Source organism: Aureimonas populi (assembly GCF_017815515.1).
GTDB classification, from domain to species: Bacteria; Pseudomonadota; Alphaproteobacteria; order Rhizobiales; family Rhizobiaceae; genus Aureimonas; species Aureimonas populi.
The window spans coordinates 674,573-787,707 of sequence record NZ_CP072611.1 but is presented as its reverse complement, the minus strand read 5'-3'; the positions used below and the strand labels follow the sequence as shown (position 1 = coordinate 787,707).

The 113,135-nt window shown below is 68.8% G+C and carries 100 protein-coding genes and 3 pseudogenes (2 of these 103 running past the window's edge); 47 read left to right on the top strand and 56 right to left on the bottom strand.

The features are described 5' to 3' along the window. The 11 genes from J7654_RS03670 to J7654_RS03620 all read right to left on the bottom strand — a co-directional run. On the bottom strand, positions 1–587 hold the 5' portion of the coding sequence (locus J7654_RS03670) for a sugar transferase (protein WP_209738311.1). Its footprint begins 58 nt before the window's first position; 587 of the gene's 645 nt are visible here — the first part of the coding sequence; its start codon is at positions 585–587; its stop codon lies beyond the left edge, outside the window. A gap of 492 nt (positions 588–1,079) precedes the next feature. Continuing rightward, entirely contained in the window at positions 1,080–1,835 is a 756-nt protein-coding gene (locus J7654_RS03665; protein ID WP_209738310.1) for a metallophosphoesterase family protein, read from the bottom strand. 264 nt (positions 1,836–2,099) lie between these two features. Beyond that, complete coding sequence (locus tag J7654_RS03660; protein WP_209738309.1) at positions 2,100–4,454, bottom strand: Wzz/FepE/Etk N-terminal domain-containing protein; 2,355 nt, start codon at positions 4,452–4,454, stop codon at positions 2,100–2,102. 44 nt (positions 4,455–4,498) lie between these two features. After that, positions 4,499–5,446, bottom strand: coding sequence for a glycosyltransferase family 2 protein (locus J7654_RS03655; protein WP_209738308.1), 948 nt, complete (start codon positions 5,444–5,446; stop codon positions 4,499–4,501). Continuing rightward, positions 5,436–6,395: a glycosyltransferase family 2 protein gene (locus J7654_RS03650; RefSeq protein ID WP_280842355.1), complete on the bottom strand. Its 960-nt coding sequence runs from the start codon at positions 6,393–6,395 to the stop codon at positions 5,436–5,438. Before J7654_RS03650 ends, J7654_RS03655 begins: the two co-directional genes overlap by 11 nt. Continuing rightward, on the bottom strand, positions 6,392–7,396 hold the full coding sequence (locus J7654_RS03645) for a glycosyltransferase family 2 protein (RefSeq protein WP_209738307.1): 1,005 nt from the start codon (positions 7,394–7,396) through the stop codon (positions 6,392–6,394). Before J7654_RS03645 ends, J7654_RS03650 begins: the two co-directional genes overlap by 4 nt. After that, positions 7,396–8,547 carry a glycosyltransferase family protein gene (locus tag J7654_RS03640; protein ID WP_209738305.1) on the bottom strand — a complete coding sequence of 384 codons (1,152 nt, stop codon included), beginning with the start codon at positions 8,545–8,547 and terminating at the stop codon, positions 7,396–7,398. Before J7654_RS03640 ends, J7654_RS03645 begins: the two co-directional genes overlap by 1 nt. A gap of 196 nt (positions 8,548–8,743) precedes the next feature. Then, positions 8,744–9,550 carry an endo-1,3-1,4-beta-glycanase ExoK gene (exoK, locus tag J7654_RS03635; RefSeq protein WP_209738303.1) on the bottom strand — a complete coding sequence of 269 codons (807 nt, stop codon included), beginning with the start codon at positions 9,548–9,550 and terminating at the stop codon, positions 8,744–8,746. Beyond that, the gene (gene galE, locus J7654_RS03630) at positions 9,547–10,554 is read right to left on the bottom strand and encodes a UDP-glucose 4-epimerase GalE (protein ID WP_209738301.1); all 1,008 of its coding nucleotides are present in this window, start codon (positions 10,552–10,554) and stop codon (positions 9,547–9,549) included. The genes exoK and galE overlap by 4 nt, the downstream gene beginning before the upstream one ends. Then, positions 10,551–11,621, bottom strand: coding sequence for a glycosyltransferase family 2 protein (locus tag J7654_RS03625; protein ID WP_209738298.1), 1,071 nt, complete (start codon positions 11,619–11,621; stop codon positions 10,551–10,553). Before J7654_RS03625 ends, galE begins: the two co-directional genes overlap by 4 nt. Then, complete coding sequence (locus J7654_RS03620) at positions 11,618–12,763, bottom strand: nucleotidyltransferase family protein (protein WP_209738296.1); 1,146 nt, start codon at positions 12,761–12,763, stop codon at positions 11,618–11,620. The genes J7654_RS03625 and J7654_RS03620 overlap by 4 nt, the downstream gene beginning before the upstream one ends. A 395-nt stretch (positions 12,764–13,158) precedes the next feature. Here J7654_RS03620 and J7654_RS03615 point away from each other — a divergent pair, with 395 nt between their 5' ends. The 6 genes from J7654_RS03615 to J7654_RS03590 all read left to right on the top strand — a co-directional run bounded on the left by J7654_RS03615 (position 13,159) and on the right by J7654_RS03590 (position 18,873). After that, a complete protein-coding gene (locus J7654_RS03615; RefSeq protein ID WP_209738295.1) occupies positions 13,159–13,299 on the top strand; it encodes a hypothetical protein in 141 nt (46 codons plus the stop codon). 73 nt (positions 13,300–13,372) lie between these two features. Continuing rightward, positions 13,373–13,681: a PqqD family protein gene (locus tag J7654_RS03610; protein ID WP_209738292.1), complete on the top strand. Its 309-nt coding sequence runs from the start codon at positions 13,373–13,375 to the stop codon at positions 13,679–13,681. Positions 13,682–13,783: 102 nt separating this feature from the next. Next, the gene (locus J7654_RS03605; RefSeq protein ID WP_209738290.1) at positions 13,784–14,215 is read left to right on the top strand and encodes a lasso peptide biosynthesis B2 protein; all 432 of its coding nucleotides are present in this window, start codon (positions 13,784–13,786) and stop codon (positions 14,213–14,215) included. Continuing rightward, entirely contained in the window at positions 14,215–16,098 is a 1,884-nt protein-coding gene (locus J7654_RS03600) for an asparagine synthase-related protein (RefSeq protein WP_209738288.1), read from the top strand. Before J7654_RS03605 ends, J7654_RS03600 begins: the two co-directional genes overlap by 1 nt. Continuing rightward, positions 16,076–17,053: a serine kinase gene (locus J7654_RS03595; RefSeq protein WP_209738286.1), complete on the top strand. Its 978-nt coding sequence runs from the start codon at positions 16,076–16,078 to the stop codon at positions 17,051–17,053. The genes J7654_RS03600 and J7654_RS03595 overlap by 23 nt, the downstream gene beginning before the upstream one ends. Then, positions 17,050–18,873 (top strand): ABC transporter ATP-binding protein, encoded by a 1,824-nt coding sequence (locus J7654_RS03590; protein ID WP_209738284.1) that lies wholly within the window; start codon positions 17,050–17,052, stop codon positions 18,871–18,873. Before J7654_RS03595 ends, J7654_RS03590 begins: the two co-directional genes overlap by 4 nt. Before the next feature lie 216 nt (positions 18,874–19,089). Here J7654_RS03590 and J7654_RS03585 read toward each other — a convergent pair whose 3' ends face one another. Then, positions 19,090–19,290: a hypothetical protein gene (locus tag J7654_RS03585; RefSeq protein WP_209738282.1), complete on the bottom strand. Its 201-nt coding sequence runs from the start codon at positions 19,288–19,290 to the stop codon at positions 19,090–19,092. A 652-nt stretch (positions 19,291–19,942) separates the two neighbouring features. On the opposite strand from J7654_RS03585, the gene J7654_RS03580 reads away from it, so the two are divergent. Genes J7654_RS03580 through J7654_RS03570 form a run of 3 tightly spaced genes read left to right on the top strand, consistent with a single transcriptional unit; the run spans position 19,943 to position 22,816 of the window. Continuing rightward, positions 19,943–20,926 carry a TRAP transporter substrate-binding protein gene (locus tag J7654_RS03580; RefSeq protein ID WP_209738280.1) on the top strand — a complete coding sequence of 328 codons (984 nt, stop codon included), beginning with the start codon at positions 19,943–19,945 and terminating at the stop codon, positions 20,924–20,926. Further along, positions 20,923–21,501 (top strand): TRAP transporter small permease, encoded by a 579-nt coding sequence (locus tag J7654_RS03575; protein ID WP_209738278.1) that lies wholly within the window; start codon positions 20,923–20,925, stop codon positions 21,499–21,501. The genes J7654_RS03580 and J7654_RS03575 overlap by 4 nt, the downstream gene beginning before the upstream one ends. Positions 21,502–21,514: 13 nt before the next feature. Then, the gene (locus J7654_RS03570) at positions 21,515–22,816 is read left to right on the top strand and encodes a TRAP transporter large permease (RefSeq protein WP_209738276.1); all 1,302 of its coding nucleotides are present in this window, start codon (positions 21,515–21,517) and stop codon (positions 22,814–22,816) included. 329 nt (positions 22,817–23,145) lie between these two features. Here the strand turns inward: J7654_RS03570 and J7654_RS03565 are convergent, their stop codons facing one another. The 4 genes and pseudogenes from J7654_RS03565 to J7654_RS03550 all read right to left on the bottom strand — a co-directional run. After that, positions 23,146–23,931 (bottom strand): SDR family oxidoreductase, encoded by a 786-nt coding sequence (locus J7654_RS03565; RefSeq protein ID WP_209738274.1) that lies wholly within the window; start codon positions 23,929–23,931, stop codon positions 23,146–23,148. Positions 23,932–23,935: 4 nt separating this feature from the next. Further along, the gene (locus J7654_RS03560; protein ID WP_209738272.1) at positions 23,936–24,865 is read right to left on the bottom strand and encodes a dihydrodipicolinate synthase family protein; all 930 of its coding nucleotides are present in this window, start codon (positions 24,863–24,865) and stop codon (positions 23,936–23,938) included. A 20-nt stretch (positions 24,866–24,885) separates the two neighbouring features. Next, positions 24,886–25,569 carry a GntR family transcriptional regulator gene (locus J7654_RS03555; RefSeq protein WP_209738270.1) on the bottom strand — a complete coding sequence of 228 codons (684 nt, stop codon included), beginning with the start codon at positions 25,567–25,569 and terminating at the stop codon, positions 24,886–24,888. Positions 25,570–25,785: 216 nt separating this feature from the next. Next, positions 25,786–25,914, bottom strand: a pseudogene (locus tag J7654_RS03550) (RidA family protein); the annotation flags it as partial. On the opposite strand from J7654_RS03550, the pseudogene J7654_RS03545 reads away from it, so the two are divergent. Continuing rightward, a pseudogene (locus J7654_RS03545) lies at positions 25,912–26,199 on the top strand (TetR/AcrR family transcriptional regulator); the annotation flags it as partial. The pseudogenes J7654_RS03550 and J7654_RS03545 overlap by 3 nt on opposite strands. A 203-nt stretch (positions 26,200–26,402) precedes the next feature. Further along, entirely contained in the window at positions 26,403–27,890 is a 1,488-nt protein-coding gene (locus J7654_RS03540) for an argininosuccinate lyase (protein ID WP_245195620.1), read from the top strand. A 48-nt stretch (positions 27,891–27,938) separates the two neighbouring features. Here J7654_RS03540 and J7654_RS03535 read toward each other — a convergent pair whose 3' ends face one another. The 5 genes from J7654_RS03535 to J7654_RS03515 form a co-directional block, all read right to left on the bottom strand. Then, positions 27,939–28,913 (bottom strand): Csu type fimbrial protein, encoded by a 975-nt coding sequence (locus J7654_RS03535; protein WP_209738267.1) that lies wholly within the window; start codon positions 28,911–28,913, stop codon positions 27,939–27,941. Continuing rightward, on the bottom strand, positions 28,910–31,438 hold the full coding sequence (locus tag J7654_RS03530; RefSeq protein ID WP_209738265.1) for a fimbria/pilus outer membrane usher protein: 2,529 nt from the start codon (positions 31,436–31,438) through the stop codon (positions 28,910–28,912). The genes J7654_RS03535 and J7654_RS03530 overlap by 4 nt, the downstream gene beginning before the upstream one ends. Then, a complete protein-coding gene (locus J7654_RS03525) occupies positions 31,392–31,823 on the bottom strand; it encodes a fimbrial biogenesis chaperone (RefSeq protein WP_209738263.1) in 432 nt (143 codons plus the stop codon). The genes J7654_RS03530 and J7654_RS03525 overlap by 47 nt, the downstream gene beginning before the upstream one ends. A 33-nt stretch (positions 31,824–31,856) precedes the next feature. Continuing rightward, complete coding sequence (locus J7654_RS03520) at positions 31,857–32,246, bottom strand: Csu type fimbrial protein (RefSeq protein WP_209738261.1); 390 nt, start codon at positions 32,244–32,246, stop codon at positions 31,857–31,859. A gap of 339 nt (positions 32,247–32,585) precedes the next feature. Continuing rightward, complete coding sequence (locus J7654_RS03515) at positions 32,586–33,074, bottom strand: GNAT family N-acetyltransferase (RefSeq protein ID WP_209738259.1); 489 nt, start codon at positions 33,072–33,074, stop codon at positions 32,586–32,588. 417 nt (positions 33,075–33,491) lie between these two features. On the opposite strand from J7654_RS03515, the gene J7654_RS03510 reads away from it, so the two are divergent. The 13 genes from J7654_RS03510 to J7654_RS03450 all read left to right on the top strand — a co-directional run bounded on the left by J7654_RS03510 (position 33,492) and on the right by J7654_RS03450 (position 52,370). After that, positions 33,492–35,267 (top strand): IucA/IucC family protein, encoded by a 1,776-nt coding sequence (locus J7654_RS03510; protein WP_209740166.1) that lies wholly within the window; start codon positions 33,492–33,494, stop codon positions 35,265–35,267. Further along, a complete protein-coding gene (locus J7654_RS03505) occupies positions 35,251–38,238 on the top strand; it encodes an IucA/IucC family protein (RefSeq protein ID WP_209738257.1) in 2,988 nt (995 codons plus the stop codon). The genes J7654_RS03510 and J7654_RS03505 overlap by 17 nt, the downstream gene beginning before the upstream one ends. Next, positions 38,235–39,545 carry a DUF6005 family protein gene (locus tag J7654_RS03500; RefSeq protein WP_209738255.1) on the top strand — a complete coding sequence of 437 codons (1,311 nt, stop codon included), beginning with the start codon at positions 38,235–38,237 and terminating at the stop codon, positions 39,543–39,545. The genes J7654_RS03505 and J7654_RS03500 overlap by 4 nt, the downstream gene beginning before the upstream one ends. Beyond that, positions 39,542–40,375: a sugar phosphate isomerase/epimerase family protein gene (locus J7654_RS03495; protein WP_209738253.1), complete on the top strand. Its 834-nt coding sequence runs from the start codon at positions 39,542–39,544 to the stop codon at positions 40,373–40,375. Before J7654_RS03500 ends, J7654_RS03495 begins: the two co-directional genes overlap by 4 nt. A gap of 281 nt (positions 40,376–40,656) precedes the next feature. After that, positions 40,657–42,249, top strand: a complete 1,593-nt coding sequence (locus J7654_RS03490) for an ABC transporter substrate-binding protein (protein WP_209738252.1) — start codon at positions 40,657–40,659, stop codon at positions 42,247–42,249. Between the two features lie 166 nt (positions 42,250–42,415). After that, the gene (locus J7654_RS03485; protein ID WP_209738250.1) at positions 42,416–43,816 is read left to right on the top strand and encodes an amidase family protein; all 1,401 of its coding nucleotides are present in this window, start codon (positions 42,416–42,418) and stop codon (positions 43,814–43,816) included. A gap of 50 nt (positions 43,817–43,866) precedes the next feature. Then, positions 43,867–45,003, top strand: coding sequence for a M20/M25/M40 family metallo-hydrolase (locus tag J7654_RS03480; protein ID WP_209740164.1), 1,137 nt, complete (start codon positions 43,867–43,869; stop codon positions 45,001–45,003). Between the two features lie 10 nt (positions 45,004–45,013). Then, positions 45,014–46,621, top strand: a complete 1,608-nt coding sequence (locus J7654_RS03475; RefSeq protein WP_209738247.1) for a gamma-glutamyltransferase — start codon at positions 45,014–45,016, stop codon at positions 46,619–46,621. A gap of 147 nt (positions 46,622–46,768) precedes the next feature. Further along, positions 46,769–47,791, top strand: a complete 1,023-nt coding sequence (locus tag J7654_RS03470) for an ABC transporter substrate-binding protein (RefSeq protein ID WP_209738245.1) — start codon at positions 46,769–46,771, stop codon at positions 47,789–47,791. Positions 47,792–47,862: 71 nt separating this feature from the next. Then, entirely contained in the window at positions 47,863–49,536 is a 1,674-nt protein-coding gene (locus tag J7654_RS03465) for an ABC transporter permease (protein ID WP_209738243.1), read from the top strand. Positions 49,537–49,539: 3 nt separating this feature from the next. Then, a complete protein-coding gene (locus J7654_RS03460) occupies positions 49,540–50,613 on the top strand; it encodes an ABC transporter ATP-binding protein (RefSeq protein ID WP_209738241.1) in 1,074 nt (357 codons plus the stop codon). A 4-nt stretch (positions 50,614–50,617) separates the two neighbouring features. After that, complete coding sequence (locus J7654_RS03455) at positions 50,618–51,490, top strand: inositol monophosphatase family protein (RefSeq protein ID WP_209738239.1); 873 nt, start codon at positions 50,618–50,620, stop codon at positions 51,488–51,490. Positions 51,491–51,545: 55 nt separating this feature from the next. Beyond that, positions 51,546–52,370, top strand: a complete 825-nt coding sequence (locus J7654_RS03450) for a MurR/RpiR family transcriptional regulator (protein WP_209738236.1) — start codon at positions 51,546–51,548, stop codon at positions 52,368–52,370. A 239-nt stretch (positions 52,371–52,609) separates the two neighbouring features. Here the strand turns inward: J7654_RS03450 and J7654_RS18285 are convergent. The 7 genes and pseudogenes from J7654_RS18285 to J7654_RS03420 all read right to left on the bottom strand — a co-directional run. Next, positions 52,610–53,116 (bottom strand): annotated as a pseudogene (locus J7654_RS18285) (alpha/beta fold hydrolase); the annotation flags it as partial. Further along, positions 53,116–54,399, bottom strand: coding sequence for an LLM class flavin-dependent oxidoreductase (locus tag J7654_RS03445; protein WP_209738234.1), 1,284 nt, complete (start codon positions 54,397–54,399; stop codon positions 53,116–53,118). The pseudogene J7654_RS18285 and the gene J7654_RS03445, both read right to left, overlap by 1 nt. 1 nt (position 54,400) lies before the next feature. Continuing rightward, entirely contained in the window at positions 54,401–55,192 is a 792-nt protein-coding gene (locus J7654_RS03440) for a class II aldolase/adducin family protein (protein WP_209738232.1), read from the bottom strand. 4 nt (positions 55,193–55,196) lie between these two features. Next, entirely contained in the window at positions 55,197–56,042 is an 846-nt protein-coding gene (locus J7654_RS03435) for a carbohydrate ABC transporter permease (protein ID WP_209738230.1), read from the bottom strand. A gap of 2 nt (positions 56,043–56,044) precedes the next feature. After that, positions 56,045–56,995: a carbohydrate ABC transporter permease gene (locus J7654_RS03430; RefSeq protein WP_209738227.1), complete on the bottom strand. Its 951-nt coding sequence runs from the start codon at positions 56,993–56,995 to the stop codon at positions 56,045–56,047. A gap of 3 nt (positions 56,996–56,998) precedes the next feature. Then, entirely contained in the window at positions 56,999–58,300 is a 1,302-nt protein-coding gene (locus tag J7654_RS03425; RefSeq protein ID WP_209738225.1) for an ABC transporter substrate-binding protein, read from the bottom strand. A 35-nt stretch (positions 58,301–58,335) separates the two neighbouring features. Beyond that, positions 58,336–59,421, bottom strand: a complete 1,086-nt coding sequence (locus J7654_RS03420) for an ABC transporter ATP-binding protein (protein ID WP_209738224.1) — start codon at positions 59,419–59,421, stop codon at positions 58,336–58,338. Positions 59,422–59,695: 274 nt separating this feature from the next. Here J7654_RS03420 and J7654_RS03415 point away from each other — a divergent pair, with 274 nt between their 5' ends. Genes J7654_RS03415 through J7654_RS03390 form a run of 6 tightly spaced genes read left to right on the top strand, consistent with a single transcriptional unit; the run spans position 59,696 to position 65,640 of the window. Further along, on the top strand, positions 59,696–60,487 hold the full coding sequence (locus J7654_RS03415; protein ID WP_209738222.1) for an SDR family oxidoreductase: 792 nt from the start codon (positions 59,696–59,698) through the stop codon (positions 60,485–60,487). 8 nt (positions 60,488–60,495) lie between these two features. Further along, complete coding sequence (locus tag J7654_RS03410) at positions 60,496–61,626, top strand: pyridoxal phosphate-dependent aminotransferase (RefSeq protein ID WP_209738219.1); 1,131 nt, start codon at positions 60,496–60,498, stop codon at positions 61,624–61,626. Between the two features lie 11 nt (positions 61,627–61,637). Then, entirely contained in the window at positions 61,638–62,516 is an 879-nt protein-coding gene (locus J7654_RS03405; RefSeq protein WP_209738217.1) for an alpha/beta fold hydrolase, read from the top strand. Further along, positions 62,517–63,776, top strand: a complete 1,260-nt coding sequence (locus J7654_RS03400; RefSeq protein WP_209738215.1) for a M20 family metallo-hydrolase — start codon at positions 62,517–62,519, stop codon at positions 63,774–63,776. It abuts the gene before it with no gap. Next, positions 63,773–64,702 carry a cupin domain-containing protein gene (locus J7654_RS03395; protein WP_209738212.1) on the top strand — a complete coding sequence of 310 codons (930 nt, stop codon included), beginning with the start codon at positions 63,773–63,775 and terminating at the stop codon, positions 64,700–64,702. Before J7654_RS03400 ends, J7654_RS03395 begins: the two co-directional genes overlap by 4 nt. Further along, positions 64,702–65,640 (top strand): nucleoside hydrolase, encoded by a 939-nt coding sequence (locus J7654_RS03390; protein WP_209738210.1) that lies wholly within the window; start codon positions 64,702–64,704, stop codon positions 65,638–65,640. The genes J7654_RS03395 and J7654_RS03390 overlap by 1 nt, the downstream gene beginning before the upstream one ends. A gap of 83 nt (positions 65,641–65,723) precedes the next feature. Here the strand turns inward: J7654_RS03390 and J7654_RS03385 are convergent, their stop codons facing one another. From J7654_RS03385 to J7654_RS03370, 4 genes are all read right to left on the bottom strand, one after another. Further along, complete coding sequence (locus J7654_RS03385; protein ID WP_209738208.1) at positions 65,724–66,482, bottom strand: ABC transporter permease; 759 nt, start codon at positions 66,480–66,482, stop codon at positions 65,724–65,726. Then, positions 66,479–67,273 carry an ABC transporter permease gene (locus tag J7654_RS03380; RefSeq protein WP_209738206.1) on the bottom strand — a complete coding sequence of 265 codons (795 nt, stop codon included), beginning with the start codon at positions 67,271–67,273 and terminating at the stop codon, positions 66,479–66,481. The genes J7654_RS03385 and J7654_RS03380 overlap by 4 nt, the downstream gene beginning before the upstream one ends. Before the next feature lie 4 nt (positions 67,274–67,277). After that, on the bottom strand, positions 67,278–68,291 hold the full coding sequence (locus J7654_RS03375; RefSeq protein WP_209738204.1) for an ABC transporter substrate-binding protein: 1,014 nt from the start codon (positions 68,289–68,291) through the stop codon (positions 67,278–67,280). Between the two features lie 78 nt (positions 68,292–68,369). After that, entirely contained in the window at positions 68,370–69,254 is an 885-nt protein-coding gene (locus J7654_RS03370) for an ABC transporter ATP-binding protein (protein WP_209738202.1), read from the bottom strand. A gap of 365 nt (positions 69,255–69,619) precedes the next feature. Between J7654_RS03370 and J7654_RS03365 the strand changes: the two genes are divergently transcribed. Further along, complete coding sequence (locus J7654_RS03365) at positions 69,620–70,411, top strand: GntR family transcriptional regulator (protein ID WP_245195619.1); 792 nt, start codon at positions 69,620–69,622, stop codon at positions 70,409–70,411. A 253-nt stretch (positions 70,412–70,664) separates the two neighbouring features. Here J7654_RS03365 and J7654_RS03360 read toward each other — a convergent pair whose 3' ends face one another. Genes J7654_RS03360 through J7654_RS03350 form a run of 3 tightly spaced genes read right to left on the bottom strand, consistent with a single transcriptional unit; the run spans position 70,665 to position 73,046 of the window. Continuing rightward, entirely contained in the window at positions 70,665–71,633 is a 969-nt protein-coding gene (locus J7654_RS03360) for a Bug family tripartite tricarboxylate transporter substrate binding protein (RefSeq protein WP_209738198.1), read from the bottom strand. A gap of 37 nt (positions 71,634–71,670) precedes the next feature. Beyond that, entirely contained in the window at positions 71,671–72,720 is a 1,050-nt protein-coding gene (gene yihU, locus J7654_RS03355) for a sulfolactaldehyde 3-reductase (RefSeq protein WP_245195618.1), read from the bottom strand. Next, complete coding sequence (locus tag J7654_RS03350; protein WP_209738193.1) at positions 72,636–73,046, bottom strand: carboxymuconolactone decarboxylase family protein; 411 nt, start codon at positions 73,044–73,046, stop codon at positions 72,636–72,638. The genes yihU and J7654_RS03350 overlap by 85 nt, the downstream gene beginning before the upstream one ends. 173 nt (positions 73,047–73,219) lie before the next feature. Here J7654_RS03350 and J7654_RS03345 point away from each other — a divergent pair, with 173 nt between their 5' ends. The 3 genes from J7654_RS03345 to J7654_RS03335 are packed head-to-tail and all read left to right on the top strand — an operon-like array spanning position 73,220 to position 75,627. Beyond that, positions 73,220–74,026 carry an N-acyl homoserine lactonase family protein gene (locus J7654_RS03345; RefSeq protein ID WP_209738191.1) on the top strand — a complete coding sequence of 269 codons (807 nt, stop codon included), beginning with the start codon at positions 73,220–73,222 and terminating at the stop codon, positions 74,024–74,026. Positions 74,027–74,037: 11 nt separating this feature from the next. Then, entirely contained in the window at positions 74,038–74,820 is a 783-nt protein-coding gene (locus tag J7654_RS03340; RefSeq protein WP_245195617.1) for an SDR family oxidoreductase, read from the top strand. A 21-nt stretch (positions 74,821–74,841) separates the two neighbouring features. Next, positions 74,842–75,627, top strand: coding sequence for an SDR family NAD(P)-dependent oxidoreductase (locus tag J7654_RS03335; protein ID WP_209738189.1), 786 nt, complete (start codon positions 74,842–74,844; stop codon positions 75,625–75,627). Between the two features lie 64 nt (positions 75,628–75,691). On the opposite strand, the gene J7654_RS03330 is transcribed toward J7654_RS03335, so the two are convergent. From J7654_RS03330 to J7654_RS03320, 3 genes are read right to left on the bottom strand one after another with little or no spacing between them, the layout of a single operon-like run. Beyond that, positions 75,692–77,017 (bottom strand): MmgE/PrpD family protein, encoded by a 1,326-nt coding sequence (locus J7654_RS03330; protein ID WP_209738187.1) that lies wholly within the window; start codon positions 77,015–77,017, stop codon positions 75,692–75,694. Continuing rightward, complete coding sequence (locus J7654_RS03325; RefSeq protein ID WP_209738185.1) at positions 77,014–77,919, bottom strand: NAD(P)-dependent oxidoreductase; 906 nt, start codon at positions 77,917–77,919, stop codon at positions 77,014–77,016. Before J7654_RS03325 ends, J7654_RS03330 begins: the two co-directional genes overlap by 4 nt. A 22-nt stretch (positions 77,920–77,941) precedes the next feature. Next, positions 77,942–80,029: a TRAP transporter large permease subunit gene (locus tag J7654_RS03320; RefSeq protein WP_209738183.1), complete on the bottom strand. Its 2,088-nt coding sequence runs from the start codon at positions 80,027–80,029 to the stop codon at positions 77,942–77,944. Positions 80,030–80,217: 188 nt separating this feature from the next. Between J7654_RS03320 and J7654_RS03315 the strand changes: the two genes are divergently transcribed. Together J7654_RS03315 and J7654_RS03310 are read left to right on the top strand one after the other, a co-directional pair. Beyond that, positions 80,218–81,246, top strand: coding sequence for a TRAP transporter substrate-binding protein (locus J7654_RS03315; RefSeq protein WP_209738181.1), 1,029 nt, complete (start codon positions 80,218–80,220; stop codon positions 81,244–81,246). A gap of 132 nt (positions 81,247–81,378) precedes the next feature. Continuing rightward, positions 81,379–82,044, top strand: a complete 666-nt coding sequence (locus J7654_RS03310; RefSeq protein WP_209738179.1) for a GntR family transcriptional regulator — start codon at positions 81,379–81,381, stop codon at positions 82,042–82,044. Between the two features lie 173 nt (positions 82,045–82,217). Here J7654_RS03310 and J7654_RS03305 read toward each other — a convergent pair whose 3' ends face one another. From J7654_RS03305 to J7654_RS03260, 10 genes are read right to left on the bottom strand one after another with little or no spacing between them, the layout of a single operon-like run. Further along, positions 82,218–83,621 carry a M20/M25/M40 family metallo-hydrolase gene (locus J7654_RS03305; RefSeq protein ID WP_209738177.1) on the bottom strand — a complete coding sequence of 468 codons (1,404 nt, stop codon included), beginning with the start codon at positions 83,619–83,621 and terminating at the stop codon, positions 82,218–82,220. Further along, positions 83,618–85,657, bottom strand: a complete 2,040-nt coding sequence (locus J7654_RS03300) for a hydantoinase/oxoprolinase family protein (RefSeq protein ID WP_209738175.1) — start codon at positions 85,655–85,657, stop codon at positions 83,618–83,620. The genes J7654_RS03305 and J7654_RS03300 overlap by 4 nt, the downstream gene beginning before the upstream one ends. After that, positions 85,644–87,470 (bottom strand): hydantoinase B/oxoprolinase family protein, encoded by a 1,827-nt coding sequence (locus tag J7654_RS03295; RefSeq protein WP_209738173.1) that lies wholly within the window; start codon positions 87,468–87,470, stop codon positions 85,644–85,646. The genes J7654_RS03300 and J7654_RS03295 overlap by 14 nt, the downstream gene beginning before the upstream one ends. Next, on the bottom strand, positions 87,467–88,306 hold the full coding sequence (locus J7654_RS03290) for an ABC transporter ATP-binding protein (protein ID WP_209738171.1): 840 nt from the start codon (positions 88,304–88,306) through the stop codon (positions 87,467–87,469). Before J7654_RS03290 ends, J7654_RS03295 begins: the two co-directional genes overlap by 4 nt. Continuing rightward, entirely contained in the window at positions 88,303–89,172 is an 870-nt protein-coding gene (locus tag J7654_RS03285; RefSeq protein WP_209738169.1) for an ABC transporter ATP-binding protein, read from the bottom strand. Before J7654_RS03285 ends, J7654_RS03290 begins: the two co-directional genes overlap by 4 nt. After that, complete coding sequence (locus J7654_RS03280; protein WP_209738167.1) at positions 89,169–90,008, bottom strand: ABC transporter permease; 840 nt, start codon at positions 90,006–90,008, stop codon at positions 89,169–89,171. The genes J7654_RS03285 and J7654_RS03280 overlap by 4 nt, the downstream gene beginning before the upstream one ends. Further along, on the bottom strand, positions 90,009–91,019 hold the full coding sequence (locus J7654_RS03275; RefSeq protein WP_209738164.1) for an ABC transporter permease: 1,011 nt from the start codon (positions 91,017–91,019) through the stop codon (positions 90,009–90,011). It abuts the gene before it with no gap. 12 nt (positions 91,020–91,031) lie between these two features. After that, positions 91,032–92,648: an ABC transporter substrate-binding protein gene (locus J7654_RS03270; protein ID WP_209738162.1), complete on the bottom strand. Its 1,617-nt coding sequence runs from the start codon at positions 92,646–92,648 to the stop codon at positions 91,032–91,034. Positions 92,649–92,652: 4 nt separating this feature from the next. After that, a complete protein-coding gene (locus J7654_RS03265) occupies positions 92,653–93,399 on the bottom strand; it encodes an aspartate/glutamate racemase family protein (RefSeq protein WP_209738160.1) in 747 nt (248 codons plus the stop codon). Next, entirely contained in the window at positions 93,396–95,204 is a 1,809-nt protein-coding gene (locus J7654_RS03260; RefSeq protein WP_209738158.1) for a M28 family peptidase, read from the bottom strand. Before J7654_RS03260 ends, J7654_RS03265 begins: the two co-directional genes overlap by 4 nt. A gap of 259 nt (positions 95,205–95,463) precedes the next feature. On the opposite strand from J7654_RS03260, the gene J7654_RS03255 reads away from it, so the two are divergent. Together J7654_RS03255 and J7654_RS03250 are read left to right on the top strand one after the other, a co-directional pair. Next, positions 95,464–96,459 carry an NADPH:quinone reductase gene (locus J7654_RS03255; RefSeq protein WP_209738156.1) on the top strand — a complete coding sequence of 332 codons (996 nt, stop codon included), beginning with the start codon at positions 95,464–95,466 and terminating at the stop codon, positions 96,457–96,459. 83 nt (positions 96,460–96,542) lie between these two features. Further along, positions 96,543–97,208 carry a GntR family transcriptional regulator gene (locus J7654_RS03250; protein ID WP_209738153.1) on the top strand — a complete coding sequence of 222 codons (666 nt, stop codon included), beginning with the start codon at positions 96,543–96,545 and terminating at the stop codon, positions 97,206–97,208. Positions 97,209–97,303: 95 nt separating this feature from the next. Here J7654_RS03250 and J7654_RS03245 read toward each other — a convergent pair whose 3' ends face one another. Then, entirely contained in the window at positions 97,304–97,891 is a 588-nt protein-coding gene (locus J7654_RS03245) for a BLUF domain-containing protein (protein WP_209738151.1), read from the bottom strand. Positions 97,892–98,140: 249 nt separating this feature from the next. Between J7654_RS03245 and J7654_RS03240 the strand changes: the two genes are divergently transcribed. From J7654_RS03240 to J7654_RS03210, 7 genes are all read left to right on the top strand, one after another. Continuing rightward, complete coding sequence (locus J7654_RS03240) at positions 98,141–99,325, top strand: M24 family metallopeptidase (protein WP_245195616.1); 1,185 nt, start codon at positions 98,141–98,143, stop codon at positions 99,323–99,325. Then, positions 99,322–100,596 carry a metal-dependent hydrolase family protein gene (locus tag J7654_RS03235; protein WP_245195615.1) on the top strand — a complete coding sequence of 425 codons (1,275 nt, stop codon included), beginning with the start codon at positions 99,322–99,324 and terminating at the stop codon, positions 100,594–100,596. The genes J7654_RS03240 and J7654_RS03235 overlap by 4 nt, the downstream gene beginning before the upstream one ends. Positions 100,597–100,645: 49 nt before the next feature. Next, complete coding sequence (locus J7654_RS03230; protein WP_209738147.1) at positions 100,646–101,899, top strand: metal-dependent hydrolase family protein; 1,254 nt, start codon at positions 100,646–100,648, stop codon at positions 101,897–101,899. Continuing rightward, positions 101,896–102,756, top strand: a complete 861-nt coding sequence (locus J7654_RS03225; protein WP_245195614.1) for an ABC transporter permease — start codon at positions 101,896–101,898, stop codon at positions 102,754–102,756. Before J7654_RS03230 ends, J7654_RS03225 begins: the two co-directional genes overlap by 4 nt. A gap of 3 nt (positions 102,757–102,759) precedes the next feature. Continuing rightward, positions 102,760–103,869, top strand: a complete 1,110-nt coding sequence (locus J7654_RS03220; protein WP_209738145.1) for an ABC transporter ATP-binding protein — start codon at positions 102,760–102,762, stop codon at positions 103,867–103,869. Between the two features lie 33 nt (positions 103,870–103,902). Further along, positions 103,903–104,958: an ABC transporter substrate-binding protein gene (locus tag J7654_RS03215; RefSeq protein WP_209738143.1), complete on the top strand. Its 1,056-nt coding sequence runs from the start codon at positions 103,903–103,905 to the stop codon at positions 104,956–104,958. 114 nt (positions 104,959–105,072) lie between these two features. Beyond that, positions 105,073–105,951: an ABC transporter permease gene (locus J7654_RS03210; RefSeq protein ID WP_209738141.1), complete on the top strand. Its 879-nt coding sequence runs from the start codon at positions 105,073–105,075 to the stop codon at positions 105,949–105,951. 6 nt (positions 105,952–105,957) lie between these two features. Here J7654_RS03210 and J7654_RS03205 read toward each other — a convergent pair whose 3' ends face one another. Genes J7654_RS03205 through J7654_RS03190 form a run of 4 tightly spaced genes read right to left on the bottom strand, consistent with a single transcriptional unit; the run spans position 105,958 to position 110,116 of the window. Continuing rightward, the gene (locus tag J7654_RS03205; protein WP_209738139.1) at positions 105,958–106,908 is read right to left on the bottom strand and encodes a CobW family GTP-binding protein; all 951 of its coding nucleotides are present in this window, start codon (positions 106,906–106,908) and stop codon (positions 105,958–105,960) included. Positions 106,909–106,935: 27 nt separating this feature from the next. Further along, positions 106,936–107,937, bottom strand: coding sequence for a 4-hydroxyproline epimerase (locus tag J7654_RS03200; protein ID WP_209738137.1), 1,002 nt, complete (start codon positions 107,935–107,937; stop codon positions 106,936–106,938). 9 nt (positions 107,938–107,946) lie between these two features. Further along, a complete protein-coding gene (locus tag J7654_RS03195; protein WP_209738135.1) occupies positions 107,947–109,209 on the bottom strand; it encodes an NAD(P)/FAD-dependent oxidoreductase in 1,263 nt (420 codons plus the stop codon). Between the two features lie 10 nt (positions 109,210–109,219). Next, positions 109,220–110,116 (bottom strand): dihydrodipicolinate synthase family protein, encoded by an 897-nt coding sequence (locus J7654_RS03190; protein ID WP_209738134.1) that lies wholly within the window; start codon positions 110,114–110,116, stop codon positions 109,220–109,222. 152 nt (positions 110,117–110,268) lie between these two features. Here J7654_RS03190 and J7654_RS03185 point away from each other — a divergent pair, with 152 nt between their 5' ends. Continuing rightward, positions 110,269–110,934, top strand: a complete 666-nt coding sequence (locus J7654_RS03185; protein ID WP_245195613.1) for a GntR family transcriptional regulator — start codon at positions 110,269–110,271, stop codon at positions 110,932–110,934. Positions 110,935–110,944: 10 nt separating this feature from the next. On the opposite strand, the gene J7654_RS03180 is transcribed toward J7654_RS03185, so the two are convergent. Continuing rightward, complete coding sequence (locus tag J7654_RS03180; protein ID WP_209738132.1) at positions 110,945–111,529, bottom strand: nucleoside 2-deoxyribosyltransferase; 585 nt, start codon at positions 111,527–111,529, stop codon at positions 110,945–110,947. A 10-nt stretch (positions 111,530–111,539) separates the two neighbouring features. Next, a complete protein-coding gene (locus J7654_RS03175; RefSeq protein WP_209738131.1) occupies positions 111,540–111,698 on the bottom strand; it encodes a hypothetical protein in 159 nt (52 codons plus the stop codon). A 29-nt stretch (positions 111,699–111,727) separates the two neighbouring features. On the opposite strand from J7654_RS03175, the gene J7654_RS03170 reads away from it, so the two are divergent. Beyond that, positions 111,728–112,138, top strand: a complete 411-nt coding sequence (locus tag J7654_RS03170) for a MurR/RpiR family transcriptional regulator (protein ID WP_209738130.1) — start codon at positions 111,728–111,730, stop codon at positions 112,136–112,138. 93 nt (positions 112,139–112,231) lie between these two features. Here the strand turns inward: J7654_RS03170 and J7654_RS03165 are convergent, their stop codons facing one another. Next, on the bottom strand, positions 112,232–113,135 hold the 3' portion of the coding sequence (locus tag J7654_RS03165; RefSeq protein WP_209738129.1) for a DMT family transporter. It continues 2 nt past the right edge of the window; 904 of the gene's 906 nt are visible here — the last part of the coding sequence; only part of the start codon is in view: it crosses the right edge, with 1 base visible at position 113,135; its stop codon occupies positions 112,232–112,234.

Genomic DNA, 113,135 nt, shown 5'->3' with positions numbered 1-113,135 from the left:
TCGCCGACGAAGGTCCAGTTTTCGACATAGCGCCGGTCGAACGAGACACGCTCGTCATAGGAGACGTCGTTGCGGCCGCTGATCTGCCACAGTCCGGTCAGGCCCGGCCGCGCACGCAGGTAGCAGCCGAGGTGGACACCGTAATAGCGCAGCTCGTCCGTCGTCACCGGGCGGGGGCCCACGACGCTCATGTCGCCGACGAGAATGTTGAAGAGCTGGGGAAGCTCATCGAGGCTGAGCTTGCGGAGCACGGCGCCGATGCGCGTCACGCGCGGGTCGGACTGGAGCTTGCGCGTCGCCTCCCATTCCAACGCGGCGGCGGGGTCGGACTGCAAGTGAGCCTGCAGCACCTCGTCGCCATTCTCCACCATCGTGCGGAATTTCCAGCAGCGGAACATCCCGCCCCGGCGCCCCACTCGGGAATGGCCGTAGAACACGCTGCCGCCATCGGTCAGCTTGACGATCGCCGCGATCAGAAGCAGCAGCGGCGAGAGAATGACGAGCGCGCTGAGCGCCGCGACGATATCGAAACCGCGTTTCCAGCCATTGTCCGTCCGGCACCGCACTTCCGGATGTCCGGCCGTCATGGCCTGCGCGACCTTTGGATCGATTGAATTCGACAAGCTGCTTGCCCGGTCCATGTTTTTACCCCGGTCCTTGCTCATCAGGAGCCAGCCTTAATGCTGGGTAAACTAGACACGGTCCGTGGCTCGTAGCAATTCGGATAATGCATGGCTGCAATGCGCCAGCGGAAGTGCTCGTATTATCCCTTTCATTTCCGAAGCTAAGCGGCGGGGGCGCGCTGAAACGGACCTGCCGGCCCCGGCCTGATGCCCTCCTTCCTTCAAATAGACGCATTCCTCCTTCACGCGGGGACTGCGTATCTGTGTGAAATGCTGTCGTGCATCGGCATGACGCTAGGTCATGTCCGCCTGCCCGGGCGCCGGATTTGCCGTGGTCTTCGGTGGGGTGGGCCGTCGGCGCGGCCGCAATGCTCGTGATGGCCGGGCGCCGTCGCTCCAGCGAATCGTCTCTCGGCCTCTGGACGCCGGCCTTGTGCCGTGGTGATGTCCTCGGTCTCACTCTCCCACCTGCAGAAAGGCCTCTCCCGCGCGCGTGATGCGGACGGCCGCCAGGGGGCCCTCGAAGCCGGCTCCCGTATCGACGCCGATACGCGTGGCGGTGCGCGTCGGCGCGTCGGCGGGCGTATGGCCATGCACGACGATCTTCGGCGCCGGCGCCGAATGGGAGAGGAAGGGTTCTCGGATCCAGAGAAGATCGCGATCCTCCTGCTCCTCTATCGGAACGCCCGGGCGCAGCCCCGCGTGCACGAAGACGTGGCGGGGTGTCTCGACGAGCACCGGCAGGCCGCGAATGAAGCCCTCATGGCTGCCCGGCACGGTGCGGGCCAGTTCCTCGGCCAGGCGCCTTCCGTTCAGCCGCAGGCCGCTCTCGTACTCCTCGAGATCGCAGCCGTAGGAGGCGAAGGTCGCCAGCCCTCCATAGGGAAGAAGGGCCTCGGGAGCGACGCGGCCCTCAAGCACCTCCAGGAACATGTCGTCATGGTTGCCGAGCAGGCAGAGGCGGTGGAAGCCCTCGGGCGGCCGCCCCATGAGATGGGTGATCGTTCCGGCCGAATCGGGGCCCCGGTCGATATAGTCGCCGAGCATGAGGATGAGCTTCACCCTGCCCAGGTCGCGGCCGTCCTCGACGATGAGCTGCTCCAGCGCGATCAGCTTGTCGAGATGGCCGTGCACGTCGCCGATGGCGTAGATCACGTCCGGCTCGGCGGAAAGCTTGTAGCGGCGGCGGTGGCGTCCTGGGCGTTTGCTCATCGCGTGGGTGGTGCTCGTGTCGGCCGCAAGATGGCGGAAATCGGTCGACGGCGATCCTAGAGCATTGCGGGACAAATAGGACACAGTTCTGCCCGCGCCCCGCCGGCCGGCATTCCAGGCCACGCGCCGGCTCTGGGGAGGCCGGCATCATGGGGGCGCTCGGCGCGATGACCAGGAGGCGGAAGGACGTGTCGAGGCGTGCGAAAGCCGCCGGCCGGCCCGAACCGGCGGGCCGCGGGCTACCTCGACCGGGAGCGGCCGGCCTCAGGCGCCGCGATAATAGCTGGCATAGTCCTTGTAGACGCGCTCGCGGCTGCCGCGCTCCCCATAGCGGCGCAGGCGCGAGAGATCGGTCGCGTTCAGGACCGCCCCCGTCACCCGCAAGCCCACCTCCGGCTCGTCCGCCAGAAGGCCGCGAAGGACGGTCCGCGCCGTCTTGCCCCAGCGGATGACGAGCAGGAGTCCGTCGACGAGCGGCGCTGCGACCTTGGCATCGACGACGAGGCCGGCGGGCGGAAGGTCCAGAATCACGTAGTCGAAGCTCTCGGCCAGCTCGGCCAGAAGGGCCGACATGGCCGAGGAGGACAAAAGCGTGCTGCCGAGCGCCGCGTGGCGGTCGTCCGGGATCGGCAGCAGGCAGACGCCGTCTTCGTCATTCTTCACCTGCGAGCGCCAGTCGCCCGTGCGGATCGCCTCGGCAAGGCCGCCTTCGCTGATCGGCTGCGGCAGGAAGCCGTTCAGGGCGGGCCGGCGGAAGTCGGCGTCGAGGACGATCACGCGTGAGCCGATCCGCGAGAGAAGACGCGCAAGCCCCATGGCGACCGTCGTCTTGCCCTCGCCGGGCAGGGCGGAAACAACGCCGATGATGCGGCTGGCACGCCCCGGCACGGTGAGGCCCGCGAAGCCGTGCGCCACGTTCCTCAGGGTCTCGGCGGAAATGGCCTGAGTCTCGTCATAGCCGAATGTCGGCTTGGGGCCGGACCCTTGCGCTTCGGGGCGCGGTGCCCAGCGGTTCAGGAAAGCGGGCCACCACCGCTTCTGGCCGGGGAGCGTGGCGAGATAGCCGAAGAAGCGCACGCCGAGATCCTCCGTGACCTCGGCGCCGATGCGGTAGGACCGCTCGTTGAATTCGCGCAAGGTGCCGGCGGCCCCGCCCATCACCACGCCGAGGAAGGCGAAGATCGCCACCGTGCGCAGGAAGCGCGGCCCCGTGGGGCGCTCGGGCTCGGTGGGCGAGGAGATGATGCGGAAATTGGAGAGCGGGAAGCTCTCGCGCTGCATCGCCTCCTCGTAGCGGGCCAGGAAGTTGCCGTAGATCGTGTTGAGCGTGGCGGCCTGCTGTTCGAGCTCGCGCAGTTCCACCAGCGCGCCGCCGGCTTCGGCGTTCAGCCCCGTCTGCTGCGAAACCGCGTTCTCGAGCGCGGCCTGCCGGTTGCGCACGACCTCGTATTCGTTGGTGTAGCGCGAGGACAGGCGCTGCAACTCGCCGACGAGCTGGGCCGAGACCGTTTCGCGCTCGCGCGTCAGCCGCACGACCTGGGGATGGGACGCCCCGAAATCGGCCGTGATCTGCGCGATGCGGCCCGACATCTCGGCGTAACGGGCCTGGAGCTGCTGTACCACCGGGTCCTGGATATCGGCGGAGGCCAAGGCGGCGGATGCTATGGCGGTCGCGTCTCCGGCGGAAAGCACCGCCTGGAGCTGTTCGGCACGCGCCTGAGCCTGCGCCACCTCGGCCTGCCCGGACGCGAGCTGGCCGGTGAGGTTCGCAAGGCGCTGCTCCGAGGTGAACTCGCCCTGCGCCATCGACAGGTTGTTGCGCGCGCGGAACTCCTCGACCGCCAGAGAGGCGGCGCGTTGCTGCTCGCCCAGTTCCGCCAGGCGCGTCTGCATCCAGCCCGTGGCCTGCACGCTCGCCTCCGCCACCGCAAGGCGCTGTTCCTGCAGGAAGGCCGCCGCATAGGCGTTCGCCACGCGGTAGGCCAGCGCCGGGTCGTGCGACTGATAGGTGAGGGAGATGACCGAGCTGCGTTCGACCCTCTGCACCGAGAGATTCTGCTGGACGGACCGGGCGGCCGCCTCGCGGATCTGCTGCCGGCGCGCCTCCTCGGGATCGACCGGGACGGCGGACGGCGCTGCGCCCGCATCGCCGGACACGCCGGTGGGCGCCTCCTGCGGCCCGCGAACCATGGCCGCCACGGCGCGCAGCGGGCGCGTGAGAGAGGCGAGGGGGGAGGGCGGCGGCGAGAGGAAGACCTCGTCCTCGCCGAGATTCAGCTCGTCCACCACCTCCAGCGCGAGACGCGACGAACGCAGGACCTCGATCTGGCTGGCGATGCGGTTGTCGAGCTGGATGTTCGATCCCACGGAGGCGAAATCGCGGGCGACCGTGCCGATGCTCTCGTCGAGCAGGATCCGCGCCTGCGAGGCGTAGACGGCGGGGGATGCACGAACATAAAGGACGCCGACCACCACGGCGGCCAGTACGCACAGGCCGACCAGACGAAGGTTGCGGCGCACGATCGTCCACAGCCGTTCGAGGTCGAAGGTCTCGCCCGAACCGGTCTTGCTGCCGTCGAGCGCGTAGAACCTCCTCTGAGAGAACCTGGCCGTGTTCATCGATGCGTCCTTGGATTCCAGCATATCATGCAAGCCCTTCGCCCTCAGGGCGATAGGCCACGGACAGCGGACGGAAAAATGGCGGAGAGCCGTTTGGCGACGGGCATTCGAAACAGCCGCATGGCGGCGGGGCGGCGGGCGGCCGATCTCGCGAAGGCGCCAAGGTCGCGCCCCTTCAGCGCCTCGACCATGGTCAGGAAGGATTCCGCGTCCTTGAAGGCGCTTTCCCGCTCGTCCATCGCAAGGGTTGCGGCGGGGTCGAGATCGTGCGCGGCCCGGAAGCGCACGTCCGCCGCACGCATGGCATGCAGGTGATCGAGCCGCAGGACGCGCGACACCGATCCCTCGGTGATGCCGTAGGCATAGCCGATTTTCGGCTCGGCGATGCACGTGCCGCCCCTGGCCAGGATCTCGGCCATGAAGATGTAGTCCTCGCCGATGCGCAGGTCCTCCGGGTAGGAGATGGCCTTCTCGGCCAGGAACGAGCGCCGGATCGTCGGCTTCAGATAGCCGAGGTTGAAGGAGGAGCGGAACACCGCGTTGCTGGTCATGTACCGGGGAAGGTCGATGGTCCCCGTCGCCGGTAGGGTGCCCTCGGGAAGCATCGGGCGAGTGCGGCCGTCCGCCTCCACCACCTCGATCCCGTCCAGGATGGCGGTCGCGCCGGTCGCATCCAGGCGTTCCACGAGACGGGCCATCCTGTCGGGCCGGATCGTATCGTCGGCGTCGAGGACCGCGACGTAGCGGCCCGACGCGTGCTCCAGCGAAAGATTGCGCGCCGCTCCCGGCCCACCGTTCGCGGCCGCGCGCACGAGGCGGACGCGCGGGTCCGCGATGGCCTCGACGAGCGCCGCCGTGCCGTCCCTGGACGCATCGTCCGCGACAACCACCTCCACCGAAACGCCGACGGTCGCCAGCGCGCTTTCGATCGCCGCGCCGATGGTGCGGGACGCGTTGAAGGCGGCGACGATGAAGGAGACGTCAGGCTGCATGCGCGCCTCCCGGGCGGGCGTCGGCCTGCCCGCCGTACTGCGTCAGAGCGCGCATTCCGAAAAGGCCGCCTATGGCGCCGGCATGGAGAATCCCCCGCAGCACGCTGCGGCGCCGTTCCACGGGCGAGAAGGCATGGCGAAGCGCAAGAAGGCCGCAGGCCGCGACCTTGGCGGCGGCCACTCCGGCGGCTTTGGCGCGCGCCGCGCCGGCCCTGTGCGTCTCGGCCAGAAGCTGCCCGTGCGTCTGCCCCATGCGCAGGCGGCGCCGGGCCAGCCAGCCGAAGCTGGCCCGGCCCTCGGGCACGTCCTCGCGCACGAGCGCCTCCGGCGCGTAGTCGATGCGCCCCGCGCGAAGGGTGAGGGCCCGGAAGAAGGCCGTATCCTCGCCGCCGCTGCGCCCGCGCGCCAGGTCGAAACGCAATCCCTCGACCGCGGCCGAGCGCCGGTCGATCAGCACGTTGCAGGTGTAGCCGGTGAGGATCTCGCCCTTCACGAAGACCGGGGCGGAGGAATGGAAGTCGCCGTCCCGCATCCAGCCGGGCGCCTGCGGGCCGTAGACGGCCTCGACGGGCCCCAGCACCGCGTCGGCGCCGCCCTCGGCCGCCCTGTCCAGCAGCGCGGCCAGCCATTGGCGCGCGACGACCTCGTCATCGTCCAGGAAGGCGAGATAGCGGCCGGTCGCGCGATCGAGGCAGGCATTGCGCGCGATCGAGATGTTCGACGCGGGCGCATGGACATAGCTCACCGGGAAGGGCAGGCCCTGCGAAGCCCGCTCGACGCGCTCCTGCGCGCTCGGCACCGTGTCGTTGTCGGCCACCACCACGTCGACCGCCACGTCTTGCGGCACGTCGAGCCCTGCGAGCGAGGCGAGGGTGCGCGCGATGTGGTCGCGCCGGAAGGTGCATATGGCGATCGTGACCGAGCGGTCCGGCGCTGCTGCCATGCTCATGCGCGTATCTCCCGGGGCCGCGGAGGGCTCGCGAGTTGGGCCCAGAAGCCGAGCGACCATCCCAGATGCATGATCATGGCCGCGACGCCGGCCAGAAGCGCCTCCACCTTCCGCGTCCGGGCAAAGCCCGCGAGGCCGCCCAGGAGGCACGCCGCCACCCATGCGGCGGCCGGAACCGCGAAGAGGAGCGAAAGCGGGGAGAGCAGCGCGAGAACGAGGGCGGGCGCGACGAGCATGGGAAGCGCCTGCCGCAGCTTGGGCGGTGTGCGGTGCTTGAGCATGTTGCGCGCGCGCCCCTTCCCGTAGCCGAAATACTGGCGGAAGAGGCCGCCGGCCGTGGCGCGGGGATAATAGGTCATGTCGGTCTCGGCTGTCATCCAGACACGACCGCCGGCCTTGTGGAGCCTATGGTCCAGCTCCGCGTCCTCGTTGTGGGAGAAGGTCTCGTCGTAACCGCCGACCCCCTTGAACGCATCCACGCGGATCAGCGCATGGTGGCCGTGATCCACCCACCGCCCCACGGGCGCGGAGCGATGGGACGAGCCGCCCGTGCCGATGCGCCCGCTCTGCGCGATCGCGACCGCCGCCTGAAAGCCGTGCCGGGCCACCGTGCGCATGGAAACGACGACGCTGGAGGCGCCGGTGCGCTCGGCCTCGGCGACGAGCGTGCGGCAATATCCGTCCGGATAATGCGCGTGCGCGTCGATGCGGATCAGGAACGCGGCATCGGCCCCGAAGCGCTCCACCGCCCGGTTGACCCCCGCGCTCTGGATGCGCAACGGGTTGTCGCAAAGCCGGATCGCCGGATTGCCGAGGGCCTTTTCCGAGACGATGGCGCGTGTCCTGTCGCTGCTGCCGCCATCCACCACGACGATCGTCGCGTTCACCTCGCGCGCCTCCGCCGAGAGGAAGTCGAGCAGCGGCCCGATGAAGGCTTCCTCGTTCAGGCACGGCACGACGATGAGGCAGGTCGTTTGCGGCGCGGCGGGGTCGGCCTTCATCAAGCGGCCTCGGCCCGATGGCTCGGCGCGTCCGGCGCGCCGGCCAGGGCCGCGACGAGCTTGCGGCATTCGGCCCGCCCGCTTCGGAAGGTTTCGGGGGCGAGCGCCCTGACCGCCGCCTTGAGCGCGGCGATGTCGACCTCGCGCAACTGCCGCGCCAGCGCCTCGGGAGAGAGGTCGTCGCAGATGATCCCGATGCCCCGCTCGCGCAGGAAGCCCGCCGTCTGCGTGCCGGCAAGCGCGATCGGCACCGCGCCGTGGGCGCAGCCCTCATAGACCCGGTTCGGCAGGAGCCAGTCGCTGTTGAGCCCTTGCTCGAAGAAGTCGATCGCCCAGACGAGATCCACCGCGCCGTAGATCTCCACAAGGTCCTCCGCGCGGTAGGGGCCGTGGAAGGAGAGGTGCGGCCGGCCGGAAACCTGGGCGTCGAAATCCTCGAACTCGCGCCGGGCCGGGCGCCCGCGCAGCGTCACCTCGAGGGACCCCTCGCCGTCTTCGGCAAGCCTGGACAGGATGGAGAGGGAGCGGGCGCAGCGCAGGGCGCCGAACCAGCCGATGCGGATCGGGTTGCGCGAACCGGTGTCGGCATCCCGCAGGGGCGGACGCGCCTCCTCCAGGTCCAGCACCTTGTTTTCCTGGAGGCGGATGTCCTCGAAGCCCTGCACGGGCCGCAGGTAATTGTCCACGAAGGCCGGCGAGCTCGTTAGAACGAAGGCGGTGCGCGCGGCGAGGCGCCGCTCCAGCGCCCGAAGCGCCAGGCCCGCCATTCCCTGGTCCAGGAGCAGGCGGTGGATATCGAGCGTTTCGTAGATGAGGCGCGGACGCGGGCGGATCGACCCCGCGATCCGCTCCCCCAGCGCCAGCATTTCGAGATTGCGCGCCAGGATCACCGCCGGGGCGAAGGCCGCCAGGTGCTTGAGCTCGCCCGAGAGGAGGGCGGCGGCCACCTTGGCGATGCGCTGCCCGAAGGCGCCGTCCTTCGTCTCGCCGAGCACGACCGGGGCATGGTCCAACTCGTCGGGAACAGCACTGTCCGTCCCGCGCCGGAAGCCGGCCAGCAACACCTGCGCGCCTCCGGCATGCAGCATCGCCACGCGCCTGCGGACCGCCGGATCGCAAAGGTCGTGAACGAGATAGAGTATTTTCGTCATGCTGCTGGGACCAGGTGGGTTGACGAAGTCGTGAGAGGATATCCGCGTCCATGTTGCAACGCAACGCGGGCGCGTCTCCCCGGGCGGGAGGCTGCCATGCCCGCAGGACAGGTGTCGCCCCGGGTGCGGCCCCTCGCGCCGGGCCGGCCAGGCGGTTCGGCGCAAGGGGCGGGGCGGGCGACCTTGGCCGCCGCCTCTAGCGCCCCGTTCCGGCGGTGCAGGCGACCGATCCCTCGAACTGGCAGTCCTCGCCGATGCGTGTGAAGGCGACGCGCTCGACCTCCATGGCGACCGGCCCCTGCGGCGCGGTGAACGGCCCCATCCAGTCGGTCAGGGTGTCGGTGCCCCAGAGGCTGAGATAGATCTTGGCGTTGTTTTGCGGGAGCTTCGCGGGATCGTCGATCCGGTAGACCTCCTCGCCCTCGATATACCACGTGATGGCGTCCGCCTCCCAGACGAACGCGTAGTCGAGGAACCCGTCGTCCGAGGCGGCGGGAAGCTCGGCGAGATACTCGTTGCCGCCCTGGCCGTCGGCATAGACGTTGAGCTGCACGACGGAGGTGTCCTTCAAGAGGAACTCGAAGTCGATCTCGTCGTGCGGGCGGCCGTGGACCTGGCCGATATAGGTGAAGATGTTGGCGTTCAGCCCCGAGCCGGCGGGCGTGCGGATGCGCGCCTCATAGGTTCCGTAGCCGAAGCGGGCGGTCGTCTGTATCTCGCCGCACCGGAACGGCCGACCCGCCGCCTCGCCCTCGGAGAAGCCGAGCAGGAGGCGCCCGTTCTCCACAGAGACCTCCTCGGCCGACCATCCGCAGTTCTGATGGTCGCCGTTCGTCCATCCGTCCGAGATGTACCACCGGCTTCGATCGAGCCTGTCGAATTCCTCCAGGAAAGAATCGCCGTCCATCTCCTCGGACGCGGCCGCGCCGGGGTGCAGGACGAGGGAGGCGAGGGCGGCCGCGATGGCGGCCGTCCCTGCACAAGCGCGACGGGGTGTGGTCATGCGACCTCCTGCGAGGTTTGATCGGGCGAGCCGACATTGGAGGATGTGTGCCAGGCCCAGGCCGTGTCGATGATGTTCGACAGGTCGCGGCGCGGCATCCAGCCGAGAACGCGCCGGGCGGCGGCGTTGTCGGCCACGAGCATGGGGGCGTCGCCGGGGCGCCGCCCCTCCTCTTCGATCGGGAACGGGCGGCCCGAGCGCTTCTCGATCGCGCCCAGCAATTCGCGCACGCTGGTGCCGTCGCCCGTGCCCAGGTTGAGGGCGGTGCTCTCGCCGCCCTCGATGAGGTAGCCGACCGCCCGCGAATGCGCATCGGCAAGGTCCATCACGTGGATATAGTCGCGCACGCAGGTGCCGTCCGGCGTGTCGTAGTCCGAGCCGAAGACCTTGAACCTGGCGCGCCGCCCGAGCGCCGCCTCGATCGCCAGCGGAATCGCGTGGGTCTCCGGGTCGTGCCGCTCGCCGATGCGCGTCTCGTCATCGGCGCCGGCGGCGTTGAAATAGCGCAGGATCACCGAGCGCAGGGAGGAATGCGCCGACAGGTCGCGCAGCACGCGCTCCACCATCAGCTTGGAATGGCCGTAGGGGTTGAGCGGCACCTGCGGATGGTTCTCGTCCATCGGGACGGCGACGGGATCGCCATAGGTCGCGCAGGTGGAGGAGAACACGAGGCGCTCGCACCCGGCCCGGCCCATCGCCTGGAGCAGGGAGACGGTTCCCGCGACATTGTTCTCGTAGAAGGCCAGGGGGTCCTTCACCGATTCCCCAACCTCGATCAGCGCGGCGAAATGCACCACGGCGGCGGGGCGGTACCGCGCGAAGACGGCATCCAGAGCGGCCGCGTCCCGGATGTCGCCCTCCTCGGCCGGGCCCCAGCGGACGAATTCGCGATGGCCGCGCGAGAAATTGTCGAAGACAACCGGTGTGAAGCCTTTTTCGGAGAGATCGAGGCAGGTGTGCGAGCCGATATAGCCCGCTCCGCCGACGACGAGGACATGCGTCACGAAGAGGATCCTTCCGGAATCTTGGCCGCGCCCCGCAGGAGCGGCGCGTGCGAATGATTGGTCCGTGTCGTTCCGTGCACCGGCGGGAACAGGAAGCGGATATCGGGCGAAGGCGGCGAACGCATGACCGAACCCAGCTTGTCGGCACCGACCCCGGTGACGACGGCGCGCCAGGCGGCCGGCCGGCGGGCCAGCGCTCCCGCCGCCGCAAGAAGGCCGCGCTCGGACTTTTCCTGAAGGAAGCGGCGGTGCTCGAAGCGCGCCAGCGACTGCGCCCCGTGGCGAAGGGCCATCCGGCGCGCCTGCCGGTCGAGACCGGGCCGGGCCGCAAGCTGTGCGTCGACCCCGGCGAAACGCCGCAGATCCTCCGCCGAATGGCGCCCGCTCAAGGAGTTGCCCCGCACGATCGCGGCGTAGCCGCAGGCGCGAATGACCTTGAAGCGCGCACCCGCGCAGAGGAGCCGGGCATAGAGATCGTAATCCTCGCCCAGCCGCAGCGACACGTCGTAGGGCCCTTCGAGCCCGGCCAGAAGCTCGCGCCGGATGATCGGCTTCAGGAAGCCGAGTTCCCCCCGGGGGCGCCCCCGCCGGGTGATGTTGCCCTCGATGAAGGCCGGCAGGGTCAGCTCGCTGGGCGGCGCGTCGTCGGCGAACTGGCTCTCCACGGCGGCGCGCAGGGCCAGGGGGTCGGCGGCCGGCTTGGAGCCTTCCCGCACGAAGGCGATGTTGTCGGCGGCCATGTCGAACGGGCCGGCGGCGAGAAGGCGGGCCATGCGGCCGGGAAGGAAGAAATCGTCCGCATCGAGGATGGAGACGAATTCCTCCCGCGCGTTCGCGATGGCGATGTTGCGCGCATGAGCCGGCCCCCGGTTCACGTCCAGGCGGATGGGGTGCAGGCGCCCGCTGCCGTCATCGGCACCGCGCGCCGCGCCCAGCGTGTCGTCCGTCGAGCCGTCGTCCACGATCAGGACGCGGCCGACCTCCGGCTGTTCGAGCGCGGATCGCACCGCGGACGCGATCGTTGCGGTCGCGTTTCGCGCGGCGATGACAACGGCGATGCGGCTCATCCGGCAGACCCTTCCGGGGCCGGCGACAGGCGCCCGGTCCCATTTCTTCGCTCTTCCATCCAGCGTGTGGCTTCCGAGGCGCCGAGCCAGGCGAACTCGCGCGCCGTGCGCCATGGCGAACGCAGGCAAGCCTCGGACAGGACACGCCGCCGGCGCGGCCAGTCGGCCACCGAATCGGGGTCCAGCACCATGGCGCGGAGCGTTTCCGGCGAAATCTCCGGCAGCGCCCCCGTCCGGGGCGTGGCGAGGTCGGGGAAAAGCGACGCCACCAGCGTCAGCGCCAGACGGGCCGTCCCCTCGAGGTCCTCCTCCTTCGCACGTTCCAGGAACCGATCCGCCGCGCCCTCGCGGCCGGAGCGCAGCGCGGCCATGAGGTCGAAGGCGTGGTTCCCCGCCGGCTCCCGGTTGAAGAGAGCCTTCACGAGGCTCATGGCGCAGAGGAGAGGCACGTCGCCGGCGCTTATCGCGGCGATCCGCCGCCCGCTCAGGGAATGGGCCTCGGCGCGATCGAGGAAGGCCCGGCTGGAGCGCGGCTGGGGCGAGCCGGGCTGCTGCAGCCGGTGGTGGAGATCGAAGACCATGCGCACCTCGCCCTCGCGCACGAAATGGCGCTCGCCCAGAAAGCGATCCCACCAGAGGGAGGGCGCCGGCGGCACCCTGGCAAAGCCTGCATCCATCAAGACATCCTGCGCTGCGGCGAAATCGCCTGCCGCCACGAGCAGGTCGATGTCGCCGGACGGCCGTGTGAAATAGTCACCATGCAGCATGTGCTGCTGAATGGGCCCTTTCATGACCGCATAGGCGATCCCGCGAGAGCGCAGAGGGCCGTCCGCCCACTCGATCCCCCGCAGCGCGGCGCTGTTGCAGATCATCGTCCGGCGCTTGCGCTCGATGGCCCAGGCCCGCGCGTCGGCCGCGATCTCGCCGTGCGAGGCGCGGGAGAGGATGGCCGCCAGGACATCGCCCAGCTTGGAACGCACCGCGAGCGCCAGCACGCGCCGCGCGGCCTGCGGGTCGTGCAGCGGCGAGGATGCTGGAGGCACCTGCGCGATTCGGGCCGAGGCGTCGTTCCAGAGGAGCGTGCACAAATCCGCTGCCGCGGTGCGATAGGGTCGCGCGTTCCGGGAAGCTGTATCGCCCATGGCCTCATCGCCCAATTCAGGATTCGGCAGAACGAAGCTCACGACAAGGCTTCATGGCGAAATCGTAAAGCGTGGCGCCGGAGCATTCAACCGCAATCTGGGCGCGCGTCCCGAAACCCGCACGGCTCGTCCGCCGGTACTTTTCGAGTGCCCGCCCAGCCCGCCTGCGGCTGCGGGCGAGGCGAAATCCCCGCGCGCACCCCGAGCCTTCGAAGCGCGGGGAGGGCCTGAAAAGCCGGCCGGGAAGGGGCGGAGCGCTTCGTTGCAAGTCCGATAACGTTACGTTAGGAAGCGCGTCGTTCGAACCGCCCGGATGACAGGTCGTCGCCGGGCAAAGCATGCACGCACGACCTTCCGCAATGCCGTGAGGACGTGTGACTTAGAGGAATCAGCATATGAGCAAGCTTGCATATTCCGCTCCGACCCTGCGCAAGCATGGTTCCATGACGGCGCTGACGCAGCAGAACCAGTCGGGCACGTTCCTCGATGTGGGTTTCACCGCCGGAACGCCGCTGGATCAGCTCACGCTGTCCTGAGGCTGCCGAACCGCGGCCGTGCGCGTGCCTGCACGCGCACGGCTGCCATTCATTCCCTGCGGAGATCGGATGGATGTCGTGTGAGGATGAGGTTTCACGGTGGAACCTCGGGAACGGGCCCTTCGTCGCCAGTTCCGACGTGGCGGTCAGCGCCATGGGGGACGAGATCGCCATTCTCGACCTTCGGACCAGCGAGTACTTCACCCTGAACGGCACCGGCGCCTTCCTTTGGTCCGAGCTGAGTTCTCCCAAGACGCTGGACGACCTCCTGGACCGCGTGGTGGAGACGTTCGACATTCACGAGGAGGCCGGTCGAGCCGACCTGCAAGCCTATATGACGGGGCTCCTCGAAGCCGGCCTTGTCCGCATCGCCGATGGGTAGGGGCCGTCCAAGGTTCATGAGGGCTTCCCGGCCCCGAGCCCGCCGGCGCCCCGCGTGATGGTCCCGAACCGACCCGCGCCGCGCTCCGCCGGGGCCCGGTCCATGGCGGCCGTGAGGATCGTGCGCCTCCTGGCGCGGCATCATCGCCTGCTTTTCGAAAGCTTCCTCCTCGTCCTGCGGGTGCGGGTGGGCCTGAGCCTGCGCGGGCAGGAGCGCGTCCGGCAAGCGCTTTGCGTTCTGGAGGGGAGCCGGCATGCCCCTGCCGCCCACGATGTCGCGCCTCTTGCCTGGTCGGTGCGACAGGCGGCGCGGCTCGTCCCGCGCGCCACCTGCCTGACGCAGGCGATCGCCGGCCAGGCCCTGCTCACGCGGCGCGGCTGCCCTTCGATCGTGCGCGTGGGCGTGCGCCGCAGCCATGCCGGGGAGTTCCAGGCTCATGCGTGGCTTCTCCACGAGGGGCGCGCCATACTGGGCGCCCGGCACGAGCCCGGTCCCGATTTCGTGCCGCTCGCGGATTTCGGTCCGGTTCGTTGATGGAGACGATTGCCGGCCTCGTCTGCGAGGACGAGGCGCGCCTGGGGCATGAGTCGGAGAGGTTGCGGCGCCGGTTGCGCCTTGCCGGATATCCGCAGGCCGCCATCTGGGCCGGCGAGGGCTGCGTGCTCCTGCGGGCATCCCGGTCCCACCGCTCGTCGCCCCGCGCCGTCGCGTGCGCCGGGCCCGTCGCCGTGCTCGGCGATCTTCGTCTCGACGAGCCCGGCGAGCTGGCCCGCGCGCTGGGGCTTGCGCCAGCCACGCCGCAGCATGAGCTGGTTGGCGCGGCCTATGGGCGCTGGGGCGTGGAATGCTGCGAGCATCTTCGCGGCGACTTCGCCTTCGCCCTGTTCGACCGGGCCGAGCGCCATCTCTTCTGCGCGCGCGATTCGTTCGGCGTGCGCCCTTTCCATTTCCGCGAGGAAGCGGGCCTGTTCTCCTTCTCGTCCGACCCTGTGCTGCTGTCCGGGGGAGGCTTCGATCCCGCGTATGTCGGCGGCTTTCTCGCCGGGATCGTCGAAGACGAGCGCCGCACGCTCGACCCGCTGGTGATGCGCCTGCCGCCGGCCCATCATTTGTCGCGGCGGAATGCCACGACGTCGGTCTCGCGCTACTGGACGCTCGAACCCGCGCCGCCTCCGAAGCCCGGCGAGGTGGTGGAGGCGTTCCGCGAGCGCTTCGCGCAGGCGGTGGAGCGGCGCCTCGTCGCATCCGGGCCGGCGGGCGTCATGCTGAGCGGCGGGCTCGATTCCTCGTCCATCTCTGCCGTCGCGGCGCGCCTTCGCAGGGGGCAGGGGCGGCTTGCGGCCTTCTCGCTCGTCTATCCCGAGGAGCCCGATACCGACGAAAGCGGTTTCATCGAAGCGGTGGCCGCGAGCGCCCGGCTTGTATCCACGCGCGTCGATGCGGGCGCCGTGCCCCCGCTCGAAGGCGTGGTGGAGGACATGCGGCGTGGCGGCGCGTTCGTGGACGCGCCCGGCAGCGGCAAGCTGCGCCGGCTCTTCGCGGCGGCGGCCGGGCAGGGCGTCGGCGTCCTTCTCGACGGGCATGGCGGGGACGAGGTCGTCTGGAACGGCTACCGGCGGGTTCTCGATCTGGCCGGGGAGGGGCGCTGGCTGCGGGCACTGGCGCAGGTGCCGGGCCTGTCCCGGATGGGGGGCGACGATCCGCTGCTCCTGTCGGCGGCGGTGATCGAGGCGGCGGCGCCGGGCAACCGCTTCGGCGGCGCGCTGCGCCGGCTGACCCGTTTCTATCGCAGTCGCTTCACCCCGCCCATGGCCGCTCCGTCGCCCGATGGGCTGCACCTGCTGGCAAAGGGTTTCGTGAGGGAAACGGACCTGAGGCAGCGGGTGCTGGACGCCCGGCGTCCGCCGGCGGACCGTTCCGACGCCGCCGCTCACGCGGCGGCCATCGCTTCCCCTCGTACATCCTTCGCCTTCGAGGCGCTGCACCGCCTTTCGCACGGCGCCGGCGTCGAGACGCGCTATCCCTTCTTCGATCGAGACCTCGTCACCTTCTGTCTCGGCCTGCCATCCTCGGAAAAACTGCGGGCCGGATGGCCCCGCAGCATCATGCGGCGGGCGATGGAGGGCGAACTGCCGGACGCCGTCCGCTGGCGCCGTGACAAGACGGATTTCGGCCGGTCGCTGGCAAGGGGTCTGTCGCGCTGGCATGCCGACCTTCTGCGGGACGCAGAGCGCGACCGCGACGGTGCGATGGCCGGATTCTACGATATGGATGCCCTGCGTCCGCTTCTCGGGCGTATCCGGCAGGCGCCGGAGGGGACGACGACGGTGGAGGCGATGCTGGCCTGGCGGGCGGCCTACCTCCATCTCTGGCTGACGAAAGGGCGCAATGGCGATGGAACGGTTGGAGCGCACTGACGCGGGCGGGACGGCGCCCTTCGCCTATCGGGCGCTCGGCCTCGTGCTCGTCTCGGATTTCGCGCTGGCGGAGCTCACGCCCGTTCCCCCGCCCGGCGGGGCGGGGAGCGATGTCGTGGCCATTCGTCGCGGCGCCGTGCCCCGGGCGTGGAACGAAGGGTCGCCCGATCCCTTCTTCCGGTTCGAAGGCCGGAGCCATATCCTGCGATGGCGCTCCGTGGGGGCCTTCATGATCGCCGACGACCGGACGATCCTGGTCGATCCGGCCGAGGGCGTCGATCCGCGGCTGATCGCCTTTCCGCTGCTCGGCCCCGTGCTCGCTCTGCTGCTGCACCGGCGCGGGCGGCTGGTTCTTCACGCGAGCGCTGTCGAGATCGAGGGGCGGGCGGTCGTCCTCATGGGAGACAAGGGGGCGGGCAAGTCCACCCTGGCCGGAGCCCTCGTCTCGGCCGGCCATCGGCTTCTGACGGACGACGTCCTCGTGTTGGCACCCACCGGCGGCGGCGGGAAGCCGGTGGTCGAGGCGGCCGCCGGCCAGCTCAAGCTCCACCATGAATCGCGCGCGGCCATTTCGCTCGCGGGCAGCCGGATGGTGGACGCGGATCTGCATCCCTCCATCACGAAGCGCCAGCACAGGCTCGGCGGCGTGTTCCGCACCGACGCAGCGCCCCTCGGCGCTCTCCTGACGCTCGGCCGCGGCCCACAGCTCCACCTGGAGCGCCTCGCGCGGGCCGAGGCGCTCCAGGCCCTCATCCGCTTCTCCTACCCTGTGCGGTTCGAGCGAAGCGGCCTTGGCGAGGAGGGAATGCAAAGGCTGTTCAGGCAGTGCGCCGATCTGGCCTCGACGCATTTCGTCGGCCGCCTCGCCGCCGCCGCCGGCCTCGGGAGGCTCGGCGAGACGGTTCGGGAAATCGAGGCGCTCGCCCGCCGTCCCGCGCTTCAGGAGGCGCAATGAGACCCGTCCCCTCCACTCCGCCCCCCGAAGGGGCGTTCACGGGCTATCGCGAGCTCGTCCGCTTCGCGCGCGAGCTTTGGCGCCACTCCCCTCGCCGGACGGCCAAGGCGCTGGCGTTCCAGCTTCTCGGCGGGGTGACGGAGGGGGTCTCGATCCTTCTCCTCCTGCCGATCCTCGGCTTTCTTGAGATGCCGGCCGCAGGCGGCGGTGGCGGGGCCGCGATCCTGGTTCCCGACCTCTGGTTCCTGCCGGGACTGGCCGGCGCCCGGCTCGAATTCCTCTGGGTCCTGGTCGCGCTGGTCGCGGTCCTGTCCCTTCTGGCCGTCTTCAACCGCTACAGGACGCTCTTCGTCGCCGACCTTCTCCAGGGCTTCGTCAATCGGGTGCGCAGCGGGCTGTTCGAGGCGCTCGCCCGCGCGCGCTGGAGCATGGTCGCCCATCGCCGCGCGGCGGATCTGAACCATGTCCTCACCTCCGAGATCGATCGGCTGCAGCTTTGCGCCGTCTCCGCCCTTGCGCTGGTGCAACTGGGGATCGTGCAGGTGGTCTATCTGTGCGTATCGCTGGCCATCTCGCCTGCCATGACCGCTTTCGCGGGCGGCGTGGGCACGCTCGTCCTCCTCGGCCTGCATCCGTTGCGCAAGCGCGCCCACGCCTTCGGGCTGCTGCTTTCGCAGAACCGCCGCGAGCAGTATCGCACGGTGACGGATTTCCTGGCGGGCATGAAGATCGCCAAATCCTACAATGTGGAAGAGGTTCATGTCGCGCGGCTCGGCGAGACGCTGCGGCGCGTGCAGGCCGACAATCTGCGTTTCAACCGCGTGGCCACGCTGGCCAATACCGGGTTTCAGATCGGCTCGGCGCTGGCGCTGGCGATCTTCATCTTCCTGGCGGTCGAGCATGTGGCGCTGCCCCTGGCCGAAATCGTGGTGCTGCTTCTGGTCTTCATGCGGCTTGCGCCCCGTTTCATGGAAATGCAGGTCGGCCTCCAGCAGCTTCTGTCCGCGCTTCCGGCCTTCGAGACGACCAGGGCGCTGCGCGAGGAGTTCGAGGCCGAGCGGGAGGAGGGCGGAAGCGGCCCCGCCCCGGCGCTCGTCGAGGTGCTTCGCCTTCGCAGCGTCTCCTTCACCTATCCGGGCGCCGAGGGTGCGGCCCTCACCGACATCACCTTCGATATTCCCCGGGGACAGGTGACGGCGCTGATCGGCCCTTCGGGAGCCGGCAAGAGCACGCTGGTCGACCTGGCGCTCGGCCTCACCGAGCCGTCGGCCGGGGAAATCCGGGTCGACGACGAGCCGCTGTCGCGCGAGAACCGCCGCGCGTGGCGCGCCCGCGTGGCCTATGTTCCGCAGGAGCCCTTTCTCTTCCACGCATCCATCGCGGCCAATCTGCGTCTTGCCCATCCGGGCGCGACGATGGAAGAACTGAGGGCCGCCTTGTCGGCGGCACAGGCGCTGCGTTTCGTCGATGCTCTTCCCGAAGGCATGGAGACCATCGTGGGCGATCGCGGCACGCGCCTTTCCGGCGGCGAGCGCCAGCGCGTGGCGCTGGCCCGCGCGCTGCTGCGCACGCCCGACCTTCTGATTCTGGACGAGGCGACAAGCGCCCTCGACCAGGAGAACCAGGCGCTCGTGGCTCAAGCCATCGCTGTGGCGAGGGGGCGCCTGACGGTTCTGATGATCGCCCACAGCCCGAAGATGATCGAATTCGCGGATTTCGTCGTGGCGCTGGAGGCTGGGCGCCTCAAGGAAACGGGACGCTTCGATGTCCTGGCAAGGGACCGGCACACCGCGCTCGGCCGCATGATGGAGGGGAACTGAAACCCGAACCCGCAGCCCGCTGGCGCCCTCCCGCCACCGTCGCTCCGCCACGATCGAACGGCGCTCGCGCGCCCTTCGAACTTCTGCCGGCGCTGTCGCCATCCCGCATTCGGCCGCCGGCGCGTGAAAACAAAGCCCACGGCCAAGCCCCCTGCCTGCCTGACCTGCGCGTGGACCTTCAGGCCCTGCCTGCGGGCAGACTTGCGCAGGGAAAGGTCAGCTCAGGAGAAGATAGGCGACAAAGCCCCAGAAGACGGCACAGATTGCCAATCCGATCATCAGCCCCCGAAATGCGCCGAGCCGGCTCGATACGCGCCTGGAAGCGCGCGCGCCCGCCTGCTGGTCCGAGGTGGACGAAGGCTTCGTGTTCAGGACCGCGGACGGTTCGAACGTTTCTCTCCCGACGGTGGTTACCACCTTGCTCTCCGTTCCAGATCAGACCCGACACCCTGCACTGCGCGGCGAGTGAAGGTGATCCAACAGTGCGCTGACTTAAGCCTTTACTACTATAGGACGGCCCCCGCCTCGAAAAAAGCGGAAAGCAACCCGTCATCGTCAACAGATGTTGAACAGGCTCTTTCAAGAATTATTTGCCTCAAATTCGAGTCACAACGACCCGGCGACAAATCGGGTTCCCTCGGCGCCGCGGCTGTCAGGCGAAGCAGGCGGGCCGAAACGATCCGTCGCGAACGGGCCGATCCGTCCTTAACGGCTGCCTATAAGGAGGAGCACGATATGGTGAGCCTCGAGCGCCATTCTTAGCTGCCGTGAAGGAGCTTGCGGAGATCGGCGACGACGGTCTGTCGTACGGATCGGCGTCGCTTGCTTCGACGGGCGATTGCTACAGGGCGGCACCACCGCGAGGAGGGTCTGTGCGCTGTCCCCGAAGGGCAGTCTGCCCACTTTATAGGCGGGCTTAGCCTATAATCGTTTCTTGTATAGAAGATTCGTTGAAATACGATGATCCCGGACGGCAATGCCTGCCGCTCCCCCGACGACGCCGCCCTGGTGAAGGGCGAAGCCTGCCCGCGGCGTGCCCCGCTCAAGTCAGGAACGATTGGAGATGCCCTTGTCCGTCAGAGCCTTCGCTGCCGCCAACGCCATCCTTCTGGCGTCGGCCGTCATGCCCGCCCATGCCGTCGACTGGGACATGTTCGTGGTCTGGCCGGACAACAACTACCATTCGCAGAACGCGATGCGCTTTGCCGAGGAGGTGGGGCGCGTGACCGGCGGGGAGGTCAACATCACGGTCCACACCGGCGGAACGCTCGGTTTCCGCGGGCCGGAGGTGCTGGGTGTGGTGCGCGACGGCATCGTGCCGATCGCCGACATGCTCCTCAACCAGCAGGTAGGCGAGGAGCCGTTCTTCGGGCTGGAATCCGTGCCCTATCTCGCCCGCAACTTCGAGGAGCTGGCGATCCTGGAGGAACTGGCCTGGCCGATCTACGAGGAGCTGGCGGCCAAGCACAACCAGAAATTCCTCTACACGACGCCCTGGCCCGGCCAGGGGCTTTTCACGCGCAACGAGGTGACCGAGGCCTCCGACATCGCCGGCATCACCATCCGCACCGTGGACCGGAACGGCACGGAGTTCTTCACCGCGCTGGGCGCCTCTCCGGTCCAGTTGCCATGGGGCGAGGTCGTCTCGGCGCTCGCCTCCGGCGCCATCAATGCCGTGACCACATCCTCGGCCTCCGGCGTCGACGGTTCGTTCTGGGAATTCCTCGGCTATTTCAACCAGATCAACTGGCAGGCCTCGCCGAACGTCATCACCGTCAATCTCGATGCCTGGAACGCGCTTTCGCCCGAACACCAGGAAGCCATCGAGACCCTGGCGGGCGAATTGCAACCGCAGTTCTGGGATGTCGCGCGGCAAACCGACCTGGAGATGGCCGAGCGGCTTGCCGAGAACGGGATGACCGTGACCCAGCCCTCGGATGAGCTCTCGGAGGAACTGCGCGCCGCCGCCCAGCCGATATGGGAGGACTTCATGGAAGCCGTGCCCGAGGGGCGCGAGGTGATCGAGGCCTATACCGCCAGGCTCGCGCAGTGAGCGAGCCGCGCGTCCTCGAAACGCAAGGCGCGCGTGCCGCGCCCTCCTCGGCGGCTGTGGCCGTGACCGGCGCCTGCGACTTTCTCGCGGGCGTGGGCGCCGTTCTGGGCGCCTTGTGCATGGCCGCCATGTTCCTCCTGATCTTCGGGGAGGTCCTCTCGCGCGCCTTTCTCGGCCGCTCGATTCACTTTTCCTGGGAATATGCCGGCTACTCGATCGGCGCGGTGGTGTTCCTGGCCTCCGCCACCGCCCTGCGGCGTGGCGTCCATGTGCGGCTGACCCTTCTCATCGACAATCTGCCCCGGCGCCTGCGCGCCGTGGGCGAGGCGGTCGCGACGCTGATCGCGCTCGCGATCATGCTCGTCGTCACGAGCGCGCTGTTCACCATGGTCTCGACCGCCTGGGTCTCCGGTGCGGCCTCCCCCACCTACATGCGCACGCCCCTGTACATCCCGCAGGGGCTGATGCTGCTCGGGCTCGTCATGCTGGACTTGCAGCTCGTCGGCCGCCTGTTCCTGATCCTGCTCGGCCAGCCTACGGAGACCAAGGTTTCCACGCTGATGGCCGACCACTAGAGAGCCACGCCTCATGGCGCTTCCCATCGGCACCGTCCTCGGGCTTATGGCCCTTCTCCTCACCTCCGGCGTCTGGATCGGCATCGCGCTCCTGGGGGTGGGCGCGGGTTCGCTGGCGTTGCTGCGCTCCATGCCGGTCGACCGGCTGCTCGGCCAGATCACCTGGAATTCCGTGACGAGCCCGGAGCTGGTTGCCCTGCCTCTCTTCGTGCTCATGGCCGAGCTTCTGTTCCGCACGCGGCTGTCGGAGCTTCTGTTCTCCGCCCTCGTGCCGTGGACGCAGCGCCTGCCGGGCCGGCTGCTGCACGTCAACGTCCTCGGCTGCACGCTGTTCGCCACCATCACCGGCTCCTCGGCCGCCACGACGGTGACGGTCGGCAAGATCACCGCGCACCAGCTCCTCAAGCGCGGCTACGACAAGGATCTGGTGATGGGCTCGCTGGCGGGCGCGGGAACGCTCGGCTTCCTGATCCCGCCCTCCACCATGATGATCATCTACGGCGTCCTGTCGCAGACCTCGATCATCCGCCTTTTCATCGCCGGCATCGTTCCGGGGCTGTGCATCGCGGCGCTCTACATGGGCTATCTCGGCGCGGTGGCCAAGCTGCGTCCGGGCGTCGTTCCCGACGACCATGCCAGCTACAGCTGGGGCGAGCGCCTGCGCGCGGCGCTGGGCATCCTGCCGATCGCGGGGCTCATCGTGATGGTGATGGGATCGATGTATGCGGGCCTCGCCAGCCCCTCGGAGGCGGCCGCCGTCGGCGTGTTCGGCGCGCTGGCGCTGGCGATCGCCCAGCGCGGACTGACGCTGAAGGGCCTGTGGGAGGCGCTCGTCTCCGCCGCCTGCACCACGAGCATGATCGGCCTCATCATCGCCGGGGCCATGTTCCTGTCCACCGCCATGGGCTTCCTCGGCATTCCGCGCGCGGCGGCCAACGCGGTGGAGGCGCTGGGTCTGTCGCCCTTCATGCTGATGGTGGTGCTGCTGGGTGTCTACATCGTGCTCGGCTGCGTCCTGGAGGGGCTCTCGCTGATGGTCATGACGCTGCCCATCGCCCTGCCCATGGTGGTGGCCGCCGGCTACGACCCGATCTGGTTCGGCATCTTCCTGATCCTGGTGATCGAGCTGGCCCAGATCACGCCGCCGGTCGGCTTCAACCTCTTCGTGCTGCAGAGCCTGACGGGCGAGCCGATCTACCGTATCGCCCGGGCGACCTTCCCTTTCTTCGTGATCATGGCGCTGTTCACGATCTTCGTCTCGGCCGTGCCGGAGCTGGTGACGTGGTTGCCGGACCGCATGGCGGCGCGAAACTGAGGCCCCGCGAGCACGAAAGGCGCTCGGTCGAGTTGAGCGGAGCCACCGTTGCCCGCTGCGATGACGGGCTCGGCGAAGCGCGGGCCGGTTCGGCCTGCAAAGGCCGGGCGAGGAGGCCCATCCATCTTGACTGCCTCGATGGCGGCCGGCACAGGCCGCCTGTGGGCCGGCCCGCGCGCGGGGCAGGGCGCTTTCACCTTCCGCAAGGGCCGGACGATCAGCGCCCGGCCCTTCTCGATCGGCATCTCGGTTCGTTCCCGGCCGCCGCGAGGTCGCGCGCATGAGGCGGATCGGTGGCGCCTCATGCCGCATCTCCTGTGGCAGCGGACTTAGACGCTTCGGATCAGGCCGCCGTCGATGCGCACCTGCGAGCCGGTGACGTAGCTTGCCCGCTCGCTGGCGAGGAAGGCGACGACGTCCGCGAATTCCTGCGGGTCGCCGTAGCGCCCGGCGGGGATCGTGGCCCTGGAGGCCTTCTCGACCTCGGCGAGGGATTTGTCGGTGCGCCTGGCGGCGGCCTCGTCGAGCTGGCGCAGCCGGTCGGTGGCGATGCGGCCGGGCAGGACGCAGTTCACCGTCACCCCGTCGCCCGCGACCTCGGTCGCCAGCGTCTTGGCATAGCCCACCAGCGAGGCGCGCAGCGCGTTCGACATGCCGAGATTGGGGATGGGCTGCTGCACGCCCGAGGACACGACATTGACGACGCGCCCCCAGCCGCGCTGGCGCATGGCCGGCACCAGATGGCCGGTGAGGGAGAAGATCGAGCCGATCATGGTCTCGAAGCTCTGCTGCCATTCCTCGGCGGAGACGTCCAGAACCGAGCCGGGGCGCGGGCCCCCGCCATTGGCGACGAGGATGTCGATGGCGGTCCGCCCGCGTTCGCCCAGCGTCCCGATCGCGGCCGCCACGCCCTGCGCATCGGCAAGGTCGACGAGAAGCGTGGAGGCGCCGGCCCCGCCGCTCAATTGCGCCGCCGCCGCCTCGAGGCTCTGCGCGTTGCGCCCGCCGAGCACCACATGCGCCCCCTCGGCGTGGAGCGTGCGGGCGATGGCGTTGCCGAGCCCGCGTGTCGCGCCCAGCACCAGGGCGCGCTTGCCGTTCAGTCCAAGATCCATGGGGTCAGTCCTTCAGTTTCGTGTCGAGGCGGGCCATCAGCTCGTCGAGCTCCTGGATGTCGCGCGGATTGAGCTTGGGCCCCGGGTGGCGCACATGGGCGGTGGCGATGGCGCCGCGCCGGCGCAGGATCTCCTTGCGCACGGCGAAGCCGAAGCCGAGCTGCTGCTCATGACGAAGGATGGGCAGATAGCGGTCGAAGACGTCCTCGGCGCCCTCCTTGTCGCCGTCGAAGAAGCGCCGGCACACCTCCACCAGCATCTCGGGATAGGCAAAGCCGGTCATTGCGCCGTCCACGCCCCGGCGCAGCTCCTGCGGCAGATGGAGCCCGCCATTGCCGACGAGGATGGAGATGCGCCGGCCCTCGCCCTTGTCGGAGCGCTCGCGCAGCTTCGTGATCTTGGTCAGCCCGGGCGATTCCTCGTGCTTGAGCATGACGAGGTTGGGGAAGGCGTCGATCAGCCGGTGCAGCACCGCGACCGAGGTCCACACGCCCGTCGTCTGCGGATAGTCCTGGTAGCAGACGGGAATGCCCTCGAGGCGCGAGAGCACGGTCTCGAAATAGGCGTAGACCTGATCGTCGGTCCTCAAGCCCGGGATGGGCGCGACCATTACGCCGGCCGCGCCCGCCTCCATCGCTCCCTGCGAGAAGCGCACGAGATTGTCGGTGCCGGGATTGCTGGCCCCCACGATCACCGGCTTCGCGCCGCCGATGCGCTTCAGGTAGCGATGAAGGAAGAGGCGCGATTCATCGGGCGTGAGCTTGGTCGCCTCACCGAGGATGCCGAGGATGGTGAAGCCCGTGACGCCCTTATCGAGGTAGAAGTCGGCGAGGCGGTCGGTGCTGGCGAGGTCCAGCGACCCGTCCTCGCCGAAGGGGGTGGGGGAGATGACGTAGACCCCGCGGGTCGATTCGTTGATCCGTTCGGCTGCCATGGTCACTCCTTATGGCGTCTTCATATGGCGGAAAGCATCGCGATGATGCTCTTCTTCACGTTTTCGACATGCGCCTCCACCATCGCGCGGGCGCGCCCGCGCTTGCCGGCGCGCAGCGCGGCGATGATGTCGAGATGCTCCTGGTGCCCCTTGCGGAACCGCTCGGGAATGCGCTCGAGGTTGAACATGTACGTCTTCAGCCGCAGGTCGCCGATCATCCGGGCGAGCAGCGCGTTGCCGCTATGGGTGGCGATCGCCCCATGCAGCATGTCGTCGATCGCGCGGTGCTCCTCCACGCCCGGCGCGTCCTTGGCGACCAGCCGCGCGATGGCGCTCTCGGCGGCGTCGAGCTCGGCGGCGGGGATGCGGCCCGCGGCCAGCGCCGCCGCCTCGCCTTCCAGGATGCGACGCACGTTCAGCGCCTCGATCACTTCGCGCGTGGAGAGGCCGCGCACGACGAGGATGCGCCCCGCGTCGCGGCTGGCCATGCCCTCCGTCTCCAGCCGGTTCAGCGCCTCGCGCACCGGCGTGCGCGATACGCCCAGACTCTCGGCGATCCGGCGCTCCTGAAGCACGGAGCCCGAGGGCAGTTTCCGCTGGAGGATCATGTCGAGAAGCGTCTGGTAGACGCGTTCGCCCAACTGCCCGTCTCCCTCGCGGGGAAGGGCGGAGGGGGCCACGCTCGCTTCGGTCGCACCGGACATGGAACGCCTCCCCGCCGAATTCATCCACACCTTGATTGTTTATCGGTATACCAGTGGAGTTCAAGTGCCATGCCGGCATTTTTAATGGGGCGCGGCACGATGCACGCTGATAGGCAGGCGGAGAGATGGCCATGATGCACCCGGCCGTCGACCGCCCGTTGCTTCGACCGGGGAGCGAGGGCGCGCGCCTCTCCCGGAGGCCGTGGGCCGTCGCATCTATGCCGTGGTTGGAATGCGCGCGATGACCTTGATTTCGACGTCGAAGCCCGCGAGCCAGTTGACGCTGATCGCGATCCTGCTCGGATAGGGTGGGCGCGAGAATATCTCGTTCTTCACGGCCATGACCCCGAAGTGCAGCGGATCGTGCTTCTGGACCGTCCCGCTTTCCTCGGCGATCCGTCGCAATGGCCAAGCCAGAACGCCTGTCTCCAGATGACGAAGCAGGCGGTCGCCGGGCTGGTCTTCGAGGGCGCCATGAAGCCTGTCGATATCGAGGCCGCCGCCCGCCTTCTCAACGGCGCTGCGCTCAATGCGGCCCTCCGGGTGGCGGCCAGCGAAGATCCGCAGTCCGTCCTGCCGAAGGCCATCGAAGCGTTCTGCCTCATGGCGGCGGGCCTGCGGGCCGAATAAGGTTGAACCTGGCGGGGGTGAGGCCGTCGAAGGCCGGACATGAGGCTCGCTGACCGCCGCCGGCTTTCCTGCCTGCCGTTCGTTCGCCGCTTTTGGCGCATCTCATGGCCCTTCACCGCCTTGGAGGAAGGCGGCGCAGAAGACGGGAGGCTACTGCGATGACAAAAGGGTTCAGTCCATCGGGGCCGAGGCTCGGGATGGCGATGCGTTCGCCCGTCCTGGCGGGCGTTCTCATGCTCTCATCCACGCTCGCCTTCGCCCAGGGAGCCGAGCGCGACGAGTTCTTCTGGCTCGGCGAGATCAACAAGGCGACGACGGTCATCAACAGCGAGGAAGGGCTGCTGGACGAGGCCTTGGTGCCGGGTATCGCGGCGGCGTTGGCGGACGTCATCGAGAATGGTTCGCAGGCTGGCGCCGAGCGGCCCTCGGCCGTCATCCGGTTCGAGCCCCTGCTGATCGAGGCGGGCGGGGCGGAGGTGACGCTGCTCCATGCGGGCCGCTCCAGCCAGGACATGCACGCGACCTACCGGGCCGCGATCCTGCGCGAGAAGCTTCTGGAACTGGCGGGGCAACTGAACACCACGTCCCGCACGCTGGTGGACCTTGCGGCGGGGCATGTCGAGACGATCGTGCCGAACTACACGAACGGCGTGGCGGCCCAGCCCAACAGCTTCGCCCACTATCTCCTCGGCCATGCGGCGGGCCTCGACCGGGACGCGCAGAAAATCCGCGAGGCTTATGCGCGGGTGGACCGCTCCCCCATGGGAACGACGGTCCTGAACGGAACGGGCTGGCCGCTGAATCGCCAGCGCATGGCCGACTATCTCGGCTTCGCGGCCTTGGTCGACAACGCCTACGACGCCTCGCAGATCTCGTCCATGGACCAGCCGGTCGAGGTCGCCTCCATCGTCACGTCGGTCGCCCTGCACACGGGCAACTTCATCGAGGACGTGCTGACCCAATACGCGCAGACGCGGCCCTGGATTCTGCTGGAGGAAGGGGGCGGGAACACCTTCGTCTCCTCGGCGATGCCCCAGAAGCGCAATCCGGGGCTGCTCAACGATACAAGAAGCGACGCCTCCCATGCGGTCACGCTGGCCATGGGGCCGGTCCTGCAAACGCACAACATCACGCCGGGCATGAGCGACCCGAAGGATGTCGGTGCCAATTCGCGGATGGTGGATGCCGGCATCCAGGCGCTGGCGGGGCTCGACAGGGTCCTGAAGGCGCTCGTCATCAGCCCGGAGCGGGCGCTGGAGGAGCTGAACAGCGACTGGACGGCCTCGCAGGAGATCGCCGACATCCTGATGCGCGATCACGGCCTGCCGTTCCGCGAGGGGCATGAGGTGGCCTCGCAGATCGTCGGTTTCGCGCGGGCCGAGGGCATCGGCCCTCTCGACTTCCCCTATGAGGAAGCCCGGCGCATCTACGCCGTGACGGTGGAGGACGACCCGGACTATCCTCGTGAACTTCCCTTGAGCGAGGAGCAGTTCCGGGCGGCGCTCGATCCGGTGGCCATCGTCAACAATCGCGCGACATCGGGCGGCCCGCAACCGGCGGAGGTCGAGCGGATGATCGCCGAAGCGAGAGAGCGTCTTCAGGCGCAGGAGGAATGGATCGCGGCACGGCGCGACCACATCGACTCGTCGCTGGCGCAGCTCGATCGCGACTTCGGCGCCCTGCTTCCATGACGGGCGAAGCGTACCGCGTGAAGGCGGCCGGATGCCGGAGCGGAACCGCTAGCTGCCGGGGTCCTCGTAGGTGATGGTGACGCTCAGCGTGTCGGTATAGGTGCCTGGCGCGGCACGTTGAGGCGGGACGCGGCCGTATACGGGGGCCGAGACCCGCTGCCCGGTACCGGTGCCGGTGGCCAGCGTCCCGGCGGCGTCGCCCCAGGGCTGGGAGCGGCCGGCGTCCTGATAGATGCCGTAGCGCACCTCGTTGGCGCCCGAGCGCATGATGCGGCGTTCGGGGTCGCTCGCCCCGCTCAGCCCGCCGCTCAGGCTCACCGTATAGGGCGTGCCGAGCGTGCAGGTGATGCCGATGCCGCCCACGGCGTCGATAGGGCTTTCGATCAGGCCGTGATGGCCGAAGGCGATGTCGCTGGTTTCGACGAGGCAGTTCTCGGGCACGACGGCGCGCGCCTCGAAGGTCAGCGGAAAGCTGGACCCGAAAGTGGCGAGGCAATCGAGCGAGTCGCCCTCGGCCGCGAGGTAGAAGGCGTCGAGGCCCGAGAAGGAGGAGCCGTAGGCACCCGCCACGGCGTTCGGCTGGCCCGCGAAGGCGCGGGCATAGAGCGTCATCCGCCCGCTGGCGCGCCCGTTCGCGGCGGGCATGACGACGGCCTGCGGGCGCCCGAGCGCGGAATTGTCGGAGCTGCCCCAGCCCACGCTGTGGGCGGGATCGGCATAGATCTGGTAGGCGAGCGCCGCGCCCGAAGCGGTGCGCATGTGCCGCTGCCCGTTGCCGGCCCCGCCCGAGCCCGCGCCGATATGGACGCACACGGTGACGCTCGTGGCGGAGTCCGAGACCTGGTCGCAATCGACGGCCACCGTGCCGGCCGTGTCCACCGCCTGGCCATAGAGCGTGTCGACCGCGCCGAAGTTCAGGCTTTCCACCGAGACGTTGCAGGAGGCTGCCCGCGCCGGCCCGCAGAGCAGCAGCAGAAGGGGCGCCAGAAGCGCGAGCCCGGCGAGGGCGGCCCGGCCGCTCACGCCCGCGCCGTGCACGTCACGCCCCGGATGGAGACCTGCGCTCCGCCCTGCGGGCTGTAGGGGAATTGCGCCAGGCAGCGCCGGCCGTCGAGGCGCTCGATGGTGACGCTGTTGGTGGGGGCGAGGTTTTCCAGATAGGCCTCGCCGTCATAGCCGATCATGAACGCGGCGTCGCCCATATGCCCGGTGGCGCCCAGCTCGATCGGGTTGCCCGCCTCGTCGCGAAAGCTCACCAGCGCGGAGGCCGAGGCGGCGGCGCCGCCGAAGGTGACGACCACGCCGGAGCGATCGGCCGGGGTCACGATCTCGCGCGTGCTGTCCAGTCCCGTGTCGAGCGGCAGGTCGCGCGGGTCGATGGAGATGCGGTTGTCCTCGTAGGAGCGCAGGCCCGGCACGAGCAGCTTGCCGCCCTTGCCGGTGCGCCCGACCGGCCGGTTTTCGTGCTCGACGAGGACATCGGGCACGCCGACATCGACCACCGCGAAACTGTCGTGGATCGTGTTGGCGAAGAAGATGTCGCGGTCGGCCAGCACCACGGCGCCGTCCATCTGGCCCGTCGCGCGGACGTCGCCGCCCCTCTGCTCCAGCCCGGCGCGCATCTCGGCGGCGCTCGCCTTGTAGCGTCCGCGCGCGGCGCGGCGCGCGCTGGGGCCGCCCTCGCTCATGTCGATCTGCCAGCCATAGTCGCCCACCTCGCGCCCGCCATTGCGCGCCAGGCTGAGGCCCGCCACCAGCTCCTCGCCATTGGAGGTCACGGAGCTGGACGCGCTGTAGCCGTCGCCGAAGGAGATGTTGAGCCCGGCATAGACGCCGAAATCGCCGCGCTCCAGATCGGCGAAGCCGGAGGCGAAGACCGTGCTGCGGCGGGGCAGGGACCGGCTGTAGGACAGGCCGAGCACATTGGCGACCTCGCCCTCGAAGGTTTCCGTGCGGGTGAAGCTGACATTCACGCTGCTCGGATCGACGATCAGCGGCAGGGTGGCCGAGGCCTGCGCCACCGATTTCAGCCGCCCGGCGGAGAGCGGGAACAGGCCGTCATCGGCCTTCTGCGCCGCATCGATGATGGAGGCGATATCGTGATAATCGTCGAAGCTGGCTTGCGCGCGCGCCTGGAGCTTCACCGCGCCGAGCTGCGTCTCGGCCGAGGCGTTGGCCTGGTAGCCGGTGCCGAATTTCGAATGGCTGCCCGAAAGGGCGAGCGAGACGGTGCCGAGCGAGCGCACGGCGGCCACGATCCCCGCGCCGCCATTGGCCAGATCCGCGCCCCCTTCCAGATGCCCTTCCAGCGTCAGCCCCTCGTTCAGCCCGTAGCGAACCGAGCCGGAGCCCATCGGCCGCTCGTCATAGCCCATGGACTCCACGCCGAAGCCCGTGCGCCCGAAGCCGATCTCGGCCGAATAGTCGAACAGGCCCGTCGCCAGGAGCTGGCTGGAGGCGAAGAAGGCGGATTCGCTGGTGGTCTCCTGCCCGCTGGCGTCGCGCACCACGACCCTTGCCGTGCCGGCGCCGGTGACGACGGGCAGGTTGGTGAGCCGGAACGGGCCGGGCTCGATCTCGCGCGAGAAGCGGCGCGCGCCGTTCACGAAGACGTCCACCGTGGAGGGAAGGGCGGCGCTGCCCGAAAGGCCGGGCACGGCCAGGGTCACGAGATCGGGCCGAAGGTCGAAATTGCGCTGCACCTGCGCGCCGGCCAGCCGCGCCGGGCGCGTCCAGCTCAGGCCCCCGGTGATGAGGTCGCCCAGCCTGTACCGGCGCATGGTCTCGGGGTCCGAATAGGTCCAGCTCGTGTCGAGGCGCGTGGAGCGGTAGGCGTCCTGGCGCGCCGCGCTGGCCACGAAGGTCTGCTCGAAGACGCCGTAGGGCGAGAAGAGGCGGCCCTCGAAGGCGCCGGATGCACCCTGGAAGGCGTGGATGTCCCCGATCCCCCCGTCGCCGCTCGAGGCGTAGAGGCTGTAGTTCATCAGCATCCCCCAGCCCGAGCGGGGCGCCGCGCGCGGCTCCTGCTCCTCCTTCGGCCCTTTCGAGGCGTCGATGACGCGCGTCACGCGCTGCGCGTCGCCGGCGCTGAAATGCATCGACTGCGTGGCCTCGTCGTAGACTGCGACGACCTCGGCCAGCCGGTCGAGATGAACCAGCCCGTCATCGCCCAACGCGGCCTCGGCCGGCAGGAGGCCCACCGCGCGCAGCTCGTCCTGCGCCAGCGCGAAGCCGCCCTGCGGCAGGGGCGTGAAGGGCACGACCTTGCGCGTCGAGGTGCCGTTCACGAAAACCTCGAGGTAAAGCTCCGCCGCCGCGCCCGTCGGCATGTCCATCGGGTCGTAGGGCACGTCCATGGGGTCGAGGGCGGGCGCGCCCGCGACCGGCAGGTCCATCGGATCGACCGGCATCGCCGCGGCGAGGGCCTGCCCGCCGAGGGGGGCTGCCCCGAAGGAGAGGATGGCCACCAGCACGAGGCCGATGGCGTCATGCTGGCGGACGTCAGCGGCCCTCGAAGACCACCGGGATCGAATGTCGCACCAGAACATTGACCGTCCCTGCTTTCATCCGTGAGGGATCGGGCAACTCGTCGACCAGGAGGCGGTAGCGCTCCTGCGCCTGCACGGGCCGGTCCGAGACGCGCACGACGCGCACGAGGTTTTCCGTGCCCGGTCGAAGCTGGGTCATCGGCGGGCTCGCCACCACGTCGCGCGTGGGCTCCAGGCGCTCCTTGCCGCCGACCATCGTCGCCTTGAAGACGCGAACCTGGACGCTGATCGGCTCCCGGTCGTTGTTCCAGACGCGAACGCTGGACGCGGCGTTGCCCGCCGGCAGGTTCAGGCCCGTGGGGGCGACGCGCAGGGAACTGGCCCCCGCCGTGCCGGCGACGAGGCAGGCGGCAAGGACCGCCGCCGCCGCAGTGAGATGGCGCATGATGCTGCTCCGGAGTTTGGGCCGAGCCGGCCGTCAGTAGGTCAGCGTGACCGTGACCGTGTCGGTGTAATTGCCGACCACCGCGGACTGCGCGGCCGGCACGCGGCCGTAGACGGTGATGGTCTCGGCGGCGGCGGCTGCTTCCACCTTGGTGCCGTTGGGGTCCTCGGAGAAGAGCGAGCTGAAGCCCGCATCGGAATAAAGCGAGTAGCTCAGCGTATTGGTGCCGCTGGTCAGCGTCCGCGTGCCGTCCGTCGTGGCGGCGAGCGACACGTGATACTGCGTGCCGGGCGTGCAGTTCACCGAGAGGTCGGCGGAACCCTGGCTGTCCGCGGTCGCGACATAGGGACCGAAGGCGAGCGCGCCCGCCGTGATCGTGCACGAGGACTCTACGGTAAGCGAAACGTTAAGGTTGTCGTTCACATCCACCGCGCCTGCGGCAGAGTAGGACAGTGCAAAAGCAAAGGAGGCGAGGGACGTGGTCCGAAAAAGCCGATTCATTTGATTCTCGCTGGGTACTTTAAGCTTCTCGATACCCGAAGCCGGAGGGCTGGCCCTGGAAGAGGACTTGCATCAGCGCCCCCAAGACCTAGCTGCTCGACTATGAATCATTCGTAAGTCCGGCCGTTCTTTTGACGTTTTTGTCTGCGTGTCAAACAGCCGCGCCTTCGCGGCCCCGAGGGCGGGCGGCACCCGCCCTCACGCATCGCGCGATCCTGAGGTCCGCGCCGTCCCGTCCGTCCTCCACTCTGGAAAGGCGTTTCAGGCGCGCAGGCGCGCCATGCAGTGGACATCCTCGAAGGCGCCGTTCCTGAAGGTGGCGGCCTTGTGGGTGCCCTCGATCTCGAATCCGAACTTGCGGTAGAGGGCGATGGCCCGCTCGTTGTCGGTGAAGACCGTCATCTCTATCCGCGTGACGTTGAGCCAGTTGTCGGCCGTGTCGATGATCGCTTCCATAAGGCGCGAGCCGATCCCCCTGCCGTTGAAATCCTCATGGACGGCGATCCAGAACTCGGCCGCGTGCGCCCGCCGCCCGAAGAAGGGGCGCAGGGCGGCCGCCCCGACGACGCGGCCATCCAGTTCCGCCGAGAGATTCAGCACACGGGGAGAGGAGGGCTCCAGCCATTTCCTGACGGTCTCGAAGGATTCATAGGGAAGCGCCAGGGTGCCGGAGCGGAAGGCGGGTTGATTGTAGATGACGAATATGTCCTCGGCGTCTTCAATGCTCGTGGCGCGTATCTTGACGTTCATGTTCTCTTCCAACGAATTCATTTTCTTCGATCCGAACAAAGTATCGTTTTCGCCTTGCACAGCAGGAAGGCACGAGAACGGATGCCACGGCGGCGCCCGTTTCAGGCACGATCCGATTTCTCGTGGCAAATGCTCATACGACTACGTCCCTGCGGATGGCCCGTATCCAGTCCTCTATCCTTATTCCTGCCCATCAGATCATCGAAGGCGCACAAATGAACAATTGATGGCCATGGTATGGAAAAAGGCAAATGACCGCCTTTCGAGTCTGGAATACTTCTAGACTGTCATCATCTTCGCTCCGAATCCTCCTTAATTCTGCCAGCCATCTTTTAATATGACTCGCTTCGTCATATTTGTTCCGCGGATGGAGGGGAGTCAATGAGTGGCCAGAATCTGGAACGGGGACCGGTTGCGATGGGGGTTTCATCCCAGTCCATTGCCGAGGCGGCGGCCTTTCGCAGCTTTGCCAATGGCTATCTGCGCGAGATCGATGCGGGCATAAGGGTCTCCCACGCCCTGCCGGACGGGCCGCCGGCCGCTTGCGTGGAATGGAGCCTGCGCAGCCAGCGCATGGCGATCCGCGCCGAGATCGTCTCCGCCTCGCTCTGCGGCGCGCAGGGGTTCGGCCGCCTGTGGACGCGCCATCTCCACGAGCCGCGATGGCGGCTCGTCGCGCCGATGCACGCGATCGGCAATCTGCTCGGCGAGGCCTATGCCCGCGTCGAAGGGGCCTGCCCGGAAACGGCGCGCGAGCGCGAGCTGGAGCTTCTCGGGCGCGTCCTCGACAGCTATCGCGAAACGGCCCGCCAGCTCGACCTGGCCCGAAGCAGGCCGGGCGAGGACACGAGCTTCATCGGCGCGGAGCGCTCGCTCGTCTTCGGCCATTGGCTGCACCCCACGCCCAAGAGCCGGCAGGGCCTTGCCCCCTGGCAGGCGCGCGCCTACGCGCCCGAGGAGGAGGGGGTGTTCCAACTGGTGGTGTTCGCCTCGGAGGCCGGGCTCGTGCGCCACGATTCGGCCGGCCCCCGTTCGGCGCCCCGGATCGCCCTGGAGCTTCTGGGGTCCGACGCCGGCCGGCTGCCGCTCGGCGCCGGGGAGGTCGCGCTTCCCATGCATCCGCTCCAGGCCGAGGCGCTGATGCTGGAGCCGCATGTGGCCGAGCTGGTGCAGGCCGGGCGCGTCCGGCATCTCGGCGCCTTCGGACCCCGCTTCACCGCCACCTCCTCGCTGCGCACCGTCTATGCGCCGGACAGCCCCTGGATGGCGAAGTTCTCGCTTCCCGTCACCCTCACCAATTCGCTGCGCGTGAACCGCCTTGCAGAGCTCGAGGCGGGCGTGGCCATGGCCCGGCTCCTGGCGCGCAGCCCTTTCGGCGCGCGCCATCCCGCCTTCCGCATCCTGCGCGACCCCGCCTATCTGACGCTCGCCTGCCCGGGCCGCGAGGAGAGCGGTTTCGAGACGGTGTTTCGCGAAAATCCCTTCCGGGACGGCGCCTCCGAGGGCATCGCGACCCTGGCGGCGCTGACCGCCGAGCCGCTTCCGGGGCGCCCGTCGAGGCTCGAGGCCCTTCTGCGCGGTGTTTGCGCCGGCGGGGCCCCCGAGCGCTCCCAAGCCGCGCGCCGCTGGTTCGGCCTCTATCTCGACTGCCTGTTCGAGCCCATCGTCGCGCTTTACGAGGAGGAAGGCATCGCGCTGGAGGCCCATCAGCAGAACACGCTTCTCGACGTTGCCTCCGGCTGGCCGCGCCGGGGCTTCTACCGGGACAATCAGGGATTCTACCTGTCGCAGGCCGCCCGCGCGGAGCTTGTGCGCAAAGCCCCCGAGACGGCGACCATCGGCGCGCTCTATTTCGAGGACGGTGAGATCCGCCGGCGGCTCGCCTATTATCTCGTGGTCAACCAGATCTTCTCCGTCATCGCCCGCATGGGCCATGACGGGTCGATCGGCGAGGCGGTTCTCCTCGACGATCTGGCGGCCCGGCTGGAGGCGATGGCGCGGCGCATGACGGGCGCCGGGCGGGCCTTCGCGCGCTCGGTCCTGGAGGGGCCGGCGCTGTGCACCAAGGCCAATCTGCGCGTGCGCCTGCAAAATCTCGACGAACTGGCGGCCGGGGAGGGAACGGGCTTCTATGTCGACATGCCCAATCCCTTGAGGGCGCGGGGCGGGGTCGAGCATGCCCTTGCCTCCTGAGGCGGGCGAGGAGGCGCGCGAGCGCGTCCTGCGCCAGCTCGCGGAAGCCGTTCTCTTCGAAGGACTTGCGCCGCTGGAGCCCTTTCCCCGCCCGCGCCGGCTGGAATGGCGCCTGGGCGCGCGGCGCTGGCGGGCGCGGGGAGCGGTCGGCCCCTTCGGCCGCCCGCGCCTCGACCCCGCATCGGTCGAGATCGCCGAGGCGGACGGCTCCTGGCGCGCGGGGGATATCGAGGCCCTCGTCGAGGCGCTCCCCGCCGATGCCGAGCACCGGCGCCGTCTGAAGGACGAGCTTTCCCAGACCATCGCCCTGTGCCGGTGGAACGGCCGGAACCTTTCCGCCCGGGATCGCCGCGTCCTGCCGTTCGCCGCGCTCGACGGGGCGTTGGGGGAAGGGCACCCCTATCATCCGTGCTTCAAGGCCCGCACCGGGTTCACCCTGGAGGACCATCGGCGCTTCGGGCCGGAATGCGCGCGGCCCTTCCGCCTCGAATGGCTGGCGATCCGCCAAAGCGACATCGCGTTCTCGCTGCCGGGCTCGCAGGCCGATTTCTGGCAAAGTGAGCTCGGCGCGGAACGGGAGGTGCTGGCGGCCCGCCTCGCCGAGGCGGGGCACGATTTCGAGACGCACGCCCTGCTGCCGGTCCACCCCTGGCAGATGCGCCATCTGGCGAAGGGGGCGCTCCGGCCCTGGCTGGCCGAGGGGCGCGCCGTGCCGCTGGGCGTGGCCGGGCCGCGCTATGTCGCCAGCCAGTCCCTGCGCACGCTGCACAATCACGACGACCCCTCTGCCAGCAGCGTCAAGCTCGCCATGAGCGTCGTCAGCACTTCGAGCCTTCGGACCCTCGATCCGCACTTCGTTCTCACCGGCCCCGCCCTGTCGGGCTGGCTGGCGCGCATCGTGGCGGGCGACCCCCTGTTCGCCGGGCGCTACCGGATGGACATCCTGGCCGAGCACGCCGCCGTGCTCGCCGACCGGCACGGGCCGCTGGCCGGGCAGCTCGCCGCGATCTGGCGCGAAAGCGTGCGGCTGGCGCCCGGCGAGGCGGCGGTTCCCTTCAACGCCCTGGCCGCGCGGGAGGCGGACGGCAGCGCTTTCGTCGCGCCCTGGCTCGCGCGCCACGGGCTGCACGCCTGGCTCGACCGCCTGGTGGAGGTGGCGGTTCTGCCCGTCTGGCACCTTCTGGTGGCGCATGGCGTGGCGCTGGAAGCGCACGGCCAGAACATGATCCTCGTGCATCGCGACGGCTGGCCCGAGCGGGTGATCCTGCGCGACTTCCACGAAAGCGCTGAATATGCGCCGGGCTTCGTGCCCGACCCCGAAGGCGTGCCCGACTTCTCCGCCATCGACCCCGCCCATGGCGGCCCCGTGGACGACCGCTTCCACGCCATGCGCTCGCCCGCCGTCCTGGCCGAACTCGTGACGGATGCGCTGTTCGTGTTCAATCTCGGCGAGATCAGCCGTTTCCTGCACCGCCTGCACGCGCTGGACGAGCCGGCCTTCTGGCAGCGCGTAGGGCGGCGGTTGCGCGCCCACGCGGCGCAGCACGGGCTGGAGGGCCGGCTGGCCCGGATCGGCTTCGACGCGCCCCGCCTGAAGGTGGAGGCGCTTCTCTCCCGCAAGCTCGGGCTGGACGAGGCGAGGTTCAGCCACCTCGTGCCGAACGCGCTCCTTTCTCCGCCCGACCAATCCCCGAGAGGTTTCATGATCGAGATCGACGCACGCATCATCGATGCGCCCGAGATGGACGCGGCCATCGCCCGCATCGAGGCGGGCGCCCGCCTGCGCGGCGGCACCGGAGAGCGCATCGCCATGCGCTTTCGGGACACGGCCACCGCCCTCGCCTTCATCCTCGCCGCGCGCCGGCTGGGCGTGACGCTCCTGCCGATCCATCCGGCGCTGCCGGACGAGGGGGCGCGGCGGCTCGCCGAACGCGCCGGCTGCCATCGCCTGTTCCTCGACGAGCTGGCGGGCGAGGCGCTGGACGGCGCCGCGCCGCCGGTTCCAGGCGAGGGCGAGCTCCTGCAGATGAGCTCCGGCACCACGGGCGAACCCAAATGCATCGCCCGGCGCTGGAGCGCGGTGGAGCGCGAGATCGAGAGCTATGTGGGCGCCTTCACCGCCCCGGACGACATGACGCCCGTCATCGCCTGCCCCATCACCCATTCCTACGGGCTGATCTGTGGGCTGTTCGTGGGCCTTGCGCGGGGGCGCACGCCCGTCGTGGTGGACACCACCAATCCCAGGCACCTCCTGCGCCGCCTGCGCGAGATCGAGCGGCCGCTCCTCTACACCTCGCCGGCCATGCTGCACACGCTGGCGCGCCTCATGCCAGAGGGCGAGCGCATCCATGCGGCCATGACCTCCGGCACGCTCCTGCCGGCCCCCTGGTTCACCGCCATCCGCGAGCGGGTGGCCCATCTCTTCCAGCAATACGGCTCTTCGGAAACCGGCTGCATCGCCATCAACCCCGATCTCACCCGCTCGGACGCGATGGGCTTCGCCTTGCCCCATCACCGCGTGCGGGCGGGGGCGAGCGCGGCGGCCCCGGCCGAGATCGTGGTGGAAGGCGAGAGCGGGGCGGTCCACACCGCCGATCTCGGCTACATGGACGCCGAGGGCATGCTGATCTTCGTCTCGCGCATGGACGACACGATCAACGTGTCGGGCCTCAACGTCTATCCGCGCGAGGTGGAGGACGTGGTCATGGCCATGCCCGGCATCACCGACGCGGTGGCCTTCGCGCGGCCCGACGCCTTCGCCGGCGAGCGCGTGACGCTCCTGTTCAGCGCCGAGGCGCCCGTGCCGCCCCGCGTGCTTCAGGACTGGTGCCGCCGCTGGCTGGCGGGCCACCAGGTGCCCGGCGAGGCGGTGCAGGTGAGCGCGATCCCCCGCCAGGCCAACGGCAAGATCTCGCGCCGCGAGGTGGCCGAACTCTACCGCAGCGGCCGGCTGGTGGAGGCCGTGGCATGAACCGGGACACCATCGTCGCGGCCATCGGCACGATCCTGCGCGAGGAGATGCGCCATCCCCATCTCGACCTCTTCGGCCCGGACGCCCGGCTGAACGAGGATCTCTACCTCGACTCCGTCCAGCTCCTCCAGCTCATCCTGTCGCTGGAAACGACGCTGGACCTGCCGGTCTCGGAGGAGGCGATCAGCCGGCAGGACGTCTCGACGGTGGCCGACCTCGCCGCGCTTCTCGTGCCCGGGGCGCAGGGGCAGGACGCTCCGGCCGGCGCGCCCGAGGCGCCGTCGGAGGGCGTCCATGGCGAGATGCCCTACGACCTCAAGATCCACTGCTTCGTCAGTTGCGTCTGCGACGGGCTGAAGAAGCGCGGCATCGACCACCGGCCGTTCTATGCCCTCGTCTGGGACGCCGAGTTCGCCATCACCGACGGTTTCCAGCTCGCCTATCATTCGGACGTGATGGACCACGAATCGTTCCGCTACTGGTTCGAGCGGCTCTACGGCGTGCCGCTCCGCTCCTGGTACGACCATTCCCGCTCCAAGGAGGAGAACGTCGCCACCCTCCTGCAACTCCTCCAAGAGCGGGCGCCGGGCGAGTGCATCATGGTGATGCTGGACATGTTCCACCTGCCGGAGCGCGAGAACAAGTTCAACCAGAACCCCTTCCCGCACTATCTCATGCTGGAGCTGACGGACGACCCGGCCGTCTGGCAGGTGCGCGACCCCGACTTCCGTTGGGAAGGCCCCATCGAGCGCGACAAGCTGCTGAACGCGATCCGCCAGCCCACGGTGGCCGGCGGCTACCGGTTCGATCCCTCGCTCGCCCATCCGCCGGGGGACGAGGATCTGGCGGCCTTCTTCGAGGCGTGCCTGCGCCCGGACTCCAACCCGCTGATCGATGCGACGCGCGCCATCGTCGCGGCCCATGCCGAGGGGCGCGGGGGCCTTCGGCTGGCCGATGTCGGGGAGGCGCTGCGCGAGCTTCCCGTCGTCACCATCCGCAAATGGGCCTACGAGCACGGTTTCGCCTTCTTCTGGCGCGCCCTGCGCTGGCCGGACAGCGAGTTCCAGGCCATCTGCGACGAGATCGAAGTGCTGGTGAACGGCCTGACATCCATGCACTACGCCGTCCTCAAGCTCGCCAGGAGCGAGGACGCGGCGCTGGTGGCGCCGGTGATGGAGAAGCTGGACGAGCTGGACGCCCTGGAGTTCTCGATCAAGCGCCGGCTCGGCGCCGCCCACGCGGCATGGCGGGCGGCGAGCCCCCGCCTCGCCCCGCGCGAGCGGGCGCGCGGGGCGCTCCCGGCATGAAGGTCTCGCTCTGCACGATCAGCTTTCGCCATCATCTCCTGTCGATCCGCGAGATCGCCCGTTTCGCCCGGGACAGCGGGTTCGACGGTATCGAGCTCTGGGGCATTCATGCGCGCAATCTGGGCCCCGGCGATCATGCCGAATGGCTGGACGCCTACGGCCTGCGCGTGCCCATGCTGAGCGACTACCTGCCGCTGGACGCGCCCCGCGAAACCCTCGCCGAGCACATGGCCCAGCTTTGCCGCCTGGCGAGGGGCTGGTGCGCGCCAAGGCTGCGCACCTTCGCGGGCACCAGAGGCAGCGCCGCGACCTCGGCCGAGGAGCGCGCGCATGTCGCCGCCCGCCTGCGCATGGCGGCGGCCTATCTGGCAGACCATGGCCTGCGGCTGCTGGTGGAGACGCATCCGGGAACCCTCGCCGACACCACCGATTCCCTCCTGCGGCTTCTCGAGGAGGTGGACCATCCGGCCCTGAAGGTCAATTTCGACACGCTCCATGTCTGGGAAGGGGGCGACGACCCTCTCGCAGCCCATGATCGCCTGGCGAAGCATATCGACCACTATCACCTGAAGAACGTGCGCGCCCGGTCCGATCTCGGCGTCTTTGAGCCCGCCAATGTCTACGCCGCGGCCGGCCGGCGCGAGGGCATGACACGCCTGTTCGAGGGCGCGGTGGATTATGAGGCGTTCCTGCCGGTTCTGGCGCCGGATGCCGAGGTCTCGCTCGAATGGTTCGGCGGCTCCTGCTTCTCCATCCTGCCCGCCGACCTCTCGAGGCTCCGGGCCGCGTCCGCCAGGTCTTCCGACGTGCTGGCGCTGAAGGCCGGCTGAGGCTCGCCAGCCCGGATCGGCGTCACCTGCCTGTGAAAGGGGCAGACCGGATGCCGCCCGCGCCCGTTTCGGGCGGCGTCCCGGCCGGATTCTGCCGCACTATCGTTGGGCCGGCCCGTGCGATGGATCTATAATCCATTGAAATAAGTATGGCATTTCATTTTCCTGGGAGCAGCGGGGCGGCACGGCGCGCGATGGCACGCATATTGCGGGAGACGGGTTGCGAATGACGAGTGGCGAGGATCGTCACAAATGCTCCGTTCCGTTCAGTGGAGGGCTTCATGCTCGCTCGAAATTCCGGCCGCAGCTTTCTCAAGGCGACGTTCCTTTCCCTGTGCCTGGCGGCGGCCGCCGGCGGCGCGAGGGCCGAGACCACGATCACCGCGGTGATGCACGCCCCGTTGCGCGCGGTCGATCCGGTCATCAGCACCGCCTATATCCTGCGCAACTACGGATACATGGTCTACGATACCCTGCTCGCGCGCGACGAGGCGGGCAACGTTCAGCCGCAGATGGCCGACTGGACGGTGTCCGAGGACGGCATGACCTACACCTTCACGCTGCGCGAGGGGCTGCTCTGGCATGACGGCACGCCGGTGACGGCGACCGACGCCGTGGCGAGCCTCGAGCGCTGGAGCCAGGTCGACGGACTCGGGCAGGTGATGACCTCGCTCATGACGGGCATGGAGGTGCTGGACGAGCGCAGCTTCACCCTGACCTTCGAGACCCCGACCGAGATCGGGCTGATGGCGCTGAGCAAGCCCAGCGGCGTGGCGCCCTTCATGTTCCCGGAGGCCGTGGCCCGGACGCCCGTCTCCGAGCAGATCACCTCCACCGTGGGCTCCGGCCCCTTCGTCTTCGCGGCCGACGAGTACCAGCCGGGCGTGCGCGCCGTGTTCGAGAAGAACCAGGATTACGTGCCGCGCGAAGAACCCGCCAGCGGCCTTGCCGGCGGAAAAATCGTCAATGTGGACCGCGTCGTCTGGACGACGATGCCCGACCCGATGACGGCGGTGAGCGCCCTGATGGCCGGCGAGATCGACTTCCTCGAACAGATCCCGCAGGACCTCCTGCCGCTGGTGGAGGGCAATCCCGATTTCGAGATGGCCGTCTACCCCAAGCAGGGCAGCCAGAACCTCGCCCGGCTCAACTTCCTCCACCCGCCCTTCGACAACCTGCAGATCCGCAAGGCGGCGCTCCTGGCGCTCGGCCAGCAGGAGCTTCTCGATTCACAGGTCGGCAGCGGCTCGGCCAACGCGCGAACCTGCCCGGCGGTGTTCGGCTGCGGCAGCGCCTATGTCAGCGAATACGGCGCGGAGGATATCGTCGAGCCGCAGCCGGAGCGGGCGAAAGCGCTTCTGGAGGAGGCCGGCTACGACGGCACGCCCATCCTCCTCATGCACGCCACCGACCTCGTCAACCTCGCGCCCATGGGGCCGGTCTTCTCCCAGCAACTGCGCAATGCCGGCTTCAACGTCGATATGGTCTCGATGGACTGGGCGAGCGTCGTGGGGCGCCGCACCTCGCGCGCCGCGCCCGCCGAGGGCGGCTGGAACATCTTCTCCACCACCAACGTGCTGCCGGACGTGGCCGACCCGCTCGGCTTCATCGGTGCGCGCGCCGGCGGGGACACCGCCTGGTTCGGCTGGCCCGACGTGCCGGAGATCGAGGAGGCGCGCGCCCAGCTCGCCGCCACCGCCGACGCGCAGGAGGCCGTGGCGCTCGGCCGGCGGGTGCACGAGCTGATCATCGACAATGTGACGATGATCCCCATGGGCGAGTTCTACAACGTCACGGTCCGCAGCGCGGCCCTGGGCGGGCAGATGGATGCCGAGGCGCCCGTCTTCTGGAACATGACCAAGGCCGCGCCGTAGGCCAGGGCCGGGCTGCCTCGCCGTGCGTGCATGCGCGCGCGTGCCGGCGAGCGATCGCAGCATCCCGCCTGGCGGCATGGGACGATGCCCGCCGGGCGGGCCGCTTGAGGCGATGACGGGGCGCAAGGCCTGCGCGCCGCCGTCGCGGCAGTATTGGAGGGGACAGATGACGGAACTTTGGCGCCTTTCCGGCTCGCAGATCGCCAACCTCGTAAGGCTGGGCGAGGTTTCGGCGAGCGAGGTGGCGCGCGACGCGCTGGCGCGGCTGGATGCCGTCAATCCGGCGATCAACGCCGTCGTGGATCACCGGCCCGAGCACGTTCTGGAACGGGCCGCCCGGGTCGACGAAGCCATCGCGCGCGGCGACGAGACGGGGCCGCTCGCCGGCGTGCCGGTGACGATCAAGATCAATATCGACCAGGCGGGCTTTGCCACGAGCAACGGCCTGCGCTCGAAGGCCGGGCTGATCGCGAAAGAGAACAACCCGGTGGTGGACGGCTTCCTCGCGGCGGGAGCCGTGCCGCTGGGACGCACCAATACGCCGGCCTTCAGTTGCCGATGGTTCACCAACAACCAGCTTTTCGGCCCGACCCGTAACCCGCGCGACCCGGCGCTGACGCCCGGCGGCTCCTCGGGCGGCGCGGCGGCGGCCACCGTCGCGGGCATCGGCTGCATCGGCCACGGCAACGATATCGGCGGCTCCGTGCGCTATCCGGCCTATGCCTGCGGCATCCATGGCCTGCGCCCCGGCCTGGGGCGGGTGCCGACCTACAATGCCAGCGGGCCGGACCGCACGATCGGCTTCCAGCTCATGTCGGTGCAGGGGCCGCTGGCGCGCACGATCCAGGACCTGCGGCTCGGGCTGCACGCCATGTCGCGCCGCGACATGCGCGATCCCTGGTGCTTCGAGGCGCCCCCCGCCGGCCGCAACCCGCAGCTCGCGGCCCTGTGCCTGCGCCCGGACGGAATCGACATCGCGCCCGAGGTGGAGGCCGCGCTCATCGACGCGGCCGGGCGGCTGCGCGACGCGGGCTGGACCGTGGTGGAGCTGGACGCGCTGCCCCCGATCCGCGAGGCGAGCCTCATCATGCACACGCTGTGGGTCGCCGATGCGCCGGAGCAGAAGATCGCCGAGGCCGAGGCCGAGGGCGACCCGGGCGCCGTATCGGCCATGCGCGGGGCGGTGGAACTCGTCGGGCCGGTCGATGTGGCCGCCTTTTCCGCCGCGCTCACGCGCCGCGCGAACATGGTGCGCGAATGGCTTCTCTTCCTCGAACGTTATCCGGTCGTGCTCATGCCGGTCTCCTCCGAACTGCCCTTCGAGGACGAGATCGACCTGCCCGAGAAGAAGGGCTTCCGCCATGTCTATGAGCGCCAGCATTTCATGGCGGGCCCGCCGGTGATCGGCATCCCGGCGCTCACCGTTTCCACCGGCATGGCGGGCAGGAGCCCGGTGGGCGTGCAGATCCTCGCCGGGCGGATGCGTGAGGATCTGTGCCTGGCCGCCGGGGAGGCGATCGAGGCGCGCGGAACGCCTCCTATGCCGATCGACCCCCTCGCCGGCTGACCCTTGGCATCCCGAAGGATACGACACCCATGACCGATACGATTGCGCCGATCTCGCCCGCCGATCTGGCGGGCCTGGATACGGAGGCGATGCTGGGGGGGCTGCGCCGCTGGGTCGAATGCGAGAGCCCGACCATAGACCCGCGCGCGGTGGACCGCATGATGGACCTTGCCGCCAGCGACCTTTCGCTGGCCGGCGCCGCCGTCGAGCGCCTGACGAGCGGGGATGCGGGGGCGGCCGGCGCCGTCCTCGCCCGCTTCCCCCACCGCGACATTGGCAAGCCCGGCATCCTCGTCATGGGCCATCTCGACACGGTGCATCCGCTCGGCACGCTGGAGGTGCTGCCGTTCCGGCGCGAGGGCAATCTGTGCTACGGCCCTGGCATCAAGGACATGAAGGCGGGCAATTTCCTGTCCCTGTGGGCCATCCGGCAGCTCGTCGCCCGGGGCATCGAGACGCCGCTGCCGGTCAGCGTCCTCTTCACGGGCGACGAGGAGACCGGCAGTCCACACACGCGCCCGCTGATCGAGGCGCTGGCGCGGCGGAACAGATACGTGCTGGTGCCCGAGCCGGGCGAGGACGCGGGCGGCGTGACCATCGGCCGCCACGAGGTGGCGCGCTTCACCCTGGCCGCGCGCGGCACGCCCACCCATGCGGGCGCGACCCCGGAAAAGGGCCGCTCGGCCATCCGGCAGATGGCCGAGAAGATCGTCGCGGTCGAGGCGCTCGGCTCGCCGGGCGTGAGCTTCTCGGTGGGCATCGTGCAGGGCGGGCTCTGGTCGAACTGCGTGACCACCCATTGCAGCGCCGAGCTTCTGGTGCTGATCCGCGATCCGGCGCAGAAGGAGGAGCGGCTGGCCGCACTCATGGCGCTTCAATCCGACGAGCCGGGCATGTCCTTCACCGTCACCCCGCTGCGCGAGCGCCCGCGCTGGGAGGGCAACGAGGCCAGCCACGCGCTCCATGCGGCGGCCCGCGAGATCGGCGCGGCGCTCGGCCTGGACCTGAAGGGCCATGTCTCGGGCGGCGGCTCGGACGGCAATTTCACCGGCGCGCTCCAGATTCCCACGCTCGACGGCCTCGGCGCGCTGGGGCGCGACCATCACACGCTGAACGAGCACATCTTCGTCGACAGCCTCGCGCCGCGAACGCTGCTGATGGCCAATCTCATCGCCACGCTGAACTGATCGGACGACCATGGACATGACAGACATCCGCTCGCCCAACCTCGCGCGCGGCCGGCTGACCGGCAAGAGGATGGCGCGCGGCGAGGGCGGCATCGTGGTTTCGCAGAACCGCGAGGCCGCCCGCATCGGGGCCGAGGTGCTGAAGGAGGGCGGCAACGCGGTGGATGCGATCGTCGCGGCCTCCTTCGCCGTCGGCGTGCTGGAGCCGTGGATGAGCGGGGTAGGCGGCGTCGGCGCCATGCTGGTGCGCGAGGAGGGCGGGGCCGTCACCGCCATCGACGCCGGCGCGCGTTCGCCGGCCGGGCTGGACCCGGCCGATTTTCCCATCGTGGGCGGAAGCGACGGCGATCTCTTCGGCTGGCCGAGCGTGCTGGAGGACCGAAACGTCACGGGCGCCCGGTCGATCGGCGTGCCGGGCCTGGTGGCGGGCCTCGGCGCCGCCCATGCCCGTTTCGGGCGCATGAGCTGGGCCGAGCTCGTCCTGCCGGCGGCCGGCATCGCCGAGGCCGGCCCGGTCGTCGACTTCCACACCACCTTGTGGATCGCCTCGGAGATGAGGCGCATCCTGCGCGACGAGGCGTGCAGCGGCTGGTTCCTGCCGGAGGGCGTGCCTCCCATTACGCCGGCCGCCGTCACCGGGCGCGTCAACCGCCTGCCGAACGCGGCGCTGGCGCAGACGCTGGCCCGCATCGCGCGGGAGGGCCCCGGCATCCTCTATGGGGGCGAGCTGGCAGAGGCGCTGGCCGGCGACGTTCAGGCCGCCGGGGGCTATCTTGGCACCGCCGATCTTGCCGCCTTCGAGGTGGCGGCCGGCCCGGCCGCCACGCAGGCCTACCGCCGGCATCTGGTGCATTATGTGCCCGGGCTGAACGGCGGCCCGACGCTGGCCCATATGCTGCGGGCCTGCCAGGAGCGCCATGCGCCGCAGGGCGAGACGCCCGGAGCGGCCGATGTCCTGGCCTATTGCGAGGCCATGCAGGATGCCTGGGCACACCGCTTCGAGACGATGGGCGACGGGGCGCGGGAGAGCCTGCCGAGCTGCACGACGCATCTGAGCGCGGTGGACCGCGACGGCATGGCCGTCTCGCTGACGCAGACGCTGCTGTCGCTCTTCGGCTCGGGCGTGGTCTCGCCGCGCACCGGCATCCTCCTCAACAACGGCATCAACTGGTTCGACCCGCGCCCGGGCCGGCCGAACAGCATCGCACCGGGCCGCAAGGCGCTGTCCAATTACGCGCCGGCGATCATGACGGGGCCGGACGACGATGTGATCGCCATCGGGGGATCGGGCGGGCGCAAGATCCTGCCGGCGGTGTTCCAGGCGCTGGCGCAGGTGGCCGACTTCTCCCATGCGCTGGACGAGGCGGTGGCCGCGCCCCGCCTCGACACCTCGGCGCCGCCCCTCGTGGTCGCGGACGCCCGCTTCCCGGCCGATATCCTCGACGCGGTCCGCGCGCGCCATGCCACCGTGCTTTGCGAGCGCATGGAGCACCCCAACCATTTCACCACGCTGGGCGCGGTGCGACGGCGCGGGGCGATGAACGAGGGTTTCGCCGAGCCTTTCCACCCCTGGGCCGACGCCGTCAGCGAAGACGACACGAAGCCGTTGGCGGGCTGACAGCGGCGGGGCCTCGCGGCGCGCCGGGGTTCCGGCGTGGCCGAAGCTCTTGCTGCTCGTTTTTGAAAATTAGCTACAAAGAATTTGACTCCTGTAGTTTTGCCGATACGCTGCCTGATCAGGGAGGCCCACCACCAGAGCAGGGGAATGATGATGAGGCACCGCAACCGCCTTTCGCTGGGCGCCCTGGCCTTCCTCGGCGCGGCATTCGCCGGCCAGGCCGCCTCGGCTTCCATGACGGTCTACTGCCCGATGTCGGAGGCCGACTGCGCCTCCGTCCTCGCCGCCTTCGAGGCGGAGACGGGCCATGCCTCCAGCTTCGTGCGCCTGGGGGCGGGCGAGATTCTGGCCCGCATCCGGGCCGAGCAGAGCAACCCGCAGGCCGCGCTCTGGCTGGCCGGGGCCGCCGACATCTTCATCCAGGCCGCGGGCGAGGGGCTGCTGGAGCCCTATGCCTCCGCCAACGCGGAACGCGTCGAGGCCGGCTATCGCAGCCCCGACGATTCCTGGACGCCGATCGCCATCTCGCCGATCGCCTTCCTCTACAATCCCGCCTATCTGGAGGAGCTTGGGGCGGAGCCGCCCACGAGCTGGCGCGATTTCGCCGACCCGGCCTATCAGGGCGCGGTCGTCCTCACCCATCCCGCCTCCTCCGGCACGGCCTATGTCTCGCTCGCCAGCATGGTGCAGGCCCTCGGCGAGGACGAGGCCTTCGCGCTTCTCAAGGAGATCGACGGCAACGTCCTGCAATATCTGCGCTCGGCGGGCGGCCCCGGGCAGATGGTGGCCAGCGGCGAGGCGGCCGTTTCCATGGCCTTCACCCACGGGCTGGAGGTCGCGCTGGCGGACGGCTTTCCCATCGGCGTCTCCTTTCCCGAGGAGGGCACGGGCTACGAGCTGAACGCCGCCGCCCTGATCGCCGATGCGCCGGAGAGCCAGCGCGAGGCGGCCACGGCCTTCCTCGACTGGATCGTCTCCGACGCCGGCCAGACGGCGCTGGGGGAGACCTACAGGGAATCCGTCGTGGAAGGCTTCGTGAACGATGATTTCAGCATCGACCTCAGCCAGGTGAAGCTGATCGACTACGATTCCAACTGGGCCGGCGAGAACCGCGCGCGCCTGCTGCAACGCTACGAGCAGGAAGTGCGCGACGCCTCGGCGGTGCAATAGGCTCGTCCCTGCCGGCGCGGCCGCTGCCGAAGCGGCCGCCGCCTCTCGTCACGGTCCCGAAGGAACCCTCCATGACGCTGGCCGCCCGCAGGCCGCCCCTCGCCGGCACGGTGAAGAAGATCGCCGCCGATCCGTGGCTCTTTGCAACCTTCCTCGTGCTGACGGGGGCGGTCGTGCTCTTCGCCATCCTGCCGGTGGCGAGCGTATTGAAGCTTGCGCTGGTCGGGCGCGAGGGGTTCGCTCCTGAGGCCATCCTCGCCAATCTGCGCTCGCGCCTCGTCTGGCGGGCCTTCGGCAACACGCTTCTTCTCGGCGCGACCTCCGCCCTCGTCGCGACCGTCCTAGGCTTCGTCCTCGCCTTCGCCATCACGCGCACGAACATGCGGGGCAAGAGGCTGGTCCATCTCATCGCGCTCTTGCCGGTGATCTCGCCGCCCTTCGTCATGGCGCTGGCGATCGTCGTCCTGTTCGGGCGCAGCGGGCTCGTCACGCGCGAGCTGCTCGGCATCCGGGGCAGCAACATATACGGCTTCCGGAGCCTCGTGCTCATCCAGGTGCTGGCCTTCACGCCGATCGCCTATCTCAACATCCGCGGCATGCTCCAGTCCATGGACAGCGCGCTGGAGGACGCCGCCGCCTCGCTCGGCGGCTCGCAATGGACGATCTTCACGAAGCTGACGCTGCCGCTGGCGACGCCCGCCATCCTCAGCTCGATGCTTCTCGTCTTCGTCAAATCCATCGAGGATTTCGGCAATCCGCTGGTGATCGGGGGCAATTTCAACACGCTGGCGGTGGAGGCCTATTCCCAGCTCATCGGCTATTTCAACCTCGAGGCGGGGGCGCTTCTGGCAAGCCTCCTGCTCCTGCCCTCGGTGATCGCCTTCCTCATCCACCGCTACTGGGTGAGCAAGCGCAGCTACGTGACCGTCACCGGCAAGCCGGCGGCGCAGGTGATCCGCATCGTGGACCCGCGCGTCGTCTGGCCGCTCGCCCTGGTCGCATATGGGCTGGCGGCGCTCGTCGTGCTTCTCTACGCCACCGTCGTCGCGGTCTCCTTCACGCGGTTTCCGGGCATCGACTGGTCGTTCACCCTCGGCCACTACGCCGCCGTCTTCACCGCCGGCCTGCGCCCGCTCCAGAACTCGCTGCTGCTGGCCGGCATCGCGACGCCCATCACCGCCTTCGCCGGCATCCTCATCGCCTATCTGCTGACGCGGCGCGCGTTTCCGGGAAGCGCGGTCCTGCGCTGGGGCACGCTTCTCTCCTTCGCCGCGCCCGGCACCATCATCGGCATCGGCTACATCACCCTGTTCAACACGCCGCCGCTCCTGCTCACCGGCACGGCCGCCATCATCGTGGCCGCCATGGTGGTGAAGACCATCCAGGTCGGCATCGAGGCGGGGTCCAACCAGCTTCGCCAGATCGACCGCTCCATCGAGGAGGCCTCCACCATCCTGGGGGCCTCCAACACGCGCACCTTCTTCGGCGTCACCCTGCCGCTTCTCCAGCCGGCGCTCTTCACCGCGCTCGCCTATGCCTTCACCCGGTCGCTCACGACGCTGAGCGCCATCATCTTCCTGGTCTCGGCCAACTGGACGCTGATCACGGTGACGATCCTCAGCCAGGTGGAGACGCTGAGGCTGGGGCTCGCGGCCGCCTATTGCGTCATCCTCATCGCGGTCGTCCTGGCGACGCTCCTCATCCTGCAACTGGCCGTCGGCCGCCTTTCGCGCGTTTCGAGGTAATCCATGACGAGCGTCGTTCTCGAGGGCGTCAACAAGATCTATCCGGGGCCGGACGGCAGGCCCGCCTTTCACGCGGTGAAGGATCTCGACCTGACGATCGAGCCGGGCACGCTGGTCACGCTGCTCGGCCCTTCCGGCTGCGGCAAGACGACCACCCTGCGCATGCTCGCCGGGTTCGAGGTGCCGTCCACGGGGCGCATCCTCATCGACGGGCGAGACGTCACCTCGACGCCGGTGAACCGGCGCGGCATCGGCATGGTCTTCCAGAGCTATGCCCTGTTTCCGCACATGAGCGTGCGCGACAACGTGGCCTTCGGGCTGAAGGTGATGGGAACGCCGGGGGGCGAGGCCGGGCGCAAGGTGGATAGGATCCTGGCGCTGATGCATCTGGCGCCCTATGCCGACAGGGCGCCGGCCCAGCTTTCCGGCGGGCAGCAGCAGCGGGTTGCCCTTGCGCGCGCAGTCGTCACGGAGCCGCGCGTGCTCCTCTTCGACGAGCCGCTCTCCAATCTCGACGCGCAGCTTCGCGAGCGCATGCGCGACGAGTTGCGCACCATCCAGCAGCGCCTCGGCATCACCAGCCTCTACGTGACGCATGACCAGAGCGAGGCGATGGCGATCTCGGACCGGGTGGTGGTGATGCGCGAGGGCATCGTGGAACAGGACGACGCGCCGGGGGCCATCTATGCGCGCCCGCGCTCCGATTTCGTCGCTCGCTTCATGGGCAAGGCGAACCTCTTGCCCGGGCGCGTGGAAAGCGTGCGGGACGGTATGCTGGAGGCGAGCGTGGCGGGCGTGCGCATCTCGATGCCGGACGGCGGGCTCGGGCTTGCGCCGGGCGACGCGCTGGACTGCATGGTCCGGCCAGAGCAGATCGCGATCGAGAAGGGCGGACCCATTGCCGCGACCATCGAGCGGGTCGTGTATCAGGGGGCCTATGCGGAATACAGCCTCGACATCGGCGGAAAGGCCTGCACCGTGGTGGACTGGCGGCATGGACGCCTCTTCGAGGCCGGGGAGATCCTGCACCTGTCCCTGAACGGGGCCTCGCCCTGGCCGCTTGCGAAACGGGCCTGAGCCGATGGCAACGCGCGCAGCACCGGCCGAGGCGGCCGTCGTCGAGGCCGCCGTCGCGGCCGCGCGGGCGGCGGGCGCCGTCTCGCGGCACGCCTTCCTCGCTGCCGAACGCGGGCAGCTTCCGCAGGTGGAGGAGAAGCGGGGATTCTTCGATATCGTGACCCTGGCGGACCGGGAGGCCGAGACCGCCGCGGCGCGTGCCATTTTCGACCGCGTTCCCCATTCGCGCATCCTGGGCGAGGAGGGGGGCTGGCAGGGCGAGGGCGGCGTCACCTGGTATGTGGATCCCATCGACGGCACCAGCAACTTCGCGTGCGGATTGCCCTTCTTCTGTGCCTCGGTGGCCGCCTACGGGGAGGATGGGACACCGATCTGCGGCGCCGTCTACGACCCCATGCGGGACGAGATGTTCCTGGCGCGCGGCGGGACGCTGACATTGAACGGCGGGCCGGTGACGGCTGTCCGCCGCGCGGTGCGCGACAGCGAGGCCGAGCTTCTCACCAATCTGCCGCGCGAGGGCGCCCCGCCCTCGGACGGGGAACTGGCGCGCTTCGGCCGGCTCGTCTCCTCCTTCCGCGCCGTGCGCCGCCTCGGTTCCTGCGCCCTCCAGCTCGCTTATGTGGCCGCGGGCCGGGCGAGCGTGGGCTATGACGAGATGTGCTACCCCTGGGACATCGCGGCGGGGCTCCAGCTCGTCGAGGCGGGGGGCGGGCGCATCATGGCCTGGGACGCGCAGGACAGGCCGATGGAGCACCCCCTCCAGGCGCTTTCGCGCGTGGAGCGCTTCGTCGCCGGTGCTCCGGGCTTCGACCTGGAAGGCTCGGCCGTGGTGCGCACGCGGCGCGCCCAGCCCGCCGCCGCGCCCGCATTGGACTGACCGGACCGCGCGCGCTATGCCTCCGCGACCGGGAAAGCAGAGGGGCGGCCTTGCGATGCTCGAGGAGATCAGGCGTTCGCTGAACCAGTTCACGGCGGCCGAGCGCAAGGTGGCCGAGACGATCCTGACGAACCCGCAGGCCACGGTCGGCTGGTCGATCGGAGACGCCGCGCGCTTCGCCAAAGTCAGCGAGCCCTCGATCATCCGCTTCTGCCGGCGGCTGGGTTTCGAAGGCTTCCCCGATTTCCGCATCCGCTTCGCCCAGGCCCTGGCGGTGTCCAACCGTGACGCGCGCGAGGAGCCGGCCCCGAGCGAGGACCCGATCCGCGAGGCGATCCTGGCCAATTGCGCGCGGGCGATCGCCTCCATCGAGGATCTGCGGATGGACATCGATACCGGGGCCGTCGAGCGGGCGCTGGCGATCCTGAAGCAGGCGCGCCGCATCGATGTCTACGGGCATGGCGGGTCGGGCTTCCTGGCGGCCGAGGCCCAGCATCGCCTGGCCTTTCTCGGCCTTGCGAGCGTGGCCTACTCCGACCCCGCCCTCCAGATGGTCTCGGCCCTGGCGCTGCGGCCGGGCGACTGCGTCTTCGCCCTGTCGTTCTCCGGCGTGACCACCCATCTCCTGCCCAATCTGGAGCTGGCCAGGAATGCGGGCGCCGGCGTCGTCACGCTCTGCCCCTCGGACTCGGCGATCGCGCAGATGGCCGACGTGAACATCGCCGTCAACGCCTACCGCTCCTCGACGGCGGTCGACTTCCTGCCGAACGAGCGCGTGTCCATGTATGTCATGCTGGACGCGCTGATGAGCCTCCTGAACGCGCATATGCGCCCGGCTCCGACTGTCGAACCCTCGCGAGGCAGCGCCGCAGACGGGTGACGATCATCCCGGGATGCTCCACCATCGGGAAATGACCGGACTCGCAGGTCTCGACGGGCGTCCGGGCGAAACAGGGCATCGGGTCGGGATGGGCGAGGCGCGCGACATGCGGGGAGTTCAGGAGGAGGGCGCGGCACGGCACCAGCGGCCAGCGCGCCTCCACGTCCCAGGCGAAGAGACTGTCCTTGACGTCCTAGCGCGAAGCCGGCGGGAACGCGCGACATCTGCTCCGCGATGGCCGCGCGCAAGGTCTCCGGCGTCGAGGGGCGGGCGATATCGTCGACCATCCGGCGCATGACGCCGGCGAAATCCGCCTCGAACAGGCGGCGGCGCCTTGCGATCTCTTCAGCCGTCTGGCGGCCGTAATAGCCCCGGTCGCTCAGCGTATCGAGGCCGATCAGCCCCTCGGCGCGGGGGCCGAGCAGGATCGCCGCCTCGGTGGCGATGGGGCCGCCCATGGAATGGCCGAGAAGGAGGGCGCTTCGCGCTCCGGCATCGTCCAGCACCGCGATCACGGCCTCGGCCATGGCGTCTATGGTGCGGCCGGCCTTCGGGGGCGCCGCGGTGCCGCCGAAGCCCGGATGGCTCATCGCCAGGATACGACGATCCGCCGAGAGCGCCGGCGCGATCCGGTCCCAATGGGCCGCCGAGCCGCACCAGCCATGGATGAGGATGAGCCAGGGGCCGTCGGTTCCGAAGGTCCGGTAGGCGACTTCGCCCCCCCGGGGCGCGGGCAGGGTCTTCATCATGCCGGCCGCAATCCGAGATTCTCGCGGAGCGTGCGGCCTTCATAGGCCTTGCGGAACAGCCCGCGCTCCTGGAGGCGCGGCACCACCAGGCGGGTGAAGTCCGTGAAGCCCTCCATGAACCAGGGGGGCATGACGTTGAACCCGTCGGCGGCTTTGCTGCGGAACCAGTCCTCCAGCGTGTCGGCCACGAAGTCGGCCGAGCCGCACAGGACCCAGTGTCCGCGCGCGGCGGCCACGAGGTTGTAGAGGTCGCGAAGCGTCATGTTCTCGCGCCTCGCCTTGCCGAGCATGGCGGAGGCGAAGGCATGATAGGCTTCGTTCCGCCCGAGGTCGGGGATCGGGCCGTCGAGATCGAACCGGCTCATATCCTGGTTGAAGCGCTCGGAAAGCATGCCGAGGGCCGTCGCCTCGTCCACGAAGCCCTGGAGCGCTGCGAGCTTGTTGCGAGCCTGCCGCTCCGTCTCGGCCACGACGGGCATGACGCCGGGAAGGACGACGAGGTCACCGGGGCCCCGTCCGTGCGCGGGCAGGCGCGCCTTCAGCCCGGCGTAGAAGGCCCTTGCCTCGTCCTTGTCCTGGGTGACGGTGAAGACCACGTCCGCGTGCCGGGCCGCGAGGTCCTGCCCCGCCTCGGAGCCGCCGGCCTGGAGGATCACCGGCCGCCCCTGCGGGGAGCGCGAGATGTTGAGCGGTCCCTTCACCCTGAAGAAGGCGCCCTCATGGTCGATCGGCGCGATCTTCGCGGCATCGAAATAGCGGCCGGACGCCGTGTCCCTGATGAGCGCCCCCGGCGCCCAGGCGTCCCAGAGCTTCCTCACCGCCTCGATGAACTCGCCCGACATCTCGTAGCGCCGCGCGTGGTCGGGGTGGACCATGCCGAAATTGGCGGCCGCCTGCGGGTTGGCCGTCGTCACCGAATTCCACGCCGCCCGCCCGCCGGAAATATGGTCGAGCGAGGCGAAGGCGCGCGCCAGGGTCCAGGGATCGCCATAGGTGGTCGATGCGGTCGCGCCGAGGCCGATCCGCGAGGTCGCGGTGGCGACCGCCGACAGCATGGTCAGCGGTTCGAGGCGCGAACAATAGGAGGGATGAGCGCCCGGGTCGGCGTTGAGATTGTCGCCCACGAAGATGAGGTCGAACAGGGCGCGCTCGGCCTCGCGGGCAATGTCGAGGATCGCGGGCAGATCCTCGAAACTGTCGACGGCGCCCGGCATGCGCCAGCCCGAGATGTGGCTGCCCGTCCCGATGAGGAAGAGGCCCAGATGCAGACGCCGCTCCATCCTACTGGCGATAGCCCTGATCGTCGCGGTCGAGCTGGCGCATGAGCGCGGGCCATTCGCGCTCGCCCGGCACGAGGATATCCCCCTTCAGCTCCCAGAACTGGCGTGCGGCCTTCTCGCAGACCTCGGGGCTGGGCATGGTCAGCGGCACGCCGGAGGCGGCGGCGGCCTGCATGGAAAGCTGGATCTTGGCCGCGCGCTCGAAATAGTAGAGCAGCATGAACGCCTCGCCCGGCGTGCGCCCGACGGTGAGGATGCCGTGATTGCGCATCAGCATGACCGGGTTCGAGCCCAGATGCGCCACGAGGCGCTCCTGCTCGGGCAGGTCTATGGCGACGCCCTCATATTCGTGGAAGCCCTGCCGGTTGTAGAAGCGCATGGCGAATTGCGAGAGCGGCAGAAGGCCCTGCGGCTGGCCCGAGACGGCGGTCGAGGCGTCCGAATGGGTGTGGAGCACGCAATGCGCGTCCTCGCGCGCTTTGTGGATCGCCGCGTGGATGACGAAGGCGGCGACGTTCACCGAATGAGGCGTCTCCTCCAGCTTGTTGCCGGCCGTGTCGATCTTCACCAGCGACGAGGCGGTGATCTCGGAGAAGAGCAGCCCATAGGGGTTGATCAGGAACCGGTCGTGCGTGCCGGGCAGGCGCAGCGAGATGTGGTTGTAGATCAGGTCGTCGAGCCCCAGCCTCGCCACCATGCGATAGGCGGCGGCAAGGCTCACGCGCGTTTCCCACTCCTCCTGGGAGCAGCGGGCCGGCCTCGGGTTGCACGACAGGGAGGACGGGCTGGTCATTCGGCTATCCCTTGATTCCGCTCATCGTCATCCCTTGCGTGAAATATCGTTGCAGGAGGAGGAAGACGATGATGAGGGGCACGGTGGCGACGGTCGCGCCGGCGAAGGTCTCGCCCCAGTTGGGGAGCTGCGTGGGCGAGCCCTGCTGGGCGATCGCCACCTGGATGAGCTGCTGGTCCGGCGTCTGGACGATCACCAGCGGCCAGAGGAAGCTGTTCCAGGAGAAGAGGAAGGTGACGAGCCCGAGGGTGAGGAGCGGCACCTTCATGTTGGGAAGGATGATGCGCAGGAAGATCGTCGCATGGCCCGCCCCGTCGATGCGCGCGGCGTCCTCCAGCTCGCGCGGCAGCTCCTCGAAGGCCTGGCGCAGGAGGAAGAGGCCGAAAGGGCTGGCGATCCAGGGGATGAGGACGCCGGTGAGCGTGTTCGCCAGGCCCAGCCCAGAGACCACCTGATAGAGCGGCACCATCAGCGCCTCGATGGGCATGAGAAAGGTCAGGAGAATGAGAACGAACACCAGATTGGCGCCGGGAAAGCGGATGCGCGTCAGGGCATAGGCCGCCATGGCGCACAGGATGAGCGTGAGCGCCACCTGCGCCGCCGAGACGAGCGCGGTGTTCATGAGCGCGCGCAGGATGTTGGTGCGGCCGATGAGCGAGACGTAGTTTTCCAGCGTGCCCCCGATCGGCACGAAGGCGCGCCAGGACAGCGGCGAGACGTCGCCGAAGAGGGTGAACTGGTTCTTGAAGGAGGAGGAGACGATCCAGGCATAGGGAGCCAGGAACACGACCGCGATGATGACGAGGATGGCTGAAAGCGCGGCGATGCGCGCCAGGGGGGAACGGGCCATGGTCAGTAGTTCCACCGGGCGCGCAGGAGATGCATCTGCGCCAGCGAGATCGCGAGGACGATGAGGAGGAGGACCACCGAGAGCGCGGAGGCGTAGCCCGGCTGCTGCATCACGAAGGCCGTCCGGTAGATGTGGTAGACGATAAGGTTGGTCGATTCCTGCGGGCCGCCCATCGTCATCAGGAAGGCCGGGGCGAAGGCCTGGAGGGAGAAGACGGTCATGATGACCACCACGAAGAGCGTGGTGCGCGTCAGGAGCGGGATGGTGATGTTCCGCAGCACCTGCAGGCGCGTGGCCCCGTCGATCCGCGCCGCCTCGCTCAGTTCGGCCGGCACCCCTTGCAGGCCCCCCAGGAAAAGGATCGCGCCGAAGCCGACCTGCTGCCAGGCCATCATGGCGACGATGGCCGGAAGGGCCTGATCCACGCTCGTGAGGAAGGGCTGGCGGGGAAGGCCCGCGCCGGCCAGCGCGCCGTTGACCAGGCCGTTCGACGGGTCGAGCAGGAACGACCAGATCGTCGCCACCACCACGGCGGAGGTGACGACGGGCAGCATGACGATGGCCCGCACGAGGCCGCGCGCGGGCAGCTTGGAGTTCAGGAAGAGCGCCAGCGCCAGAGCGAGCGGGACGACGAGGAGGACGACGCCGAAGGCGAAGAGGAACGTGGCGCCGAAGCTGGTCAGCGCGTCGTCATAGGCGATCATGTCCTCGAAATTGCGCAGGCCGACGAAGGACCAGTCCGACGGGTTGAGCAGCGTGTAGTCCAGGACGCTGTTGCGGGCCATCACGGCGAGCGGGACGTACTGGAAGACGATCAGGAGGAGCATGAAGGGCGCGAGGAAGACGAAGGCGGCCCGCCGGTCGCGCCTCTGGCGCGGATGGGCGCCAATGTCCGCGGCCGCCCGGCCCGCCTGCGCGCCCGGCTCCGTCACGGGAATCGTCGCGCCCTTCATGGCTCAGCGCTCCAGTGCGCGCTGGACGTTGCGCTCGGCGCCCGCCATGGCGCGCTCCGGGTCGCCCCCGAAGGCGACGTCGCGCAGGGCCTCGCTCACGATCCGGTCGTACTGGGCGAAGCGGGGGCTCGGCGGGCGGGGCTGCCCCCAGCTCTCGAGCTGGTCGACGAAGACCTTCATCGGATAATCGTCATAGATGTCGAAGCGCTCGAAGAGGCTTCGGAGCGTGGGGAGGTTCCCGCGCTGGCTGACATTCATGTAGGCGTATTCGCCCCACGACATCTCGACGACGAAGCGGGCCGCCACCTCGGGATGGGCCGAACGGGCCGTGGCCCCGAAGGTGGTCGAGCCGGTGTGGACGACGGGCGTGCGGAAATAGGGCAGCGGGGTGATGCCCCATTCGATCGTCGGTTCGGCGAGGAGCGCGTTTCCAGCCGCCGGCGTGTCGATGTAGAAGCAGGCCTTGCCGTCGAAGAAGGCGTTGGGAATGCCGACCTTGGGCGCGACGCCCTCCTCGTTGAACATGGCACGGTAGAAGGTCAGAGCCTCGATGGCTTCGGGCGTGTCGAGATAGCCCTCCACCGTGGAGCCGTCCGGGGAAAGCGCCCAGAAGGTCCTGAAGGCGGAACTGTCCTGCGGCGCCTCGGGATCGCCGTTGGAGCGCTGGTAGAGAAGGTCCTGATAGACGAGGCCCGGCTGGCCGTTGCCGAAGCGCGTGGGGCCGAGGCCCCAGATATCGGGCGCGCCCGCGGGGCCCTGCTGGCAGGCCTTGAAGGCCTCCAGCGCCTCCGGCCAGGTCCACGCCTCCTCCAGCGTCTGCGGCGGTTCGATGCCGGCGGCCTCCACCAGCGCGCGATTGTAGTAGAGCGCGACCGTGGTCTGCTCGATGCCGGGCGAATAGACTTCGCCATTGTAGGAATGCTCGGCGCGCGTCGCCGGCAGGATGTCGTCCTCCCAGCCGTCCGGCAGGTAGTCGGTGACGGGCAGGAGGATGCCGGCCTCGGCGTAGGACTGGGTGTTCGGCCCGTCATAGACGATGATGTCGGGCGGACTGGCGCCGGCGGCCTGCACGGAGATGGTGTCGGCCAGTTGGGCGAAGGGCACCTCGTTGATCTCGAAGGAGACGCAAGGGTGCTTCTCCTGCCAGGCCTTCATGGCGGCGGGATAGGGGTAGTTGCCCGGCGTGCGCAGGATGGTCAGCGTGACGGCCTGCCCATCCTCGCAGATGTCCTGTGCGGCGGCGCTGCCCGCCGAAAGACAGGTGGCGCAGGCGAGGCCGGCAAAGAGAAGTCGGTAGGGCGTCATGTCCATGGTTCTCCCTGAAGCGCGAGCGAAGAGGGTCAGAGCGCAAGGCCCGAAATACGGTCGAAGAGGATCATGCGCTCGCGCGCGATCCTCAGCGGCTGACGGCTTCCCGCCGGCCGCGCATCGTCCGGGGGCAGGGCGGCGGTGCAGGGCTGGCCGGCAAGCGTGAAGTGCACGAGCGCGGTGGCGCCGAGCGCCTCCACCATCTCCACCGGCACGGCCAGGTCGGCCTCGGCGCCGGCGGCGGGAAGAAAATGCTCGGGTCGCAGCCCGATCTCCACCTCCCGCCGCTCCCCGCAGCGGTTCGCGAGCGCCGGCGGCAAGGGGAGGGTCAGATCATCCGCGAGGCGCAGACGGGGCTCGCCCCCCTGCGCCTCCACGCGGCCGGGCAGGAAGTTCATCGTCGGGCTGCCGAGAAAACCGGCGACGAACCGCGTGCGAGGCCGGGCGTAGAGCTCCTGCGGCGGACCCTCCTGCTCGATCACGCCGCCATTCATGACCACCACCCGGTCAGCGAGCGTCATGGCCTCCACCTGGTCGTGCGTCACATAGATGGTGGTGGCGCGCAGGCGGTTCTGGAGCCGGCGGATTTCCGCGCGCATCTGGCCGCGCAGCTTGGCGTCGAGGTTGGAGAGCGGTTCGTCGAAGAGGAAGACGGCGGGGTCGCGCACGATGGCCCGGCCCATGGCGACGCGCTGGCGCTGCCCGCCCGACAGGGCCTTGGGCCGGCGGTCCAGCAGCGCGCCGATGTCGAGGATGCGGGCCGCTTCCTCTACCCTGGCGCGGATCTCGGCCTTGGGAACGCGTGCGAGGCGCAGGCCGAAGCTCATGTTCTCGGCCACGGTCATGTGCGGGTAGAGCGCGTAGTTCTGGAACACCATGGCGATGTTTCGTTCACGCGGGTCGAGGCGGTCCACCCGGCGCTCGCCGATCCAGATCTCGCCCCCGGTGGGGTCCTCCAGCCCTGCGACCATGCGCAGCGTGGTGGACTTGCCGCAGCCCGAGGGTCCGACGAGCACGACGAATTCCTCGCTGCCGACATGGAGGTCGAGGTCCGTGATGGTGCTCGTCTCGGCACCTTCATAGGCCTTGCTGACCTTCCTGAGCTGGACATGGGCCATCGAAAACTCCGGCGCGGCGGACCAGGAGGCGATCCATTTCGTATTCGCACAACGAATTTATGTATACGTCAATACGGTTTCTGCGTTCCGTCAGGCACTTTCTTCCTCTTGCCCTATGTTTCGACACTCGTTGCGAAACTCGTGTTCAGCGGGCTGAAAATTTGCGCATACCGGTCTTGCAAGGCCTGATTGCAGTCGGGACGCGAAAGAGTTGCGCTTTTTTTGCTGGACAGCGCGTCGTCTCCAGGTATGCAATTATAAGAATATTGCATTCATGGAGAATCCGGCCGTGCAACTCGGGCTTGAAGGAAAGGTGGCGCTCATCACCGGGGCGTCGCAGGGAATTGGCCACGCGCTCGCGAAGGTCCTGGCCGAGGAGGGGTGCCATCTGCATCTCGCTGCCCGGAACGGGGCCGCGCTGGAGGGCCTGAAGGCGGAGCTGGAGCGCTTCCCCGTCTCCGTCACGCTTCATCCGGGCGACCTCGGCTCCACCGAGGCGATGGTCGCCCTGGCGGCTGCCTGCGGAGACGTGGACATCCTGATCAACAACGCCGGCGACATTCCGGCCGGCTCCATCGAGGATGTGAGCGACGAGGCGCTGCGCGCGGGCTTCGAGCTCAAGGTCTTCGGCTACATCACCCTGTCGCGCGAGTTCTGGAACCGGCGCAAGGGCAAGGGCGGCGTCATCGTCAACGTCATCGGCAATTCGGGGGAGAACTGGGACGCCAGCTACTTCGCCGGCTCGACCGGCAACGCCGCGCTCATGTCCTTCACCAAGGCCATCGGGGGGCGCAGCCTCGACCACGGCATCCGCGTGGTGGGCGTCAATCCGGGCCCGGTGGACACGCAGCGGATGTTGAAGATCATGAAACGCAAGGCCATCGACATGCTGGGCGACGAATCCCGCTGGGAGGAGCTGTTCGACAAATATCCGGGCAAGCGCGCGGCCACCGCGCTGGAGGTCGCCGATCTCTGCGCCTTTCTCGCCTCGCCGAAGGCAGGTTACATCACCGGCACGGTCGTGACGCTGGATGGCGGCATCGCCGCGCGCGGCTCGGTGATCTGAGGCCGGCCATGAGCGATTCCCGCACGCGCAACCGCTATTTCGACGAGTTGTGCTCGACGCCCGGTCTGGTCTGGATGGGCCAGAACACCAACCACGTCCCGGCCCATCCGGCCGTGGTGGAAGCCATGCGCCGTTCCATCGAGCAGGGGGAGTTCAACGCCTACGCGCCCCCGCTCGGCTTCGAGGCGCTGCGCGAAGCCATCGTGCGCGACCTTGGCGCGCCGGGCGCGGAGGCGCTCGTCACGGAGGGCGGCGTCAACGCCCTGGCCATGGTCTGCCGTGCGCGGGCCCGGCCGGGCACGACCTTCGTCACCACGGACCCGACCTGGAAATGGCCCTGCCTCTTCGCCGAGCAGGCCGGCGCCGAGGTGATCCAGATCCCGATCTACGATCCGGCGACTGCCTACAAGCTGACGCCCGAAGCCCTGCGCGCGGCCGTGGACGAGCGCTGCGCCATCATCTACCTCGTCGATCCCAACAATCCGCTCGGCATCCGCTACGAGCGGGCCGAGATCGAGGCCTTCGCCGGGATCGCCCGCTCTGTCGGTGCCCTTCTCGTCCACGACTGCACCTATCGCGATTTCGCCGACGGCCACACGCCGGTCCTGCAGGTGGCGCCGGAGGGCACGGTCGTTTCGGTCAGTTTCTCCAAATGGCTGGGGCTCGCCGGCCTTCGCATCGGGGCGCTCGTCGCCGAGCCCGCGCTGCTGGACGGGTTCGCCGCGACCTCGACCTCGGTTCTGGGCGCGAGCGTGATCGCGCAGCGCGCGGCGCTGGCGGGCCTCTCGGTGAAGGGCGAGTGGATGCAGGAGGTGCGCCGCGTCGACCGTGCCAACAAGGCGATGGTCGCGGAAGCGGCGGCGGCCCTGGGCATGGCGGTTCCGGTGAACCCCTCGCACGGCAATTTCCTCGTCATCGAGACGGCGGGCACCGGCGTCAGCCCGGAGGCGATCGTGGAGGCCGCCCGCCGCGACGGGGTGATGATCCGGCAGGGCCGCTACCACACGGCGCGCTTCGGAGACCGCTTCATCAAGGTGTCCACCTCCGTGCCGCAGGACTGGGCCGAGCGCTTCTGCGCGGGGCTGAAGGGCTACGTGGAAACGGCGCGCGGCCTGAACGACGTGCCGGCACTCTTCTGAAAGGATTCGAGATGGACGTGACGGCCAGGGACGGCACCCGCCTTTATGTCGAGACGGCCGGCGAGAGCGGCACGCCGATCCTCTTCATCCATGAGTTCGGCGGCAATTACGACGCGTGGGAGCCGCAGATGAGCTTCTTCGCGCGGCGCCACCGCTGCATCACCTATGCCGCGCGCGGCTATGCGCCCTCCGACACTCCGCAGGATGTGGAGCGCTACTCGCAAGGCGTCGCGGTCGAGGATGCCGTGGCGGTCCTGGACGGGCTCGGGATCGAGAAGGCGCATGTCGTGGGCCTGTCCATGGGCGGCTTCACGGCCGTGCATTTCGGCCTCAAGGCACCGGAGCGGGCGCTTTCGCTGACGGTGGCGGGCGCGGGCTATGGCTGCGAGAAGGCAACGGAGGACTATTTTCGCGGCGTCTCCCTGAAGGTCGCGGAGAATTTCGAGAAGGACCCCGTGGCCTTCTCCAGGATCTACGCGCTCGGCGCGAGCCGCGTGCAGTTCCAGACCAAGGATCCGAGGGGCTGGGCGGCCTTCGCCGAGCGCCTCTCGCGCCATTCGGCGGTGGGCGCGGCCAACACGATGCGCGGCGTGCAGGCGCGCCGACCCTCCTTCTGGGATATGGAGGAACGCCTGAAGGCGATGACGCTGCCCACGCTCGTCATCGTGGGCGACGAGGACGACCATTGCCTCCAGCCCGGCATCTTCCTGAAACGCACGATCCCCGCCTGCGGCCTTGCCGTCCTGCCGAAGACCGGCCACACGCTCAATCTGGAGGAGCCCGCCGCCTTCAACGCCCTTCTTGCCGAATTCATCGCCCAGGCGCAGGCCGGGGCCTGGGGGCCGCGCGATCCGAGGGCCGACCCCGGGCAGGTCATGCGGACCGAATAGATGAGCGCGCGCGCCCTTTCCGCCGAACGTCTCTGGGCAAGGCTGATGGAGCTGGGCCGCATCGGGGCGCTGCCGGGCGGAGGCGTGAACCGGCAGGCGCTCTCGGCGGAGGAGATCGAGGCCTGGCGCCTCCTCATCGGCTGGGGCGCGCAGGCCGGCCTCGTTCCCTCCACCGACGATGCGGGAAACCTGTTCCTGGCTTGGCGCGCCGGCGACACCGCGCTCCCGCCGGTGATGGCGGGCAGCCACATCGACAGCCAGCCGACCGGCGGGCTGTTCGACGGCGCCTTCGGCACCCTGGCGGCGCTGGAAGCCGTGATCGCGCTGAAGGAATCCGGGCACCGCCCCTGCCGCCCCGTGCTCGTCGTCGCCTGGATGAACGAGGAGGGCAGCCGCTTCGCCCCCGGCATGATGGGCTCGGAGGTCTTTGCGGGGCGGCGTTCGCTGGCCGAAATTCGCGCGGTGCGCGATGCGCAAGGGGTTGGCGTCGGCGAGGCGCTGGACCGCCTGCATGCCGCCTTTCCGCAGATCGAACGCCGTTCGCCCGGCTTCCCGGTCGCGGCCTATGTCGAGCCCCATATCGAGCAGGCGGATATGCTGGAAGCGAGCGGCGCCGTGATCGGGGTGGTCAGCGGCATCCAGGGCAAGAAGACCTTCGAGATGACGATCGTCGGCCGCCAGGCACATGCGGGCACCGAGCCGATGGTGCGGCGCTCCGACGCGCTGCAGGCCTTCGCGCGCGTCGCCTGCGCCATGCAGGCGCAGATGGAACGCGAGGACGAGGCCGTGCGCTTCACCATCGGCCGCATCGAGGTGGAGCCGAACGCGCCCTCGGTGGTTCCCGCGCTCGTGCGCTTTTGCATCGACCTGCGCCATCCGGACAACGGCGTCCTGGACCGGCTCGGAAGGCGGCTGGAGGCGCTTCTGGCCGAACACGCCGCGCCGTGCGCATTCGAGGCGCGCCGGCTGGTGGATGCGCCCTCCAACGGGTTCGACGAGCGCCTGCGCGCCATCATCGGGCGGTCCGCGCGGGAGAGGGGCTACCCTGTCCTCGACCTCCTCTCGGCCGCCGGCCACGATGCGCGCCAGATGGCGGCGCTCGCGCCCTCGGCCATGATCTTCATTCCCTGCCGGGGCGGTCTCAGCCACCACCCGGACGAATGGGCCGAACCCGAGCATATCGCCGCCGGCGCGACCGTCCTTCTCGACGTCCTGGCCGAGCTGACCAGCCCCGCTCACCATGAAGGAGACCCCAGATGAGCCAGATCAACGACATGGCCGAAATGCCCGTCCAGCATCCGCGCACGCCCCGAAGCGCGGCCGAGGCGCGGGGGCGCTACTTCAATTCGGGCAACGCCTTCAACATCAAGCTGCCGCCCGTTCCGCGCAAGATCTTCACCGACGAGCCCGCCCGCGCGCTGGCCAAGGAGGCGACGGGCTTCATCGAGTGCGACCTCTCGGGCGTCCTGCAATGCCCCTTCCCCGCCACCACCCCGCTGATGCTGGCGCGCTACGCCGTGGTGAAGGCCGGCGAGCACCTCGATTGCACCTTCAACGCCACGGCCTCGATCTGGTACGTGATCGAGGGCAAGGGTCGCGTCGAGGCCGGCGCGGATGGGGCCGACATCGGCAAGGGCGATGTCTTCCTCCTGCCGGGCGGGGTGCCGGCGGCGATCGAGGCGCAGGAGCCCTGCGTCCTATGGGCCGTCGGCAACGACCCTCAGCTTGCCTTCGACGCCTCGCTGCCGGGCACGGCGCAGGGCGCGGCCGTGGCCTTTGTCCACTATCCCGCCGACGAGATCGAGCACCAGCTCTCGGTCGTCTACGGTGCCGACGCCAATGCCGCGACCTCGGGCCATGCGCTCATCTTCTCGGCCGAGAAGACAGAGGCCGCGCGCAATATCACGCCGACCATGACCCTTTCGCTGAACACGCTCAAGCCCGGCAGCGCCCAGCCGCCGCACAAGCACAATTCGGCCGCCATCACCCTCGTCGTCGCGGGCGCTCCGGCCTATTCCATGGTGGCGGACGAGAAATGCGACTGGTCCCCCTGGGCCACGCTGCTGACGCCCCCGGCCGCCAGGCACAGCCACCACAATGACGGGCCGACGCGCGCCGATTTCCTGATCGTGCAGGATGGCGGCTTCTACTATCATGCGCGCACGATGGGGTTCGAGTTCTATTGATGCGCCTCATCATCGATACGGACACGGCCGGCGACGACTGCTTCTCGCTGCTTCTGGCCATGCGCACGCCGGGCGTGGCGCTGGAAGCGGTGACGGTGTGCGTGGGCAATGTCGCGTTCGAGCAGCAGGTGGAGAACGCTCTCGCCACCATCGAGGCGGCGGGGCGTTCGGGGCAGGTGCCGGTCTATCCCGGCGCCCGCCATCCGCTGGTGAAGCCCTGGGTGCCGGCCGCCATGCATGGAGAGGACGGCATGAGCGGCGCGGGCCTGCCGCCGGCGCGCCAGCGGCCCGAGGCCATGCATGCGGTGGACGCCATCATCGAGCGGGTGATGGCCGCGCCGGGCGAGATCGACATCCTCGCGCAGGCTCCCCTCACCAATATTGCTCTTGCCGTACGCAAGGAACCGCGCCTCGCCCGGGCCACGCGCCATCTGTGGATCATGGGCGGCACGGACAATTCGGTCGGCAACATCACGCCGACCGCCGAGTACAATTTCTTCATCGACCCTGAAGCGGCGCGCATCGTCTTCGAAGCGGGCTTTCGCATCACCCTCTCCACCTGGACGCTGACGCTGAAGTCGAGCGCCTTTTCCGCCGGCCAGCTCGCCGGGCTGGACGCGCTCGCAACGCCCCTGTCAGACTTCTACCGCAAGGTTTCGGCCACGCCCCGCCGGGTCGCGCGGGAGCGCTATGGGGTGGAGATGGTGACGCATCCCGATACGCTGACCTGCGCCTGCGCCATCGACGAAAGCCTCATTCTTGAATCGCGGGACGCGGTGGTGCGGATCGAATGCGCGGGGGAGATCACCCGCGGCTTTTCCGCCATCCATCCGCCGAAGCTCGGCAGCCGCTGGCCGGCCTACAGCGCTAATGCGCGGATCATCGAAACCGCCTCTAACGAGCGCTTCTTCGCGATGATGCAGGCGGTGCTCGGCTGAGAGGGCCGGGCCCGCCCGTCCTCGATAGTCATCGCCGCCCTCCGGGGCGTCTCACGGTCTTGCGAAAGATGCGTGTGGCCTGCTCATGTCCAGAAAACCGCCTTGCGTTCGACCATGCTGACAAGGGCGAAGAAGCCGAGGCTGATGAGCGAAGCCACGGCGATGGCCGCCCAGACGGCGACGAAGTCGATCCGCAGCACCGCCTGATAGATGATCCAGCCGAGCCCGTCATAGGCGCCCAGCATTTCCGTGACGATGGCGACGATGATGCTGCGCACGGTGGAGATGCGAAGCCCTGCGAGGATCAGCGGCAAGGCGGTGGGCAGGCGCAGGCGCCAGAAGACGGCGAAGCGGCTCGCGCCGAAGGAGCGCATCAGTTCCGCCTGCCGGCGGTCCACCCGGTCGAGCCCCGCGATGGTGTTCAGGAACACGGTGAAGCTCACCGCGATCGCCACCATCACGATCTTGGAGGACATGCCGATGCCGAACCAGAGCAGGACGAGCGGCGAATAGGCGACCACCGGCACGGAGTTGATCGCCGTCGCGATGGGAAGCACGACGCCGCGGCTGGCCGGGACCATCGAGACGAGGACGGCCGACGCGATGCCCGCGAGCCCGCCGATCGCAAAGCCCGTCGCCGCCTCGATGAAGGTGTAGCGCCCCGCGCTGAGGAGCGAGGAGGCGTCGGACGCCATGTGGGCAAGGATCGTGCTGACCGCCGGCAGGATGTAGTGCGGCAGTTCGAGCCCACGGGCCGCGAACTCCCAGGCGAGGAGAATGAGAGCGGCGCCGAAGAGCCCGCGCGCGAAGGCGCGGGAGGAAGCCTGCAACGGCGGGCTCATTGCTCGTTCCCCCAGAAGACGACCCCGCGCTCGATCAGCGCGATCGTGCCGTAGAAGCCGATGCCGAGCACCGCCGAGACGACGATGGCGGCCCAGATGCCTGTGACGTTCTCGTTGTACATGGCTTGAAGGAGAAGGACGCCGAGGCCCGTGGTGTCGCCGAACCATTCGCCGACAATGGCGCCCACGAGGCTCAGCGAGGAGGCAAGTCGCAGGGCGACGAAGATCTGCGGCATGGCGGCCGGCAGGTAGAGCCGCCTCATGAGCTGGCGCTCGCCTGCTCCGAACGAGCGCATCAGCGCCGCCTGTCGCGGATCGACCGCCCCGAAGCCGATCAGCGTGTTCACCGTGACCGGAAAGAAGCTGAGATAGAAGGCGATGGCGGCCTTGGCGAAGAGTGTGTTGCCGAACCACAGGACCACGATGGCGCCGAAGGCGATGACGGGTATCGTCTGGGAGACGATGAAAAGGGGGAAGAACATTTCGCGCAGGAGCTGCGAACGGAAGAAGGCGATGCCGGCGGCGACGCCGAAGAGCGAGCCCGCCAGGAAGCCGAGAAGCGCCTCGGCCAGCGTCCTCGCAAATCCCTGGGCATAAGTCTGCGGCGTGGCCGCGATGGCCCCGAACACGGCGCTCGGCCTCGGCAGGTAGTAGGGCCGGATGCCGAGAAGGACGACGATCGCCTCGACTGCGGCGAGAAAGACGACCGCCCCGAGCAGCGGCCTGATCCATAGGGCGGCGCGCGCCGCCCCCCTGGCAGGACGCGCGACCGCTTGCGTGACGGCGCTCATCGGCTCACAGCGCGCGATCTTCGAGGGGAATGGCTTCGAGCGCGGAGGCGTCGAACGCCGCGTCGAGATCGACCGGCGCGGAGAGGACGCCGTATTCCACGAGCAGATCGTGCGCCGAGCCGATGGCGGCCGGGTCGATGGCGAAGAGGCCGTCCTCTCCCGCCTGGCCGGCGGTCATCAGCTCGCGCACCTCTTCCAGCATGAACTCCTGATGCGCCCGGTCGAGCGTGGGGGCCACCGCCATGATCGTGTCGATCGCTCCCTCGGGATCGGCGAAGGCGTCCTGCCAGCCGCGGATGCTGGCGCGCAGGAAACCGGCCACGAGCTCCGGGTCGTCGGCGAGGGTCCGTTCGGAAACGATCAGCGTGTCGCGCGGGAAGGAGACGCCGAAATCCTCCGGCACGAACAGGCGGACATTCTCCGCGCCCAGGCGCGTATTGACCGTGTAGAGCTCGTTGTAGCGCGTGGCGGTGGCCACATCGACCTCGCCGTCGACGAAAGGCGTCATGCTCACCTGCTGCGGCTGCATGTCGACCGTGCCGAGATCGACCCCCTCATGGGCGAGCATCGCCGAGAGCACGTGGTTGGCCCCGGTGAACCATGTGGTGACGGTCTTGCCGGCGAAATCCTGGACCGTCTCCACCGGCCCGTCCCCGGCCGTCACGAACACGAAGGGCGTGACCTGGTGGGCGACGCCGATGCACACGATCGGCAGGCCGCGGTCGCGCGCGGCGAAGACGCTGTCCGTTCCGCCTGAAAGGCCGAACGTGTCGGCGCCGGTGGCGACAAGGTTCTCCGTCAGGATGTTCGGCCCGCCCGGATTGATGGTGAGGGCGATGCCCTCTTCCTCGTAATAGCCCTTTTCCAGCGCGGTGTAGAAGCCGGCGAACTGGGCCTGGGGAAGCCATTTCAGGCGCAGCGAGGCGGGGGTCGGCTCCTGCGCGGAGGCAAGCCCGCCCGCCAGCGGCTGGAGGGCGAGGGCGGCGCAGAGGGCGAGAAGGAGAGGGCGTCGGGTCATGTCTTTGTCCTTTTCGAGCTCGGTTGACATGCGGCAGGCATGCCGCCGAAGGCGCCTCGGCGGCCGATGAAGGCTGGCTCAGGGGCTGCGGACCGCGAAGGATTTCAGGCTCTCCTCCTCGATGGCCTCCAGCAGGATTTTCTTGAGCGCGACGAATTCGGGGGAGGTGACGACCTCCGGAAGGCGAGGGCGCTCCAGCGCCACTTCCTGCTCCAGCTTCACCCGGCCGGGGCGCGCGCTCATCACCAGCACCCTGTCGCCGAGGAAGAGCGCCTCGTCGACATCGTGGGTGATGAAGAGGACCGTGCGCCGATGCTTCTGCCAGAGGTCGAGCAGCCAGCGCTGCATCATGGCGCGCGTGAGGGCATCGAGCGCGCCGAAGGGTTCGTCGAGCAGCATGAGGTCGCGCTTGAAGAGGAAGGTGCGCATGAGGGCGACGCGCTGGCGCATACCGCCCGAAAGCTGATGCGGATACTGTTCGCCGAAGCCGGCAAGGCCGAACTCGGGCAACATGCGCCGTGCCGTCTCCCGCGCTTCGCGCCGGGGCACGCCCTCGATCTCCAGTGCGAGGATGGCGTTGTCGATGACGCTCCGCCACGGCAGGAGAAGGTCGCGCTGGGGCATGAAGGAGACCTCGCCCAGCAGCTCCGTGGCCCGGCAGCCGCGCCCGCGATAGCGCAGGATGCTTTGAGGATCGGGCTCCTCCAGCCCGGCGAGGATGTTGAACAGCGTACTCTTGCCGCAGCCGGAGGGGCCGACGACGGTGACGAGCTCGCCCGGGGTGATGCGAACCCTGAAGTCCTGAAGCGCCACCACTTCCCCGAAGCTCTTCGAGACGGCTTCCATCTCGATCAGCGGGCCGGTGTCGCCGGCGTTCCGGCCGCTTGGTGCGGCGATCGCCGCCACCGGCACGGCATCCGCAGGGTGCCGGCGGCCAACCTGCCGCTTTCCGTTCCAGTCCATTGGTATGCGTAATTCTATATCTTGCATAATCAGCAGCCGGCGATCTACGAGGTCCTGTTGGCCGATGGGTGGCAAGAACCGTGCCACTTGCGACCCGTTCGAACCAACGATCCCATTCTTCAAGCTCATACAGTCTCTTGGGAATTCCGACGAGGCCGGTCGCCGCCTTCGCTCGGCCGTGCGGCGCCCCGGGGGCTGCGCGATCGAAAGGCATATTCTGCTAATGTATGCCTATAAATAATTCTTGCATATTATTGGGGCGAGCGTGTGCTCTCGTTCCATCTGCTTGTTTCCTAGCGTGGTCCGATCTGCGATAAGTGAGCCTTGAGAGTTCGGTTTTTGGGTTCAGCAAGAGGCGGATGGGCATGTCGGATACGCTGGCGGGCGAGGAAGCCCCGCAAAAGGCGAAGGCGAGGAAGGGCATCCGTGGCCGCAAGCCCGCCCGGTCGTCCGCGCCCCGCGCATCCTCATCGGGGGCCGGCGGGGCGGACGAGGCGGTCCGGCAGCCCGGCACCACCCTCGCGGGTTTCCTTCATCAGAAGCTGGAGACCGAGATCGTCAACGGAGCCCTCAAGCCCGGCGACCGGCTGGACGAGCAGGAGATCGCCCAGCGCTTCGGCATGTCACGCACGCCGGTCCGCGAGGCCTTCCGCCTGCTGGGCGCGAACGAACTGGTCGAGTTGCGCGGCCGGCAGGGTGTGGTGGTGCGCAAGATCGGCGTCAGCGTGCTGATCGAGATGTTCCAGGTGATGGCCGAACTGGAGGGCCTGTGCGCGCGCCTGGCCGCGCGGCGGGCTTCCAGGCAGCAGGAGGAACTGCTCCTTCAGGTTCACCGCCGGCTGGCCCAGATGGCGAATCATTCGGAGGCGGATGTGGCGGCTTTCTACGCCGCCAACCAGGAGTTCCACGAGATCATCTACGACGCGTCGCGAAACGGCTATCTGGCGGAGCAGACCCGCCAGTTGCGCAACCGGGTCTCCCCGTTCCGCCGCCGCGTCACCGCCCTCCCGCGCCGTTTCGAGAAGACGATCAACGAGCACGAGGAAATCGTCCGCGCCATTTGCGACCGCGACGCGGACCGCGCCCACACCGCGATGCGCGACCATGTCAATCTCCTGGGCGACGACCTGACGGACTTCATCGCCTCATATGAGTGAGAGGCAAGCCGGGCGCGACGCGCTACGACTTGCAAAAAGCCGCCGAGGCGCGTGGGTTCGAACCGGCCACCCGCCATGCGGCGCTCTTGCCGGCGATCGCCAGGATGCTACCACGACCGTGATGGACGCAAGCGCGGAAGGGGTCCGCGCCGGCCGAGCCCGGCGACGATGCCCCTGCCAGTCACGGAATGCTCGTGATGGCCAGCATTCGGCAGGGTGGTGTGGGCGCCGATCCTCAATGAGCCGACCGGGATTAGTGCACCTGAAGATCGAGGTCGGAAACCGTCTCGCGCCACCTTTCCACCTCGCTTTGAACGAAGGCAGAGGATTCCTCCTGGTCGAGGCTGAAAGGTGTCGTGCCCTCCCGTTGCAGGCGTTCGGCAAGCTCGGGGTGATTGATCGCTTCCCGGGCGGCCTGGCTCAGGGCGTCGAGCACGTCCTGCGGCGTGTCGGACGGAGCGGCCAGCACGAACCAGTTGGCGACCTCGAAGCCGGGAATTGTCTCGCCGATCGTCGGCGTATCGGGCGCCGCCTCCAGCCGCTCGGCGCCTGTCGTTGCGATGAGCTTGAGACTGTTGCCCTGTACGAGGGGCAGGGACGAGCCCGGATTGTCGATCATCAGATCGACGCGGCCGGCCATGAGGTCGGGAAAGGCGGCTCCTGCTCCCGGATAGGGAACATAGGTCAGCTCGATGTCCGAAAGGTCCGCCAGAAGATAGGTCGCCAAGGCCTGAATGCCGGTCGTGGCGCTAAGCGCAACGGTCAGGGCGTCGCTCTCCCTCGCCGTTGCGATGATGTCCTCGACCGAGGCGGCGTCCAGCTCGTTCGTGGCCACGAGAACCTGCGGTGCGCTTGCCAGGATCGCGATCGTCTCGAAATCCTCGACGGGATCGTAGGCGGCCTGCGGATAGAAGGCAGGGGTCGTCCCGAAGGCCGCCGAACTGAGAAGCAGAGTATAACCGTCCGCTTCCGACATCTTCACCGCGACCGCGCCAAGTTCGCCCGTCGCGCTGCCTTGATTCTCGATCAGCACGTTCTGGCCCAGGATTTCGGCCAGGCGCACGGCGAAGGGGCGGGCCAATGCATCCACGCCGCCGCCTGCCGCGAAGGGCACCACGATCCGGATGGGCTGGTCCGGAAATTGCGCCAGGGCCGGCGAACCGAAGGTGGCCGTCGCCAACAGGCATGAGAGGCCGGAGGCCCCGATAGGTCTCAAGGTCATGGTTTCGTATCCTCCCGGTGTATCTTTGCGACCGTCCTCACGCGTTGAACGGGTTGTATTCATCGTCCGCCGAAGGGTCGTAGGGGATGGTGTCGGGCAGGCCGGCGAGGGTGCGCAAGACGGGATAGACGGCGGTGTAATCCTGCCGTCCGCGTCCATCCGCGCGCACGATCGAGTAGATCTGCGCGGCTGCCCCGCCCATGAAGACCGGGGCGTTTACCCGCGCGGCGAGCTGAAGGGCCAGCCCCAGATCCTTATGCGCGAGGTCGACGGGAAAACCGGCTGACAGGTCGCCTTTCAGCACCTTGTTCGGGTATGTCACCCGCATGTGCCCGATACCCGCGATGGTGCCGCGCATCACTTCGAGCGCCAGCCGGATGTCGAGGCCCGATGCCTCGGCAAGCGTCAGTGCCTCGGCCGTGAGCGCGTTGAGCGAAACGCCCATGAAATTGTTGATGACCTTGACGCGCGAGCCGTTGCCGAGCGCTCCGCAGTCGATGGTCTGGTTGCCCATGACCTCGAAGAGCGGGCGTGCGGCCTCCAGCGCGCGCTTCTCGCCGCTTGCCAGGATGAGCAAGGCGCCGCGCGCGGCCTCCAGCGCCGAGCGGCCCACCGGCGCGTCGATCATCGCGATGGAGAACCCGGACAGCCGGGCGGCGAGCCGATCGGTTTCTTCTGGCAGGATGGTGGACATGTTGACGAGGATCGCCTCGGGCCCGATTGCCTCGGCGATGCCGCCCGCCTCGAAGAGCGCCGCGTCGATATGGGCGGCCGTCGGCAGCATGGTGATGACGAAGGCCGCACCCTTCGTCGCCTCCGCCGCCGAGGACGCGGCCACGCCGCCGACTTCGGCAAAGGCTTTGCGTGCCTCGGGCGAAAGATCGTAGCCGCGCACGGCAAAGCCGGCGCGAGAAAGGTTGGACGCCATGGGAAGGCCCATCGTGCCCAGGCCAACGAAACCGATTGTTGCGGTCATCTGTTCTCTCCTCCCCGGCCTCCCGGTCAGCGGCTTTGCGCCTCGGCATCGATCTGCGCGTAGGTCTCGGTGACGACGCGCAGCGTGTCGAGCGCGGCCGGAACGCCGCAATAGATGGCCGCTTGCAGCACCACCTCGCCGATCTCCTCGCGCGTGACGCCGTTGTTCAGCGCGCCGCGCACATGCAGCTTGATCTCGTGCGGCCGGTTGAGCGCCGTCAGCATGGCTAGGTTCAGAAAGCTGCGCGTGCGCCGGTCGAGGCCGGGACGCGACCAGATCTCGCCCCAGCACCATTCCGTCACGAGCTTCTGGAGCGGGGCAGTTACGTCCGTGGCGGCGTCCACCGACTTGTCGACATAGGCTCCCCCGAGCACCTCGCGCCGGATTCCAAGTCCCTTCTCGAACTGCTCGCCCTGAAATTCGGCTCGTCTGGCCATGTATTGATGCTCCTTGCCGTCCGCTCGCGGATTTCCATCCCGGCGAACCATCATACAATCGCAAGCAAGCGTCAAGTTTGTATGATGGTAGTATCGTATGTTGAGTTTTCCGATATGAGTGCTATGAGAGAAGGGACGGTCGCCTTTCGATTGTGATCGGGGAGGAACCAAGCATGACGCAGCCCGAACCTTTCGAGCTGTTTGCCCTGAAATACGCCTGTCACACGGGGCGGCGCGGGGCCGACAATTTCGTCGGCGCCGATATCCACGAGGCGGGCGAGGATCTGTTCTATTACGTCTGGGTGGCACGGCGCTCCGACCGCCTCTTCGTGATCGACACCGGCTTTGGCGAGGCGGCGGCCAGGGCGCGGGGGCGCGAGCTGGTTTCGCGGCCCGCGCAGGCGCTGGAGAAACTCGGTGTGCGCGTCAGGGAGGTCGAGGATGTCGTTCTGACGCATCTGCACTACGACCACGCCGGCACCCTCGCCGACTTTCCAAGGGCTTGCTTTCATTTACAGGCGGGCGAGGCCGCCTACGCGACCGGCCCCTGCATGTGTCATTCCTTCCTGCGCCACCCCTTCGACGTGGAGGACGTGGTGGGGTTCGTCAGGCTGAATTTCGCCGGACGGATTACCTTCCACGAAGAGGTCGACGAACTGGCCGACGGGCTGACCGTCCACCGCACGGGCGGCCATACCGGCGGCCTCCAGGTGGTGCGCGTGTGGACGCGGCGCGGCCATGTCGTGATCGCGTCGGATGCCACGCATCTCTATGCCAATTACCGGGACAATCTCGTTTTCCCGGCGGTCTACCACGTGGGCGAACTGCTGGACGGCTACCGCACCATCCGTCGCCTTGCCGATTCCGACGACCATGTGATTCCCGGCCACGATCCGGCGGTGATGCGGCTCTACCCCGCGCCCGCGCCCGAACTCGAAGGCATCGCGGTGCGCCTCGACGTGCCCCCGCGCGAACGATGAGGGAGGACCCCATGCTGCATGGGCGCACGGCGCTCGTCACCGGTTCCTTCGCGGGCCTCGGGCTCGGAGTGGCGGAGGCGCTTGCCGGGGCCGGGGCGAATGTCATCGTCCACGGCCTGTGCGATCGGCGGACGGGGGAGGCGGCGGCGGGGCAACTGGCTGCCGCCTATGGGGGCGCCACGATGTTCTCGGGCGCCGACCTGCGGTCGGTCGACGCGATCGAGGCCCTGGTGGACACGGCGGCCCGGCGCTTCGGCCGGATCGACATCATCGTCAACAATGCGGTCCTGCGGCATTTCAAGCCTGTGGATGAGTTCCGGAGCGATGAGTGGGACGCCTCGATCGCCGTCAACCTCTCCTCGGCCTTTCATCTGGCACGGCTTGCCGTCCCGACGATGAAGGCGGCCGGTTGGGGGCGTATCGTCAACATGGCGTCCATCTACGGCGTGCGAGGGGCCGAGAACCGCATCGACTACGTGACCACGAAGTCGGCGCTGCTCGGGATGACGCGCGCGCTTGCCATCGAACTGGCCCGCACCGGTATCACCGCCAACGCGGTCAGTCCGGGAACGGTGCCGACCGAAGCGATCCTGTCACGCATCGCCGAGCGCGCGCGGGCGGCCGGGCGCGGCTTCGAAGAGGCGCGGGCCGACTATCTCGTGGGGCGCAATCCGACGGGCCGTTTCGTTTCGGTGGAGGCGGTAGGGGCGACGGTCGCTTTTCTCTGCGGCCCGCATTCGTCCGACATCAACGGGGCCAACATGGCCGTGGACGGCGGCTGGGCGGCGGCCTGAGGCACGACGGGAGACAGGCGGATGAGACTGAACGGCAAGACATGCCTCGTGACCGGGGCGGCCGGCGGCATTGGCATGGCCATGGTGGAGGCTTTCCTGCGTGAAGGCGCCGTCGTGGTCGCGAGCGACCTCGATACCGCGCTGCTCTCCGAGAGATGCGCTGGGCTGCCGGGCGGCGAGCGGGTGCTGGTGCGCAGGCTCGACGTGACCGATCCGAAGGGCATCGCCGCCCTCGACGCCTCGCTGGCCGACGCCGGGGTCCAGGTGAACGTCCTCGTCAACAATGCCGCCGCGATCACGATCGGCAAACTGCTGGACGCCAGCCTCGAGGATTTGCGCCTCGTCCTCGGCGTCAATGTCGAGGGGCTGTTTAACGTGACGAAGGCCTTCCTGCCCGGCATGATCGGGCGCGGCGGCGGGACGGTGCTCAACATGGCCTCGCTCGCCTCGGTGCGGGCCATGCGCGAGCGGTTCGTCTACAGCGCGTCAAAGGCCGCCATCGCCATGATGACGCGCTCGATCGCCGTCGATTACGTGGCGGATGGCATCCGCGCCAACTGCATCTGCCCGGCGCGCGTCCACACGCCCTTCATCGAGAACTATCTGGCGAGATACTATCCGGGCGAGGAGAAGGAGCGTTTCGAGGCCCTGTCGCGCTACCAGCCGGTCGGGCGCATGATCCGCCCGGACGAGGTGGCCGCCATGGCCGTCTATCTTTGCTCGGATGAATCCGCGATGGTCACGGGCGGCTCCTTCGTGATCGACGGCGGGGTGATGGCGGGCGACCAGCCTCTGCCGGAAGGGTAGGGCGGTCTGCCCTTCTCCCGCCGACCTGGGAAGGAGAAGCGCTGCCGGCTACGGGCATGGGGCGCTACGGAGTTGCAAAACGGGCAAGGCCGCTCATGTCGGTGGCATCGGGGCTGTGCCGGAGCGCCGCGATCAGGGGCGCGGTGTCCACCGAAGGCGCGCCGTAGTCGGCCAGCGCCCGCAGCTTCTCCTCTATGTCCGCGTCGGCGAGCGGTCGCCCGCCGTCCCCGCGCGCCTTGTCCACGCGCCGCGACAGCGAGCCCGATGGCAGGCGCACGTCGATGACGGCCGCTCCGACCGGCAGCTGCGGGTCGATCGCCACACGCACGGTCTCGCGCAGGGCCTGGACAGCCGGGTCGGCCACCGCTGCGTCGCTGAATTCCGCCAGGCCGGCCCTGCCCCGCAGGAAGGCGACCGCCACCGCGTGCTGGGCACTGACCTGCGCCTCGCGGCCCTCTGCCGGAGAGGGGCGGTCGGCGCGCTCGGCAAGGAGCGCGGCGCCCCGCACGGTGACGCCCTGCACGCGGGCCGCGTCGAAGCCGGGCTCGGCGGCCAGCAGGAGGGCGGCCTCAATGACGGGGTTCAGCACCACGCCGCAGGGATAGGGCTTGTAGGTGTTGAGGAGAAGCTGCCAGCTCTCGCCCAGCCCTTCCGCAAGGCATCCGGGACGCGGTTCATCCGATGTCACTTCCACGAAGCCGCGAGGGCCTTCCAGCGGGAGGGCAGGTCCTTTCAAGCCGTTTTCGGCAAGAAGGGCCGCGAAAAGGCCGTTGCGCGCCGCGTTGCCGACACCCACGCTCTTGGCCATGGTGCCGAGCGTCTCCACAAGACCGGAAGCCTGCGCGGAGGCGATGCCGAGGGCATGGAGCATACGCTCCGCGTCGAGGCCCAGAATGCGTCCCGAGGCGGCCGCCGCGCCGAAGACGCCGCAGGTCGCCGTGATGTGCCAGCCGCGCCGATAGTGGCCCGGCGAGACGGCATTGGCGATCCGGCATTCCACCTCCACGCCGATGGCGAAGGCGTCGAGGAAGGCCGCCCCCGTCACCGCCCGCGTCTCGGCAAGGGCCAACAGCGGCGGCAACACCGGCGCCGTCGGATGCAGGATGGTGCCGGGATGCGTGTCGTCGAAGTCGTGGACATTGATTGCGATGGCGTTCAGGAAGGCGGCCGTGAGGATGTCCACCCGCTCCGGGTGCCCCATGATGCTCGCCTCGCCACGTGCGGAGAAACGCGTGGCCACGGCCTTGGCGTGGAGAGTGGCGGCGTCGCCGCAGCCGGCAAGGCCGGTGGCGAAGCCGTTCATGATCGAGCGGATCGCTTCGCGGCGCACCGCGTCGGGCACCGACGCGGTCTCGGCCGCGAAGGTCGCAAGCGCGGCGGAGGCACTCATGCGCCGCCCTTGCCGCCGGCGACTTCCACGCCGGCCCAGCGCTCGATGGGCTGGATAAGGGCCGTCAGGTCGCCTTCCGGCCCAAGCTCGCCCTTGGCGACGGTGAGAAGCTGGCGCGCGGCACTGCCCACGATCATCGGCACGCCCAGCGCCTCGGCCTCGTCGAGGCAGAGCCGGACATCCTTAGCCGAGAGGCCGAGCGCGAAACCGAAATCGAAGGAGCGCGTCAGCACGTATTTCGGGATTTTGTCCTCGCTGGCGTTGGAGCGCCCGCTGCCGCTGTTGACCACCTGCATGAGCATGGCCGGATCGATGCCCGCCTTCTGCGCCAGAACGCAGCCCTCCGACGCTATGGCCAGGGCCGTCACCGACATGAGATTGTTGATGACCTTGATGAGCTGGGCCTGCCCGGGCTCGGTGCCGACATGCGTCACCTTGCCGAAATGGGAGAGAAGGGGGGCGGCCTCGGCGAAGGTGTCTTGCGGGCTTGCGGCCATGAGCGTCAGCCGGCCGGCTTCCGCCCCGGCGACCCCGCCGCTTACGGGGCAGTCCACGGTCGCGATGTCGCGTTCCAGAAGCCCCGCGGCAAGGGCCTTGGCACCGCGTGGCCCCGTGGTGGACAGATCGACGACGATGCGCGCGGTGCCGCCTTCCGCGATCCCCTCCTGGCCGAGCGCCGCCGCCTGCACGATGTCGGGCGTGGGAAGGGAAAGGAATACGATCTCGGCCGCCGCGCCCACTGCGGCGGGGCTGCCGCCGACCTTCGCGCCGGATCGCACGAGGGCTTCCACCGCCTCGGCGTTGGGATCGTAGACAGTGAGGTCGAGGCCGGCGGCGAGCAGCCGGCGGGCCATTGGCGCGCCCATGCGTCCGATGCCGACGAAGCCGAGTTTCAGGCTCATGATGGTTCTCCCGTGGTGAAGGTCAGCTCATCTGGCGCGGCAGCCACAGGACGATCTCCGGAAAGACGTAGAGCAGCGCGATGAAGGCGAGCATGAGGGCGACGAAGGGCAGGACGCCGATGGTGATGTCGCGCAGCGGCACCCCGCTCATGCCGCGCAGGATGAAGAGCACGATGCCGACCGGCGGCGTCACGAGTCCTATTTCGACGAGGATGACGAGGACGATCCCGAACCAGATCGGATCGAGGCCCAGCGCCACAATGATTGGGAAGGTGACCGACAGCGTCATCAGCATCATCGAGATGGATTCGATGAACATGCCCAGGATCAGGTAGAAGACGGCGATCATCGCCACCACCATCCAGGGCTGGAGGTCCCAGCCGGTCACGACGCCCACCAGTTCGCGCGGCAGGCGCAGGAAATCGAAGACCCAACCGAAGATCGAGGCGCCGACGACGATCAGCATGATGAAGGACGTGACGGCAACCGTGTCGTAGAGGACCTTGTAGAGGAGCGGCAGGGTCATCCGCCCCTGCTGGATGCACAACACAAGCGCGGCGATGGCGCCGACGGCCCCCGCCTCGGTGGGCGTGGCGATGCCGAAGTAGAGCGAGCCCAGCACCGCCATGATGAGAAGAAGGAAGGGCAGGACGGCGACCAGCGAGCCCAGCTTCTCGCTCATCGGGTAGCGATCGCCCACCGGAACCGAACTCGGGCTGACATAGGACCAGACAACCACGATCAGCGCGAAGAGCGCCGCCAGGAGGACGCCCGGGACGATGCCGGCGACGAAGAGCACCGTGATCGGCGCGCCCACCGTGTTGCCGTAGATGATCATCGCGATGCTCGGCGGGATGAGGATGCCGAGCGTGGCGCCGGCCGCCACGAGCCCGTAGGTAAGGCGGTTGGAATAACCGCGAGCCGTCATCTCCGGCGCGGCCACGCGCCCGAGCGTCGCGGCCGTGGCGAGGCTGGAGCCGGACACGGCCGCGAAGACGGCCGAGGCGCCGACCGTCGCGTGGCCGAGCCCGGCGCGGGTGCGCCCGAACCAGATGACGAGCATGTCGAACAGCTTCACCGTCACGCCGCTCTGCACGAGAAGTGAGCCCATAAGCACGAAGGTGGGCACGGCGGTGAGGGTGAAGGAGTTGATCGAGGTCCAGGAGCGATCCGACAGCATCGGCAGCTGCGGCGTACGGATCATGAAGAGAAGGCCGAAGAGCCCGATCATGCCCAAGGTGACACCAACGGGCACGCCGATCGCTAGAAGGAACATGAGGGCGGCCACGAGGATAAGGCCCGTCGCCAGCAGCGACATGGACAATGACAGGTAGAAGAGCCCACCCAGGACGGCGATGATCACGAGTACGCAGAGCCCGACCCTCAAGCCGTTCCAGAGGAACGCGCCCAGAACGGCGCCGCCCATGATCGTGAGGGTAGCCCAGTCCATGCGCGTTCCCGCCACTTGGATGTCGGTGCGCCCCATCAGGGCGAGCGCGAGCATGATGGCGAGCAGCACCGCCGGCAGCGCCATGCGCCGCCACGCCGCCTCCGGCGCGCTTTTCATGCAGATCTCGCGGAGCAGCGCCGCGCAGAAGAGGAGGTAGCCGATGACGACCGGCGTCTGGGGAATCCATTGCGGCGTGGCGAGCAGTCCCCAGTCGCGCGTTCCATTGACGTATTCGGAAACCGCGAAGCAGTACATCTCCCAGCCGGTGATGCTTGCGAAGATGAGGCCGAGCCAGGCGCCGATCAGCTCCAGCGTGCGCCGCGTCGGGGCCGAGACGCTGTCGATCAGCACCTCGACCTGGATGTGGGCGGATTCGCGCTGTCCCACCGCCAGGCCGAGGAAAACCAGCGCCACGAAGGCATAGACGCTGATCTCCGCTACCCAGACCGTGGGCTGGTTGAAGGCCGAGCGCATTACGACCTCGTAGACCACGATCAGGGTCATGAAGAGAAGCGTGACGGCCGACAGGAGCCCCGCGCCCCGCGTCACAGCATCGATCCCTTCCATCAGGAGGCCGCCCTTCAGGCCGTCATCCGGCAGCCTGTTCGTGGCCATCACCGGCACGACTTCGCCGACCTCCTGTCCAAGCGCTTGAGCCATTCCCTCGTCCTCCCGCCAGGGCCTCGATCCATCCCGCCCGGGCAGTCTCGTAACACGCCCATCGCTTGACAGGCAACAGAATGTATTATCGTATGCTTGTATCACGATAAGTCGCGTGGTGGAGGTGCGGTGTGCCGGCAAGGAAGCCGCGCGCCGCAGGCACGCAAGTCGAGCGGAGGGCAAGGAAGATGAAGTCGGGTTTGATGCGCCTGTTGGCCGGAGCGGCCGCTGCGGGGCTGGGGCTGAGCGCTGTCGGCGCCGTCGCCCAGCAAAGGCCGGACTATGATTTCACCATGGGCGTCATCACGTCGCCCGGTGACGTCTATACCGCGATGACCCAAAGCCTGCCGGAGCGGATCGCAGAAGCGACCGAGGGCCGCGTGGAGGTGACGGTTAGCGATTCCCTCGTGGCGGCCAACCAGGTGGCCAACGCCGTGCGGGACGGCCGCCTGCCCATGTCCGCCGCGCTGCACACCTACATCTCGTCCGAAGATCCTCGCATGGGCATCTTCAACCTGCCCGGTCTCATCAACGATATCGATGAGTATGTAGCCGTGCGTGAGGCGTTCTGGCGCGAGGACGTCAAGACCATCTGGCGCGACAACTGGAACGCGGTGATGTTGGCCGACGGCGCGTGGTGCCCCACGGCATTGTTCTCCAAGACGCCGATCCATACGGTGGAGGACTTTCGCGGCAAGCGCATTCGCATCCACAATCCGCAGACCGCCGAGCTGATGAGCGCGCTCGGTGCGCTGCCGGTGCCGATGCCTACCTCCGAAGTCACCCCCGCCTTGGAGCGGGGCGTGATCGACGGGGTCTTCACCTCGATCTGCGTGGGGGCGGCCTTCGAGTTGCCGCGCGTGGCGCCCCACGTTCAGGACTGGGCGATGTCGCCCGTGACGGGCTGGGTCATCCTCATCAATGCCGACACCTGGGCGGAATTGCCGGACGATCTGAAGGGGCCGATCGAGACCGCGGCGCTTGAGCTTCAGGAAGAAGCGTTCGCTACCTATCAGACCTATATCGATCGCGCGGTGGAGCGGATCGAATCGCTGGGCTCCGAGCTATGGGTCGCCTCGGACGAGTTGAAGGCTGAGGCCAGCGCGCCCGACATTGCCGGTTCGGCCTACAGCTCATGGTATGCTCGGGCCTCGGAGCTGGGGATCGACGGCGAAGCCTATGTCGCACAGGTGCGCGAGGCTCTCGGCAAGGAGTGAGCGGAATTTTGCTCGACGTTGCGGCACTCGCGCATCACAACCCGCGCGAGTGTCATTTTGACAGGCGGCATCGCTCCGCTACATTCACGGGGTCGCTATCACAATCGGACAATCCTTTTGACCCTAGATGCAATGCTCGATCTCAAAGTGGAGAGGCAGGCCGCGCCTCTGCGGCACGGTGTTACGGACAGTATCCGCAATGCCATCGCGCTCGGTCATTTCCGGCCGGGAGAGCGGATGCCGGAGCGCGTTCTGTGCGAGATCACGGGGGTCAGCCGTACACTGGTGCGTGAAGCGTTGCGGCAACTGGAATCCGAGGGGCTCGTCCAGGTCGTGCCTCACCGGGGGCCGGTCGTCGCCAAGCTCTCGGTCAAGGAAGCGCAGGATATCTACCGCGTCCGCGCCGAACTGGAGGGGCTGGCGAGCGAACTGTTCGCCGAAGCGGCCGACGACGCTGCCCAGGCGCGTCTGCGAGAAGCCTTCGCCACATTGAAGGCCGCATCGGTCGGGGCGAGCAGCCTGGACCGGCTCCGCGCCAAGAATGCCTTCTACGAAAGCCTTTTGACAGGTTCGGGAAACAGCGCGCTCGGCACGAGCCTGCATTTCCTGAATTCACGCATCATGCTTCTACGCGCGATGTCGCTGCAGGCGCCGGGTCGCGTAGAAGAGAGCATCCGCGAACTGGGTGCATTGGTGGAGGCCCTCGTCGCAAGGGATGCCGCGAAGGCCCGGACATTGGCCGTGGCCCATGTCGGCAACGCAGCGAAAGTTGCCCTGGACGCATTGGCCAAGGGCTGACGAAACTCAAGAATATTCAACTCCTCCTCCAAAGGAGTGAGTGCTTCCCCCACTTCCGCGAAGGCTGGCAGCCGGGCCGAGCTGTCCGGCAAGGCGGGGTTGCCGCTCCTCCGGGCGGCGGACCCCGTTGCCGGAGTTTGAACGAGACGGCCAGGCGGGCACCTGGAATCGGTTCATGAAACCCCGCCATTCGGCTGAAGCTCGCCGAGCCTTGCCATGATCGCGGCGCCCGTTTGAATGCCGTTGAAGAAGCATTCGATCTTCAGGTTCTCGTTCGGCGCATGGTTGGCCTCGTCGGCATTGGCGTAAGGGACGACGAAGGCTGGCGTGCCCAGGATCTTCGTGAAGACGTAGTCGGGCAGGCTGCCGCCGAGGGCCGGGTAGAGCAGGGGGGCCACGGCGTGGACGTCGATGATCGCCGCCACGAGCGCATCGGCGTGGGGCGAAGTCATGGGCGTCCTGGAGGGCAGCATTCCGGCGCGGCGCACGACCGACACCTCGGGGGCATGGCGCGCGACATGGGCCTCGACCTTGTCGAGAACGTCCTCGGGCGTCATCGCCTCGACGAGGCGGATGTCGCACTTGGCTATGGCCTGGCAGGGCAGCACCGCTTTCGATCCCGGCCCGCCATAGCCGCCGTGCAGGCCGTTGATCGTCAGGGTGGGATGGAACATCAGCCGGTCCGCGAAGGGGCGGTCCGCCGGGGCATCGAGCCTTGCCATCGCAAGCTCGGCCATCACGTCCTCGACGCTGTCCGGCAGGGCGGCCGCCGCCTCCCGCTCGGCCAGCGTGGGCGGCAGGATGGCGTCGTGAAGTCCCTCGATCGTGATCCGTCCGTCCGGCGTCTTCATCGTGGAGAGAAGGTGGACCAGCGTCCAGATCGCGTTCGGCATGACGCCGCCGTAATTGCCCGAATGCGTGTCGCGGCCGGCCGTGCGCACCGTGAGGTCGAAGCTCACCATGCCGCGCACGCCGAAGACGACGATCGGCCGGCCCGAAATATGCAGCGGCCCGTCCGAGGTGACGACGAGATCGGCCTTCAGCCTGTGCGCGTGCGTGCGCACGAACTCGGCGATGTGCGGACTGCCCACCTCCTCCTCGCCTTCCAGGAGGAAGATGACGTTGCAGGGCAGCTCGCCATGCACCGCCAGCCAGGATTCCATGGCGAGCAACTGGGCCAGGTGCTGGCCCTTGTTGTCGCCTACGCCGCGCGCATAGACGCGGCCGTCGCGGATCGTCGGCTCGAAGGGCGGGCTGATCCATTCTTCGAAGGGCTCTGGCGGCTGCACGTCGTAATGGCCGTAGAAGAGGACGGTCGGCTTTCTCGGATCATCGCCGCGCCGCCCCAGAACCATGGGATGGCCCGCCGTCTCGACCGCCTCCGCCTCCATGCCGAGGCCGCGAAGCATGTCGACGAGGATCTGCGAGACCTCCGCGATCCCCTTGTTCTGGGCGCTGATCGAGGGATGGCGCACATAGTCCAGGAGCCGGGCGAGGAAGTCCTGCTCGTTGCGCCGGATATGCTCGCGAACCGCGTCGAGGCCCGCGGGCCGGGGCCGGCTTGTCGAAACGCTCATTCCTGGCCTCCCTTGTCGGTGAGTAGAAGGGCGCCCGAGGGATGCACTTCGCCCTCCCAGCCGGGCATGATGACGGTGGTGGTGTCGAGCTGCGTGACGATCATCGGGCCGGTCAGGCGCGCGCCTGCACCCAGATCCGTGCGGTTCACCACGGGCACCTGCGCCTCGCCGCCGTCGAAACGGACCGGGACAGTGTCGTAGGGCAGGGCGGGCGGCCCCTCCGCCAGGGCGAGCGCGTCGGGCCGGTGCGCGAGGCCGACCGCCTCCACGCGCAAGGTCACAAGCTCGATGGGAACCCGCAGCTCGAAGCCGTAGAGCTGCCGGTGGGCCTGGCGGAAATTGGCCTCGGTGCCTTCGCCGTCCCCGGCCCAGGCGACCGCGATCTCGCCGCCCTGCCCGCGATAGCGCAGGAGAGCGACGATGCCGACGAGCCGGCGCGCGGGTTCGACCTCTTCGACCTCCAGCCAGGCCGAAGCCTGGTCGCTGAGTTCGGCGACGAGCGCATCCGTGTCCATCTCGGCGAGCGGCCCGGCCTTGGGCAGCGTCCGGCTGAACTCCACGCGCAGATCCGCCGACAGGAGCCCGTCGGCGCAAAGGACGCCCGGCGCGGGCGGGATCATGATCCGGCGGATGCCGAGGAGCGAGGCCAGGGCACAGCCGTGCAGCGGCCCGGAGCCGCCGAAGGGCACGAGGGTGAAGTCGCGCGGGTCGTGCCCGCGCTCCACCGAAATGACGCGCATGGCGCCGACCATGTGATTGTCGGCGATCGCAAGAATGCCGCGAGCGGCCGCGATCGGGTCGAGCCCCAGGGCGCCCGCGACTTCCCTTTCGATCGCGGCGAACGAAGCGTCGCGGTCGAGCTTCATGCGCCCGCCCAGGAGGCGCTTGGGCAGGTGGCCGAGCACGACGTGGGCATCCGTCACCGTCGCCTCGGTCCCACCGTGCCCATATGCGGCCGGGCCGGGCCGGGCGCCGGCGCTTTCGGGCCCCACCGTGAGCGTCGTGCCGGAGACGCGCGCGATCGAGCCGCCGCCCGCGCCGATCGTGACCATGTCCACCATGGGCAGCGACACGGGCCATTCGCCGATGCGCCCGGTCTGCGTCAGCCCGATCCTGCCGTCGCGGATAAGGCAGATGTCGGCGCTCGTGCCGCCGATATCGACGGTGATGATGTCGCGTATGCCGCAGGCCGCCGCCACCGCGCGGGCGCCGACGACGCCGGCGGCCGGCCCCGAAAGGGCGGTGAAGGCAGGCGCGTGAAGGATCGTGCCGGCGCTCGCCACCCCGCCGTTCGACTGCATCAGGAGGAGGGGCGCCTCGACGCCCTCCTCGCGCAGGCGTTCCTGCAACCGCTCCACATAGGTCGTGACGCCCGGCATGACGGAGGCGTTGAGGACGGTGGTCAGCGAGCGCTCGTATTCGCGCACGACCGGCTGCACCTCCACCGAGGCCGTGACCGCGACGCCCGGCAGCATCTCGCGCAGGATTTCGGCGCATCGCAATTCGTGCGCGGGTTCGGCGAAGGAATGCATCAGGCACACGGCGACCGCCTGCACATCCATCGCCCCGAGGGCTTCGCCGGCGGCCCGCACGCTCGCCTCGTCGAGAGGCGAGAGGACGATGCCTCCCGCCCCGATGCGCTCGTCCACCTCCAGAATGCGCGAGGCCGGGACGGGCCTTGCCGGCTTGACCCAGGTGTAGAGGTTCTCGTTGCGGGGAATGTCCTGGCGTCCGATGGCGAGCACGTGGCGGAAGCCGCGCGTGGTGACGAGCGCCGTGCGGGCGCCCTTGCCTTCGAGGATCATGTTGGTGGCGACCGTCGTGCCGTGAAGCACGCGTTCGAGCGCGCGGGGCGCCGCGCCCGCCTCCTCCAGCGCGAGGCGGATGCCGTTCATGAAGGCGATGGACGGATCGGAGGGGACGCTGGGCGTCTTGGCACGCCAGGTGCGTCCGCTGTTCTGGTCCAGAAGCGCCACATCCGTGAAGGTGCCGCCGATGTCGACGGCGACGGCGAGCGACATGTCAGCGGATGGCATCGACATACTCCATGCGATGGAAGCCCTTCGTCGCGGGGCGGTCCGCGCGCCGTGCGGCGGTGGCGGCCTCGTCCACCTCGCCTCGCGAGACGACGACGCCGTAGTCGCGCTCGGCGCGTTCGGGGCTGACGAAACCGCCGAGCACGTCCTCCAGAACCGCTTCGACCGAGCGGTCGAAGGGATGGCCGAAGCCGCCGCCGCCGCCTGTCACGATGCGCAGGACGTCGCCCTTCCCCAGCACGTTGCCGTCGGAGAGGGGATCGAGCGTGCGTTCGTCCGGCGCGCCGGGGTTGACGATGGCCGAGCCGCTGCCGCCGCTCATGCCGCCGCGTACGCCCCAGGGAGGGTTGCGCACGCCGTCTATGCGGATCGAAAGATTGGCGCGGTCGGCGAGAATCTCGTACTCACGCACGATCCCCGTGCCGCCGCGGTGCCGCCCGGCACCGCCCGAATCCCTTGCGATGCCGTAGCTTCGAAGGCGAACCGGGTAGGAAAGCTCGAGGAACTCGACGGGGTAGTTCTCCTGGGCGACGAAATAGACGGCGTCGATACCATCGGCATGGTCGCGCCCGCCATAGCCGACACCGAGTCCGTCGACGAGGAGGAAGCGCTCGCTCTCGCCCGCCTCGTTGGTGAAGCTGCCGCGCAGCATCGCCACCACATAGGCCGAGTGCGCCGCCGGCGCGCTCCCGCCACCGACATTGATGAGGCCGTTGATGGCGGCGAGAAGCCGCATCATGGTGAGCCCCCTCATGCCCAGCGGCGCCGGCTCGCGGGGCTGGAGGATGGAGCCTTCGCGCAGGAGCACGCCGTCGAGCGACTGCGGGCCCCCGGCGTTGATGACCTGTCCGCGATCCCCGCCGAGGAAATAGATGCCGAGCGCCATGCCGGGCACGGCGGGGTTGAGAAGGAGGTTCACCGGCCCCGTCGCCTGGTCGTCGGAGTCGCGCGTGTCGAAGATGAAGCGGTCCTGGCCGTCCTCGCCCTTCTCGCGCGTCAACGAGATGCGCATGCGGATCGGGCCGCTCCCATGGCCGTCGCTGTCGATGGCGTCGGTGAAGCGGTAGGTGCCGTAGTCGAAGGTCTGGGCGAGCTTCTCCCTGACATGGCCCCGTGTGCGTTGCAGAAGCTGGGCCAGCGCATCCTCGACCACGCGCGCCGAAAAACGCTCGATGATCTCCAGCATCCGCTGCGCCCCGAGGCGGACGGAGGCCAGGAGCGCGCTCATGTCTCCGATGCTTTGCTCGGGAAAGCGCGAGTTGCGATGGAAGATGGCGAGCGCGGCCTCGTTGGTCACGCCCTTGTCGATGAGCCGGGTCGGGGGGATGATGATCCCCTCCTGGTGGATGTCGGTCGTCTGCGGGCTGATGGAGCCGGGGTGGAGGCCGCCGATGTCGGCGAAATGCGCCCAGCTCATGACGAAGCCGCGGATGGCGCCCTCGTGGAAGATGGGCGCGAGAAGCACCTGGTCGTTGAGGTGCGAGACCGCGCCCCGGGACGCGTAGCAGTCGTTGTACCAGTAGACGTCGCCGGGGTTCATCGTCTCGCGGGGAAAGACGTCGAAGACCGGCCGGGTGATGTCGCCGAAGATCGGAACCAGGGAACCGACGGCCATCACTCCGTCCGCGTCGAAGAGGGCGGTGTAGAAGTCCTTTTTCTCGCGGATGAAGGCCGAGATCGCGGTGCGCTCGATCAACGCCTCCATCTCGGATTGCGCGGCGCCGATCGCGCCCCTGATGATTTCGAGCGCGACGGGGTCGCAGGCGCGCGGCGGGCTCGCGCCCGGTGCGGCGGCGGATCGTGCGATACTCACGGGTGTTCCTCGGTCTTCTCGGACGGGCGGGCCGCGAGGCGCTCCGAATGCAGGCTCGGCGCGGCGGCGATCAGGGTGCGGGTGTAGTCGTGCCGGGGATCGGCGAAGATCGAGGCGGTGTCGCCGATCTCGACGATGCGCCCCTCCTTCATGATGGCCGTCCGGTCGCACAGATGCCGGACGACGGAGAGGTCGTGGCTGACGAAGAGATAGGTGAGGTCGAATTCCCGGCGGATGCCGTGCACGAGCGTGAGCACCGTCTTCTGCACGGACATGTCGAGGCCGGATGTCGGCTCGTCGAGGATCACGATGCGTGGCTTCAGGATCAGCGTGCGCGCGATCCCGATCCGCCGCTGCTGCCCGCCGGAAAGCTCGTGCGGGTAGCGCTTGCGGAATTCGGGAGAGAGCCCCACCGCCTCCAGCATCGTGTCGATGAGGCGGTTGCGTTGCGCCGCGTCCTTCTCGCCATGGATGATGAGCGCCTCGTGAAGCGTCCGGCCGATGCTCCACCAGGGGTCGAGCGCCGCGCCGGGGTCCTGATGCACGTACTGGATGGCCCGGCGCTCCCGGCGGGCCTGGCGGCGGCTGTTCCACCGCGATTCCTTCCCGTCCAGAAGGATCGCGCCGCGCGAGGGGCGATAGAGGCCGAGGATCGTTTTGGCTAGGGTCGATTTGCCCGACCCGGACTCGCCGACGATGCCGAGCACCTCCCCCTGCCCGACGCGAAGGTCGACGCCTTCGACGGCGCGCACGGGTGGCCGGGCGGGCTGGAGAAGCTTGCGCGGCGGCCGGAACTCCATCGAGAGATCGGCCGTCTCGAGGATGAAACGGCTCATGTCCGCCCTCCTTTCCCGCTTTCGACGAAGCTGAAGCCGCCGCGGTCGGGATGGGCGGCGATCAGCCCGGCCGTATAGGGATCGGAAGGGGCGTCGATGATCTGGCGGGTTCGTCCGGTCTCCACCACGCGGCCGGCATACATCACCGCCACGCGGTCGCAGAGCTGCGAGATCACGCCGAAATCATGCGTCACGAACAGCATGGTCATGTCGTGGGCGGCGACCAGCTCCTGCAACAGCTTCAGGATCTCGAGCTGCGTGGTGACGTCGAGCGCCGTCGTCGGCTCGTCGGCCAGGAGCGCGCGGGGCCGCGAGGCGAGGGCGCTGGCGATCAGGATGCGCTGGCGCTGCCCGCCCGAGAACTGATGCGGATAGCGCTCCAGCGCTCCCTCCGGGTCGGGCAGGCGCACGGCGCGCAGCAGGCTCACCAGATGCTCGCGATAGCGCGCCCTCTCGCTCCGGCGGATCGGGCGGGGCTCCTCGCCCGGAAGCCCGTTCCAGCGCAATATCTCCATCATCTGCGTGCCCACCCTGAAGACCGGGTTCATGGCCAGCCAGGGGTCCTGCGGAATGAAGCCGAAGGTGCGCCGCAGCGCCGAGCCGCGCGGCGCCTCCAGAAGGTCCTTCCCGGCCAGGCGGACAGAGCCGGCATCGACCCTCGCCTTGCGCGGCGCGATGCCGAGGATCGTCTTGATCAGGGTGGACTTGCCGCAGCCGGACTCCCCGGCCACACCCAGGACCTCTCCCTGCCGAAGGGTCAGGTCGACACCTTTGAGGATCTGCGTCCGCCCCTCGTCCGTCGGCACGGAAAGACGCAGGTTCTCCACCTCCAGAAGCGCGGGCGAGGGCTTGGCGGGAGAGATCATCGCGACCTCCGCAGGCGGGGATCGACGAGGTCGCGCAGCCCGTCTCCGAGAAGGTTGAAGCCGAGCACCGTCAGAAGGATCGCAAGGCCCGGGAACATCGCATACCACCAGTTCTGGGGAAGATACTGGCGGCTTTCAGCGATCATCAGGCCCCATTCGGGCGCGGGAGGCGTCGCCCCGATCCCCAGGAAGCCGAGCGTGGCGGCGGTCAGGATCATGAAGCCCATGCCGATCGTGGCGCGAACGATGATCGGCGCGGCGATGTTGGGCAGGATGTGGAGGGCGACGATCCGCAGCGGGCTCGCGCCCAGCCCCTGAAGGGCCTCGACGAAGAGCGAGGAGCGCAGGCGCAGCGTTTCCGAATAGGCGGTGCGGGTGAAGAACGGCCAGTAGGTGAGCGACAGGGCGATCATCGCGCTGGTCATCCCCCGGGAGAGGAGCTGCGCCACGGCGAGCGCCAGGATGAGCTGCGGCACGGCGAGGAAGAGATCGGCCACGCGCATCGTGAGGTTCGAGCCGATGCCCCGGCTGTATCCCGCATAGAGGCCGAGCGGCACGCCGATGATCATGGAAAGCCCGACGACGCCGACCGCGATCGTCAGGGCCGAGCGCGCGCCGAGGACGACCCGCGAGAAGATGTCGCGGCCGAGCGCGTCGGTCCCCATCCAGTGCAGGGCGCTCGGCGGCTGCAGGCGCCTGATGATGTCGTTGCTGTAGATCCTGTCGGGGTGGGGAACGATCTGCCAGGCGAAGATCGCCAGGAGGACGACAAGGAGGATGATGACGAGGCCGAGAACGGCGGGAATGTCGCGCAGGAGGCGCCTGAGGACCAGCATCTAGAGGTCTCCCCCCACGCGCGGATCGACGATGCCCTGGAGGAGATCGACGGCGATGTTGACCAGCGCGTAGATCAGCCCGACCACCAGGGTCACGGCCAGGATCGCCTTGTAGTCGGCGGTCAGGATGGCTCCGACGAGGTAGGAGCCGAGCCCCGGCCAGTCGAAGATGGCCTCGACGACGACCGCGCCCGAAATGAACCCGCCGAACAGAAGGCCGATCTGGTTCAGCGGCGAGACGAGGGAGTTGCGAAGCGCGTAGGGCAGGACGATGCGATGGTTGGGAAAGCCCACGGCCCGCTCGTAGGTGACGAAGTCGTTCTGGAGCGTTTCGAGAAGCGAGGAGCGCGTGAAGCGGGCGACCGTGGCGAGCCCGCCGAAGGCCAGCGTCAGCGCCGGCAGGAGCAGATGGCCGAGCGCTGTGGTGAAGGCTCTGAAATCGAGCGTCAGCAGGGAATCGACGAGATAAAGGCCGGTAATGTAGGCCGGTGGGGCCATCCCGGATGGAAGCCGGCCGCGAAGGGGCAGCCAGCCGAGTTCCATGGAGAACAGGAGCTGGAGCATGATCGCCAGCCAGAAGGAGGCCAGCGCCAGCCCGGCCACGGTGAAGATGCGGATCAGATGGTCGAACCAGCTATTGTGCCACACCGCCGCAAGGGTGCCGACGGCGATGCCGCCGAAGGCCGCGACGAGGAGCGCGACGAAGGTGAGTTCGAGCGTTGCGGGAAGGCGCAGGAGAATGTCGGCCCCGATCGGCCGGTTCGAATAGAGGGAGATTCCGAAGTCGCCGCGCACGACCTGGCCGAGATACGTCCAGAACTGGACGATGACCGGCTGGTCGAAGCCGAATTGCGCGCGGATGGCCGCGATCTGTTCGGCGCTGGCGTTCTCGCCCGCCAGCGCCGCCGCCGGATCCGTCGGCACGACACGGATCATGATGAAGGTGAGCAGGAGCAACCCGAAGATCACCGGGATGACGAGGATGAGCCGACGGACCAGGAACAGGAGCATGGAGAAGGCGGCCTAGTCCGTGAGGGAGAGGGTGCGGAACTCCGCGCCCGAGCCGACAGGCGAGAACTCGTAGCCCTCGATCCGATCCGACATGCCGCGCATCTGGATGGTGTTGTAGATCCAGATGTCGGCCGCCTCGTCGATCACGATCCGGCTGGCCGCCTCGTAGGCCTGCCGGCGCGTGTCCTCGTCGGTCACGGTCCGCGCCGTGCGCAGGAGTTCGTCCACCTCGGCATTGTCGTACCAGGACGAGGCCTTCCATGTGCCGTGGAACTGCGAATCGTACATCTGGCCGATCCAGTTCTCGGGGTCCACGAAGTAGGTGGAGACCCAGTGGATCCACATGTCCGGCGTGCTCTCCATCGAGCCCATCGAGCCGGTCATGTTGGCCCATGTGTCGGGAACGATCTCGATGTTCAGGCCCAGTTGCCGGGCATCGCCCTGAAGCACCTGCGCGGCCTGCAGGGTCAGGTCGAGTTCGGACTGGGTGTGGATCGAGACGGTCCGGTCGACGGGCGCGCCCTCCGAGCGGGCGAGATCGCAGGCCTCCCGCGCCTTGTCGAGATCGTATGAATAGCCCGGAACATCGGCGGGCGCGCCCCAGAGCGTCTGCGGGATGGGGCCCGGATTGCGCACGGCGTGGCCCTGAAGGATGACGTCGATGAAGCCTTCGTAATTGAAGGCATGGCTCAGGCAGCGCCGGAAGTTCACATTGTCGAAGGGCGCCTTGCCGTTGTTCATGCGGATGACCATGACGCGCATGGATTCGTCGCTGGCGACATGGACGCCGTCCGCCGCCTCGACCCTCTCCACCTGATCGGAGGGCAGGTAGGAATCGGTCGCCTGCACCTCGCCGTTGAGAAGGGCCAGGATGCGCGTGCTGTTTTCCGCGATGAAGGGCACGCGCACGATGTCGATCGGATCGTCGTTGTGGGCCCAGCCGAGGAAGTGATCCTCGAAGCGTTCGACCGTGATGTTGCCGCGCGGAATATAGCTGGCCGGATCGAAGGCGTAGGCGCCCGAACCGGCGGCGTTCGACGCCAGCCATGCCGAGCCCCAGTCTTCGTCGCTCTCGTGCTCCCGCATCAGGCCGGCATTCAGGATGGAGACGAGCGGAATGGCCGAGAGGAAGGGCGCGTAGGGCGTGTCGAGCACGAACTCCACCGTCCGCTCGTCGAGGGCGGTGACGTTCTCGGGCTGCAGATAGCTGAGGAACGCCGATGCGGGGCCGCGACCGAGGCCGAGCACGCGCTGGAAGCTGTAGACGACATCCTCGGCGGTCATGTCCGAGCCGTCGTGGAAGGTGATGCCCTCCCGCAGCGTGAACGTCCAGGTCAGCCCGTCCTCGGACATGGTGTGGCTTTCGGCCAGCCAGGGTACGAGTTCGGGCGGGTTGCCCTGATAGCGATAGAGATTGTCGTAGACGTTCAGCATGTAGAGCTGCATCGGCACGTCGAAGACGACGTGGGGGTCAAGGCCCGAGGGGAGCGTGTCGGCCCAGGCGAGCTCGCCGGGCGCGCCCTGCGCGCGGACCTCCTGAACGGGCGCGAGGGCGGCGGCGCAGAGCGCGATCCCCGCTCCTGCCAGGAGGGCGCCGCGAAGGCGGGCGTTGAATGCGATGCTGGTCATCGGATCACTCCTCGATGGACTGGGGATGCGGTTTGGGGGCGGCCTTCGGCCAACTCCTCCGGCTGAAATGCAGGCCGTGGGCCAGGATGGTCTCCGCAGCCTTCAGGGCCGCGATCACCGGATTGACGACGGGCACCCCGATTTCGCGCTGCGCCTCTCCCGTGAAGCCGAGAAAGGAGAAGCTCATGCAACCGAGGACGAGCACGTCCGCGCCGTCCTCCTCCACGCATTTGCGGCCCGCCTCGATGACGGCCGCGCGCGGATCGACGGAGCCGTTCGCCATGCTTGCGATGTCGATGCCGAGGCCCCGTGTGGAGGCGTAGCGCGATTCGAGGCCGAGCCGGCGCACATGGGCGTCGCGCCGCCCGGCGCCCTGGGCGATGGGCGAGATCACCGAGAAGCGGTAGCCGAGTTGCAGCGCCAGCAGCATTGCAGCTTCGCCGGCGCCCACCACCGGTATGTCGACGCTCTCGCGTGCCGCCTCGAGAGCGGGATCGCCGAAACATCCGATGATCGCCGCGTCGGCGCCCCCCTTCTGCGCCCGGCACACGCCCGCGAGGATTTCGGGAGAAGCCAGCAGCGCGTCGGTGTCGCTCTCGATCGCCGCGCGGCCCTGCCGGGTCGGCCAGGCTTCGAGCACGAAGCCCGGTGCTGCGTGGGCGCGAAGGAATTCCTGCCGGCGTTCGACCTCGGCCGGCCCCGCCGTCAGGTGAAGGGGCGCCACGAGCTGGTAGACGATGCGCTTGCTCATGACCCCCGTCCTCGCCGCCTCTGGCGCCGGTCCGCGCCGAGCTGGCGACCGAGCTCGTCGATCAGCGAGCCGGAATCGTTCAGCGTGTCGGCGACGCGGTTGCGCGCGCGCCGCAAAGCCGTCTGGAGCATCCAGCGCCGTTCCTCGTCCGTCGTCGCCGCGAGCCGGGGCACGTCGTAGAGCGCGGGGATCATCGTCGTCTGGGGCGTGAAGCCGTAAGGGTCGTGCCCGTAGGTGCCCTTCGCGGTGCTCTGCAAGGGAACGAGGAGGCGGCTGAGCCTCTTGAAGGTGCGGTTCACCAGGCGGGCCGCGTCCTCATCGCCCCGCCCCTCGCGGAAGGCGCCGCGAACGCCGTCCGCCAGCGCGTCCAGCCGGCGGGCCTGGCCGAGAAACAGCTCGGCTTGCGCAAGGGCGCTTCCCAGGCCCACATCCGGGCCACCGAGCCGTGCAAGCTCGGCCACGCGGTCGAGGATCTGCGTGGCCACCTCGACATAGCTGAAGGGCAGGACCGGGGCCGTCAGAAGCTCCCAGAGCCACGCCGCGTAGATGTCGAGGTGAACCTGCATCCAGTCCCAGTCGAGCTTGTCGAGCGTGTTGTGGACCGAATGGTGCCACCATCCGAGATTGGCCTGCGCCGTCGCGGCCAGCTCCTCCGGGGCGAAGGCTCCTTCGCCGTGGAACATCGGAATCCCGATGCCGAAGAAGGAGGAATCGCCGTTCTTGACCGCGCGTTTCCAGACGGAGGGCGTGCCTGTCAGAACTTCGCTTTCGACCCGGCTGTGGAAGCGTCGAAGCTCGGCATTGGAGGAGGTGGCCCAGCGCGCCGTCGCGCCCGCGCAGGCGGGCTGGTCGATCTGCAGATACGCCACGGCATTCTCGCGAAGCCGGTCCCAGTTCTGGTCCGCGTACCAGGCGGAGCCGGCCATCGTTCCGGTCTCGTGGGCTGTCCAGAAGCCGAAGACCGCGCCGCGGCGCAGCGAGCCCCGGTTTTCCGCGACGAGGCGGGCCAGCTCTATGGTGCAGGCGGAACCGGCCGCATTGTCCGTCGCCTGCGGTCCGGGCCAGGAATCCTGGTGTCCGCCCACCAACACGAAATCCTCCCATTCGGGGGACGTTTCGGGAGCCTTCACCTCGCCGACCGTGATCTGCACCGGTCGCCAGCCATTCTCGACATGCGTCGTCAGCCGCACCCGCACAGGCGAGGAGGAGCACATCTCCTTCAGCCGCAGCCCCTCGACGCGCGAGATGCCGATACAGGCGATCGAGGGCATCTCGTCGGCGAAGGTGTCCGGCGTCGGCACGCCCCAGGCCGGCTTGACCGAGCCATAGGGCACCGCCTCGTTCCCGGGATGGCCCCAGTTCATCATCACCGCGCCCACGGCGCCCATCAGCGCCGCGATCCGCTGCTTCTCGTGGCGGGCCGGCAGGTAGGACAATTCGGTGAGGATGATCTTTCCCCGGACGTCCTTGCCCTCGTAGTCCTCGAATGCGCCCGAGCCGACATGGACGAGCTCGCCATCGACGCCTTCGGGCGGCGTCAGGATGCTGTGGCCGAGCGTGTTGGCCTCGATACGCCGCCCGCCCTCTCCCAGGATCAGGAATTCGGCGTGTTCGGGAAAGCTGACGATGGCGGGCAGCTCGTCGATCCGTGCGTCCGAGACGCCGACCCGTTCCAGCGCCTCGCGGCTGTAGAGGGCCATGCGCCGCCCGTTTTGCGAGCCTGCGGCGCGATGGGGGATGTCGATGGTGATCCGCTCGACGTCGGCACGAACATTGGCGGCGAGGGCGCGAAAAGGGCTGGACATGGAGCCGTCGACCCGTTCTTGTCTGACAGAATGACAGGCAGACTGTCTGAGTCAAACTTGAGGTGTCAAGCAGGCAGTGGAGTATTTTTTCGTATATCATCTCATCAGTCGTTTGATTTGGCGATGTGGTCAATTCATTTGCAATAATGAAAAGTATTTATACAGTATAAGATGATATAGTGTGCATTGTGGTGGATTTCTTCCCGTATTGTCCTGTGCTGGGGACGAGGGCGCCTGCCGTGAGTGACGGAAAAGGCCTATGAGCACGATGCTCTCCTATGCTTACTACGCCTTCGGTGATGCGGATTCCGTCCTGCGGGCCGAGCGGCGTGCGGTTCCGCAGCCCGGCCGGGGCGAGGTTCTGGTGCTCGTGCGCGCTTCGGGGCTGAACCCGCATGACACCAAGCGCCGTTCCGGCTGGCTGGGTGGAGTGGTGCCGGAGGGCGGCATCGTTCCCCATGCCGATGGTGCCGGCGAGGTGGCGGCCGTGGGGGCGGATGTCGCGAACCGCGCGGCGGGCCAGCGCGTCATGATCTTCGGGGCAGGGCACGGGCGATATGACGGGACAGCGGCGGAATACTGCCTTGTTCCGGCCGAGAACACTGTTCCGATCCCCGATAGCTGCTCGTATGAGAACGCGGCGGCGCTGGGGGTGCCGGCCGTCACGTCCTGCTACGCCGTTCTGTCGGGCGGCCCGGTGGCCAATCGCTGGGTCCTGGTCCACGGCGGGCTCGGCGCCGTGGGGCGCGCCGCGGTCGAGGTTGCCGGCTGGGCCGGGGCAAGGGTCATCGCGACGCTGGGCGAGCCCGCCCGGGCCGGGGAACTCGAGGCCCTGGGCGCCGGTTACGTGCTCGACCGGCATTCGAGGCAGCTCGCTGCGCGGGTCGCCGAGATCACCGGCGGCCATGGCGCGGACCTGATCGTCGATGTCGACTTCGGGGCCAATATTCGTCTGGACGCCGAATGCCTTGCCGAGAACGGGCGGGTCGCGGCCTACTCCTCCACCAGCGACAGAATGCCCGTGCTGCCCTATTACGACTTTGCGTTGAAGGGCGCGCGGCTCCATTTCGTCCAGGCGCTCAACATCCCCCGGACGGAGCTGGAGAGGGCGACGAACGTGATCGAGAGACTCCTGGCGCAAGGCGGGCTTCGTCCCTGCGTCGCCCACCACTACCCGTTGAGCGAGATCGCGGCAGGACATTCCCTGCTTGAAAGCGGTGAAGCGCGGGGAAAGATCGTCTACACCCTTGATTGAAGAAATGAATGCGGCGATGGCCTCGCCGGGCTGGCCGATGCGCAGCCGAAGCCGGAGCGAGGGAGACGCGTGGTGAGTGTCAGATGAGCTTGAGTGTGCTGAACGCGGTGGGTCCACCGGTGCTCGTCCGCCAGCAGGCGTTTCAGAACCTGCGCAACGCCATCATCTCGGGAGAGATCAAGCCCGGCTCCAGGCTGATCGAGCGCGAGCTTTGCGAGGCGCTGGGCATCAGCCGCGCATCGGTGCGCGAGGTCATTCGCCAGCTCGAAGCCGAACGCCTGGTGATCGTCGAACCGCGTCGCGGCCCGACCGTATCGCGCCTGACGCGCGCCCAGGCGGAGGAGATCTACGAACTGCGCGCCGTCTTCGAAAGCCAGTTGGCGCAAGCCTACACGCGCGTGGCGACGGATGAGGAGCTTCAGGAGCTTCAGGCCATCCACGGCCGGATCAAGGCGGCGGCCGAGCGGAAGGAAGTGCTCGGCCTCGTTTTCCTCATGGTGGATATGACGAACCATATGGGCAGGGTGGCGGGCAAGGAAGTGACGCTGGACCTTCTCAATTATCTCGGCGCGCGCATCAGCGCCCTGCGCGTGACCTCCGTCTCGAAAGCGGGGAGGATCGAGGAAAGCATGGGCGAGATCCAGAAGATCGTCGACGCCATCCTCGCGCGCGACGTCGAGGGCGCCGGACAGAACACGCGAGACTATGTGCACAATGCGGGGCGCGCGGCATTGGAGCGCCTGGCCTGAAGAATCCTGCCGGATGATGTCGCAACTCTTTTGCCAAGCCCGTCGCCCGATGGGGAAAGCTTTCGGTGGTGCCGTGTCGAGGGTGACGGCAGGTGTCAGTGCTCGTTCGCGAACGCTATCATCACGACGTCCATCATCGGCCGCCGGATCATGCCCCAGCGTTCGAAAGCGCGCCGTTCGATCGGCTGCCGGCCGATCTCGACGACGCCGTGGTGGCGCTCGTCCGTCTCGATCCGCGCGAAGAGATAAAGAATCGCATCCTCCGGCCCTTCGAGAATCTGGCAGATGCGGCCGCCTTCCATCGCGAGCATCCCGGTGATGGACAGATCCGCGTTGCGCATGGCGGAGCGCTCGACGATCTCGTCGATGTCGGCCGCCGTTGTGTGTGCGGACAGGTTCGAGGAGTAGACGAGGCGGATCATGAGGCGGACGTCCCTTCGCTCCCTCCCGGCAGGCTGGCATGTGGGCGGACCTTCTGCCTCGGGAGGCTCCTTGCGATCGAGAGTGCCTGCATTCGCCGCCACCTTGGCCGGACCATCTTGTTCCATACGGTATGATGCTCCGCGCATCCGCGCGCAAGACGCGCGTGGCGCGGTGCGGTGCGCAGGGAGGTCGCCCCTGCCCTTGATGTCGTGGCCGGCCTCATCGCCTTTTCTTGTCTTGCCGGCGAGGCAGATGTCCACCGACAGCCTCGGGAAAAATTGGAAATGCCCATTTTATGATCATTCTCCACGCGTGAAAATTTTCGTTGCAGAAGGCTTGCGTAGGCGAAGATTCGTTGGTTAGCTTGATATATCGCTGAAGTATGAGCCCGCGCCCCGGGGCGCTTGGCCTTGCGGCATTGGCTACCGCCGCGTTCCGTTCAACCGGGGATATGCGAACCAATGACCATCGGCGTAGGAGGATCGGCCCCGCAAGCGGAGCTCGATGCGATGAGCGACCGGACCGTGGATGTGGAGGGGATCGGGGACGGGGAGCTGCTGGCGCGCGTGGCCCGGGCGCAGGAACTGATGCGCGCCGCAGGCGTGGCCGCGCTGTATCTCGATACGTCGCAGAACTTGTTTTACTTCACCGGGCTCGGCCTGAAGCCCACGGAGCGGCTGCATGGCGCGATCATCCCCGCCGAGGGGCCGGTGGTGTTCCTGAGCCCTGCCTTCGAGGAGCCCAAGACGCGCTCGCTTCTGCGGATCGGCGAGGATATCCGCGTCTGGGAGGAGCACGAGGACCCCACCGCGCTCGTGGTCGAGGTGCTGGAAAGCCTGGGTTGCTCCGGCGGCGCGGTCGCCGTCGATCCCGCCACGCCCTTCTTCACCTTCGACGGGTTGAGGCGCGCCGGCAACCGGTACGACTTCGTCAACGGACTGTCGATCACGGCCGCCTGCCGGATGGTGAAGTCGCCGGCCGAGATCGCCCTGATGAAGCGGGCCAACGAGATCACGCTGGAGGTGCACAAGGCGGCGGCGCGGATCATGCGCGAGGGCATCTCCACCACCGAGGTCGCCGCCTTCGTGCAGGAGGCGCATCGACGCCTGGGGGCCGTGCCGCCGGCGGGCGGACCGCTCGTCCTGTTCGGCGAGGCGACGGCCTTTCCGCACGGCGTGGGCTACGCGCAGACGCTGCGCGAGGGCGACATGGTGCTTCTCGACCTCGGCGGTTTCGTGAAGGGCTACCGCTCCGACATCACGCGCAGCTACGTCTTCGGCACGCCCGACGCGCGCCAGCGCGAGATCTGGGCCCTGGAGCAGAAGGCGCAGGCGGCAGGCATGGCGGCGGCGGTGCCGGGCGCCCCGTGCGAGGCGATCGACGCGGCGGCGCGCGGGGTTGTCGAGGCGGCCGGCTTCGGGCCGGGCTACGCCTTGCCCGGCCTGCCGCACCGCACGGGCCACGGCATCGGGCTGGACGTGCACGAGGAAAGCTACATCGTGAAGGGCAATGCGACGCCGCTTGCGCCCGGCATGTGCTTCTCCATCGAGCCGACGATCTGCATCTACGGCGAGTTCGGCATCAGGCTGGAGGACTGCGCCTACATGACCGCGGAAGGAGCGCGCTGGTTCACCACACCCTGCGCGAGCGTCGACGACCCCTTCGGCTACGAGACGCAAGGCGCCGTTCATTGAGGCTGCCGCCCGCCGGCAAGCAGAGGGAGACCAGCCCGGTGCAATATCTGTTCAGCAATTTCGAGATGCTGGACCCCGAGCGGGGTCATGCGCTGGGCGGCCACCAGATCCTGGTGGAGGACGGGCTGATCCGCGAGGTCTGCGAAGGCTCCATCCGCGCGCCGAACGCCGCTGCCGTCGATTGCGGCGGGCGAACCCTGATGCCCGGCCTGATCGACTGCCATGTGCATGCGGTGCTCAGCGAGGTCTCCATCCGGCAGATGGAGAACGTTCCGCTCACGCTGATGACGGCGCAGGCCATGGTGTCGCTGAAGGCCATGCTGGACCGCGGCTTCACCAGCGTGCGCGACACGGGCGGCGCCGACTGGGGCCTGCGCACGGCGGTTGAGGAGGGGTTGATCGCGGGGCCGCGCCTGTTCGTGGCCGGCCGTGCCATCGGGCCGACGGGCGGCCACAGCGACAGCCGGCGCCGCACGGACGCGGCCACGCGCTGCCCCTGCTGCGACGCCTTGTCCTTCAGCATGGGCCTGGCGGATGGCGTATCCGAGGTGCGCAAGACGGTGCGCGAGGAGATGCGCCAGGGCTGCGACCATGTGAAGATCATGATGTCGGGGGGCGTCGCCTCGCCCTACGACCCGCTCGACTCCCTCCAGTTCTCGCCCGGCGAGGTGGCGGCCGCGGTGGAGGAGGCGCATGCCTTCGGCCGCTATGTCTGCGCCCATGCCTATTCGCCCGAGGCCATCACGCGGGCGGCCCATGCAGGCGTGCGCACCATCGAGCACGGCAACCTCATCGACGAGGCGGCTGCCGCGCTGATGGCCGAGCGCGGCATGTTCCTCGTGGCCAATCTCGTGGCCTACTACGCCATGAAGGAGCGCGCCGCCGAATACGGCATGAGCGGCGAGATGCTGGAGAAGAACGACCTCGTCATCGAGGGCGGCCTGCGCTCGCTGGAGATCTGCAAGCGGGCCGGGGTTCCGGTGGCCTATGGCAGCGACCTTCTGGGCCAGTTGCAGGTGGACCAGAGCCGCGAGTTCCGCCTGCGCGCCGAGGTGCTGGAGCCCATCGACGTCCTGCGCGCCGCGACCACCGTGGGCGCGCGGGTGCTGCGGCAGGAGGGAAAGCTCGGCTGCCTGGCGCCCGGTGCCCATGCCGACCTCATCCTGGTGGATGGCGATCCGCTGCGCGATCTCGACCTCCTGGCCCACCAGGGGCGCCACATGCCGCTGATCATGAAGGGCGGCCGTCTCCACAAGAACACGCTGCACTGATGCCCGGGCGCGGCACCGCACTCTCCTCCCTTTCGGAACGGACGGTTTCATGACGGCGCAAGAACCCTTGTTGTTCCGCAACCTTCGCCTCCTCGACCCGCAGTTCGACGAGCCGCGCGGCGGCTACGAGGTGCTCGTGGAGGGCGAACGCATCCGCGAGGTCTCCGACAGTCCCATCGCCAGCGCGAGCGCGCGCAAGGTCGATTGCGGCGGGCGCGTGCTGATGCCCGGCCTCATCGACTGCCATGTGCACTCCATGCACAGCGAGGTCTACATGCGGCGCATGGAGGATGTGCCGCTGACCCTGGCGGCGGCGCGCGGCGCGCGGCGCCTGAAGGAGATGCTCGACCGCGGCTTCACCACGGTGCGCGATACCGGCGGCACGGACTGGGGCATGAAGGCGGCGGTGGAGAAGGGCCTCATCCCCGGGCCGCGCCTGTTCATCGCGGGCCGCTCCATCGGCCCCACGGGCGGGCACAGCGACGGGCGCGCGCGAACCAATCCCGGCTATGCCTGCCCCTGCTGCAACGGCATGGCCTATCTGCGCCTCGTGGTCGACGGCGAGGACGCGGTGCGCAAGGCGGTGCGCGAGCAGATGCGCCAGGGCTGCGACCAGGTGAAGATCATGGTGTCGGGCGGCGTCGCCTCGCCCTACGACCCGCTCGACTCGCTGCAATTCTCGGTTCCCGAGATCGAGGCGGCCGTGGAGGAGGCGGAGGCCTTCGGCCGCTACGTCCTGGCGCACGCCTATTCGGCCGAGGCGATCACCCGCGCCGTGGCGCACGGGGTGCGCACCATCGAGCACGGCAACCTCATCGACGAGCCGGCGGCGCGGCTGATGGCCGAGCGCGGGGCCTATCTCGTCGCCAATCTCGTGGCCTATGTGGCGATGAAGGAGCGGGCGGCGGAATACGGCATGCCGCGCGAGATGCTGGAAAAGAACGACATGGTCCTGGAGGGCGGCTATCGCTCGCTGGAGATCTGCAAGGCCGCCGGCGTGAAGGTCGCCTACGGCTCGGACCTTCTGGGCGCGCTGGCGGTGGACCAGAGCCGGGAGTTCAGCATTCGCGCCGAGGTGCAGGCCCCGATCGAGGTGATCCGGGCGGCGACCAGCATCGCGGCCGAAGTGGTCCGCCGCCCCGGTCAGCTCGGCACGATCGCGCCCGGCGCCTGGGCCGACCTGATCGTGGTGGACGGGGACCCGACGCGCGACGTGACGCTGCTGGAAGGGCAGGGCCGGCATCTGGCGGCCATCGTCCAGGGCGGGCGCTTCCACAAGAATCGCCTGGCGGAGGCGGCATGAGCGGGGCCTCTCAGCCCCGCGCCGCCGCGCCCCCGAGGGGGAGGGCGCCCGGCCGGCCGCGGATGGGCCGGCTCGCGCTGAATGCCAGCGCCTTCATCGCCTTCGTCTACATCCTCACCCCGCTCGTCTTCGTCACCTGGCTGTCCTTCTACCGGCAGGAGATCCCCTCCTACCCGCCCTCCGGCTACTCCCTGCGCTGGTACGGGGAGGGACTGCGCAACGACCGCTTCATCGACGCCTTCGTGCTGAGCGTGCAGGTGGGCGCGTTCGCCACGCTGATCGGGCTCGCGGTGGCGCTGCCGGCCGCGCTGGGGTTGAACCGCCTGCGCTTTCGCGGGCACGGGGCGGTCGGCAACATGCTGCTGATGCCGCTGATCGTGCCGGGCATCGTCCTCGGCTTCGCCCTCTACGTCTTCCAGGTGGAGGTGGAGATCGCGACGGGTCTGCCGCTGCTGGGATCGTTCGGCGGCCTGGTCTTCGGCCACGCCCTGCTGGTGATCCCCTGGACGGTGCGGCTGATCACGGCGAGCCTTGCGGGCTTCGACCGCACGCTGGAGGAGGCGGCGCAGAACCTGGGCGCCGCCCGCTTCACCACCTTCCGGCGGATCACCATGCCGGCGATCCTGCCCGGCATCGTGGCCGGAGCCCTGTTCGGCTTCGTTTCCTCCTTCGGAAACCTCGAGATGAGCCTGTTCCTCGTCGGGCCGGGCCAGACGACGCTTCCGATCGCCATCCTGCAATATCTGCAATGGCGCATCGACCCGTCCATCGCGGCCGTCTCCGTGCTGCAGATCCTCGTGATCACGGCGGCGATGCTCGTGACGGACCGCTTCGTGAAGATCAGCCGGGTGGTGTAGGTCATGGCACGACTTGAAATCGACCGGGTCTCGAAGCGCTACGGCGAATTTCATGCCGCGCGCGAGGTCTGCCTCGATGTCGCCGAGGGCGAGTTCGTCGTCCTCCTGGGTCCCTCGGGCTGCGGGAAGACCACGACGCTGCGCATGATCGCGGGCTTCATCGAGCCCACGGAAGGCACGATCCGCATCGGCGGGCGGGACGTGACGGGCCTGCCGCCCTGGAAGCGGAACACGGGCCTCGTCTTCCAGAACTACGCGCTCTTCCCGCACATGACCGTCGGGCAGAACGTCGCCTTCGGGCTGGAGATGCGCGGCATCGGCAAGTCGGAGATCGAGGGCAGGGTGAAGGAGGCGCTGCGGCTGGTGCGCCTCGACCATCTGGCCGAACGCTATCCGCGCCAGATGTCGGGCGGCCAGCAGCAGCGTGTGGCGCTGGCGCGCTCGCTGGTCTTCCGGCCCGACGTACTCCTGCTCGACGAGCCGCTGTCAAACCTGGACGCCAAGCTGCGGGGTGAGGTTCGCGTGGAGATCCGCAGTCTCCAGCAGCGCCTCGGCATCACCACGATCATGGTGACGCACGACCAGGAGGAGGCCCTCACCATGGCCGACCGCCTCGTCGTGATGAGCGAGGGCGCGGTCCAGCAGGTCGGCTCGCAGCGCGATCTCTACGAGCGGCCCGCCAGCCGCTTCGTCGCCGGTTTCGTGGGGCGCAGCAGCTTCGTCCACGGGCGGATGAACGGGGAGCGGATGACCAGCCTGGGCGGGCTCGACATACGGTGCGGGCGAAGCCTCGTGGGTGATGCGGTGCTCGCGCTCCGGCCCGAGCGCGTCCGGGTCGGCCCCGAGCCGATGGCGGCCGACAACTGCTTTGCCGGCGTCGTGGATTTCGTTTCCTACATGGGCGGGCTCATCGACGTGCATGTGGCATTGTCGCCGGAGGATCGCGTCGTCGCACAGGTCGTCAACGGCGAGGGCAGCTTCGTGCCCGAGGCGGGCGACAAGGTCCATGTCGCCTGGTCGGCTTGCGCCACCGTCTTTCCCGCCACCGGCGAGCATCCGGGAGACCACGAGGCCTACGCCCCCGGCGCCCTCGCTCCGCAAGTTCCCTCGTAAGCGCATGTCAACGCCAGATTGGAGATGTCAGCGATGAGCAGAGATACGATGCATTCCGGACTTGGACGGCGCAGTCTCCTGAAGGGCATGGCGGGCTTTGCCGGCCTCGCCGCCCTTGGCCTCCCGGCGCGCGCGCAAGGCGCGGGGCGGGTGGTGGTGGGCACCTGGGGCGGTGACTATGCGCGCCTCCTGAACGAGCATATCGAGGCGGCGCTCCTGACCCCGGAGGGGTGGGAGGTCATCCAGGACCAGGCGGGCGATCCCGAGCGCCGTTCCAAGATGCTGGCCGAACGCCGGCTGCCGCGCGGCACGACCGACCTCCAGGGGCTGAACGGGCCGAACATGTACCAGGTCTACGAACTGGGCATCACGCAGGAGATCGACTACGACCGGATTCCGAACGCGGCGAACCTGATGCCGTCCATGCGCTACGAATACGGCATCGGTCATATCTATTCGGGCATGGTCTGCCTCTACAATCCCGACATGCTGGAGGCGCCGGCGAGCTACGCGGCGTCGTTCGACCCGGCGCTGGGCAACCGCCTCGGCTTCATCGACATCCAGTACCAGTACACGATGATCGCGGCGGCGCTGGCGGCCGGCGGCTCGGTGACGGCCATCGACGCGGGCAAGGAGATGCTGCTGGAGGCGCGCCGCGCCGGCGCGCGCATCTACCCCACCAACGAGGCCTTCGCGCAGGCCCTGAGCGCCGAGGAGATCGGGGCCGGCATCATGTGGAAGGCGCGCGCGGTGCAGTGGCAGGACGCGGGCATCAACATCCAGTCGGTCGCGCCGAGCGAGGGCGCGCTGTCCTACGTGTCCGGTTTCGTCATTCCGCGGAACGCGCCCAATGTCGACGGGGCCTATGCCTATCTGAACGCCATGCTCGAACCTTCCGCCCAGGAAGGCTTCGCGCGCGACATGGGCTACAACCCCACCGTGGAGAATGCCGAGGTGCCCGCCGAGCTGAACGAGCGCATCGGCTTCACGGCCGAGGAGGTGGCGGCCCTCAACGACCCGGACTACGGCTTCATCCTCGAGAACGATGTCGAGATGAAGGAATGGTGGGACCGCGAGTTCAAGGCCTGAGGCCCGGGCGCGGACTGGCGGCCCGAGCCGGATCGCCCCGCGCCCCTTTGTCGCCGCGCCGCCGCGCTGTTCGGCGGCGCGCTCATCCGAAGTTTCGCCGGGAAGGGTTGGCCGATGTCCGCCACCGTCGCCGGGAAGGGCTCTTCAGGGCCGTCTCCCGTTCTGAGCGCCGCCGCGTTGATCGGGCCGGCGACCTTCATCGTCTCCCTCGGCATCGTCGTGCCGCTCCTGATCCTGGCGCGCTACAGCCTCAACGAGTTCGACCCGCGCCTCCTGATGGTCGAGGCCTTCAGCCCGTCGAACTATGCGCGCTTCTTCTCCGACCCCTTCTATCTGGCGACCTTCTGGACGACGCTGCGGGTCTCGCTGATCTGCACGCTGGCCTGCATCGTGCTCGGTTTCCCGCTGGCCTATGTGCTGGCCCGCACCCAGTCGCGGTTCAAGAACCTGATGATCATCGCCGTCGTCGTGCCGCTCTTCGTCGGCAACGCCGTGCGCGCCGCCGGCTGGATGACCCTGCTCGGCAGCCGCGGCTTTCTCAGCGTCACGCTCATGGACCTCGGGCTGACGGGCGCGCCGACGGAGATCATGTTCAGCGAGACCGCCGTCGTGGTCGGTATCATCGCGGTGAACCTTCCCTACATGGTGCTGACGCTGCAAAGCGTGCTGGAGGGGATCAATCGCAATCTGGAGGAGGCCGCCTTCAACCTCGGCGCGGGGCCGGCGACGATGTTCCGGCGCGTCCTGTGGCCGCTGGCCCTGCCGGGCATCGCGGCCGGCACCATCCTCACCTTCATCCTGGCCATGAACGCCTATGCGACGCCCGTGCTTCTCGGCGGGCCGCAGTTCCGCATGATGGCGCCGCTCGTCTACGGGCAGTTCCAGCTCAACAACTGGCCCTTCGCGGCGGCCGTGGCCTTCATCCTGATGGCGACGACGCTGGTGCTGACGGTGGTGGCGGGCATGATGGCCAGCCAGCGTTTCCGCGACTGACGATACTCAGCGCAGGGCGCAACCCTCCAGAAGACCGGCGAGGGCGGGCGCGTCGAAGGCGCCGCGCCGGCCGATCGCCACGAGCACGCCCGTCTCCGGCGGCGCCCGGCCGTCCTCGGTCAGCTCGAAGCGCTTGCCGACGAGATGCAGGACGGCGCGCCGCTCCTCTTGCGACACCCGCAGGATGCCCTTGATCCGCAGGATGCCCGGCGGCAGGGCGCGCAGGGCCGCCCGCAGCTTCCGCTCGTCCAGGGGTGCCCGGCTTTCCCAGTGCCAGGCCTCGAATTCCTCTCCATGGTCGTGGTGATGGTGGTCATGCCCGCCCGCATGGGCGTGATGGCCGCTTTCCGCCGGATGCGCGCCGAACAGGAGGTCGCGCGGCACGCCGCCATGGCATGTGCGCAGGAAGCGCAGGCGCGGGGCGGCGGCGCGCAGCGTGGCCTCGATGGCGTCCAGCCCGGCGGGGGTGGTGAGATCGGCCTTGTTCACCACCACGATGTCCGAGCCCGTCGCCTGGTCCAGCGCCAGTTCGCTCGCGGCATAGTCCAGATCGCCGAAGGAGGCCGCGTCCACGAGGCAGAATATGCCGTCGAGCCGGACCCGGCCCGCCAGTTCCGGTGCCTCCAGCGCCTCGGCCAGCGGCAGCGGGCGGGAGACGCCGCTCGCCTCGATGAGCAGGCGCTCCGGTGCCGGATCGCGCGCCAGGAGCGCCTCGATCGATTCCACGAGGTCGGAGCGGATGGTGCAGCAGACGCAGCCGTTCTGGAGCGAGACCGTGCCCGGCGCGCTTTCGGCCACCAGTTCGGAATCGATGTTCACGGCGCCGAAATCGTTGATCAGAACACCGTAGCGCACGCCCTGCGGATCGTCGAGGAGGCGCTTCAGGAGGGTGGTCTTGCCCGCCCCGAGGAAGCCGGTGAGAAGGGTCGCCGGGATCGGGGCGTCGTGTCGGGTCATGGGCGTCGCGCCTTTCCTCATGTCCTGTCAAAGCACCTGGAAGCCGTGGGCGAAGGGGTCGCGGTCGTCGACGAAGATGGTGTTGAGCCCCGTGGTGCGGGCCCAGCCGGCGACGGAGGGGATCACGGCAGGCCGCCCGGCCACCGCCGTACGGGCCTCGATCCGGCCCTTGAACAGCGAGCCGATGATGGATTCGTGGACGAAATCCTCCCCCGGCGCCAGCCGCCCGGTGGCGGCCCACTGGGCGATGCGCGCCGAGGTGCCGGTGCCGCAGGGCGAGCGGTCGATGGCCTTGTCGCCGTAGAAGACGGCGTTGCGCGCGCTGGCGCCCGGCACCGTGGGCGCGCCGGTCCACAATATGTGCGAGAGCCCGGCGATCTCGGGCTTTTCGGGATGGACGAAGTCGTGCGCCTCGTTCAGCGCGCGGCGCAGCGGCCCGGAGAGGGCGACGAGCTGGCCGGCCGTGAAGCCGGCCATGTCGCGGAAATTCTCCTGCGCGTCCACGATGGCGTAGAAATTGCCGCCATAGGCGACATCGACGGTGAGGCGGCCGAGCCCCGGGCACTCCACCTCCAGCCCCTGCGAATGGAGAAAGGCCGGCACGTTGGTGAGCCGCACCTCGCTCACACGCCCGTCCTGCATCGCATAGGCCGCGGTGACGAGGCCGGCCGGCGTGTCGAGCCGGATCGTGCCTTCCTCGCGCGGGGTGACGAGCCCGTTCTCCAGCGCCATGGTGACGGTGCCGATGGTTCCGTGGCCGCACATGGGCAGGCAGCCCGAGGTCTCGATGAAGAGGATGGCGACGTCGCAGTCGGGCCGGGTCGGCGGATAGAGGATCGAGCCCGACATCATGTCGTGGCCGCGCGGCTCGAACATCAGCGCGGTGCGGATCCAGTCGTATTCGGCCAGGAAATGAGCCCGCTTCTCGATCATGGTCGCGCCGGAGAGGTTCGGCCCGCCGCCGGCGACGAGCCGGACGGGATTGCCGCAGGTATGTCCGTCGATGCAGAAGAAACTGTGCCGGGCCATGGGGCGACCTTATCGAAACCGGGAGGGGCGGAAAGGCTCGAGGCGGATGGCCGGCGGGCGCCCGGCCAGGAGATCGGCCACGAGGCGCGCGGTGGCGGCCGACTGCGTCAGGCCGAGATGGCCGTGCCCGAAGGCGTGGACGATCCTCGGCGAGGCCCGCGAGCGGCCGATGACGGGCAGGGAATCGGGCAGGGACGGGCGAAAGCCCATCCACTCGCGCCCGCCCGCCGTATCGAGGCCGGGCATGAAGACCGCCGCCTTCCTCAGCATGGCGCGGGCGCGGACGAAGTTGGGCGGGGCGCTGAGCCCGCCGAGCTCCACCGCCCCGCCCACGCGCACGCCGCCGGAGAGCGGGGTGGCGACGAAGCCGTGACCGGCGAAGGTGAGTTGGAGCCTCAGGTCGAAGGCGCCCGGCGCCAAGGTGGTGTTGTAGCCCCGCTCCGTCTCCAGCGGCACCTTGTCGCCGAGCCGTGCGGCCAGCGGCCGAGACCATGCGCCCGCCGCCAGAACGGCCGCACCCGCGTGCAGGGTCCGGCCGTCCGCAAGGCGGATCGTCACGCCCTCCTCGCGCGGCGAAAGGCTCGCGACGGTCCCGCGCAGGATCCGGCCGCCGCGCCCGGCCACCCGCGCGGCGATGGCCGCCGCGAAGTCGTGCGGATCGCTCACGCGCTGGCCGAGCGGGCAGAAGACGGCGTGCGTGAGGCGCTCCGACAGGCCGGGCTGGATCGCCGCAATGGCGGCCCGCTGCGTCAGGACCTCGAAGGGGATGCCGGCCTTCGTCCTCGCCTCCCATTCCGGCGCCGCCGCGCGCAGGGCCGCTTCGCCCTCGTAGAGGTCGAGCGCGCCGCCCTGGCGGATCATGCCCATGACGCCCGCCGCGTCCGCCAGACGGTCCATCTCCGTCCTCGCCAGCGCGTTCAGCGCCGCGAGCGCCTCGGTGGAGCGCGCCACCCGGTCCGCCCGGCTGGCGCGCCAGAAGCGGTAGAGCCAGGGCGCGATTCTCGGCGCATAGGCGGGCGGCACGCTCAACGGGCCGAGCGGGTCGAGCAGCCAGCGGGGCGCCCGGGCGAGGATGCCGGGAGAGGCGAGCGGCAGGATTTCCGAATAGGCGAGGGCGCCGGCGTTGCCGAAGCTCGCGGCGCGGGCCGGCTCGTCCCGGTCGATCAGGACGACCGATCGGCCCTCTTCCAGAAAGCGGTGGGCGCAGGCGATCCCCACGATGCCCGCTCCCACGATGGCGACATCGGCCTCGCAGGACCCGCCCGCTTCCAAGGGGGCGGCCTCAGGAAAGGGCCGGCAGGGTAGGGCGCGTCTCCAGCGCACGGGCGACGATGGCCTCGACCGTTCCGCGCCGCTCGCCCGCCAGGGGCAGGCGCGGCAGGCGCACCCGCTCGTTCGAGCCGATGGCGAGCGCTTCGACCAGCTTGATGTTCTGGACGAGATAGCTGGAGACGTCGAGGTCGAGCAGCGGCCGGAACCAGCGGTAGACCGAGAGGGCCTCCCCCCAGCGCCCCGCCTGCATCAGGCGGTGGATGGCGACCGTCTCGGCCGGAAAGGCGCAGACGAGGCCGGCGACCCAGCCCACCGCGCCCACCGCCAGCGCCTCGAAGGCGAGGTTGTCGACGCCGGTCAGGACGGCATAGCGATCGCCGAAGCGATTGATGATCTCCGTGGTGCGGCGGATGTCGTCGGAGGATTCCTTCACCGCCACGAAGCGCTCGTCCTGCGCCAGCTCCTCCATGATCCCCACGGTCACGTCGACGCGGTAGGCGAGGCGGTTGGAGTAGATCATCACCGGCAGGTCGCCGGCCTGCGCCACCGCGCGCAGGGTGGCCAGCGTCTCGGCCGGGTCGGTATGGTAGACGAGGCTCGGCACGACCATCAGCCCGTCGGCGCCCGCCTTGGCCGCCGCGCGGGCGATCGCGGCGGATTCGGCGGTGGAGGCGGCCGCCACGGTCATCAGCACCGGCTTGCCGGCCGCCGCCGCGCGTGCCGTGGCGAGGACCGCCAGCTTCTCCTCCAGCGTCAGCATCGGCCCTTCGCCGAGGGAGCCGCAGACGACGAGGCCGTCGCATCCCGCGTCGATCTGGAGGCCGAAGCAACGCTCCATCTCGGAATGGTCGAGCCCGTCCTCGCGGTCGAACTTCGTCGTGACGGCGGGAAGAACACCTCTCCACATGGTCCGGGCCTCCTGTTAATATATCAATGGTATGCACATCCGCGTCCGCCCCGCAAGCCGCCTCGCGGTACGAGAGCGGGGGGCGGATTGCGCGGCCCGGTTGTGTTGGATACTGGGTTGGAGGTCTATCGCCGCGGGAGGAGGCCCGATCCTTGCAGAGCAAAGCTTCCCACGCCAGGCAGGCCTATCTGGCGCTGGAGGCGATGGTGGTGACGCGGGAGCTTCCGCCCGGCTCCGTCGTCACCGAACGATATCTGGTGGAGCGCGTGGCGCTGGGGCGCACGCCGGTTCGCGAGGCGATCCAGCAACTGTCCTGGGAGGGGCTGCTGGAGATCCGGCCCCGCTCGGGCATCATGGTCACGGATCTGCGCCCGGAAGACTATCTGCGGGTGATGGAGCCGCGCCTCGCGCTGGAGCCCATCCTGGCGCGCGCGGCCGCGCGCTTTGCCGATGCGGGCGTGCGCGAGCGCCTTCGCCGCTGCGCCCACGATATGCTCGGCCATGCCCGGGCGGGGGACAATCTCGGCTTCCTGGCCGCCGACAAGTGCTTCGACGAGGCGCTGCAGGACGCGTGCCCGAACATTTTCCTCAGCCGAACCCTCGCCCCCTTGCAGGCCCATGCCCGCCGCCTCTGGTTCCGCTACGATTCGGCCGATGGCCCCGGCCCCTCGGCCGAACACCATCTGAGCGTCATGGAGGCCGTGCAGGCGGCCGACCCGGAGCGCGCCGGCCAGGAGATGCTGGAGCTCATGAAATTCCTGACGCGGGGCGCGGCAAGGCTCGTGCCCACGGACGAGTCGCACGGGGCCGCGCGCTGAAGCCGGGGGTCTAAAGCGCGCCCCGGCCCGAACCGCCATCGCGGAGCAGCCTGAGGCACGCGAGGTAGGCCGACAGGTCGCGGGCGGGATCGGCGGGGCGTTCCTCGCGGCGCACGAGGCGCCCGCCATGGGCGAGAATGCCGGCCTCGATCATCAGATTGTCGGCCAGGCCGAAGGACTCGATCATCAGGCCGTCCACGCCGCGCAAGGGGCGGGCCTCGCGCGGCCCGGCCACCCGACCGCCGGGCCACTCGGCCTCCACGCGCTCGCCATAGGGGCGCGGGTCGTTGGTGTAGGCGTGGACCGTGCGTCCGAGCGCGATCATGAAGCCGATCTCGTAGACCGTGCCGGGATCGGCGCTGATGCCGCGAAAGGGCGTGACGTTGGCGATGCAGACCTCGGCCCGGCGCATCGCCGTCTCGTTGCGTTCGAGGATCATGGCGGCCGTCGCCGGGCCGGCGGCAAGCGCGGCCTCGTCGCTGCCCGGCCCGGTCGGCTCGAAGCCGTGCGCGCGGGCGCGCCGGCGCTTCTGCGCCATCACCGCCTGCGCGTCGGGCAGGAAGACCTCCGGGCCGGCCAGATAGATGGTGCGCATTCCTTGCTCCTCAGCGCCAGCGTTCCGCCACCGCGCGCTCGGCGCGCAGCGACAGGGTGAAGCAGACGACCGAGATGGTGGCCGCCACGACCGAAGTGCCGAAGGCGCGCTGCGTATCGAAATCGCCCGCCGACTGCCGGAACAGGTAGCCGAGGCCGCTCAGGCCCATCAGGAACTCCGCCAGCATGGCCGCTGTGGATGAAGGGTTCTTTTCCGGCCGGCGCCCATGCGGCGCTGCCCGCCAGCTCGGTGGTGACAGGGAAGATCGAGGAGACTTATCCGCAGTTCTCCCTGGCGCTTCGCACCTTCGCCGACTTCGTGCTGCGCGAGCCGATGAAGGTGGCGTCCCTTTCGATCAACGAGACGGTGGAGGTCACGGGCGTCTCGGTGGCCTCGGCGAACCGCTTCGCGCGCAAGCTGGGGTTCTCCGGCTATGCCGAGTTCCGCGCCGAGCTTCTGCGCGGGATGGCGCCCGTGCAGGCGCCGGTGGACAGGCTGCGGCGCAAGCTGGGCGAATCCTCGGACACGACGCAGGTCGTGCAGGCCTCGCTCGCCGAGGATATCGGCAATCTGGAAGGCTCCATGGTCAATCTCGACCCCGCTCGGTGATGAAGGCGTCGGCGATCGCGCAGCTCTACAAGCGCATCGCCAGCCCCGAGAACCTTCTCGCCAGGCTGCCGTAGATCGCCGCCGGTCGAGGCGTCAGCACGCGCTTCCTCCTGCCGGAGCGCGTTCATCCGGGCATGGCGGGCCGGGCGGGGCGGAGCCTGTCCGCCGGCCGAGGCCGGGCAGGAGATACCAGGTCACGGCCATGAGCACGATGCCGCCACCGACCAGCGCGCCTTGTCCCGGATGCTCGGCGAAGGCGAGCCAGACCCAGAGCGGGCCGAGGAGAACGTCCAGCAACCCGATCAGCGCCGCCTCCGTGGAGGGGATGTGGCGCCCGCCCATCAGGAACAGGAGGAAGGAGAGGGCGGTGGTCAGGACGCCGAGGCCGAGAAGGAGAAGGATGTCGCGCCCCGCCGGCACCGCTCCGGAGGAAAAGGGCAGGACCGCAGCCACGCAGAGGAGCGCGGCAACCGCATTCACGAGCGCCAGATCGGTTCGCGGGAAGCGGCGCGACAGGATGAGAAGCCCGGCGAAGGTGACGGTCATCAGGATGGCGAGGCCGTTCCCGGCCATATCGGAGGGCTGAAGCGATCGGCCGGCGACGATGGCGACACCTGCCAGCGAGAGCGCGCTCGCCATGAGCATTCGCCGCGAGCTGCGCTCGCCCATCAGCGCCCAGGCGAGGGCCGCCGTGAAGAACGGAAGCGTGGCATATATGATCAGCACGTTCGCCACGCTCGTCAGCGTGAGGGACGCCGCGTAGGCCGACATCGAGATGGCGGCGACGATGGATGCGCCGAAGCCGGTCCAGCCGTAGGTGCCGCCGTTCTGGGGCCACAGGAAGGCGACCGCGAGAAGCGCGCCGCCGGCAAAGAGAGAGCGCCACAGGATCAGGTCCCAGACCCCGACGTCGATCATGCGCACGAACAGGCCGGCGGTGCTCCACAGCAGCATGGCGACCGCTACCAGAAGCAGGCCGTAATGTCGTCGCTCGCCC

Coding starts and splice junctions, on each gene's coding strand:
- J7654_RS03505 (WP_209738257.1), top strand. CDS start 35,251: ATGCCCTTGCCTCCTGAGGCGGGCGAGGAGGCGCGCGAGCGCGTCCTG.
- J7654_RS03595 (WP_209738286.1), top strand. CDS start 16,076: ATGGAACGGTTGGAGCGCACTGACGCGGGCGGGACGGCGCCCTTCGCC.
- J7654_RS03445 (WP_209738234.1), bottom strand. CDS start 54,399: ATGGAGCGGCGTCTGCATCTGGGCCTCTTCCTCATCGGGACGGGCAGC.
- J7654_RS03500 (WP_209738255.1), top strand. CDS start 38,235: ATGAACCGGGACACCATCGTCGCGGCCATCGGCACGATCCTGCGCGAG.
- J7654_RS03455 (WP_209738239.1), top strand. CDS start 50,618: ATGGCAACGCGCGCAGCACCGGCCGAGGCGGCCGTCGTCGAGGCCGCC.
- J7654_RS03270 (WP_209738162.1), bottom strand. CDS start 92,648: ATGACCAGCATCGCATTCAACGCCCGCCTTCGCGGCGCCCTCCTGGCA.
- J7654_RS03415 (WP_209738222.1), top strand. CDS start 59,696: ATGGAGAATCCGGCCGTGCAACTCGGGCTTGAAGGAAAGGTGGCGCTC.
- J7654_RS03380 (WP_209738206.1), bottom strand. CDS start 67,273: ATGAGCGCCGTCACGCAAGCGGTCGCGCGTCCTGCCAGGGGGGCGGCG.
- J7654_RS03335 (WP_209738189.1), top strand. CDS start 74,842: ATGAGACTGAACGGCAAGACATGCCTCGTGACCGGGGCGGCCGGCGGC.
- J7654_RS03420 (WP_209738224.1), bottom strand. CDS start 59,421: ATGGCCCATGTCCAGCTCAGGAAGGTCAGCAAGGCCTATGAAGGTGCC.
- J7654_RS03530 (WP_209738265.1), bottom strand. CDS start 31,438: ATGTTCTGGTGCGACATTCGATCCCGGTGGTCTTCGAGGGCCGCTGAC.
- J7654_RS03205 (WP_209738139.1), bottom strand. CDS start 106,908: ATGACCCGACACGACGCCCCGATCCCGGCGACCCTTCTCACCGGCTTC.
- J7654_RS03465 (WP_209738243.1), top strand. CDS start 47,863: ATGACGCTGGCCGCCCGCAGGCCGCCCCTCGCCGGCACGGTGAAGAAG.
- J7654_RS03330 (WP_209738187.1), bottom strand. CDS start 77,017: ATGAGTGCCTCCGCCGCGCTTGCGACCTTCGCGGCCGAGACCGCGTCG.
- J7654_RS03645 (WP_209738307.1), bottom strand. CDS start 7,396: ATGAAGGCCGACCCCGCCGCGCCGCAAACGACCTGCCTCATCGTCGTG.
- J7654_RS03365 (WP_245195619.1), top strand. CDS start 69,620: ATGTCGGATACGCTGGCGGGCGAGGAAGCCCCGCAAAAGGCGAAGGCG.
- J7654_RS03485 (WP_209738250.1), top strand. CDS start 42,416: ATGACGGAACTTTGGCGCCTTTCCGGCTCGCAGATCGCCAACCTCGTA.
- J7654_RS03320 (WP_209738183.1), bottom strand. CDS start 80,029: ATGGCTCAAGCGCTTGGACAGGAGGTCGGCGAAGTCGTGCCGGTGATG.
- J7654_RS03440 (WP_209738232.1), bottom strand. CDS start 55,192: ATGACCAGCCCGTCCTCCCTGTCGTGCAACCCGAGGCCGGCCCGCTGC.
- J7654_RS03400 (WP_209738215.1), top strand. CDS start 62,517: ATGAGCGCGCGCGCCCTTTCCGCCGAACGTCTCTGGGCAAGGCTGATG.
- J7654_RS03620 (WP_209738296.1), bottom strand. CDS start 12,763: ATGGGCGATACAGCTTCCCGGAACGCGCGACCCTATCGCACCGCGGCA.
- J7654_RS03590 (WP_209738284.1), top strand. CDS start 17,050: ATGAGACCCGTCCCCTCCACTCCGCCCCCCGAAGGGGCGTTCACGGGC.
- J7654_RS03450 (WP_209738236.1), top strand. CDS start 51,546: ATGCTCGAGGAGATCAGGCGTTCGCTGAACCAGTTCACGGCGGCCGAG.
- J7654_RS03315 (WP_209738181.1), top strand. CDS start 80,218: ATGAAGTCGGGTTTGATGCGCCTGTTGGCCGGAGCGGCCGCTGCGGGG.
- J7654_RS03555 (WP_209738270.1), bottom strand. CDS start 25,569: ATGTCCGGTGCGACCGAAGCGAGCGTGGCCCCCTCCGCCCTTCCCCGC.
- J7654_RS03565 (WP_209738274.1), bottom strand. CDS start 23,931: ATGGATCTTGGACTGAACGGCAAGCGCGCCCTGGTGCTGGGCGCGACA.
- J7654_RS03260 (WP_209738158.1), bottom strand. CDS start 95,204: ATGTCCAGCCCTTTTCGCGCCCTCGCCGCCAATGTTCGTGCCGACGTC.
- J7654_RS03230 (WP_209738147.1), top strand. CDS start 100,646: ATGACGGCGCAAGAACCCTTGTTGTTCCGCAACCTTCGCCTCCTCGAC.
- J7654_RS03350 (WP_209738193.1), bottom strand. CDS start 73,046: ATGGCCAGACGAGCCGAATTTCAGGGCGAGCAGTTCGAGAAGGGACTT.
- J7654_RS03510 (WP_209740166.1), top strand. CDS start 33,492: ATGGGGGTTTCATCCCAGTCCATTGCCGAGGCGGCGGCCTTTCGCAGC.
- J7654_RS03615 (WP_209738295.1), top strand. CDS start 13,159: ATGAGCAAGCTTGCATATTCCGCTCCGACCCTGCGCAAGCATGGTTCC.
- J7654_RS03515 (WP_209738259.1), bottom strand. CDS start 33,074: ATGAACGTCAAGATACGCGCCACGAGCATTGAAGACGCCGAGGACATA.
- J7654_RS03290 (WP_209738171.1), bottom strand. CDS start 88,306: ATGAGCCGTTTCATCCTCGAGACGGCCGATCTCTCGATGGAGTTCCGG.
- J7654_RS03240 (WP_245195616.1), top strand. CDS start 98,141: ATGAGCGACCGGACCGTGGATGTGGAGGGGATCGGGGACGGGGAGCTG.
- J7654_RS03605 (WP_209738290.1), top strand. CDS start 13,784: ATGGCGGCCGTGAGGATCGTGCGCCTCCTGGCGCGGCATCATCGCCTG.
- J7654_RS03640 (WP_209738305.1), bottom strand. CDS start 8,547: ATGACGAAAATACTCTATCTCGTTCACGACCTTTGCGATCCGGCGGTC.
- J7654_RS03180 (WP_209738132.1), bottom strand. CDS start 111,529: ATGCGCACCATCTATCTGGCCGGCCCGGAGGTCTTCCTGCCCGACGCG.
- J7654_RS03305 (WP_209738177.1), bottom strand. CDS start 83,621: ATGAGCGTTTCGACAAGCCGGCCCCGGCCCGCGGGCCTCGACGCGGTT.
- J7654_RS03410 (WP_209738219.1), top strand. CDS start 60,496: ATGAGCGATTCCCGCACGCGCAACCGCTATTTCGACGAGTTGTGCTCG.
- J7654_RS03275 (WP_209738164.1), bottom strand. CDS start 91,019: ATGCTCCTGTTCCTGGTCCGTCGGCTCATCCTCGTCATCCCGGTGATC.
- J7654_RS03255 (WP_209738156.1), top strand. CDS start 95,464: ATGAGCACGATGCTCTCCTATGCTTACTACGCCTTCGGTGATGCGGAT.
- J7654_RS03665 (WP_209738310.1), bottom strand. CDS start 1,835: ATGAGCAAACGCCCAGGACGCCACCGCCGCCGCTACAAGCTTTCCGCC.
- J7654_RS03370 (WP_209738202.1), bottom strand. CDS start 69,254: ATGGACTGGAACGGAAAGCGGCAGGTTGGCCGCCGGCACCCTGCGGAT.
- J7654_RS03430 (WP_209738227.1), bottom strand. CDS start 56,995: ATGAAGGGCGCGACGATTCCCGTGACGGAGCCGGGCGCGCAGGCGGGC.
- J7654_RS03340 (WP_245195617.1), top strand. CDS start 74,038: ATGCTGCATGGGCGCACGGCGCTCGTCACCGGTTCCTTCGCGGGCCTC.
- J7654_RS03655 (WP_209738308.1), bottom strand. CDS start 5,446: ATGCAGCCTGACGTCTCCTTCATCGTCGCCGCCTTCAACGCGTCCCGC.
- J7654_RS03475 (WP_209738247.1), top strand. CDS start 45,014: ATGGACATGACAGACATCCGCTCGCCCAACCTCGCGCGCGGCCGGCTG.
- J7654_RS03175 (WP_209738131.1), bottom strand. CDS start 111,698: ATGGGCCTGAGCGGCCTCGGCTACCTGTTCCGGCAGTCGGCGGGCGAT.
- exoK (WP_209738303.1), bottom strand. CDS start 9,550: ATGACCACACCCCGTCGCGCTTGTGCAGGGACGGCCGCCATCGCGGCC.
- J7654_RS03600 (WP_209738288.1), top strand. CDS start 14,215: ATGGAGACGATTGCCGGCCTCGTCTGCGAGGACGAGGCGCGCCTGGGG.
- J7654_RS03215 (WP_209738143.1), top strand. CDS start 103,903: ATGAGCAGAGATACGATGCATTCCGGACTTGGACGGCGCAGTCTCCTG.
- J7654_RS03280 (WP_209738167.1), bottom strand. CDS start 90,008: ATGCTGGTCCTCAGGCGCCTCCTGCGCGACATTCCCGCCGTTCTCGGC.
- J7654_RS03225 (WP_245195614.1), top strand. CDS start 101,896: ATGAGCGGGGCCTCTCAGCCCCGCGCCGCCGCGCCCCCGAGGGGGAGG.
- J7654_RS03650 (WP_280842355.1), bottom strand. CDS start 6,395: ATGAGCATGGCAGCAGCGCCGGACCGCTCGGTCACGATCGCCATATGC.
- J7654_RS03170 (WP_209738130.1), top strand. CDS start 111,728: ATGAAGGGTTCTTTTCCGGCCGGCGCCCATGCGGCGCTGCCCGCCAGC.
- J7654_RS03325 (WP_209738185.1), bottom strand. CDS start 77,919: ATGAGCCTGAAACTCGGCTTCGTCGGCATCGGACGCATGGGCGCGCCA.
- J7654_RS03525 (WP_209738263.1), bottom strand. CDS start 31,823: ATGCGCCATCTCACTGCGGCGGCGGCGGTCCTTGCCGCCTGCCTCGTC.
- J7654_RS03250 (WP_209738153.1), top strand. CDS start 96,543: ATGAGCTTGAGTGTGCTGAACGCGGTGGGTCCACCGGTGCTCGTCCGC.
- J7654_RS03375 (WP_209738204.1), bottom strand. CDS start 68,291: ATGACCCGACGCCCTCTCCTTCTCGCCCTCTGCGCCGCCCTCGCCCTC.
- J7654_RS03470 (WP_209738245.1), top strand. CDS start 46,769: ATGATGATGAGGCACCGCAACCGCCTTTCGCTGGGCGCCCTGGCCTTC.
- J7654_RS03285 (WP_209738169.1), bottom strand. CDS start 89,172: ATGATCTCTCCCGCCAAGCCCTCGCCCGCGCTTCTGGAGGTGGAGAAC.
- J7654_RS03495 (WP_209738253.1), top strand. CDS start 39,542: ATGAAGGTCTCGCTCTGCACGATCAGCTTTCGCCATCATCTCCTGTCG.
- J7654_RS03210 (WP_209738141.1), top strand. CDS start 105,073: ATGTCCGCCACCGTCGCCGGGAAGGGCTCTTCAGGGCCGTCTCCCGTT.
- J7654_RS03360 (WP_209738198.1), bottom strand. CDS start 71,633: ATGACCTTGAGACCTATCGGGGCCTCCGGCCTCTCATGCCTGTTGGCG.
- J7654_RS03190 (WP_209738134.1), bottom strand. CDS start 110,116: ATGTGGAGAGGTGTTCTTCCCGCCGTCACGACGAAGTTCGACCGCGAG.
- J7654_RS03610 (WP_209738292.1), top strand. CDS start 13,373: ATGTCGTGTGAGGATGAGGTTTCACGGTGGAACCTCGGGAACGGGCCC.
- J7654_RS03220 (WP_209738145.1), top strand. CDS start 102,760: ATGGCACGACTTGAAATCGACCGGGTCTCGAAGCGCTACGGCGAATTT.
- J7654_RS03265 (WP_209738160.1), bottom strand. CDS start 93,399: ATGAGCAAGCGCATCGTCTACCAGCTCGTGGCGCCCCTTCACCTGACG.
- J7654_RS03460 (WP_209738241.1), top strand. CDS start 49,540: ATGACGAGCGTCGTTCTCGAGGGCGTCAACAAGATCTATCCGGGGCCG.
- J7654_RS03310 (WP_209738179.1), top strand. CDS start 81,379: ATGCTCGATCTCAAAGTGGAGAGGCAGGCCGCGCCTCTGCGGCACGGT.
- J7654_RS03405 (WP_209738217.1), top strand. CDS start 61,638: ATGGACGTGACGGCCAGGGACGGCACCCGCCTTTATGTCGAGACGGCC.
- J7654_RS03490 (WP_209738252.1), top strand. CDS start 40,657: ATGCTCGCTCGAAATTCCGGCCGCAGCTTTCTCAAGGCGACGTTCCTT.
- J7654_RS03395 (WP_209738212.1), top strand. CDS start 63,773: ATGAGCCAGATCAACGACATGGCCGAAATGCCCGTCCAGCATCCGCGC.
- J7654_RS03570 (WP_209738276.1), top strand. CDS start 21,515: ATGGCGCTTCCCATCGGCACCGTCCTCGGGCTTATGGCCCTTCTCCTC.
- J7654_RS03390 (WP_209738210.1), top strand. CDS start 64,702: ATGCGCCTCATCATCGATACGGACACGGCCGGCGACGACTGCTTCTCG.
- J7654_RS03425 (WP_209738225.1), bottom strand. CDS start 58,300: ATGACGCCCTACCGACTTCTCTTTGCCGGCCTCGCCTGCGCCACCTGT.
- J7654_RS03435 (WP_209738230.1), bottom strand. CDS start 56,042: ATGGCCCGTTCCCCCCTGGCGCGCATCGCCGCGCTTTCAGCCATCCTC.
- J7654_RS03660 (WP_209738309.1), bottom strand. CDS start 4,454: ATGAACACGGCCAGGTTCTCTCAGAGGAGGTTCTACGCGCTCGACGGC.
- J7654_RS03345 (WP_209738191.1), top strand. CDS start 73,220: ATGACGCAGCCCGAACCTTTCGAGCTGTTTGCCCTGAAATACGCCTGT.
- J7654_RS03300 (WP_209738175.1), bottom strand. CDS start 85,657: ATGCCATCCGCTGACATGTCGCTCGCCGTCGCCGTCGACATCGGCGGC.
- J7654_RS03200 (WP_209738137.1), bottom strand. CDS start 107,937: ATGGCCCGGCACAGTTTCTTCTGCATCGACGGACATACCTGCGGCAAT.
- J7654_RS03540 (WP_245195620.1), top strand. CDS start 26,403: ATGCGTTCGCCCGTCCTGGCGGGCGTTCTCATGCTCTCATCCACGCTC.
- J7654_RS03385 (WP_209738208.1), bottom strand. CDS start 66,482: ATGAGCCCGCCGTTGCAGGCTTCCTCCCGCGCCTTCGCGCGCGGGCTC.
- J7654_RS03560 (WP_209738272.1), bottom strand. CDS start 24,865: ATGGCAGCCGAACGGATCAACGAATCGACCCGCGGGGTCTACGTCATC.
- J7654_RS03625 (WP_209738298.1), bottom strand. CDS start 11,621: ATGAGCCGCATCGCCGTTGTCATCGCCGCGCGAAACGCGACCGCAACG.